Origin of the sequence: Sphingobacterium sp. UBA3519, assembly GCF_002377215.1 — a bacterium.
Lineage (GTDB): Bacteria > Bacteroidota > Bacteroidia > Sphingobacteriales > Sphingobacteriaceae > Sphingobacterium > Sphingobacterium multivorum.
Genome location: NZ_DFPI01000017.1, coordinates 1 through 115,343 on the forward strand (window position 1 = coordinate 1; position 115,343 = coordinate 115,343).

110 protein-coding genes, 1 tRNA gene, 1 pseudogene and 1 riboswitch are annotated in these 115,343 nt (G+C 39.5%); of the genes and pseudogenes, 65 read left to right on the forward strand and 47 right to left on the reverse strand.

Annotated elements, in window-relative coordinates; genetic code table 11:
- Positions 1-21 precede the first annotated feature (21 nt).
- A complete protein-coding gene (locus tag B3297_RS07105) occupies positions 22-738 on the reverse strand; it encodes a superoxide dismutase (protein WP_115050679.1) in 717 nt (238 codons plus the stop codon).
- Positions 739-999: 261 nt separating this feature from the next.
- Here B3297_RS07105 and B3297_RS07110 point away from each other — a divergent pair, with 261 nt between their 5' ends.
- Complete coding sequence (locus tag B3297_RS07110; protein WP_115050681.1) at positions 1,000-2,046, forward strand: ferredoxin--NADP reductase; 1,047 nt, start codon at positions 1,000-1,002, stop codon at positions 2,044-2,046.
- A gap of 122 nt (positions 2,047-2,168) precedes the next feature.
- On the forward strand, positions 2,169-4,097 hold the full coding sequence (locus tag B3297_RS07115; RefSeq protein WP_115050683.1) for an acetoacetate--CoA ligase: 1,929 nt from the start codon (positions 2,169-2,171) through the stop codon (positions 4,095-4,097).
- Between the two features lie 86 nt (positions 4,098-4,183).
- Here B3297_RS07115 and B3297_RS07120 read toward each other — a convergent pair whose 3' ends face one another.
- Positions 4,184-5,791 carry an acyl-CoA carboxylase subunit beta gene (locus tag B3297_RS07120; protein WP_286778672.1) on the reverse strand — a complete coding sequence of 536 codons (1,608 nt, stop codon included), beginning with the start codon at positions 5,789-5,791 and terminating at the stop codon, positions 4,184-4,186.
- Between the two features lie 153 nt (positions 5,792-5,944).
- Here B3297_RS07120 and B3297_RS07125 point away from each other — a divergent pair, with 153 nt between their 5' ends.
- From B3297_RS07125 to B3297_RS07135, 3 genes are read left to right on the forward strand one after another with little or no spacing between them, the layout of a single operon-like run.
- Positions 5,945-7,093 (forward strand): acyl-CoA dehydrogenase family protein, encoded by a 1,149-nt coding sequence (locus tag B3297_RS07125; protein ID WP_070567729.1) that lies wholly within the window; start codon positions 5,945-5,947, stop codon positions 7,091-7,093.
- Between the two features lie 3 nt (positions 7,094-7,096).
- Positions 7,097-7,939 carry a hydroxymethylglutaryl-CoA lyase gene (locus B3297_RS07130; RefSeq protein WP_112376131.1) on the forward strand — a complete coding sequence of 281 codons (843 nt, stop codon included), beginning with the start codon at positions 7,097-7,099 and terminating at the stop codon, positions 7,937-7,939.
- An 11-nt stretch (positions 7,940-7,950) separates the two neighbouring features.
- Positions 7,951-8,727, forward strand: coding sequence for an enoyl-CoA hydratase/isomerase family protein (locus tag B3297_RS07135; RefSeq protein WP_070567727.1), 777 nt, complete (start codon positions 7,951-7,953; stop codon positions 8,725-8,727).
- On the opposite strand, the gene B3297_RS07140 is transcribed toward B3297_RS07135, so the two are convergent.
- Positions 8,728-9,204 (reverse strand): hypothetical protein, encoded by a 477-nt coding sequence (locus B3297_RS07140; RefSeq protein WP_083296033.1) that lies wholly within the window; start codon positions 9,202-9,204, stop codon positions 8,728-8,730.
- 721 nt (positions 9,205-9,925) lie between these two features.
- Between B3297_RS07140 and B3297_RS07145 the strand changes: the two genes are divergently transcribed.
- From B3297_RS07145 to B3297_RS07160, 4 genes are read left to right on the forward strand one after another with little or no spacing between them, the layout of a single operon-like run.
- Entirely contained in the window at positions 9,926-10,777 is an 852-nt protein-coding gene (locus B3297_RS07145; RefSeq protein ID WP_286778673.1) for an ATP-binding cassette domain-containing protein, read from the forward strand.
- A complete protein-coding gene (locus B3297_RS07150; RefSeq protein WP_146753185.1) occupies positions 10,761-11,570 on the forward strand; it encodes a hypothetical protein in 810 nt (269 codons plus the stop codon). Before B3297_RS07145 ends, B3297_RS07150 begins: the two co-directional genes overlap by 17 nt.
- A 1-nt stretch (position 11,571) precedes the next feature.
- Positions 11,572-11,955 carry a GntR family transcriptional regulator gene (locus B3297_RS07155; protein WP_070567719.1) on the forward strand — a complete coding sequence of 128 codons (384 nt, stop codon included), beginning with the start codon at positions 11,572-11,574 and terminating at the stop codon, positions 11,953-11,955.
- The gene (locus B3297_RS07160) at positions 11,952-12,797 is read left to right on the forward strand and encodes a hypothetical protein (RefSeq protein WP_286778674.1); all 846 of its coding nucleotides are present in this window, start codon (positions 11,952-11,954) and stop codon (positions 12,795-12,797) included. Before B3297_RS07155 ends, B3297_RS07160 begins: the two co-directional genes overlap by 4 nt.
- A gap of 95 nt (positions 12,798-12,892) precedes the next feature.
- Here the strand turns inward: B3297_RS07160 and B3297_RS07165 are convergent, their stop codons facing one another.
- The 3 genes from B3297_RS07165 to B3297_RS07175 form a co-directional block, all read right to left on the reverse strand.
- A complete protein-coding gene (locus B3297_RS07165; protein ID WP_112376135.1) occupies positions 12,893-13,930 on the reverse strand; it encodes a LacI family DNA-binding transcriptional regulator in 1,038 nt (345 codons plus the stop codon).
- A gap of 783 nt (positions 13,931-14,713) precedes the next feature.
- Positions 14,714-15,808 carry a hypothetical protein gene (locus B3297_RS07170; RefSeq protein WP_286778675.1) on the reverse strand — a complete coding sequence of 365 codons (1,095 nt, stop codon included), beginning with the start codon at positions 15,806-15,808 and terminating at the stop codon, positions 14,714-14,716.
- Positions 15,809-15,814: 6 nt separating this feature from the next.
- Entirely contained in the window at positions 15,815-16,183 is a 369-nt protein-coding gene (locus B3297_RS07175) for a galactosyltransferase-related protein (RefSeq protein WP_286778676.1), read from the reverse strand.
- A 131-nt stretch (positions 16,184-16,314) separates the two neighbouring features.
- Here B3297_RS07175 and B3297_RS07180 point away from each other — a divergent pair, with 131 nt between their 5' ends.
- From B3297_RS07180 to B3297_RS07210, 7 genes are all read left to right on the forward strand, one after another.
- Positions 16,315-17,265 carry a DUF6624 domain-containing protein gene (locus tag B3297_RS07180; protein ID WP_286778677.1) on the forward strand — a complete coding sequence of 317 codons (951 nt, stop codon included), beginning with the start codon at positions 16,315-16,317 and terminating at the stop codon, positions 17,263-17,265.
- Positions 17,266-17,963: 698 nt separating this feature from the next.
- A complete protein-coding gene (locus B3297_RS07185) occupies positions 17,964-18,722 on the forward strand; it encodes a hypothetical protein (protein ID WP_286778678.1) in 759 nt (252 codons plus the stop codon).
- Between the two features lie 160 nt (positions 18,723-18,882).
- The gene (locus tag B3297_RS07190; RefSeq protein ID WP_286778679.1) at positions 18,883-19,140 is read left to right on the forward strand and encodes a helix-turn-helix domain-containing protein; all 258 of its coding nucleotides are present in this window, start codon (positions 18,883-18,885) and stop codon (positions 19,138-19,140) included.
- Positions 19,137-19,457: a hypothetical protein gene (locus B3297_RS07195; RefSeq protein WP_286778680.1), complete on the forward strand. Its 321-nt coding sequence runs from the start codon at positions 19,137-19,139 to the stop codon at positions 19,455-19,457. The genes B3297_RS07190 and B3297_RS07195 overlap by 4 nt, the downstream gene beginning before the upstream one ends.
- Before the next feature lie 590 nt (positions 19,458-20,047).
- Positions 20,048-20,632, forward strand: coding sequence for a BfmA/BtgA family mobilization protein (locus B3297_RS07200; RefSeq protein WP_286778681.1), 585 nt, complete (start codon positions 20,048-20,050; stop codon positions 20,630-20,632).
- Positions 20,633-20,655: 23 nt separating this feature from the next.
- Positions 20,656-21,609 (forward strand): DUF5712 family protein, encoded by a 954-nt coding sequence (locus tag B3297_RS07205; protein WP_286778682.1) that lies wholly within the window; start codon positions 20,656-20,658, stop codon positions 21,607-21,609.
- Positions 21,610-22,082: 473 nt separating this feature from the next.
- Positions 22,083-22,955: a hypothetical protein gene (locus B3297_RS07210; protein WP_286778683.1), complete on the forward strand. Its 873-nt coding sequence runs from the start codon at positions 22,083-22,085 to the stop codon at positions 22,953-22,955.
- Between the two features lie 204 nt (positions 22,956-23,159).
- On the opposite strand, the gene B3297_RS07215 is transcribed toward B3297_RS07210, so the two are convergent.
- The gene (locus B3297_RS07215; protein WP_286778684.1) at positions 23,160-24,680 is read right to left on the reverse strand and encodes a hypothetical protein; all 1,521 of its coding nucleotides are present in this window, start codon (positions 24,678-24,680) and stop codon (positions 23,160-23,162) included.
- A 245-nt stretch (positions 24,681-24,925) separates the two neighbouring features.
- Between B3297_RS07215 and B3297_RS07220 the strand changes: the two genes are divergently transcribed.
- Together B3297_RS07220 and B3297_RS07225 are read left to right on the forward strand one after the other, a co-directional pair.
- A complete protein-coding gene (locus B3297_RS07220; protein WP_286778685.1) occupies positions 24,926-25,213 on the forward strand; it encodes an antibiotic biosynthesis monooxygenase family protein in 288 nt (95 codons plus the stop codon).
- 246 nt (positions 25,214-25,459) lie between these two features.
- Complete coding sequence (locus B3297_RS07225; RefSeq protein ID WP_286778686.1) at positions 25,460-26,461, forward strand: alpha/beta hydrolase family protein; 1,002 nt, start codon at positions 25,460-25,462, stop codon at positions 26,459-26,461.
- 323 nt (positions 26,462-26,784) lie between these two features.
- On the opposite strand, the pseudogene B3297_RS07230 reads toward B3297_RS07225, so the two are convergent.
- Positions 26,785-26,982 (reverse strand): annotated as a pseudogene (locus B3297_RS07230) (DUF1016 N-terminal domain-containing protein); the annotation flags it as partial.
- Between the two features lie 463 nt (positions 26,983-27,445).
- On the opposite strand from B3297_RS07230, the gene B3297_RS07235 reads away from it, so the two are divergent.
- Both B3297_RS07235 and B3297_RS07240 read left to right on the forward strand, forming a co-directional pair.
- On the forward strand, positions 27,446-28,360 hold the full coding sequence (locus tag B3297_RS07235; protein ID WP_286778687.1) for an Rpn family recombination-promoting nuclease/putative transposase: 915 nt from the start codon (positions 27,446-27,448) through the stop codon (positions 28,358-28,360).
- Between the two features lie 12 nt (positions 28,361-28,372).
- Positions 28,373-28,597, forward strand: coding sequence for a hypothetical protein (locus B3297_RS07240; RefSeq protein WP_286778688.1), 225 nt, complete (start codon positions 28,373-28,375; stop codon positions 28,595-28,597).
- A gap of 95 nt (positions 28,598-28,692) precedes the next feature.
- Here the strand turns inward: B3297_RS07240 and B3297_RS07245 are convergent, their stop codons facing one another.
- Positions 28,693-29,064 (reverse strand): hypothetical protein, encoded by a 372-nt coding sequence (locus B3297_RS07245; RefSeq protein WP_286778689.1) that lies wholly within the window; start codon positions 29,062-29,064, stop codon positions 28,693-28,695.
- A gap of 529 nt (positions 29,065-29,593) precedes the next feature.
- Here B3297_RS07245 and B3297_RS07250 point away from each other — a divergent pair.
- Genes B3297_RS07250 through B3297_RS07260 form a run of 3 tightly spaced genes read left to right on the forward strand, consistent with a single transcriptional unit; the run spans position 29,594 to position 35,480 of the window.
- Positions 29,594-30,967, forward strand: coding sequence for a TlpA family protein disulfide reductase (locus B3297_RS07250; protein ID WP_286778690.1), 1,374 nt, complete (start codon positions 29,594-29,596; stop codon positions 30,965-30,967).
- 5 nt (positions 30,968-30,972) lie between these two features.
- Positions 30,973-34,152, forward strand: a complete 3,180-nt coding sequence (locus tag B3297_RS07255) for a SusC/RagA family TonB-linked outer membrane protein (RefSeq protein WP_286778691.1) — start codon at positions 30,973-30,975, stop codon at positions 34,150-34,152.
- An 8-nt stretch (positions 34,153-34,160) separates the two neighbouring features.
- Complete coding sequence (locus B3297_RS07260; protein WP_286778692.1) at positions 34,161-35,480, forward strand: RagB/SusD family nutrient uptake outer membrane protein; 1,320 nt, start codon at positions 34,161-34,163, stop codon at positions 35,478-35,480.
- 121 nt (positions 35,481-35,601) lie between these two features.
- On the opposite strand, the gene B3297_RS07265 is transcribed toward B3297_RS07260, so the two are convergent.
- The 4 genes from B3297_RS07265 to B3297_RS24850 form a co-directional block, all read right to left on the reverse strand.
- Positions 35,602-35,907, reverse strand: a complete 306-nt coding sequence (locus tag B3297_RS07265) for a hypothetical protein (RefSeq protein ID WP_286778693.1) — start codon at positions 35,905-35,907, stop codon at positions 35,602-35,604.
- A 377-nt stretch (positions 35,908-36,284) separates the two neighbouring features.
- Entirely contained in the window at positions 36,285-36,503 is a 219-nt protein-coding gene (locus B3297_RS07270; protein WP_286778694.1) for a hypothetical protein, read from the reverse strand.
- Positions 36,504-36,676: 173 nt separating this feature from the next.
- Positions 36,677-36,940, reverse strand: a complete 264-nt coding sequence (locus tag B3297_RS24845; RefSeq protein ID WP_369012206.1) for a helix-turn-helix domain-containing protein — start codon at positions 36,938-36,940, stop codon at positions 36,677-36,679.
- Positions 36,941-37,080: 140 nt separating this feature from the next.
- Positions 37,081-37,203, reverse strand: coding sequence for a hypothetical protein (locus B3297_RS24850; protein ID WP_369012205.1), 123 nt, complete (start codon positions 37,201-37,203; stop codon positions 37,081-37,083).
- Positions 37,204-38,413: 1,210 nt separating this feature from the next.
- On the opposite strand from B3297_RS24850, the gene B3297_RS07280 reads away from it, so the two are divergent.
- Both B3297_RS07280 and B3297_RS07285 read left to right on the forward strand, forming a co-directional pair.
- Entirely contained in the window at positions 38,414-39,721 is a 1,308-nt protein-coding gene (locus tag B3297_RS07280) for a hypothetical protein (RefSeq protein ID WP_286778696.1), read from the forward strand.
- Between the two features lie 312 nt (positions 39,722-40,033).
- Positions 40,034-40,501 carry an immunoglobulin-like domain-containing protein gene (locus B3297_RS07285; RefSeq protein WP_286778697.1) on the forward strand — a complete coding sequence of 156 codons (468 nt, stop codon included), beginning with the start codon at positions 40,034-40,036 and terminating at the stop codon, positions 40,499-40,501.
- 156 nt (positions 40,502-40,657) lie between these two features.
- On the opposite strand, the gene B3297_RS07290 is transcribed toward B3297_RS07285, so the two are convergent.
- Positions 40,658-41,359 carry a hypothetical protein gene (locus tag B3297_RS07290; RefSeq protein WP_286778698.1) on the reverse strand — a complete coding sequence of 234 codons (702 nt, stop codon included), beginning with the start codon at positions 41,357-41,359 and terminating at the stop codon, positions 40,658-40,660.
- 143 nt (positions 41,360-41,502) lie between these two features.
- Here B3297_RS07290 and B3297_RS07295 point away from each other — a divergent pair, with 143 nt between their 5' ends.
- From B3297_RS07295 to B3297_RS07325, 7 genes are all read left to right on the forward strand, one after another.
- Positions 41,503-42,162, forward strand: a complete 660-nt coding sequence (locus tag B3297_RS07295; protein WP_286778699.1) for a TetR/AcrR family transcriptional regulator — start codon at positions 41,503-41,505, stop codon at positions 42,160-42,162.
- Between the two features lie 487 nt (positions 42,163-42,649).
- Entirely contained in the window at positions 42,650-43,192 is a 543-nt protein-coding gene (locus tag B3297_RS07300) for an RNA polymerase sigma factor (protein WP_286778700.1), read from the forward strand.
- 173 nt (positions 43,193-43,365) lie between these two features.
- Complete coding sequence (locus B3297_RS07305) at positions 43,366-44,484, forward strand: FecR family protein (RefSeq protein WP_286778701.1); 1,119 nt, start codon at positions 43,366-43,368, stop codon at positions 44,482-44,484.
- Between the two features lie 201 nt (positions 44,485-44,685).
- A complete protein-coding gene (locus tag B3297_RS07310; protein WP_286778702.1) occupies positions 44,686-48,180 on the forward strand; it encodes a SusC/RagA family TonB-linked outer membrane protein in 3,495 nt (1,164 codons plus the stop codon).
- 10 nt (positions 48,181-48,190) lie between these two features.
- On the forward strand, positions 48,191-49,585 hold the full coding sequence (locus B3297_RS07315) for a RagB/SusD family nutrient uptake outer membrane protein (RefSeq protein WP_286778703.1): 1,395 nt from the start codon (positions 48,191-48,193) through the stop codon (positions 49,583-49,585).
- Between the two features lie 155 nt (positions 49,586-49,740).
- Positions 49,741-50,433: a TlpA family protein disulfide reductase gene (locus tag B3297_RS07320; protein ID WP_286778704.1), complete on the forward strand. Its 693-nt coding sequence runs from the start codon at positions 49,741-49,743 to the stop codon at positions 50,431-50,433.
- Positions 50,434-50,440: 7 nt separating this feature from the next.
- Positions 50,441-50,851: a carboxypeptidase-like regulatory domain-containing protein gene (locus tag B3297_RS07325; RefSeq protein ID WP_286778705.1), complete on the forward strand. Its 411-nt coding sequence runs from the start codon at positions 50,441-50,443 to the stop codon at positions 50,849-50,851.
- Positions 50,852-51,803: 952 nt separating this feature from the next.
- On the opposite strand, the gene B3297_RS07330 is transcribed toward B3297_RS07325, so the two are convergent.
- From B3297_RS07330 to prmC, 4 genes are all read right to left on the reverse strand, one after another.
- A complete protein-coding gene (locus tag B3297_RS07330; RefSeq protein WP_286778706.1) occupies positions 51,804-52,238 on the reverse strand; it encodes a hypothetical protein in 435 nt (144 codons plus the stop codon).
- A 334-nt stretch (positions 52,239-52,572) separates the two neighbouring features.
- A complete protein-coding gene (locus B3297_RS07335) occupies positions 52,573-53,946 on the reverse strand; it encodes a site-specific integrase (RefSeq protein WP_286778707.1) in 1,374 nt (457 codons plus the stop codon).
- Between the two features lie 248 nt (positions 53,947-54,194).
- Positions 54,195-54,267, reverse strand: a tRNA-Lys gene (locus tag B3297_RS07340).
- A 115-nt stretch (positions 54,268-54,382) separates the two neighbouring features.
- Positions 54,383-55,243: a peptide chain release factor N(5)-glutamine methyltransferase gene (gene prmC / locus B3297_RS07345; protein ID WP_070567713.1), complete on the reverse strand. Its 861-nt coding sequence runs from the start codon at positions 55,241-55,243 to the stop codon at positions 54,383-54,385.
- Between the two features lie 34 nt (positions 55,244-55,277).
- Here prmC and ribD point away from each other — a divergent pair, with 34 nt between their 5' ends.
- Both ribD and B3297_RS07355 read left to right on the forward strand, forming a co-directional pair.
- On the forward strand, positions 55,278-56,324 hold the full coding sequence (gene ribD / locus B3297_RS07350; RefSeq protein ID WP_070567711.1) for a bifunctional diaminohydroxyphosphoribosylaminopyrimidine deaminase/5-amino-6-(5-phosphoribosylamino)uracil reductase RibD: 1,047 nt from the start codon (positions 55,278-55,280) through the stop codon (positions 56,322-56,324).
- Between the two features lie 64 nt (positions 56,325-56,388).
- Positions 56,389-57,672 carry a DUF2851 family protein gene (locus B3297_RS07355; protein WP_070567709.1) on the forward strand — a complete coding sequence of 428 codons (1,284 nt, stop codon included), beginning with the start codon at positions 56,389-56,391 and terminating at the stop codon, positions 57,670-57,672.
- On the opposite strand, the gene B3297_RS07360 is transcribed toward B3297_RS07355, so the two are convergent.
- Complete coding sequence (locus B3297_RS07360; protein WP_070567707.1) at positions 57,669-58,319, reverse strand: ankyrin repeat domain-containing protein; 651 nt, start codon at positions 58,317-58,319, stop codon at positions 57,669-57,671. The two genes, B3297_RS07355 and B3297_RS07360, sit on opposite strands and share 4 nt — an antisense overlap.
- A 349-nt stretch (positions 58,320-58,668) precedes the next feature.
- Here B3297_RS07360 and B3297_RS07365 point away from each other — a divergent pair, with 349 nt between their 5' ends.
- From B3297_RS07365 to B3297_RS07405, 9 genes are all read left to right on the forward strand, one after another.
- Positions 58,669-59,238, forward strand: a complete 570-nt coding sequence (locus B3297_RS07365) for a UbiX family flavin prenyltransferase (protein ID WP_070567704.1) — start codon at positions 58,669-58,671, stop codon at positions 59,236-59,238.
- A 215-nt stretch (positions 59,239-59,453) separates the two neighbouring features.
- Positions 59,454-60,722, forward strand: a complete 1,269-nt coding sequence (locus B3297_RS07370) for a dihydroorotase (protein ID WP_286778708.1) — start codon at positions 59,454-59,456, stop codon at positions 60,720-60,722.
- 4 nt (positions 60,723-60,726) lie between these two features.
- Positions 60,727-61,401 carry a hypothetical protein gene (locus B3297_RS07375; protein ID WP_070567700.1) on the forward strand — a complete coding sequence of 225 codons (675 nt, stop codon included), beginning with the start codon at positions 60,727-60,729 and terminating at the stop codon, positions 61,399-61,401.
- 5 nt (positions 61,402-61,406) lie between these two features.
- Positions 61,407-62,009: a DUF4199 domain-containing protein gene (locus tag B3297_RS07380; RefSeq protein ID WP_286778709.1), complete on the forward strand. Its 603-nt coding sequence runs from the start codon at positions 61,407-61,409 to the stop codon at positions 62,007-62,009.
- Between the two features lie 98 nt (positions 62,010-62,107).
- The gene (locus B3297_RS07385; RefSeq protein WP_046674669.1) at positions 62,108-63,058 is read left to right on the forward strand and encodes a glycosyltransferase family 2 protein; all 951 of its coding nucleotides are present in this window, start codon (positions 62,108-62,110) and stop codon (positions 63,056-63,058) included.
- Positions 63,059-63,064: 6 nt separating this feature from the next.
- Positions 63,065-64,192, forward strand: coding sequence for a glycosyltransferase (locus tag B3297_RS07390; protein ID WP_070567696.1), 1,128 nt, complete (start codon positions 63,065-63,067; stop codon positions 64,190-64,192).
- A gap of 86 nt (positions 64,193-64,278) precedes the next feature.
- A complete protein-coding gene (locus B3297_RS07395; protein ID WP_070567695.1) occupies positions 64,279-64,551 on the forward strand; it encodes a hypothetical protein in 273 nt (90 codons plus the stop codon).
- Positions 64,548-65,315, forward strand: a complete 768-nt coding sequence (locus B3297_RS07400; protein WP_070567693.1) for an MBL fold metallo-hydrolase — start codon at positions 64,548-64,550, stop codon at positions 65,313-65,315. Before B3297_RS07395 ends, B3297_RS07400 begins: the two co-directional genes overlap by 4 nt.
- A 78-nt stretch (positions 65,316-65,393) precedes the next feature.
- Positions 65,394-65,549 (forward strand): lmo0937 family membrane protein, encoded by a 156-nt coding sequence (locus B3297_RS07405; protein ID WP_104382583.1) that lies wholly within the window; start codon positions 65,394-65,396, stop codon positions 65,547-65,549.
- Positions 65,550-65,553: 4 nt separating this feature from the next.
- On the opposite strand, the gene B3297_RS07410 is transcribed toward B3297_RS07405, so the two are convergent.
- Together B3297_RS07410 and queA are read right to left on the reverse strand one after the other, a co-directional pair.
- Entirely contained in the window at positions 65,554-66,237 is a 684-nt protein-coding gene (locus tag B3297_RS07410; RefSeq protein WP_115050707.1) for a 2-C-methyl-D-erythritol 4-phosphate cytidylyltransferase, read from the reverse strand.
- Positions 66,238-66,321: 84 nt separating this feature from the next.
- A complete protein-coding gene (gene queA / locus B3297_RS07415) occupies positions 66,322-67,371 on the reverse strand; it encodes a tRNA preQ1(34) S-adenosylmethionine ribosyltransferase-isomerase QueA (protein ID WP_070567689.1) in 1,050 nt (349 codons plus the stop codon).
- 185 nt (positions 67,372-67,556) lie between these two features.
- On the opposite strand from queA, the gene B3297_RS07420 reads away from it, so the two are divergent.
- The 3 genes from B3297_RS07420 (at position 67,557) to B3297_RS07430 (ending at position 70,361) form a co-directional block, all read left to right on the forward strand.
- Positions 67,557-68,801 carry an ABC transporter permease gene (locus B3297_RS07420; protein WP_175442026.1) on the forward strand — a complete coding sequence of 415 codons (1,245 nt, stop codon included), beginning with the start codon at positions 67,557-67,559 and terminating at the stop codon, positions 68,799-68,801.
- A 79-nt stretch (positions 68,802-68,880) separates the two neighbouring features.
- Positions 68,881-69,450: a DUF2306 domain-containing protein gene (locus B3297_RS07425; protein WP_236560230.1), complete on the forward strand. Its 570-nt coding sequence runs from the start codon at positions 68,881-68,883 to the stop codon at positions 69,448-69,450.
- Positions 69,447-70,361, forward strand: coding sequence for a YARHG domain-containing protein (locus B3297_RS07430; protein WP_070567683.1), 915 nt, complete (start codon positions 69,447-69,449; stop codon positions 70,359-70,361). Before B3297_RS07425 ends, B3297_RS07430 begins: the two co-directional genes overlap by 4 nt.
- A 93-nt stretch (positions 70,362-70,454) precedes the next feature.
- Here B3297_RS07430 and hisD read toward each other — a convergent pair whose 3' ends face one another.
- Together hisD and hisG are read right to left on the reverse strand one after the other, a co-directional pair.
- Entirely contained in the window at positions 70,455-71,744 is a 1,290-nt protein-coding gene (hisD, locus tag B3297_RS07435) for a histidinol dehydrogenase (protein ID WP_070567681.1), read from the reverse strand.
- Between the two features lie 22 nt (positions 71,745-71,766).
- On the reverse strand, positions 71,767-72,618 hold the full coding sequence (hisG, locus tag B3297_RS07440; protein ID WP_070567679.1) for an ATP phosphoribosyltransferase: 852 nt from the start codon (positions 72,616-72,618) through the stop codon (positions 71,767-71,769).
- 579 nt (positions 72,619-73,197) lie between these two features.
- Here hisG and B3297_RS07445 point away from each other — a divergent pair.
- The 3 genes from B3297_RS07445 (at position 73,198) to B3297_RS07455 (ending at position 76,266) form a co-directional block, all read left to right on the forward strand.
- Complete coding sequence (locus tag B3297_RS07445; protein ID WP_070567677.1) at positions 73,198-73,788, forward strand: phosphatase PAP2 family protein; 591 nt, start codon at positions 73,198-73,200, stop codon at positions 73,786-73,788.
- An 18-nt stretch (positions 73,789-73,806) separates the two neighbouring features.
- Positions 73,807-74,883: a Gfo/Idh/MocA family protein gene (locus B3297_RS07450; RefSeq protein WP_070567675.1), complete on the forward strand. Its 1,077-nt coding sequence runs from the start codon at positions 73,807-73,809 to the stop codon at positions 74,881-74,883.
- Positions 74,884-75,018: 135 nt separating this feature from the next.
- Positions 75,019-76,266, forward strand: a complete 1,248-nt coding sequence (locus B3297_RS07455; protein WP_070567673.1) for a hypothetical protein — start codon at positions 75,019-75,021, stop codon at positions 76,264-76,266.
- Positions 76,267-76,359: 93 nt separating this feature from the next.
- Here the strand turns inward: B3297_RS07455 and B3297_RS07460 are convergent, their stop codons facing one another.
- The gene (locus B3297_RS07460; protein WP_046674459.1) at positions 76,360-76,983 is read right to left on the reverse strand and encodes a 7-carboxy-7-deazaguanine synthase QueE; all 624 of its coding nucleotides are present in this window, start codon (positions 76,981-76,983) and stop codon (positions 76,360-76,362) included.
- 630 nt (positions 76,984-77,613) lie between these two features.
- Here B3297_RS07460 and thrS point away from each other — a divergent pair.
- The 5 genes from thrS (at position 77,614) to B3297_RS07485 (ending at position 81,494) form a co-directional block, all read left to right on the forward strand.
- Positions 77,614-79,539 carry a threonine--tRNA ligase gene (thrS, locus tag B3297_RS07465; protein ID WP_070565657.1) on the forward strand — a complete coding sequence of 642 codons (1,926 nt, stop codon included), beginning with the start codon at positions 77,614-77,616 and terminating at the stop codon, positions 79,537-79,539.
- 11 nt (positions 79,540-79,550) lie between these two features.
- Complete coding sequence (infC, locus tag B3297_RS07470; protein WP_083295912.1) at positions 79,551-80,111, forward strand: translation initiation factor IF-3; 561 nt, start codon at positions 79,551-79,553, stop codon at positions 80,109-80,111.
- A gap of 39 nt (positions 80,112-80,150) precedes the next feature.
- Positions 80,151-80,351, forward strand: a complete 201-nt coding sequence (gene rpmI / locus B3297_RS07475) for a 50S ribosomal protein L35 (protein WP_002993964.1) — start codon at positions 80,151-80,153, stop codon at positions 80,349-80,351.
- 98 nt (positions 80,352-80,449) lie between these two features.
- Positions 80,450-80,794 (forward strand): 50S ribosomal protein L20, encoded by a 345-nt coding sequence (gene rplT / locus B3297_RS07480; protein WP_046674462.1) that lies wholly within the window; start codon positions 80,450-80,452, stop codon positions 80,792-80,794.
- Positions 80,795-81,044: 250 nt separating this feature from the next.
- On the forward strand, positions 81,045-81,494 hold the full coding sequence (locus tag B3297_RS07485) for a DUF3060 domain-containing protein (RefSeq protein ID WP_070565655.1): 450 nt from the start codon (positions 81,045-81,047) through the stop codon (positions 81,492-81,494).
- Positions 81,495-81,564: 70 nt separating this feature from the next.
- Here the strand turns inward: B3297_RS07485 and B3297_RS07490 are convergent, their stop codons facing one another.
- The 5 genes from B3297_RS07490 to B3297_RS07510 form a co-directional block, all read right to left on the reverse strand.
- Positions 81,565-84,306: a DUF3857 domain-containing protein gene (locus tag B3297_RS07490; RefSeq protein ID WP_286778710.1), complete on the reverse strand. Its 2,742-nt coding sequence runs from the start codon at positions 84,304-84,306 to the stop codon at positions 81,565-81,567.
- A 160-nt stretch (positions 84,307-84,466) separates the two neighbouring features.
- Positions 84,467-85,402 carry a 30S ribosomal protein S6--L-glutamate ligase gene (rimK, locus tag B3297_RS07495; protein ID WP_070565651.1) on the reverse strand — a complete coding sequence of 312 codons (936 nt, stop codon included), beginning with the start codon at positions 85,400-85,402 and terminating at the stop codon, positions 84,467-84,469.
- Positions 85,403-85,459: 57 nt separating this feature from the next.
- On the reverse strand, positions 85,460-85,897 hold the full coding sequence (locus B3297_RS07500; RefSeq protein WP_070565649.1) for an ATP-dependent zinc protease: 438 nt from the start codon (positions 85,895-85,897) through the stop codon (positions 85,460-85,462).
- A gap of 63 nt (positions 85,898-85,960) precedes the next feature.
- Complete coding sequence (locus tag B3297_RS07505; RefSeq protein WP_115050721.1) at positions 85,961-87,139, reverse strand: AIR synthase related protein; 1,179 nt, start codon at positions 87,137-87,139, stop codon at positions 85,961-85,963.
- Between the two features lie 53 nt (positions 87,140-87,192).
- Positions 87,193-87,675 (reverse strand): DNA-deoxyinosine glycosylase, encoded by a 483-nt coding sequence (locus B3297_RS07510; protein WP_070565645.1) that lies wholly within the window; start codon positions 87,673-87,675, stop codon positions 87,193-87,195.
- Between the two features lie 96 nt (positions 87,676-87,771).
- Here B3297_RS07510 and B3297_RS07515 point away from each other — a divergent pair, with 96 nt between their 5' ends.
- From B3297_RS07515 to mgtE, 4 genes are all read left to right on the forward strand, one after another.
- The gene (locus B3297_RS07515) at positions 87,772-88,635 is read left to right on the forward strand and encodes an SPFH domain-containing protein (RefSeq protein WP_070565643.1); all 864 of its coding nucleotides are present in this window, start codon (positions 87,772-87,774) and stop codon (positions 88,633-88,635) included.
- A gap of 10 nt (positions 88,636-88,645) precedes the next feature.
- The gene (locus B3297_RS07520) at positions 88,646-88,822 is read left to right on the forward strand and encodes a ribbon-helix-helix domain-containing protein (RefSeq protein ID WP_070565641.1); all 177 of its coding nucleotides are present in this window, start codon (positions 88,646-88,648) and stop codon (positions 88,820-88,822) included.
- 87 nt (positions 88,823-88,909) lie between these two features.
- Positions 88,910-89,620 (forward strand): dipeptidase PepE, encoded by a 711-nt coding sequence (gene pepE / locus B3297_RS07525; RefSeq protein WP_070565639.1) that lies wholly within the window; start codon positions 88,910-88,912, stop codon positions 89,618-89,620.
- 171 nt (positions 89,621-89,791) lie between these two features.
- Positions 89,792-91,108, forward strand: a complete 1,317-nt coding sequence (gene mgtE, locus B3297_RS07530) for a magnesium transporter (protein WP_070565637.1) — start codon at positions 89,792-89,794, stop codon at positions 91,106-91,108.
- Positions 91,109-91,246: 138 nt separating this feature from the next.
- Here the strand turns inward: mgtE and B3297_RS07535 are convergent, their stop codons facing one another.
- From B3297_RS07535 to ubiE, 6 genes are all read right to left on the reverse strand, one after another.
- On the reverse strand, positions 91,247-92,485 hold the full coding sequence (locus tag B3297_RS07535) for a voltage-gated chloride channel family protein (RefSeq protein ID WP_070565635.1): 1,239 nt from the start codon (positions 92,483-92,485) through the stop codon (positions 91,247-91,249).
- Between the two features lie 36 nt (positions 92,486-92,521).
- A riboswitch (Fluoride riboswitch) is annotated at positions 92,522-92,584 on the reverse strand.
- 6 nt (positions 92,585-92,590) lie between these two features.
- Positions 92,591-92,965: a DUF423 domain-containing protein gene (locus B3297_RS07540; RefSeq protein ID WP_070565633.1), complete on the reverse strand. Its 375-nt coding sequence runs from the start codon at positions 92,963-92,965 to the stop codon at positions 92,591-92,593.
- Positions 92,966-92,976: 11 nt separating this feature from the next.
- A complete protein-coding gene (locus B3297_RS07545; RefSeq protein ID WP_236560229.1) occupies positions 92,977-93,480 on the reverse strand; it encodes a GNAT family N-acetyltransferase in 504 nt (167 codons plus the stop codon).
- 36 nt (positions 93,481-93,516) lie between these two features.
- Positions 93,517-93,966, reverse strand: coding sequence for a GatB/YqeY domain-containing protein (locus B3297_RS07550; protein ID WP_070565629.1), 450 nt, complete (start codon positions 93,964-93,966; stop codon positions 93,517-93,519).
- A gap of 10 nt (positions 93,967-93,976) precedes the next feature.
- A complete protein-coding gene (locus B3297_RS07555) occupies positions 93,977-94,738 on the reverse strand; it encodes an SDR family oxidoreductase (protein ID WP_070565627.1) in 762 nt (253 codons plus the stop codon).
- A 66-nt stretch (positions 94,739-94,804) separates the two neighbouring features.
- Positions 94,805-95,545: a bifunctional demethylmenaquinone methyltransferase/2-methoxy-6-polyprenyl-1,4-benzoquinol methylase UbiE gene (gene ubiE / locus B3297_RS07560; RefSeq protein WP_070565625.1), complete on the reverse strand. Its 741-nt coding sequence runs from the start codon at positions 95,543-95,545 to the stop codon at positions 94,805-94,807.
- A 385-nt stretch (positions 95,546-95,930) separates the two neighbouring features.
- On the opposite strand from ubiE, the gene dnaB reads away from it, so the two are divergent.
- The 3 genes from dnaB (at position 95,931) to B3297_RS07575 (ending at position 98,600) form a co-directional block, all read left to right on the forward strand.
- Positions 95,931-97,541 (forward strand): replicative DNA helicase, encoded by a 1,611-nt coding sequence (gene dnaB / locus B3297_RS07565; protein WP_370445164.1) that lies wholly within the window; start codon positions 95,931-95,933, stop codon positions 97,539-97,541.
- A gap of 412 nt (positions 97,542-97,953) precedes the next feature.
- Positions 97,954-98,427, forward strand: coding sequence for a 23S rRNA (pseudouridine(1915)-N(3))-methyltransferase RlmH (gene rlmH / locus B3297_RS07570; RefSeq protein WP_070565601.1), 474 nt, complete (start codon positions 97,954-97,956; stop codon positions 98,425-98,427).
- A 44-nt stretch (positions 98,428-98,471) separates the two neighbouring features.
- The gene (locus B3297_RS07575; protein WP_262886172.1) at positions 98,472-98,600 is read left to right on the forward strand and encodes a hypothetical protein; all 129 of its coding nucleotides are present in this window, start codon (positions 98,472-98,474) and stop codon (positions 98,598-98,600) included.
- 432 nt (positions 98,601-99,032) lie between these two features.
- On the opposite strand, the gene B3297_RS07580 is transcribed toward B3297_RS07575, so the two are convergent.
- The 4 genes from B3297_RS07580 to B3297_RS07595 all read right to left on the reverse strand — a co-directional run bounded on the left by B3297_RS07580 (position 99,033) and on the right by B3297_RS07595 (position 103,050).
- Complete coding sequence (locus tag B3297_RS07580; RefSeq protein WP_070565599.1) at positions 99,033-100,286, reverse strand: PQQ-dependent sugar dehydrogenase; 1,254 nt, start codon at positions 100,284-100,286, stop codon at positions 99,033-99,035.
- Between the two features lie 153 nt (positions 100,287-100,439).
- A complete protein-coding gene (locus B3297_RS07585) occupies positions 100,440-100,685 on the reverse strand; it encodes a hypothetical protein (protein ID WP_046674482.1) in 246 nt (81 codons plus the stop codon).
- Between the two features lie 71 nt (positions 100,686-100,756).
- Positions 100,757-101,581 (reverse strand): glutamate racemase, encoded by an 825-nt coding sequence (murI, locus tag B3297_RS07590; protein ID WP_070565597.1) that lies wholly within the window; start codon positions 101,579-101,581, stop codon positions 100,757-100,759.
- Between the two features lie 53 nt (positions 101,582-101,634).
- Positions 101,635-103,050, reverse strand: coding sequence for a glycoside hydrolase family 125 protein (locus B3297_RS07595; protein ID WP_070565595.1), 1,416 nt, complete (start codon positions 103,048-103,050; stop codon positions 101,635-101,637).
- Positions 103,051-103,245: 195 nt separating this feature from the next.
- Between B3297_RS07595 and B3297_RS07600 the strand changes: the two genes are divergently transcribed.
- Positions 103,246-104,919 carry a gliding motility protein RemB gene (locus tag B3297_RS07600; protein ID WP_070565592.1) on the forward strand — a complete coding sequence of 558 codons (1,674 nt, stop codon included), beginning with the start codon at positions 103,246-103,248 and terminating at the stop codon, positions 104,917-104,919.
- A gap of 267 nt (positions 104,920-105,186) precedes the next feature.
- Positions 105,187-105,606: a type II 3-dehydroquinate dehydratase gene (gene aroQ, locus B3297_RS07605; RefSeq protein WP_070565703.1), complete on the forward strand. Its 420-nt coding sequence runs from the start codon at positions 105,187-105,189 to the stop codon at positions 105,604-105,606.
- Positions 105,607-105,695: 89 nt separating this feature from the next.
- Here the strand turns inward: aroQ and B3297_RS07610 are convergent, their stop codons facing one another.
- From B3297_RS07610 to B3297_RS07630, 5 genes are read right to left on the reverse strand one after another with little or no spacing between them, the layout of a single operon-like run.
- A complete protein-coding gene (locus B3297_RS07610; protein WP_070565590.1) occupies positions 105,696-106,670 on the reverse strand; it encodes a bifunctional riboflavin kinase/FAD synthetase in 975 nt (324 codons plus the stop codon).
- A 55-nt stretch (positions 106,671-106,725) separates the two neighbouring features.
- Positions 106,726-107,448: a tRNA pseudouridine(55) synthase TruB gene (gene truB, locus B3297_RS07615; RefSeq protein ID WP_070565588.1), complete on the reverse strand. Its 723-nt coding sequence runs from the start codon at positions 107,446-107,448 to the stop codon at positions 106,726-106,728.
- A 9-nt stretch (positions 107,449-107,457) separates the two neighbouring features.
- Complete coding sequence (locus B3297_RS07620) at positions 107,458-108,252, reverse strand: undecaprenyl-diphosphate phosphatase (RefSeq protein WP_070565586.1); 795 nt, start codon at positions 108,250-108,252, stop codon at positions 107,458-107,460.
- 22 nt (positions 108,253-108,274) lie between these two features.
- Entirely contained in the window at positions 108,275-108,514 is a 240-nt protein-coding gene (locus B3297_RS07625; RefSeq protein WP_046674488.1) for a DUF3098 domain-containing protein, read from the reverse strand.
- Positions 108,515-108,516: 2 nt separating this feature from the next.
- Positions 108,517-109,395 (reverse strand): cell division protein FtsX, encoded by an 879-nt coding sequence (locus B3297_RS07630; protein ID WP_046674489.1) that lies wholly within the window; start codon positions 109,393-109,395, stop codon positions 108,517-108,519.
- Positions 109,396-109,612: 217 nt separating this feature from the next.
- Here B3297_RS07630 and leuS point away from each other — a divergent pair, with 217 nt between their 5' ends.
- On the forward strand, positions 109,613-112,396 hold the full coding sequence (gene leuS / locus B3297_RS07635; RefSeq protein ID WP_286778711.1) for a leucine--tRNA ligase: 2,784 nt from the start codon (positions 109,613-109,615) through the stop codon (positions 112,394-112,396).
- 53 nt (positions 112,397-112,449) lie between these two features.
- Here the strand turns inward: leuS and B3297_RS07640 are convergent, their stop codons facing one another.
- A complete protein-coding gene (locus tag B3297_RS07640; protein ID WP_070565582.1) occupies positions 112,450-112,731 on the reverse strand; it encodes a GNAT family N-acetyltransferase in 282 nt (93 codons plus the stop codon).
- A gap of 403 nt (positions 112,732-113,134) precedes the next feature.
- Here B3297_RS07640 and B3297_RS07645 point away from each other — a divergent pair, with 403 nt between their 5' ends.
- Entirely contained in the window at positions 113,135-113,560 is a 426-nt protein-coding gene (locus B3297_RS07645) for a cold-shock protein (protein ID WP_070565580.1), read from the forward strand.
- A 305-nt stretch (positions 113,561-113,865) separates the two neighbouring features.
- On the opposite strand, the gene B3297_RS07650 is transcribed toward B3297_RS07645, so the two are convergent.
- On the reverse strand, positions 113,866-114,729 hold the full coding sequence (locus B3297_RS07650; protein ID WP_070565579.1) for a metallophosphoesterase: 864 nt from the start codon (positions 114,727-114,729) through the stop codon (positions 113,866-113,868).
- Entirely contained in the window at positions 114,726-115,238 is a 513-nt protein-coding gene (locus tag B3297_RS07655) for a GNAT family N-acetyltransferase (protein WP_070565577.1), read from the reverse strand. The genes B3297_RS07650 and B3297_RS07655 overlap by 4 nt, the downstream gene beginning before the upstream one ends.
- Between the last annotated feature and the right edge of the window lie 105 nt (positions 115,239-115,343).

Consider the following 115,343-nt stretch of genomic DNA (forward strand, 5'->3'; position numbering starts at 1 on the left):
TTTTTGAGACAGCCTCTTTTTTTATGCTAGTCTTTCATTGACTTTTTTCCAATTCACAATATTCCACCAATTTTTAATATAATCAGCTCTTTTGTTTTGATAGTGCAGGTAATAAGCATGCTCCCATACATCAAGACCTAAAATGGGAATACCTTTTACCTCTGCAACATCCATTAAAGGATTGTCTTGGTTTGGAGTAGAGCTAATTTTTAAGTTACCTGAGTCATCCAAAAGCAACCAGGCCCATCCCGAACCGAATCGTGAGGTTGCTGCAGCGGCAAACTGTTCTTTGAATTTGTCTAGAGAACCAAATGTCTTATTGATCATAGTCAATAATTTTTCGGATGGCTGGCTCGGCTTATCGGACAGGCTTTCCCAAAAAAAGTTATGGTTCCAGGCTCCTCCAGCATTATTCCTTGCTTTTGGAGAGTACTTAGATATGTTTGCTAGAAGTTGCTCCTCTGAGGCTTCCTTGATGTTTTCAGCAAGAATGGCTTCGTTAACGGCATTAATATAGGCCATATGGTGCTTTGTATAATGGATTTCCATCGTCAACGCATCAATATTAGGCTCCAAAGCGGCATAACTGAATGGTAATTTTACTTGGGAAAACTTTAAGGTAGCGGCATGTAATTCAGTAGCTTTCGCGGAAGCAATATCTTGTAATATTGATCCAGATACAGCGATGCCTAGCGTAGCTTTTGCTGCATTTTGAAGGAAGTTTCTGCGTGTTTGCATATAATCTTATTGTGATTAGTTTTGATATAAATATAACGTGAAATTTTGCAAATATTGTCCAAGAATTGTCTGTTAATTGTAATACAACAAAATTGTTATAAATTCATCTGTAGAGCAGCATACTTTGTTTCGAATTTTGATGTACGGTAATTTTGCTACCCCTAATTTCTATTGTTTTAAAGGCATTTCATGGCAGTTATAGGACAGGTTGGCTAAAGAATTATAATTGTTTATAAAATCAAATTTAGCTAAGTTTGATCTATGTATACATTAAGGATTTCAAAAATCATCCCCCAACCTAATAATAACCTTACTTTTCAGCTTGAGTCTATAGCAGGAGACTATCCTTCCTATAAAGCTGGGCAGTTTATTACGCTTTCTTTTGTGTTTGGTGACCGTGAGGTACGTCGTTCTTATTCTTTTAATAGTTCGCCGGATAATAATGAGCCCTTAAGCATCACTGTTAAGCGTGTCGAAAATGGGGAAATATCTCGACTGCTCCACCATACTATTGTGGAGGGGGATATCGTCAACGCGATGGAACCTCAGGGTTTGTTTGTATATGAACCTGAACCGGAAAAGATTCGGACCTTATTTTTGTTTGCTGCTGGAATTGGCATCACACCCTTGTACGCTATTCTCAAAACAGCGCTTCTTGCGGAAAGTAAGTCTAAAATAGTGTTAATTTACAGTAATAGTACGCTGGAATTAACACCGTTTCGATCCGAATTGGAGGGTTGGGCAGACCGATTTCCTGATCGTTTAACAATTGTGTGGATTTACTCCAATAGTAAAAACTTGATGAAGGCCAGGTTGAATAGAGATTATATACATGCTATTGTTAACGATCATTTGTTTGGAAATAAGGAAGATGCCTTGTTTTATACCTGCGGTCCTGTGATTTATATGGATCTATGTCGTTTTACCCTTTTGGGGATGGGATTTGATTCCAATCAGATAAAACGAGAGACATTTCTATTGCCCGAAAATGAAGAGGATGATGATGACGAGACCGAAAAGGAAGTTGATACAACGACCTATGCTATCGAATTATATTTTCAAGGTAAAACCTATAATCTTGAAGTGCCATATAACAAATCTATTTTGGACATCGGGCTGGAACATAAAATTAAGTTGCCGTATTCTTGTAAATCCGGTATGTGTAGTACCTGTATTTCACAGTGTACAAGAGGTAAAGTAAGAATGGATTATAATGAGGTTTTAACAGATCGCGAAGTTGAACAAGGAAGGATACTTTTGTGCACGGGGCATCCGGTAGAAATGAATACGGCTATTGAAGTATTATAATTTAACATCTGTATTTAATCCGAAAATACAGTGTGTTGTTATAGGGCGTTATAGCTATTTAAAATTGCATAAACACGTAAATTTACCTAAGTTTGAATATAACCGTTTTATAGCTAACTATTATGGGAAAATTACTCTGGAGCCCAACAGAAGAGCAAAAATCTCTAGCTGAGATCAATAAGTTTAAACAATATGTGGAGAATGAGCATGGCTTATTCTTTCCATCCTATCAGGACCTTTGGGCATGGTCAACGACGGAACTGGCTAATTTTTGGAAGAGTATAGCCGCCTATTTTAATTTAAAATTTCATTCAGCTCCTACAAACATTGTCGAGTTACCGGCAGATTCCACAAGCTTTATTGGGACAAAGTGGTTTAGTGGGGCTACTTTGAATTATGCTGAACACGTATTTCGGAACACAACGGAAAAGCGTCCTGCATTAATCTTTCAATCTGAACAGCATGCTAAAAGAGAGGTGTCATGGACTGAGTTGGAATCCATGGTTCTCAGACTCCAAGTCTATTTGAAAGAATTAGGTGTACAAAGTGGAGATCGTGTAGCTGGTGTATTGATTAATGGCATCGAAGCAGTTGCGTTATTTTTGGCTGCTAATTCCATCGGTGCGGTTTGGTCCTGTTGTTCGCCCGACTTTGGGGAGGCAAGTATTCAGGAACGTTTTGAGCAGATTGAACCCAAAGTACTCTTCGCAAATTCCAGTTATTACTATAATGGACGTCTTTTTGAAAAGGCGGAAAGTATTCAGCAACTTTCGCAGCGGCTACCATCATTAGTGGCTTGTGTTTTGATTGATGATCCTATTTGGGAAGAGATTCTGAAAAAGGATCTTACACAAGTTAAGCTCCAATTTACGGCAATGCCTTTTGATGCTCCAATATGGATTTTGTATTCTTCGGGAACTACCGGGAAGCCTAAAGCCATTACACATGGAGTTGGTGGTATGCTGCTGGAACATATGAAAGCACTTGGACTGCATCAAAATGTGCAAGACGGCGATCGATTTATGTGGTATTCTACTACAGGATGGATGATGTGGAATTATGCGCTTTCGGCCCTTTTAATGGGAAATACATTGTGTATATATGATGGAGCTACGAATTATCCCGACAAATTGAGTTTATGGAGGTTTGCACAAGAAAGTAAGGTGGATCATTTTGGCGTTGGGGCTGCTTATCTCATCTCCTGTCAAGATCAAGATTTAAAATCCATGGCTTATCAGCCGAAAACAATAGGGTCAACAGGCTCACCACTTCCGCCAGATGTGTTTGAATGGCTAAATGTACAGTTTCCAAAAAGTCAAATTGTCTCATTAAGTGGTGGTACAGACGTTTGCAGCGCCTTTCTTTCGGGGTGCACTTTGCGTGATGTTTATGCAGGAGAGATTCAATGCCGCACCTTAGGAGCTAAGATAGAAGCATTTGATGAGAATGGTCATCCACTTTATGGGGAGGTTGGAGAACTCGTTATTTTAGCTCCCATGCCCTGCATGCCCATCTATTTTTGGAACGATGGGGCGAATAAAAAATACTTCGATAGTTATTTTGATAAATATAGCGGTGTTTGGAGTCATGGTGACTGGATTAAGATTACTGACCATGATGGAGTAATTATGTACGGGCGTTCAGATGCAACTCTGAACCGTGGCGGCGTACGTATTGGTACTGCGGAGATCTATAATGTTTTAAATAGAACCGAGGGGGTCTTGGATAGTTTGGTTATTTGCGTAGATCATGAAGATGGATCATCTGATATGTTGCTTTTTGTTCAATTGGACACTGGCTTATTGAATGACATGTTAAAAGGTGAGATTAAACGGGTGCTTCGGCAGCAATATAGTCCGCGACATGTGCCTGACGATATTTTTCAAGTAGCGGCTATTCCTTATACGTTAAGCGGCAAAAAACTGGAGCTGCCTATTAAGAAAATCTTTTCGGGGATACCCGTAGAAAAAGCGGTGTCAGTAGACATTATGCGGAATCGAGAATCTTTGTTGGACTTTGAAGCGATTAGCAAAATCTGGAGAAGATCCTAAATATAGCTATAAAATAGCTAATTTAAAAACCCCTCAGATGACGAAGTTTGCCGTTTGAGGGGTTTTCGAATTTAACTTTACTCCACTCAGACCTGTATAACACCTACATTATACCGGTCTAAGATAGGTTTTTCGTTGGCAGCTTCAATTCCCATGCTGATAACTTTTCGTGTTTCTTCAGGTGCTATAATTCCATCAACCCATAGTCTCGCAGCAGCGTAATATGGGCTCAATTGCTCGTTGTACCGGTCTTCGATGGATTTAAGGAGGTCGTTTTTCTCTTCTTCATTAATTTCTTGACCTTTGGCCTTTAAAGCTGATTCTTGGATTTTAAACAGTGTTTTGCCTGCTGCGGCACCGCTCATGACTGCCATTTGGGCGGTAGGCCAAGCGTAGATTAGTCGTGGGTCATACGCTTTTCCACACATTGCATAATTTCCTGCGCCATAACTGTTTCCGACAATAAATGTAAATTTTGGGACTACGGAGTTGGCCATTGCATTGACCATTTTTGCGCCGTCTTTGATAATCCCCCCTTGTTCAGATCGGCTCCCTACCATAAAACCAGTGACGTCCTGAAAAAAAACAAGTGGAATGCGCTGCTGGTTGCAATTCATGATGAAGCGCGCCGCCTTATCTGCTGAATCACTATAGATAACCCCGCCCATCTGCATTTCCATGGTGTTGCCAGGTTTTTTGGCTTTAATGATCTCGCGTTGATTAGCAACGATCCCGACAGCCCAGCCATCTATGCGGGCGAGGCCGCATACAATGGTTTTTCCATAATCTGGCTTGTATTCTTCTAAAGTTTCTGCGTCTACAATTGCATTCAGGATATCCTGCATGCGATAAGGTTTTGTCCTGTCTTCGGGAAGAATCTCTACTATTTTACTCGGATCAGTTTTTGGGGGTAGGCTTATCTTTCTGTCGAAATTAGCTTTTAGATTTCCACCGATTTTATCGATAACATTTTTTATAGCATCTAAACAACTTTGGTCGTCGGGAAATTTATTGTCTGTTACGCCGGATATCTCCGAATGGGTAGAAGCTCCGCCGAGTGTTTCTGCATCTACAGTTTCACCTATCGCAGATTTGACCAAGTAAGGGCCTGCTAAAAATACAGATCCCGTTCCTTCGACGATAAAGGCGTAGTCGGACATAATAGGTAAATAAGCGCCACCTGCTACGCAACTTCCCATAATTGCTGCAATTTGAGGTATTCCCATGGAGGACATTCGGGCATTGTTACGGAATATACGTCCAAAATGTTCTTTGTCCGGAAAGATTTCATCTTGTAGCGGTAAAAATACACCGGCGGAATCTACTAAATAGATAATTGGCAAGTTGTTTTCCATAGCAATTTCTTGTGCGCGTAGATTTTTCTTGGCAGAAATTGGGAACCATGCCCCAGCTTTGACAGTCGCGTCGTTGGAGACAATGACGCATAGTTTGGATTTTACATAACCCAGTACCGCTGCGCATCCTGCGTTTATGCATCCACCATGTTCTTTGTACATTCCTTCGCCGGCAAACATGCCTATTTCAAGATACTCACGGTCTGGGTCCAGTAGATATTCTATTCTTTCCCAGGCTGACATTTTGCCTTTTTCTTTCAGTTTTTTTATTTTATCGATGCCGCCACCGAATTTTAAATTTTCTCTTTTTTGGCGAAGTAATGCGAGTAGCTCCTTCATAATTTATAATCTTGGTTTTAAAAACTGTTAAATTAAGAATTTCTTATTTTTAGATAAATTTAAAATAAAATTTTAAAATATTTGCAATTTTATTCCTAAATATTTTGATATATTTGAATTGAATTACCGATTGTAAATTTAATATTCATGCTTATGTTTATTGAAAATAAACAACAAATGGATATGATCAGACAAAGTGCACGAGATTTTGCACAGTATCATATCAAACCTTATGTGATGGAATGGGACGAAGCCCAAATATTTCCAATAGAAGTTTTTAAAAAGTTAGGCGAACACGGTTTTATGGGAGTAATCGTTCCTGAAGAATATGGCGGATCAGGGCTCGGGTATCAGGAATACATTACCGTTTTGGATGAAATCTCCAAGGTATGTGGTTCAATCGGACTTTCTGTGGCGGCGCATAATTCCTTGTGCACAAATCATATATTAAGCTTTGCCAGTGAAGAACAGAAGAAACGTTATCTTCCAAAGTTGGCGACAGCTGAATGGATCGGTGCCTGGGGGCTTACAGAAACCGGTTCCGGTTCTGACGCCGGTGGAATGACGACATTTGCGGAGAGAGATGGTGATCATTACGTGTTAAATGGTTCTAAAAATTTTATCACGCATGCCATCAGTTCTAGTGTTGCTGTCGTTATTGCACGAACTGGGGCTAAGGGGGATAAAAAAGGGATGTCGGCTTTCATTGTTGAGAAAGGTACACCTGGATTTACTGCGGGAAAGAAAGAAAATAAATTGGGGATGCGTGCCTCAGAAACTGCCTGTCTTTTTTTTGATAATTGTCGGATTCATCGGGATCAACTCATCGGTGAGGAAGGACAGGGCTTTGTACAGGCTTTAAAATTATTGGATGGCGGACGTATTTCGATTGCGGCACTTTCTTTGGGTATTGCCCGCGGAGCTTACGAGTGTGCGCTGAAATATGCACACGAGCGTGAGCAATTTGGGAAAAAGATTTACGAATTTCAGGCAGTTTCTTTTGCACTTGCAGATATGGCTACACAAGTAGAGGCAAGCGAATTGTTAACGAGGCAGGCGGGCTATTTAAAGGATCATGGGGACCGTGTTTCTAAAATTGGAGCGATGGCTAAACTTTATGCGTCGGAGGCTGCTGTTAGTGTCTCGAATGAATCTGTGCAGATCTTTGGTGGTTATGGATTTACAAAGGACTATCCTGCCGAGAAGTTTTTTAGAGATGCTAAACTATGTACCATAGGTGAAGGGACTTCAAGTATTCAGAAAATGGTGATCGCCAGAGAGATTGAGAAAGATATTTTATAGCATATGATGAGGGATCAAGTTGTATTGGTTGATTGCCCAAGAGACGCTGTTCAAGGGCTTCATAACTTTATTGAGACAGATAAGAAAATTAAACATATCAATACGTTAATCGAAAGTGAGCTGTTTGATGTTATTGATTTTGGATCTTTCGTTTCGCCGAAAGCAGTTCCGCAGTTGGCGGATACAAAAGCAGTCCTGGAAGGAATCAGAAAGAATGAAAAAGTGAAGTTATTGGCGATTGTCGCCAATCTTCGGGGAGTAGAAGAAGCCGTTCTAGAGGAAAAAATCGACTTTTTAGGGTATCCATTTTCAATATCGGAAACATTTCAACGTCGAAATACCAATATGGGCTTGGCGGCTTCTTATCAGCAAGTAAAAGAAATGAAACTTTTGGCAGACGCTAATCATAAATCTTTAGTTATTTATATTAGCATGGCTTTTGGGAACCCATACAAGGATCCGTGGTCCCCACTTTTGGTAGAAGAATGGATTGGGAAATTATACGATCTGGGTATCCGGGAATTTTCTTTGGCAGACACAACTTCAGAAGCCGATGCGAATCAGATTTCAGCATTATTCACTTTTGTTAAAGCCAGTTTTCCAAAACTGGAAATAGGTGCACATTTTCATGCGAGGCAAGCGGAGAGTCTTGCTAAGATTGAAGCCGCTTATCTCGCAGGTTGCCGTAAATTTGAAGGCGCATTGCTTGGTTATGGCGGTTGTCCATTTGCAAAAGATGATTTGGTTGGCAATATACCTTCAGAACTCTTGTTGCGTTATTTTGGACGAGGAACTGATGCTGAAATACTCGGATTGGAGCATAGCTTCAGGCAAATGATTTTGTAGGGATTTTTGAGATGGAAAAACTGAATTTTATAAAGGTGCACGTTGAGCAGCATGTGTTCAATTTGACGCTAGCTCGTTCGGATAAAAGAAATGCTTTTAGTCCGACTATGGTGAACGAAATTGCCTATGCATTGAATCTGGCGAATAGCAATCCCGATATTCGTTTAGTACAAATAGAGGCTGAAGGTCCGGTGTTCTGTGCGGGTATGGATCTTAAAGCTTTTGAGGATCCTACAGTAGATATTGGTAATCCGGCAATTCCAAAGGTTGAAAAGTCTTTGGCAGAAATATTTGCCTGTTTAGATAAGCCTTCAATCTGTGTTGTTAGGGGAGATGTTATTGCAGGTGGTTTTTTGATTGCATTATCTTGCACTTATTTGTTTGCACTGCCACATGTACGTTTTTCTTTGCCAGAAGTAAAAATCGGACTCTTTCCATTTCAGGTGTTGGCCTTGCTAATGGAATATATGCCTGAAAGAAAAGCGATGGATCTTTGTATCAGGGGAGATTCTTTTTCTGCGGGAGATGCGCTGGATAAGGGTATTCTGTCCGGAATTTTGGATGTTGAAGAAACTGCCTTGGTTGAATTGAGAGAAACTATTCTTAAAAATGCTCCTTTGGCTATATCGAGAGGTTTTGTTGCACTGCGAAGGCTAAAAGAGCAAGATTATGATGATAAGTATAACTTTCTCTTAGAGAGCTTGGCAGATTTGCGTAAAACCAATGATTTCAAGGAGGGAATGGATGCCATGCGTAATAAAAGAAAAGCCAACTGGAAAAATAGCTAATTAAAATGATCGAAAACTCGGTCTGCTTGTCAAGGGAGAGAATTCCCAAGGAATAGAACTAAGGATAATCAGTAAAGCTAGTCCAAACCAGATTAATAATGTTTTAAAACGTCGATCGTTTGTATCGGCGTTTTTGCTTTTATGGGCACCCAATGTCAGGCAAATTGCAGCCATAATCATCATGCTACTGTGCTCCATACTGAAGAAGCGAATTTGCCTCAGGTGGACTGCTTCGTCGAAATGTCGTAGGAAGTACTGTGTGATGGGGCTCAGTATATAGAGATTAATACCTAAAACTAGCTGAATATAGAAAGAAATAACCGTGGTTTTTACAAGAAATTGATCGATAGGGGAGAATAGAAGCTGCTGTTTTTTCTTATAAAAAAAGGTTGAAAGACTAATTGCTAGTATAATCAGTACTTCCCATCTCCATAAAGAATGCATCGCTAGAATGAAGGGATAAATGTAATTCATCATGAAAACAAAGATGGTAATAAAATAGATTTAAAGCTATTTTAAACTATACCAGCTTATAGAATAGATGCTGGTTTTTCATTAATTGTCTACGTCTTCTGATCAAAGGACTTGTATTTATATGTATTTTTACTTTATATAAGTACTTTATTGTTTTGGTTATTAGGTTGCTTTGTGTTGTTTTTAACTCTTGGTTAATGCTGTTGTTATGTGTAATTCGCCGTTTATCTATCAGGCGGAGAATAACGATTAGCTGGACCAAATAGGCCGTCCAAATGATCGAGAACGAAGGTATTCGCTTGTGAATAACTAATGATCGTCTGTATGCTTTATTTTTAGTTGTTTTTAGCCTCTCTGAGGTGATGTTTGTCATTCCCGAAGGGTTTGTGTGGTTTTGATTTGTTTTAGCTGAGAATGCGGCTATTTCGGGTTTTTGAAGGTGGTTGCGATTTGCGTGTTGTTTTTAAGGATAATGCACATCGATAAAAATGATGTTTTATTCGATTACGAATTTCATAATTTATTATAATAACAATTTGTTTATCATAGTATTATGTTTATTATATAAATTGAATGTATATGTTTTATTATGTCCGATCTGTGCTATTAAATTAAAATAATGCCTGAGCGTAAGCAAAGCTCTGCCTGTGTTTTTTTTAAAATGTTTTTGGAATTATACAAAATCCGTTTCTATATTAGTGTATTAATTAAATAATACAGTAGTATGGTTACTATCCAAAATCTAAATTTCAGCTATAGTAAATCATGGCCCCTTTTTCTTCATATGGATCTTGAATTGAAGCAGGGGCATATCTATGGCCTATTGGGAAAGAATGGTGCTGGCAAATCAACTTTGCTTAAGAATATTGCCGGTTTGGTATATCCTGTTTCGGGGCAAGTTGATGTGTTGGGGCATAACCCTAATCGAAGGGAACCTTCCTTGTTAAGGGAGATTAGTTTTATTCCGGAAGAGTTTTATCTCCCTGCCGTAAAATCAGAACAGTTTCTGAAGGCTAATGCAGGGTTTTACCCCAACTTCGATCAGGTATATTTTGATCAGCTTATTCGTGAGTTCGATATTCCCATTGAGCAAAAATTAGCAAACATGAGTTATGGACAGAAAAAGAAATATATTATTTCTTTCGGTTTAGCGTCTAACACAAAAGTGATCATCATGGATGAGCCAACGAATGGTTTGGATATTCCTTCTAAGGTTCAGTTTCGAAAGATCATGGCTTCTGCCATTACTGATGATCGATGTGTAATTATCTCCATACATCAGGTGCGTGATCTGGATAATCTTATTGATGCTGTTATTTTACTTGATGATCATAAGGTTGCACTCAACGCTCCGATGCATGTGATTACTGATCGCTTATGCTTTAAAAAAGTAAGAGAGTTGCCTTTGGATACACTTTATTCCGAAGAAGGAGTAGGCGGTTTTAATGTTATTCTTCCAAACTCGGCGGCAGAAGATTCGAAACTGGATTTGGAGTTGCTATTTAATGCAGTGTTACAGTGCAAGGAAAAAATTACGGACCTTATTAAACATGATGAATATGTCAAATCTATTTAATGCTACGCGTTTTTTTGGACTGATTCGAAGACAATGGATTGGTTTTGGGCGAATTTATCTGATGTCAATAGGGATTATTGCCGGGGTAATTTTTGGTTTTTATGCAGTTAATTTGGGATCAAATTATGATGATATCAAAAAGAATATTGTTTATTCGTTGCTAAATTTCAGAGCACCGTTGTTTTGTATCTTGGGACTCTTTTTTGTAACGGTTATCTCGAGCAGTTATTTTGCTGATTTAGGGAAGAAGACCCGGGCGATTTTTGAGCTGATGATTCCAGCGTCACAATTGGAAAAGTTTCTGGTCAGCTTATTCTATACGGTTGTCGTGAGTATTGGTTCATATTTATTGGTCTTTTATTTGATCGATTTGGCATTTGTTTCTTATTTGAGGAGCGTTGGTTCTGTGGTTGTAAATGAAGTACAGCCATCAGGAGAGACGGTCAGTGTGGATCTATGGCAGTACTTTTTCAAGGTTCAATACCCTGAACCGGCTTATTATTTTTGTTTTGTACCAATTCTTCTGAATGCAATTTTCTTACTTGGTGGGATCGTCTACCAAAACTATCAATATGTAAAGACGGCTATTTTTCTTGTGCTTTACTGTGTAGTTTGGATGTGTCTTTTTGTTTACTTAATGAAGACTCAGACCCAGGATACCGTAGGTACAATGGATAATAACTATTGGTCTGATTCAAATCATATTTTTGCATTGATCGGCGCTGTAGGAGTGTTGCTTGCCATAATGATTTGGGCGGTTGCTTTTTTAAGGTTGAAAGAAAAGGAGATTTAATATGGAGTTCAATGCAAATAAAGCCATTTACCTTCAGATTGCTGAGTACGTATGTGATCATATTTTGCTAGCGACCTGGAAAGTGGATGAAAAACTCCCCTCAGTAAGGGAATTGGCAGTTCAGATGGAGGTTAACCCCAATACTGTTATGCGGACCTATGATATGTTGCAGCAGAAAGAAATTATAGCTAATAAGCGCGGGATCGGTTTTTTTCTGACACAAGAATCGGTGAAGAATGTGAAGTTATATAGAAAGGCAATTTTTCTAGAAGAAGATCTTCCCTTGTTTTTTCGTAATATTTATTTATTGGAAATCGGTCTGGATGAGTTAGAGCAACGTTATAGACGGTTTGTAAGTCAGAATTTTAATCAAAATGAGTCATGAAATTAAGTACAAAAATAATAATGGGATTAGCAATAGGCTTATTCGCGGTTCCGATGCTTGTCGCGTCCTACCTTGTTCGTATAAATCGAGTGGATGCGAAAAAATATAATGCTGATGTTGAGCAGGAGGTATCCAAGCCAGGTGCAAAGGATGTTTATTACCGGTCGTTCCCCTTGGCAGCTTTCGATAAGCTTTATATTGTAGGTACCAATGCAAGCGGTGTAGGGTTGTATTGGGTGAAAAGCGATAAGTTTATGGTTAAAGTTAATAAAAGTCAAGCCGACTTTGTGAAAGCGAATGTCGATCAATCTGGCAATCTTACCTTAGATCTTTTATCAGGAGGAGACGGGGGGTATAATTCAATCTATATTTTTTCACCTGATCTTAGGGTTTTAAAATTAAAAAATGCGGGTATTAACGAGTTGTCCGCCAGGTTGAACGAATTGACTGTCGTAGGTGATAGCGTTGAGGTATTTTCCCTTGCGGAGAAATCCGTTATAAATACATTGAATCTGAACCTGACAAATTCCACTATTGATGATCTTGGCGGGACGGACAGTAAGGGGAATTCTCTTGTCGGTCGTTTATTTGCTAACACAACGAATAGTGTTTTGGGACTTCCGCGTACGAATTATCAAAGTGCAGATATTGTGGCAAACAATTCAGAAGTTTATTTCAATAGGAAGGGACCTGAAGCCAAAGTAGGTCTTCTGAATATCAAAACTGAAGGAAAATCATCTGTCCGTTTAGATAGTTTGCAATGGGGAACATTGAACGGGAATCTATCCAATGATACTAAAATAGATTTGCCTGTCCATGCATTGCGATCATTGATTAAGTAAGGTTTAATTGGTGGATGTTGCAGTCGATCGTTAATAGTAGAGATCGGTATTTTCTGAAAAGGTCAAAATTCCATAGTGGGGTTTTGACCTTTTCTTTAAAGGGATGATGTAGATTTTCGGTGTTCGATACTGCAGTCCAAAAAATACGTCTCGAATTCGAAATAATTCTTTTTGTTTTTTTTCTTTAACATCTGCAAGAGAAGTTCTACCGATTTTTCTGCCATAAGCTGTGTTGGCTGGGTGATTGTTGTTAAAGATGGGTTGAGACTGTTGGCAAAAGGGGTGTTGCTAAAGCCAATTAAGTTCATGTCATCAGGAATTTTCACCTCTAATTTATTTAATATGTGCAAAACTTTTAGCGACAAGGTGTCTGTCGTTGAGAGGAGTGCATTTGGAGCGGAGGGCTTATTTAATAACGTGTTTATTTTGCTTTCCAGTTCGTCATCGATATTATCTTTGGGGCTTGAGTAGGATATTTCAACAATATTTTCTTCTTTAAAAGGAATAGAGGCATTAAAGAGGGCATCTTTATATCCTTTTATTCTGCTTACATTTCCACCGATATCTTTGCATAATAAAAGAATGATATTTTCGCGTTTGTTTTTGATCATTTCTTCTGTTGCCTGATAGATGACTTTGTTGTTTTGGATTCCGATTTTAAAGGTGTCGAGTTGATGGTTTATCCGGTCAAAAATAATCACAGGGCAGATCTGTTCCATGATATAAAACAAGAGTGATAAACTTGAATCATTTTTTACAGGAGAAATGATTATTCCTTCGATATTGCTTTGTATGCAAAGTTCCAGTGCTTCCTTTTCTTTTTTCTCATCGTTAAAAGTCTGCAAGAGGATGAGTTTATAATTCGTCTGTGATAAAATAAGGGAGATGTCTTCGTAAAAATCAAAGAAAAAAGAGCTTGAGATAAATGGAACAATGATCGCTAGGGTGTTTGATCGCCCCGTTTTTAAGCTTTTTGCGGAGAAATTTGGTATATAATTAATTTTCTGCGTGAAATCTAAAATTAACTTTTTTGTTTCTGCGCTTATTTCATGGCTATCGTTTAGTGCTTTGGAAATGGTTCCTGGAGATAGGTTTAACTGTTGGCCAATCTCTTTTAACGTAAATCTCTTCATGTGCTCGATCCTCTTTCATTGATTGTAATTTGTTCTAGCGTCAATACGATGGTAAGATGGCGCTAGAATTATTATTGAATTATCGGTTAGTGTTTTTAATGTATTAAGCCCGAAAATTCTTGAAATTATAAAGATAAGATAAAAAACATGTTTTCAAATGGAGATCAAGAAAAGCGTTGTTGATGAAAAAGAAGTTTTCCGCAAGTGTTAAACAAAAAAAAGCTAATCCTGCGATTAGCTTTTCTTTAGTGATCCCGCTGGGATTCGAACCTAGTCCGAAAATCAGCGTTTAACAATATTTTAAGGCTCTTTTGTAATTCGACTCCCCGAATAACGCACCTTTTTTCAAATACATTTTAACTGCAAATGCTATGTATAAATATACTTATTTTTATGTATATATTCAAATCCTAATTTGGTATGTTGTTTCATCTCTAAATAAATGATTTTACTTAGTTAAAAAAGCTTTTTGTGTTTGAAAATATAGAAAATAATATAAAAATGGTCAGTATTTCATTGAAATGAATCACTATTGGAACTAGTTTTATTACAAAATTAGTTTAGATATATAGCCTCTTATTTTGCTATCTTCAATTTGCTTTTTAAGTTCTTCTTCAAAATATTGTATTGCAAGGCTAATAAGAATCCTATAAAGGTGTTGTTGAGATGCAATTAGCTCACATATCCATCCTAAAAGATTGTTGATTTTAGTATAGTTTCTAAAAATTATAACTTAATTTTCAAAAGTTTATCTGCAGTCGATTATCAGTCCTATAAATTGATTTAGAGCCTAAGCAATTGTCCCTGTATATTTTCCTTATTTAAACCTAGCTTCTCAAAGACTAAATTTGCTTCACGTTCATTTTGCAACAATTTTAAAAAATCAGATTTCCCATATTTCTTGATACCATATTCACATACAATACTTGCAATAACATAGCTGGCAGGAAAATCATGTTTCCAATAAGACTTGTCAAATATATTAGATTGACAAACTTTCCAAATATCTATGTTACTAACTTCTTTTTTGAATATAGCTTTAAGTTGCTCATATGATAGCGTTCCACTTCCACCTAAATAAGTAGCAAGTCCTTCGTCGAAGAACTGATTTATACCGGGCACGGCTTTCCTGATATACAGGTGGCTGATTTCATGCGGATAATATTCCGAATTATTCGCAGACAGTATATTGTCTTTATAAACAACGCCACCAGTACTATCAGCGAACATCATTGGATGATATTGAAATCCTTGCATATTAAAAAATTCTTCTACTGTCGATGCAGAATAGTAAGTTAATGGGATCTTGGGTAAATCAAAATATTTAGAAATTGTTTTATTAAACTTTATTTGATCTTTAATGCCCTTATTAATATTCTTCAATCTATTTCTACTAATGTAATAGGTCATTTCTTCTTTTTCTATTCTTTGCCATGTCTGCTCAGTAAAATTCAGATAAGAAGAAATTTTTACCGTATCATTATCATACTTTGCTATTACGTTTACTATAGCTTTCAAAAGGGGCTTGCTAGAAGAGATAAAACTGATCTTCACAATAAATTGCTTCTGAGGAATCCATGGTATTATCTCCATAATGCAAGGGTCGAAAACATGTTTTCCAGAATTATTATTCTCCATGTCTTGCAGGAAGAAAAATGGGCTACCAAATCGGTCAAAATCAGATTTTTCGCAAAATTTATATCTATTAATATTAGTGTAGTCATCCCTTAATCTTAAAAAACTATCGACAGTATTGACAATCTTCTGATTGATAGGTATTTCTAAATCAACAATAGGTGAAACGGCAATGGATGGTGTTCCCTGACTATAAGCGGAAAATAAAACACAAAGTTTTACAAGTAGCAATAAGTATTTCATAATAATTTATTCTGTGAAAGAATTAACAAATGCAATAACATTTTTTTCTAATTCTTGTGATGACAGTTGTGGTCTTTTGTGATGTAAATGATACAAATTCCCCTTTACCCTGTGGACTTTTCTTCCGTCGATAAGAACGCAAAATACCCTGTCAAGATCGTCTATCCCCCACCCGAAAATCGATTCGTTTTCTCCCCCAAGTTCAGTATATGAATGTTTATTCACAAACACTTCACCTCCGACTGGATTAGTTATGACTACTTGATTTTTAGTATCTATAAGAAGATTTAATTCCAAATCCCTTTCAAAAGATTTTAACCATCTTATAACCTGAAATGTGCAGTAATCTGCCTGCTTGGAAAATATAAGTGCCATTTTCAAAGATTTATTTCGTAAAATAATACTATTTTAAAAATAAGAATTATTCTATTACTTATTTCAATTTTTTAAAACTTTGTTTTTATTTTTATTAAAGGTTCAAGTATAGAATATTAAATATAAATAACATGTTCTTAAAACGCATTATGATGAAATTATCTTTGGTACGGATTTTAATGTTTTATTTAGTTGTTTATTATCCCCTTGTCGGTCACTCGCAAGCGCCAACCTCAATGTATGAATATAATGTAAAGGTTGCAGACTCCTTGTTTAGGATAGAGAAGTTCTCTGAAGCATCCTCGTTTTATTCTAAAGCTTTTCAATCTTTTGGCTGGAAGGGAGCTACCTCTCATCGTTTTATGGCAGCTAAAAGTTGGGCTGCAAGCGGTGTGATTGATAGTGCATTTTCGAATTTATTTAATATTGCTGAAAAAGCCTATTATTCTGATCTTTTATCTATCGAGAGTGAGAGGTTATTTATTAATCTTCAAAATGATGATCGGTGGCAAAAACTTATTGGTATTGTTAAAAATAATCTGAACAGGAAACAGGAAATGGATTCTGTAAAAGGAATCTTATTAAAGATGTTGGAAGAGGATCAAGAGGTAAGGAAACAACTCACTGAAAATATCTCGAAATTTGGAATGAACAGCAAACAAACTCGCTATAAATCGAAAACTCTCAAAAAGGTTAGTAAAAAACATATCAAGGAATTGTCGCAAATTTTGAAAAAGTATGGCTGGCTCAGTGCGACAGATATTGGAACAGATGGAAACATAGTATTATCCACTCTAGTTGCTCATGCAGCACCTCGAACTAGAGAGAAGTATCTCCCTATTGTAGAAAAGGCTTTTATTGAAAAAAAAATACAGCCACAAAGTTATGTTATAATTAAAGATAAGCATTCATTGTGGAAAACCGGCTTCCAGATATATGGTTCTCAAATAGGTATTAATAATGATGGTAGCTATTTTCTCTTACCGATCCGGGAAAAGAAAGATGTCAACTCAAGACGCACCGAGGTAGGGATAGAGCCATTGGAACTTTATTTAAAAGAGTTTAAAATAACGACATATTAAAATATAATGGGTTGGCCTTATATTATTCTTCGCAATTTTGTTATATCTCTTATGACCTGATAGACTTAACAAATCGGGAAGGCTTCATGAGGAGGCAGCATATCCCTGTTGTGCTCTGCACATAGATTTACAGTAAATTTTGTTGGTTATCTATTGATGTAACCTTGAAGGAATCGACGTCATCTAAAAAAATAAATATTAATGCATTCATTAAAATTTGAACGCTCAAAACAAATAGTAGAATTATCACCCAAAGTGGGGATGAGCTTCAATTTTATCCACATTCTTTTATGTTAATATTATTTTCATAGTGTATTAGTTGCGCTGCCCGTCATATTTTTGGCATTTTTTGGAGGAACGTTATCATTTGGGAGCAACCTGTACAAAAGGTCTCAATATTATTTCTTTTTTCTATAGTGCGGTTCTTCTTTTTTGTCTATAAAAAGAGGGAACTGAACGCTTATAAATAAGATTTACGGTTTAACTGAGATCGGGGACCGCTATAAGTTGTGATAGTTATCTGAGGAGGCAGCAGCCTATCGCCTATATTGCCTGCTACTGAAATGGATGGGGTAGAAGGGGCGGACAGTCACGATTGGTTCGTATTTATTTTTAGCCCTGTTTCCATTCTTGCCCGGGGCGTGGATGTATTTCGCTTGAAATCCTTAAATTTGGGTATAACCAATCTATAAACGCTTATGAGTATCAGCTATTTCAAACTTCGTGACCGTTTTGATTTTAGCAGGGACAGTCTGGACATCGGGAACCCTGTGACATGGAGCCGGAAACATTTTCTAAAGCACCTTTTCAAAAAGATACTTACCATTCACGAAGACCTTCTGGAAGAGTTTTACCGTCATCATCTTACCTACTATCTTGAAACCCATCCACAGGGGGAAGAAAAGAACTTTTTCGAATACTTATGGCAGACTGTTGAATCCCAGCTGAACGTACTCAAATCAAAGGATATTTATGATAAAGATCATGTGCGTAACCTGCTGAACACTGACCGGCTAAAAAAGGTCATGTGGATGCTCATGTCACTGGACAGATGGGATATTCACAGAAAAAATCAGCCGATTATTGAAAAGCAGGAAATACAGATATTTGCCCTGACACAGGAAATAACCGACCTAAAAGCAAAACTACAGGAAGCTACAAACTTAGATACCAAGCAATATATCAATGTCCCCAAAGGAAGACTATTGCCGCTGCTCGACCTGTTCATCCAGATGGCCGACCTTGAAGTAGAAGGGAAGGAACTTGTCTTTTCCGAATTTCCCATTGTCTGGGTCAAGATGATCTGTAAATATTTCAGGGAAGACCATGAGGAAATCGACTTCAACAGGGTACGAAGGTATTTTCCCAAAGACAAGCGTAATCCGAGCGCCCGATCAGCATCCATACCGTCGGGACAGAGCCTTTTTACTATAAAGCCTGTCAGGAAAAGAAGCTAAAATTCCAGTAATCATACCAAATGGCATAAAGTTGTATTGCGTTTAAAGACAGTGTATTACATTTGTTTTCAAACCTGCCCATGTTACCATAGACACCTATATGGTAGCCCCATTTCAATGCCTTTCTATTTTTTTGCCCTATTCATCAAAATAGGGATTTATGCAGATAGACATTATCACCAATGAAGATCTAAAGCAGTTCAAGGCTGAGCTGCTGGACGAAATCAAAACAATTTTAAAGCCACAGGAAAAGAAACAATGGGTCAGGAGCGCTGACGTGCGGCGTATGCTGAACATTTCGGCAGGCACCCTGCAAAACCTACGGATCAACGGCACGTTGCGCCATTCGAAAGTCGGGGGTATTATGTATTACAGGTCGGAAGATATCCAGCAGATGATGGAAAGGGGCGGGGCATGATACAGGAAGCAATCACGGGGTACACAGTTTTGATCCGACGTATCGGCACAGATAGCAGGATGCTGGCCACCCATGTCAGCCTGCTGACGGCACTTTTCGTGCTGCATGGACAGCAGGGGTATGCCAATCCCTTTTCGGTTTCCCGAAGAAAACTCATGGCACATTGCCGGATCAGGTCTATTGCCACTTACCATAAATGTATGCGTGAACTCGACACATTTGGTTACGTTCGTTATCAGCCGTCGTACCATCCCACACAGGGAAGCTTGATCTGGTGGCCGTCCAAATTTGGGGAGAGAAAGGAGGATATGGAATGAGCTGTCCGTATATCCACCTTTCCAGATATGCCGCCCATTTTATTTCTGGAAATACAGTTAATCCATTCGTCATATATGCAGATGTTCCGATATACAGCTGCGATGTGATGAATGGAAGCATGAATAAAAAAGGTGCTGGGTACCCCAGCGGAGTAGGCGTCATGATAGCTTTTTGGAGAGCTATCATGACGATGAAAACGTCAAAAACCGGCGTCGCTACCGCACGCCATATTTTGCCGTTTTGTAAGAAGCAAGATACTATTATCAAATCCAAATTTTTTGGCAAAAAAAATCTACGGCGGGCCGTTATTATACGTCTTGATCTTGACCCTTTCGGGTCAAAAAGGTCCAAAATTTCTAAAAAATTTCGGAGCAAGCGGAGGTTGGGCAGAGCCTCACCTGCTTGCCCTCACGATACCGTGAGGGAGGTTTCGGGAACCCTCCGGGGGTTCCCATAGCCGCTGAAAGCGGCAAAATAAAAGAAAAAGGAACCCTCGGGAGGGTCCGACATATCCAGAGGTCTGGATATACAGCCAAGTTGCCATATAGCATAACAGCTATATAGCCTAACGATTAAAAACAAGGAACCAATGGAAGCGCAGAACAAAAGAACGGAAACACTCAGTACCATCAAGTTCGACCGGCAGACGGCGGTAAAGATGGATAGGATCGCCCTGAAACTTGGTCGGTCAAAACGGCTCGTTTTCTCACAGATGGTAGAGTATTTCCATCGGAGCAAAAAAGATCCGCTGGACGTCAACGACGAACTGCTAAAGAACACGCTGCTCAAACAGCATAAAGATTACATCGGATTTATCAGGACACAGGAGAATGACCTGCTGATCCCCATCAAAAGGGAAGTCGACCGTATGACCCGCAGCCAGAAGAATATCGTTGATTTTTTTAACGGTCAGCAGAAACATAACAAGGTCGTACTGGAAGTGGACAGGGACATGCTCGCTGGGCAGAAAGGACTTACCGATATCGTAAAGATGGCGCTGGGCTCACTGGATGGGATCTCGGCCAGCCTTGCGACAAAGGAATCATTGAAGGAGCAGTTCCGGTATATTCTGGAGACCTATATCCGCACAAGGGACAGTTTCGGAATGATGACCTCTGCAAAGGAAAAGGACGAACTGGTACGTAGCACAAGGAAACAGATAGACCTTTTGTAGAACAATTTAAAAAACTGGATCGTATGTACATCAATATAACGGACAAAAAAGAGGCCGAGAACAAAGGTAGCAGCGGAAAACTCGTCCATTACCTCGAAAAGGAGAACCGCACGGGAAACAGGAACGAACCCGAGAATTGGTTCAACGGACAGCGCACGGATATAGAGGCCTATGAGGTAAGGCGGGCAATCGATGGCAACAGGACAAAGCTTGGCAGGAACGAAGCCAAGTTCTTCCTGATCAATATCAGCCCGAGCCAGAAAGAGCTGGCGCACCTTGAAAAGCTCTATGGCAACCAGGGCATGAAAGAACAGCTGAAACGGTATACCGAAAGGGTCATGGACGAGTATGCCCGCAATTTCAAACGTGGAGGGATAAATGGTAATAGGGACCTGCTCTGGTTCGCAAAAGTGGAGGACCATCGGTATTACTCCTATAAAGATGAAGAGGTAAAACAGGGACTTAAAAAACGTGGTGATAAAAAAGAGGGCATGCAATACCATATCCAGGTCATCGTGAGCCGAAAGGACATAACGGGACGGTTCAAGCTCAGCCCGATGAACACCTCAAAGGGACGCAATGTGGAACACTCCAAAAAAATGGGCCAGTTTGACCGTGTGGCGTTCAAACAGAGTGGCGAGACGCTTTTCGATAGGGAATTCGGGTTCGATCGGGGTCTGAAAGATACGCTTTCATATGCCAATGTCCAGAAGAACGGTGATCTCAAACAGCGTGAGCAATTGGACATGCTATTGGAATCGGACAGGGAAATGGGACAGGACGGTTCTTTTCTCAATGGACTGGCGGGCGACATTTCACGGGACGGTTTTCATTCCACGATCGATCTCCTTGAAGAGATTACCAAGGGCATGGCCGGAATTTTTGATTTTTCGACCTCAGGCATCGATATCGTCCCCGAACAGGAGCCACGCAAGAAGAAAAAGAAAAAGGACGAAGACAGGGGAATGAGGCTATGACCTCTGTCTTTCTACAAGGGTTAAATTGTGACCTGCGGTATATGGGAGCTCCTTCCTTTGTCAGGCCACCCATAAACCTCGCCCCGATAGGCAAGAGGTGCTTTGCCGTAGCGCACACCACTTGCCAAATGGGATAGTTCAATTGATATGAATTACCGATGATCCGGGGATGGTTATTCCATTTTCACCGCCATGGCAAATATAGTCCGGCCCGGCAGGAAGTGTAAGGGGTATACAAGCGCACTATGTGCGCCCTTGACACTATCCTGCAGTCCGGTCTCCCAGTGGCCTACGCAGTGAAAATGGAAAGTTCCGTTCCAATGGATGGGAATACATAGACCATGCATTTACGCTACGAAATTAACCGTGCTTATCTCAACGGTACCCATTTTGTTACATGAAAGTATACGATATCTATATTAAAATTGGTTGTTTTGTTTATAACAAATTTACTTTTATAACTTATTTTTATCATGAAATATTCTATTGCTGTTCTTTTATTGTCACTTTCTTTATCCTTAATCAGCGCATGTAGCTCAGCTCTTGATGACAGCTTACCAGAAGTTGAAACTAAAGAACTCAAATTATCACCTCTAAATGTGAACAATGGAGTTCTGGAGACTGACAAGGTTGAAATGGCACTGGAAATATTGGAGGGAAATGGAGAATACGTTGCGACTGTCTCGCAGACCGACGGCGATCCTGACGCCAATGTCGCAATAGTGGGCAACAAAATAAAGGTGGACCTTCTGACCAGAAATATAGCCGAAGTGACTATTACCGATAAAAAACTTAAAACAGCTTCGGCCCGAATACGTTCGACTCATAAATCATTGGAGGTACCTAGTTTTGGCCTTCAACTGTCCAAAGGACAGACATATATTATTAAGGATATCCAGTTTGGTGCTGGCGCCCCCTATACCATCGAAAGCGTAAAAGGAGATGCGTCAACGGCCACTATTGAAAACGAAGGTATAAGGGTGACGTCCAAAAAGTTGGGAAACACTTATTACAAGCTGAAAGATAGCAGGGGTACTACTGCTCGTCTGGATGTCTCCACCACCCTAAATGTGGACCTAACAACAAACTATCTCGAACTTGAAGGGAACAATACGATGACTGCGACCGTCAATATGCCAAAGGGTACAGACTGGTTCGTATTGAGCTCGACGGGAAATGTCACGGAAAGCGTTAGGGTTGAAAGACCGATTGATCCTAAAACAGGTTCACTTGTTGATTTTCAGGTTCTTTTTATCAATACCTCCGATGGCGGCAAGGGTACGGATACCATTACTTTAAAAAATAAAGATGGTGAATTGGCGGTCGTAAGGATCTTGGTGAGATAAAACACAGGATACAATAATTTCTTACACGGTCAGAAGGCAGACATAATAGGTGTTTGGCTTTTTTGACAACTAGGTCTTACACGGGGATTTGGTTTACATACCTTTTTCAAGGTATATCCCTGATCTATCGTTGGTCTGATTGGAAACGCCTACGAAAAAATGTCTTCTATACCTCATATATCAAGGCTGTAACTTTCCCGTTGATCAGGATCGCTCAAGGCTTGATCCATAACTGTAACGTGCCAACCGTTCCCAATGACAATCATCAAGTTGATGCCTATATTCCTGGATGATCTCCCTGGGGATCTCATAATCCATTCCGTCTGTGTAGGCAATATAACGGAATGTAGCATGTTTCCATACCTGAAAGAGAATACCTGAACGGATATTGGCAAAAAAATAACAGTAGAGTGTCTGTTCGACCATATCCCTGTCATCGGTCTGGATCAGGGGCACGGCAATATGTTCCAGATAGGAACAGAAATGCACAAAATGGTCATCCTGTAGGTGCCTGTCATAATAATGCTGTACGGTATCGATGAACGTCTGTTCGCCCTTCCCTTCAAAGATCTGTAAGGTCAACTGCTTCAATAGGTCCGAGGTTTGGCTACCGCTCAGCGGTTTTTCTCTACCGGGCAACCAGGGTGCATTTGACGGAGCATCTCGCATCAGCAAGGATACCAATATATCCAGATCCCCGACCGTATCAAGCAGCCTACATCCAGCTGCACGGAGCTGTCCGCTCTCTGTCATGGACTTTCTTCTATAGGTGATGACCTGCCCTTTTTGAAGCGGGACACTAGGTTTTTGACCGAAACTATCCAATGGCAATAGCAGCTTTCCCGAAGACAAAGTCTGGACTTCACCTATACCCTCCTTGTGGTCGAAGAGTGTTATAGTCCCGATTCTCGACACCCGGGCATGGTTCTTTCCCATTGCTTCACGGATACGGTGCGCCAGCTGTGAAACCTGGGCATTATTATGCTTCCCTGACCGGAAGATTTTGGTGCTTGTCTTTCTTTCCCTCAAGTGCGGTGGCCAGTCCTGTTCCGGTATCCCACTGGTGCGGAGATCACGTCTGGAAATCCTTGCCGAAAATCTGTCCTCCGCTTCCCTTAATGCATGTCCCAGAAGCTCGCCGTCTGCTATAATGTTATTTTCATATGCCCACTCGAAGAACTCTACCGGGCTCAGCTGTAGGAAGTCATAGTTCCTGCCGTTTACAGACCTCTGCATGAATTGCATCTTCGTAAAGTCAGGGTCGAAGATATTCACTGTGGTCCGGGCGTTCTTATAGGAAAGGTTGATATAGATCAGAACGGGTTTTACCTTCTTGCCAGTTCTGGACAGGACATCCATGCTTTCAGATAGCTGGCGGTATGCCCGGTTCAAGAGCTTTGTTGATGAAGAGACTTTCAGTTCGCCGATATAGACACAGTTACCATCATCGATAAGGAAATCCAGTTCCCGGTACCGTGTGACATATCTCCCGTTCCTGTCGAGACGTTCATAGGAAAGTATCCGTTTTTCCGATCCTCCCACTGGAGCCACCCATTCCCGAATGGCCGGCTCAAATAGCTCTGAGATAATGTCGGAGTATTCCCGTTTCCCTTTGGATTCCCTGATCCGCATATTGGCCAGCCGGGACTCATCCACAAATTTCCCATATCCCGGATCGGAGGGATCCAGAAATGCAATGTTCCGTATCTTGGCTCGTGGATCCATAAATGGTCTGCAAATTGGTTCAAAATTATTAAGGGTTCCTTTCTAAAGTTAATGAAATTAACGGACTTAAAAAACAATGTTTCGTAAACATTGACTAAAGGATACCATATTGAAAATCTAGATTTTTTGAAAATAATATTGCCCACCAAACATGTGAACTTATTTGTCAAAACCACAAAAAATGGATATTTTTCACATTGTAAACAGCCGGGATTTCCCGAATAAACTGAAAAAACTTGAACTCAATGATATTAGAAGTCGCCATATTAAACGTAAAACCCGGCCAATCGAAGGCCTTTGAAGTAGATTTTTCCAAAGCTGGACAATACATATCCTCCATTGAGGGCTATATAAAACATTCATTGAAACAATGTATTGAAGTAGAAAACCAATACATCCTGTTAGTCGAATGGGTTTCTGTTGAAGCACACGAAGTCGGATTCCGTCAATCTCCACAATACCTGGAATGGAAATCATTGCTTCATCACTACTATGATCCCTTTCCACAAGTGTTACACTATAAAAATACGTAGTGAAATATGGCTAATTACAATAATAGAACATTCATATCAATAACCAATTGGGACAACGGAGAGACTTCATCCGAAACTATATTCCACTACAAACAAACCATATCCTAAAATGTCATAAATCGAACAAATATGGACCAATTTTTTCGATGAAACATTGAACAAGCTGGAGATAGATATAACGGAATTGGAAGTTTGGGCAATTTGAGAATTACCTATATATAGGATTTTTTTAATATTTAGATACCAATGAAAAAACTACTGATCTTAATTTCAATTTTATTCTTCCAAACCACATTTGCTCAAAAAAAAGTAGAAGATTTCGGATATGTGCACCACCAAATAAATTTTCGGTCAGACAAAGTTGATTTTATTGTTAAATCGAAAAAAGGGGAAGAAAGGCAAAAGAAACCTATTTTAATATTTATACAAGGTTCGTTAGCGACCCCTTTGATAAAGTACTCAGATACAGGGATCCATTATCCTCCATTTCCATTTAATGCAGAAATTTTAACAGACGCTTTTCATTTGATAGCTATAAACAAACCGGGAGTTCCCTTGATCATAAACAAATCCAAACTTTCAAAAAACGGGGAATCTATAAATAGTGACACCAAACTACCTCCAGAAGAATATACGGAACACGCAAACCTAGACTTCTACGTCGAACGGAACAACAAAATAATCGAATATTTGGTTGATCAACCTTGGGTCGATGGTAATAAGGTTGTAGTTGCGGGACATTCGGAAGGCTCGTCCATTGCGGTCAAAATTGCTGTAACCAACACGCACATCACCCATTTGATATATTCTGGTGGAACTCCGTACTATTCCAGGATATTGTCAATGATAGCGCAGGACAGACAAATCGAAAACGAAAAAGAAAGTTGGGTAGAAAAAGACTTTGAATATTGGAAAACAGTCAATGAAGAACCTTTTGATATTTCTAGGGAGCACGGATATGACACAAATAAAAGTACTTATTCATTTTCAAATAGCTTAAACAACGATTTTAGAAGGTTGACCATTCCTGTTTTGATTTCTTATGGCACGAAAGACACAGCCTGCCCATATAATGACTTGCTTAGAGTGGAAATGATTCAAGAAAACAAAACAAATATTGACTTCAAGTCCTATTTTAACAGAGGACATAATTATTTCGAAATTTCAGAAAACGGAGAAACAAACTATGAAAATTTTGGTTGGGATATGGTAGGACGAGATTGGTTACTTTGGTTAAACGGAAAATAAAAATCAACTACAACGCTGTATAAGCGAGGTTGCATTACCCTCATCACGAGATTAGCAAAACCTATACATATCCACTTGAGACTTGACCAAATACCCATAATGGCCATACTCTGGACTGCTTTCTCCCATTCCTTATGTACCAAAATCGGACAGAATGTTTGTTTTCATCCGCACGGTGTCTTTCTGTATGGACATCATCTAGCCTAAGAAGGTTAGATGATATTCATCTTTAAATTCTAGTCTATGTTAACTTAAATCTTTTTGGTTTAATGCTTTAGAAAAATTGCTCTGGAATTCGGTTCGCTTGTTATAGGAATCGAATTTTATTTCATCTTCCAATATTCCTCTACTCCAGCCCCTCTAATACATGCCTTTAAATAAAATATTCGTTGATCGGTATCTTTTACCTGCTGAAAAATTAAATTTGTGTGGCCCCATGGAATTTTGGACACAAGCTGTGTCCAAAATTCTTGACCTGAAATTTCTTCAAAAATGAACTTCATTCGGTGAAAATTTCGAGGAGAATATGATTTCGCTGCCTAATCTTTCCTTTGATCTCAAGAGAAATTATGGAGTTAGTCTTCATAGTCTCTATCAATTTTTAACTGATTTTCAATTTCTTCTATCGTTGACAGGCTCCTTTTTAGATTGTCTGGAAGCTGTGTAAAAAGTTCAAATTAACTTACTCCCATCGGTTTGTGTATACTCTGTAAAGCATACTCTACTTCAAGATTATCTTTACTTCGACATAGCAATATTATGATTATGCCCCATGAGATCTGTCCAACGAATTGGCTTGCAAATTCGTCCCCAGTCAGGGGACGAATTACATTGTGTTGATAATCTGGTATCAAAACCATACAAAGACAGTTTTTTATGATTTAAAAATGATTCTCTGTTTTTTACTCACACAACCTATAGTCGAATTGATATATGTTTTCAGCTGTAATCTCCTTATCTTTGTAATGCAGAAAGACTTAGACTATGAGCATAACAACCACATATATAGATCCTACCACTGACTTCGGCTTTAAGAGAGTATTTGGAACAGATGCTAATAAGGACCTGTTAAAAGCATTCCTTAATGAGCTATTTCGTGGGAGGAAGGTAATTGCAGATCTGCATTACAACAAGAATGAACATGTGGGCGATACCGAGGAGATCGGGGCGGTCATATTTGATCTGACCTGTACCGCAGACAACGGTGAGCAGTTTATTATCGAGGTTCAACGTAGTTCACAGGCCAATCTGAAAAGGCGTATGCTCTATTATGGGAGCAAGCTTATTTCCGATCAAGCTCCAAAAGGTGGACGCAAGGACTGGAACTATTCCATCAGTGAAGTTTACGTCATCGTTTTAATGGACGGCTTTAAGATGCCCAATGACGACAGTAAGGAATTTTTGCATGATATTTGTTTGTGCAACAGGGATACGGGCAAAGTTTTTTATCCAGATCTAGGGTTTATTTATCTGGAATTGATTAACTTCACCAAAGAAGAGTCTAATTTACAGAACGATCTTGAAGGCTGGCTGTATGTGCTGAAAAATATGTCCTCTTTAGATAAATTGCCGACATATTTGCGCAAGCCGGTTTTTGAAAAGCTTTTTAAGATCGCTGAATACAGTAAACTAAGTAAGGAGGAAAAAGAAATGTACGATGTAAGTTTAAAACGTAAATGGGATGCCGAAGCTGTTCGTCAATATCAGGTACAGGAATTGGCAGAGGCTGAAAAAAAAGCTCGTCAGGAAGAAAGAGCTAAAGCTGATGGAGAAAAAAGAAGTATTGTACGTAATCTCATCGAGGAGCTTAGGCTTACTGATGATGCTATTGTGCGTATTGCAGGGGTCCCCTTACGCTTTGTACAGGAAGTAAGGGCAAACTTTGAAAAAACTAAATAGTATCGCCAATCGATGTACAATACAAGTTTAAAACGTAAATGGGACGCCGAAGCTGTTCGTCAATATCAGGTACAGGAAGTGGCAGAGGCTGAAAAAAAAGGGCGGATACAAGAACGTGCCAAGGCCGAGGCTGAAAAGAAAGAATCAGCACTTAAGATGCTGAAAAATGGATTTGACACGCAGTTGATTTCCGATATATTATGTTTACCTATTCAGGAAATAGAAAAACTAAAGTGAGTTTAAACTTTGTAGACTTTTTGTCTTATAAAAGCCACCTAAAAGGTGGCTTTTATAACTTTATATATCTATTTGCTAAGGACCAAAAGTAAATATTATTTTTGTCTCAACAACTTTTCTTCCAATTCCGCAATATGTTTAAATTGCAATTCCGTAATTTGATCATTCTTTAAAACAAGATTCTTTAATAGCATATTCTCACTATCTAATTGTTCAATTTTTGATTTTAGCGGTACCAACTCCTCTTCTTTATGCTTTATCATAGATTCATTTTCATAAACATGTTTAAAGAAATCATAATCGAGAACTTCAGTAAGTTTTATTAACAAATCTGTATCGATGCCACTTCTTTTATACATACTTGCAATTCCCGGCTTCGACATGTTCACTTTCTTCCCAAGCGCAGCTTGGGAATATCCTTTGGATTTTGCAATTTCTTCGACCTTCTTACCTAAATGAAAACTCATAAGACAAATATGAAGCACCAAGAAGGAAAAACTAAGAAGTGATCGAATGTTAATGTTATCTTACTGAATGAAAATTATTTCCAATTATCAATACTTTTAGTTATATTTGTTTTATATTCAAAAATATTGAAGTTAGAAATACCTCATTTTAAACAATTTAAATGAGGCAGGCAATAACTAAAGAGTCTCGTAGTTCACAGTTTGACAGCCAGGAAGGCGAGGCAGTAAGGTTATGCCCATATCCATTAGAGTCCATATCTTTATGGCTCGAAATGGTATGGGTCTTACTGTAAGTCCATTTTCCTGGCTGTCACCAAAGAACAATGGCGTGTAAGACCCAGCCATTTTTTTTCGAGGCTCGCATAACCAAGACGAGCATGATTAAAAAGCAATTCCTCAAAAATATTATTACTGCCCCTGAATAGGACTGTAAGCCTTTTTGGCATCCCAGAAACCTTATACGATGGGCGCCCCGTAATAGGTTCATATTTAAATAACACAATTATGAACGTTATAAACCTATTTACAGATGAAGCTATTTTACAGCTACATGGAGTGTCTTCGTGTCCATTTAATAAACGTCACTTCCCTATATCTATCTCTTAGACCTGCCATTATCGGACATAAACAGGTATATGTCCGGCAGGTACTTTTTGTATTACCTTTTTGTTTCATAATGTTTAGTTATGCCCAAGCACAGTCTCCTAAAATGGAGGCTGTTACCGGGCAATTTACATTAAGGCCACTACAGATCGGAGATACTATTCCTGAGGAGCTTTGGAAACTTCCTTTACATTTGATCACACTTCCCGCTGGTCAGGAAACTATTTCCTTAAATGATTATCGGGACAAAGAATTCATAATTTTGGATTTTTGGGCGACATGGTGCGCTCCGTGTATAAAGGAATTACCCCACCTTCTAAAACTGGAAGATACCACTGACTGTAAGATTATTCCCTTATCCGATGAGCCCACCACCAAAATTGAACGTTTTTTAGCAGATAATCCAAAGTTCCGACAAGCTGAATTCTATAAATACGAAAGGGGAAGTATCATTGATAAAGGTTTCGAAAGAACCAGTATTCCGCATACGGTAGTCATACATAGGGGTAAGGTCATATCCTTTACTCTCCCCAGCCTTATTTCCGCTCAAAAATTAGCCGAGCTTATAGCAGGAAACTCTGGAGCTCTTCCTTTGAAAGTAGAACTGAAGAACAGTAAGATTGATTTACTGACTCTGGCGCTCGGTCCGGATAAAAAGAGCAAACCTACCGGGTTTACGGTGATGTTCGATGCTATAGAGGGCATTGTCCCCGGTGCCCGGTGGGAGCCGGACCTTCAGCCGGACGGTTCAAGATTTCAGATCGCCAATTACCCCTTATTGTCGGTCATAGCATTAGCGACAGGTCAAGGGGACATATTCCTGAGAAATCCAAATAGGATCCGTATACGGGAAAAAACCGGTGACCGCCCAATTGATGCATCGGAGTGGAACAGCTTAAAAAATACACAGCTCTGTTATGAAAGTTATTATGCCATTAAGCAGTCTTATGATAAGGCGACAGCAGACCTCAAAGATAATCTACGGTCCTATCGAAATATAGACTGTAGGATCGAAGAAATTCCCTCGGGTGTGGCAAATCTCATCAGGGACCAAAAAGCTGAACCTCCCAATACAAGATTCCATTACAGTATTGCGGAAATTGCTTTTGTACTCAATCAGGCACCCGGCCGGATACCGGTAACTTATCCCGAGAACCTGTCAAATGAACAGGTCTATCTTGGTGTGGAACTAAATGCTGCATCTCCCGAGATTTTGGATGGAATACTATCTGAGCAGGGCTGGTCACGGCAGGTACGGCGCACTCAAGAAAAACACCTAATTATAACCATAAATGACTGAAATTGATGAAAAAAATCATAATATTACTACTGTCACTCTTCTGGATAATGCCGGGCTTTTGCCAGTCCCGACTAATCGAGGGGAAAATTCTTGACAGCCTGACCCGGCGACCGTTGCCCGGAGTTACAGTCACCCATGGTGCATTGCGGGCGAAGTCGGATGGAAACGGATATTTTAGCTTTGAGAGTAAAAATGACGGAGAAAGAATTGTTTTCCATCATGTAGGTTATAAAAAGATCGCAAAAAGCTTTGCGGATGATTTCGCTTTAATACTTTTGCCCCAATCCCAACAGCAACTTCAGGAGGTAGTCGTTTCTACAGGTTATCAGACATTTGATAAAAATACCAGTACGGGCTCTTATGTGAACATCCCCAAAGAAAGGATCGGGAATATGCCGCAGGAAGATTTTATGGGCAGGATGGATGGATTGTCGAGTGGGCTCCTGCTGAACAGGCCCGCCAATGGCAATGGGCAGAATAGCTCTTTTTCCATACGGGGACTGAGCACACTGGGCGGAGTATCAATGAGCAGGCCACTGATCGTTGTGGACGGATTTCCCTATGAGGGCGATCCCAATGCAATAAACCCAAATGATATTGAAGACATCTCTATACTCAAGGATGCCTCTGCCTCTGCAATCTGGGGCGTGAGGGCTGGAAATGGCGTTGTCGTGGTCACAACGAAATCAGGAACCCGTAAAAGTAGGCTCAAGGTTCAGGTAAATTCCCTTACCACCCTCACTGAACTGCCCCAGATCAGATCCATACCGAGGATCAGTAGCGCAGATTACATACAGATAGAGAAATTTCTTTATGAAAACGGGAAATATAATGCTGTGCTGAACAACAAAACATCGAGGCCAGCCATCACACCTGTGGTTGAGCTTTTATACCAGCACGGACAAGGAAAAATTACCGATAGTGAACTCGGACTGGAACTTGAACATTTAGGTCAGATTGATGTATATGAGCAGCTTGATAGATTCATTTACCAGAAAATGCTTAAACAGCAGGCATCCGCAAATATCTCTTGGGGCGGTGATATTGCATCCAATTATTTTAGCGCAGGATACGATAAAAATAGTACCACCCTGCGGCAGAATGGAACCGGGAGGATAAGTTTCAGGAACCAGTTTGATATAAATCTTACTCCTAAATTGAACTTTATGGTAGCCATGCAGATGGCACAGATGAAAACGACAGGCAATAACAAGGGGATGGATATGCTAAATTCAACGATATCGATGTATCCTTATCTCGAATTGATGGGGCCAGACGGAAATTATGCAAGCATGCCCTACCAATACCGTAAAGCATTTGTGGATACACTATATACCGGCCGTCTGCTGGACTGGTCATTCAGACCACTCCAGGAAATAAATGCGGCGGACAACACGTCCAGAAATACGGAAGTTATGGTAACCGGTGATATTTCATATCGCTTATTGAAAGGAATAAAGGTGTCCGCCAGATACCAATATGGGCGTCAGGAACATAGACAGCAAAGTATATATGATAGAAGGACATTTTATGCTAGGGATCTGATCAACCGTTTTTCGCAGATACAGAATGGGGAAATAAACTATATTATTCCAAATGCAGCCATAAGGGATGGACAAAATACCCTAGGTGAAAACCATTCTTTACGCTTCCAGGTTGATGTGGACCGGAAGATCAGTGATTTTGCAGCCCTTCGGATGATCCTTGGTAACGAGAGCAGAATAATAAACAGTGAGGGAAACAGCTATAGGACCTATGGTTATGAGCGGGAATTCAATAACCTGCCGGCACTGGATTATATTTCGACCTACCCGATCATTGCGGGTCTTTCCGGTGCCAGCAGGATCCCCTTTTCCGATGCGCTTTCCGGCACACGTACGAGATTTCTCTCTTACTACCTCAATACTGACCTTACTTTCTTTGAGCGGTACAGTGTAAGCTTCAGCGCACGGCGGGATGCGTCCAATCTTTTTGGCGTCCGTACTTCCCAGAGATGGAATCCTTTATGGTCCGTAGGGGGAGCATGGTCAATCCACAGGGAGAATTGGGACTTTCTGGACAGATTTCAGAACTTAAGATTGAGAATGACGTATGGAAAGAGCGGCAACATCAATCCCGATCTTAGCGGAAGAACCGTGATAGCCTATAATAGCATCAGGAGCAGCCTCAATAGGCTGCAATATGCTCGGGTAAGAAATCCTCCCGATGAAAATCTCCGGTGGGAAACGGTCTCAACGGTGAATCTAGGCGTAGATATGGGATTCAGGGCTGTTCCAATAACACTTTCCCTCGAAGGATATATTAAAGACAGTAAGGACCTGTTTGCGTTAATGTCGTCAGATCCTACGATAGGCTTTGGTAGCCTGACAAAAAACAGCGCAACGATGCAGAACAGGGGACTGGAAGTAACTATTGGTGGAAACTATAGCATTGGAAAAGTCCAGATGCGGTCCAGCTTCAACAATACGTTCAACGCATCAAAGATTATATCCTACTATTTTAAAAGGAACCTCGATTCGGATGTCCTTGGCGGGGCAACATCACTGACACCAGTAGAGGGCTTTCCTGCCTTTGCTGTTTTTGCCTATAAATGGGGCGGACTGAACCCGGAAAACGGAATAGCCCAGGGATTTCTGAATGGCGAAATATCGACAGATCATAGTGCCATCCGTCAGCAGAGCCGGCTGGAGGAATTAAAGTATATGGGTACGGGCGTGCCTAGATTTTTCGGTGGTCTCACACAGGATTTCAACTGGCGGTCATTGGACGTATCACTGTTGCTGACCTGGAGGCTTGGCCATGTTTTCCGTCGTCCGGCAATAAATTATTCGGATATGGTCAACAGTGGCAGTATCCTTCACACAGAGTATTACGACCGCTGGCAAAAAAAAGGCGATGAGTACCGGACAGATGTTCCGTCATTTGTATATCCTGCCAGTTCAGCCGCTGATCTATTTTACCAGAATGCTGAAATAAATGTTGAAAAAGGAGGTGTTTTGAGATTACAGCACATCAGGTTGGGATACAGGCCATTTTCGAAAGGTAACTGGAAAGACCTGAAAGTTACTGCTATGGCAAACAATGTCGGGATATTATGGAAGGCGAGCAAGAGAGTCCCGGATCCGGACTATTCGCTCATGCCACCTTCCCGTTCCTATAGTATTGGTGTTAATTGGAATTTATAATTGGAAAAATGATGAGAAAATTGATTTGCTTAACCGTACTGTTTTTATTTTCCTGCAACGACTTTTTGGATGAAAAACCAGATATCTCATGGAAGGAACCTCAGACGCTTGATGATCTTCAGGCACTGCTCAATGATGAAAACAACATAAATGGCTTTCTGCCGTCCTTAGGGGATATAGCATCGGACTATTATTACCTATCCGAGCAGAACTTTAATTCCAGAAGTGAAAATACAAGGTTACTTTATAGCTGGAACCAAGATGCCCTAACGGATAATACCTGGACCTTTTCTATGTCCCAGGTATTTTATTCTAATCTCGTCTTGGATAATATAGATAAGGTGTCGCTTGGGAGCATGTCCGAAAATGACCGGAAACGAATCAAGGGAAGCGCAGCCTTCCTGCGGGCCATGACCTATTTCCAGCTTGCCATTATTTTCTCCCCGCAGTTCAAAAAAGGGATCAACGAGAACCAAACGACAATTCCGATCAAAAAGACACCTGATATCGGTGAGCCGATCATTTTCTCTACATTAGGTAATCTGTACGATTTTATTGAAAATGACCTCAGGACAGCTGTAGAATTACTTCCCGAAAGACAGGAGATCAGTACAAGACCGACACGCCTGGCTGCAAAAGCACTGTTCAGCAGATTTTATCTCAGTTTGGGCAATTGGGAACGGACATCTTTTTATGCTGGGGAAGCGATGAAGGAAAATGTGGCGCTCCTGGACTTCAAGGATCTTCCCACAGGATCGCAGCTTCCTTTTGAACGTTTTAACAGAGAGACTATCTTTTATTCCACTATATCAGGCAATGAAAGTATTTTTGCTCCTTCGATAGCTAACGTCCCGCAGTACCTTTTTGATCTTTTTGAGGAGGGTGACCTGAGAAAGACTGCTTTTTTCACAGGCTCAGGGGATAAAATAACATTTAAGGGAAGTTATACTGGGGTGAATAACTCCACTTTATTTGGCGGGTTGACTTCCGGGGAGCTATACCTGAATTATGCAGAGGCATTGATCAGATTAGACAAAATAAGCAAGGGTCTTGATGTGCTCAGCACATTTTTGAAAAAGCGTTATGTACAGGATTCTTTTTTTAACTATTCTGGACTAAGTAAACCGGAAGCGTTGGATCTGATAAAAAAAGAACGGTTGAAAGAACTCTGTTTCAAAGGGGGGATAAGGTGGATGGACCTGAAACGCTATGCGGCTGAGAATTCGGAACCCTTTGTAATAACCAGGAAGGTGGGGGAAAAGAGCTATCAGATAGACCTTTCGAAAAATGACACACCTTTCAACCTCCCTACAAGGGTAGGTAAATAAAGTTGCTGTATCTCTATAAAATAACCGATCATATCCCAATTATTGGGATATGATCGGTTAAAATAAACCTAATTCAACAGAATCTGTTAAAAATTGACAAAGAAAGGTTGGGGCAGTCCTATCAATTCTTAAAATATACGTCTTCTGCCGGAGCCTGTTTGTTGATCTGGTTTATCAAACTCGGGGTCAATTCAGGGTGGCCATCTCCACGGTCTTCGGCCATTACTGCGCAGACATCTTCACTACCGGAACACAGTTCCTCTGGGTTCCCTGTGAACGGCTGATAACTGGTCTCCAGTGTTGGATTCGCAGATGGCGAAGTGAGTTCCCAGGCGGTTATAGCCTTTTTCGGTAGTGGCTCATTTTTGTTTTCGAGGGCTTTCGCTATAACCCCCGCTGAAACAGTGATACCCAGTATCACTAGCATCAGGGTCATGATTTTTCTCATGATAGCTTTTTTATGTTAATTAGTACATCCCGGTTTTGCCTCTCAGTTATGCTTTTGAGGGATCTTGTGTGGTGGTCAATCAGTTTCCTCGAAGCCGAAGGACCGGCCGGCTCGGGAAAGTGGCGAACCTAAGGGGGTAAAAGAATCTTTTGACAACTCTCTTGTGGTTTAAGGTTTTCAGGGAAGGAAACCACCGCAGATCGATAACCTTTGTTACCAACCTAATGATCATGGATATCCGGAGGAAAATGGCGTGCATCCTTATCCGAATGGATCGGAACATCTCCTCTGTCCTAAGGAGGAAACCTGTCGTTTTTCTTTTCGCTGTGCCTATTGTTTTCATTGCATCCATTTTTTTACATGTCCATGTACCTGTTAATCAGCAGGGCTACCTTGGCCCCGCCTGCCCACCATGGGCTTGTTTGCACTTTATCGCTGTGCCCCGTCCCTTGTCCCGACATCCGTATCTGTCCTGAGCGTATCGGCGGATATATGGGGTTGGTCTCACTGCCAATGGCCCCCTGTCTGGAACTATACCATAGGGAAACTGGTTCAACCCCCGGTACGCTTACCATATTTTATTTGTTTCTATATCTATATCGGAATATGGATATGAAAACAACTGTTCTACTTATATGACAAAGATAAATAGGGGAATCGGTCAAAATGGTGTCGGTTTTTTTGGTAAAACCAACTATTTTCATCAAATCCGAAAAAAATGGACACCACCAAGAATAAAAAAGGACGGTTATCTGTTCTTTTTCCTGTATTCAGCAGGTGAAAGCCCAAAATAGATCAAGAAAAGTCTGAAGAAGTTTGATCCGTGGGAATAGCCCACACTCGCTATGATTGTCCTTACGGACATATCGGTATCCACAAGCAGCCGGACAACCGTCCCCATTCTCATATCCCTGATATGCTTGTGCAGGGACCTGCCGAAAGCAACTTGACAATAACCTTCGAATTGACACCGGTTCACCGATCCGCCGGGCAATTTCGGCCTTCCTGACATCCCTATCGGATGTATAGTGGGCGTCGACGTACATAATCAGGGCATTGGCGATCTCCATGGAGAGCTGTTCCTTCACGACATTTCCCTGTTTCAACTGGAGTTGATAGATCCGGATCAATCGGGACACTACCGAAGATATATCACTGCTGCGAATATGGATGTTTGAACTTAACTTCCGTATACAGCTCCACAGGTCGATTACCTCTCTGGTCATCCTGCATACCGGCAACCTGACGGTGTGCGGGGATCTCTGCCGTATACATTCCATAAGGATTTCCATTGGGGGATATGTCCTCTCTGCAAGACCGAGGGATTCCCTGTCCAGAGCGAATACCAGGATAACGTGTTTGCCCGTACTGGCTTTTAGCCGTGCTGTAATTGAAGGATTGTAGGTCATATAATAAGAGCCTCCCATAGCATATGAAAGAAGCTTTTCTTCCTGGAAGAACCTGAAGAACCCCTCGACCATGACAACCGTAAACACGACCGGCTGGGGAGCGGAGAACATTATCTCGGTCTCTTCAAGGGCCTCGAGCTCCATGAGCAGCATGTGGCCGCCAAAGAATTCAGACTCTTGAAGGGACATGCTGTACCCGACGTCCCGGACAGTCGTCCAGGGGAGCCCACGGATTGGGTAATTGCAGAAGCCGGGCTGATCCATTACATCTTTTTGCATGATTGCCGTTTCTGAATAGTGGATAACGATGGGATTTTTCATGCGTATTTTCCTTTCTCCCCGGAAAAAGCCTGGATTTCCCGAAGCGTTAAATCCTATAATATACAGAATCCAGAAATGTCCAACAAATTTTCTCGACCAACTGGCGTTTTACCCATATGAAATACAGTTTTTGCTCGACATTTTCATTTTGCGGGTTCGCTTATGACTCCCTGGGTATCCAAAGGTGGACATAATGCTTCATATGATGCAATTTTTTTGGTATATTGTGGTAGGTCCCGCTGCGGACAGTGAAGGTCAATATCAATTCCCTGAACAAAGTAGTTGGTATTGGATGTGTCGGCGGATAATCGAATTATATTAGATATGACGACATGAATAGCAGGATAAGATACGCCAGATCCATTTTTGTAGATCTAGGGGAAAAACCCATCCTTCCCCCCTTTGCTCTCGGTCCAGACCATATGACTGTAAGTGAAGACTATCTGGTCGCTGAGTCTGTCCTGAGATCCGACAACTGTCTCATAGAGATACTTTCCGCATGCGACTCATTTTGCCATTTCCGCTTTTCCAGGTATATCGTCCACAAAGAGGTCAAGCTCTTTTCCGTGCCCAACAGGCCTGTACTGACCCTGAATATCCAGTTTGCCGGAAATATTGACTTCCGGTTCGGGGAATACCAGACCGGAAGGAGTCGGGAGGGCGAATGCCAGCTGTTCTGGCAGGGGGACCAGACCCTAGTACAGCTCCTTCTTCCGGGAGAATACTGTATGCTGGACATCTTCTATGACGATGCGATGGTACCCGGCCTAAAAATCGACGGAAAAAAAATCCATTTTTGGAAGGCCGGTCTGCCGGACACGCCGGTATCGACTGACTTCCATAGCGCCAGATTGACAGAGGAGACCAAAGTTCATGTAAGGGACATCGCTGAGAGAATCCGATCCCACTCTTTTTCGGGAGACGAATTCTTTCTCGCCTGTATGAGCCTGTTGACTTATTACTTTAAGGGGAAAAAGAAAAAGAGCCGGCCATCGATCGAAAGGATGATCTATACTTTTCCGTTTAACCGTTTTGAGAAGGAAAGTTACCCCAGATCTCAAGAGTATTATTATAAAATACACCTTGAAAAGATGAGGGGCCTGGACAGGTCAAGACTAGAAGAAAGGTTCCAGTACCTACGGGGCAAGGTCGTCCCAAAACTCGATCATTTCGACTGGGCAGCCTCGATGATCCACACCATTCTGGATCCTTATCTGTTACGACCGGAACCTGAACAAAGGGATACACTGCTTGACTTTCATTATGGCTCCGCCAAACTGTTAGCTGACAGAATTAATTCCGAACCCATGTCAGCGAAAGACCGGGACTGGGTGCGCCTGTGCATATTTGCCCTGATCTCCTCTGCTTTTGAACTGGCCGAACCAACTGAATCCCAGACTGATTTTCTCCAGTCTTTCGGACTTTTGGGATATAAACAGGGCATGTCCGACATGATCTATCAGGAATTGATGAAGGATCGTGAAGGAGCTCTGGAATCACCCGAATATTCAAAACCCAACATCCTTTGTCATTCCGCTTCCTCGAAGACCGATCGCATCAGGGAAGCAACGGTCTGTCCGATCAGATCAGTTGATACGGTAAGCGTCTATACCCGTTTATGTCAAGGACTGGAAAAATATTCCTTGCTGTTCCGCAAAGGGTGGGCTAAGATACAGTGCGAAATAAACCGAGCCTATATCGAAGATGACCACCATGAGCTCCTCCTGCTGGAAATACGTTATCTGTCCAAACTTCCGGGGTATCTGAACCGGATCGATACCGAAACGCTCTGCTGGTACCAGATCGTGCTGAAGGCAGAACTCAATGAATTGAGGAGCGCCAATCGGGATATTGTACGTCTTCCGGGCTATCCGCTGCTCCGGTTACATGAACTTATCGAACAATCGCAGTTATCGAAATTTATGGGTTTCCACCCCAGGGCCGCTACAATAGACCAGGTACTTGAAAATATCAAGTGCGTACGTGACTGGGTCCTTTTGTCCGGAAATAGGGATCTCCTGTATTCATTCTGTGGGATGGTGAGCAGGTCCTATTGGAATTGATATGGAAAAGAGGCGCAACTGTACGCATACCATCAATCGGCTGTTTGGTACGGAAAGGCGGGCTTTAAAGAGCTGGAATTCATCATGGTCCCTCAACCGAGTCAATTTCTTTCACCACAAAGGACAAAACCTGTGAATGGCCAATTATTTACAATTTTCAACGCTATTTTTCACCAAACGGAGTTTCACCACGGAAATGATATATCTATATGATGTTATTAGTTTATCGGACAAGGCTTATGGACAATGCAGCTTTTCATCTTTATCTTTCTTATTTTTATAGTTTTTAAAAAAGTCACACATAATAGACAGATGCGATATTTTATCCTACTTACAATTTCGGCAATTCTCTTATTGGCTTGTAATCAGACCAAACGTGAAGAAAACCGAACAGTCAGAAAAGAACAGATAAATGTCATTGAGGATAAATCTGTAGCATTATCCGTTGAACCAGACATTTTTATGCTTTCTGATATCCCCGATACCATAATGGTGAAAATAACAAATAATACCAATGATACTATCTCAACGGGATTACATTATCGGATTGAATGTTATGAAAACGACAAATGGAAAGAGGTATCACCAAAGGATATTCTCTTTCACGACCTAGGCTGGCGACTAAAACCTACGGAAAGCGAAAATTTTGAAAAGAAATTATTTAAAGACAAAATCAATTATAAAACAGGCAAATACAGGATCGTAAAATACTATCTAAAGTCCGACTATCAAAAGACAAAGAAAACCTATAATATTTACGGATATTTTGAGATCAAGTAGTAAAGTTACTATTGACAGGCAGGATAAAAAATAAAGTACCTACTAATACCGTTAGAATAGCTATTTTCTATCCTTTTCATTGATATATTGTCGCCCATATGACATATTCAATAGTCTAGAGTAAGAGGGCGAAGTTCTTGCACCCCGAACCGTTTTTTATCTGGTTACGGCAACAACAGGTTTTCCGTCCTCACATTGCGCTGGTAGCGTCTCAAAAACACTCTCGAAACGAAGATCTCCCCCACAGTTGGGCTTCTCAAGCTGAAACTTCCGTACCATCATCTGATTGTATATATCCACTTTCGAGATTATTTCCTCATTTCGGATAGTTTTATGCACGGGTACAGCTTCTAGCTTGCAATCCGAAAAAATATATCGACCGATCCACTGCTTTGGGTCAGTGCAGGAAGCATCCTTGTAAAAATTAACTATTTCTTTGTACCTCACGGGTATTTCTGTATTGATTTCTTCAATAGAGAGGTCTTTGACATACAAAAGTTTTGGCTTGCCATTTTCACAGACCTTCCTTAATGGATGGCTAGGTAACATTGGTGTTGAACCTCCGATCCAGCCTTCCCTAGCTCCCGCCAGACTCCTTTCTCTTTCAAGCTCTTCCAATTGGACATGAAGATTGTCAAAGGCAACCTTGATTGAAGGATGGACCAGATAATATCCTCCCTTTTTTACTATTTCAAAATCTCCAGCGTCTGTGCAAGGAACGGACTGAACCAATCTGTTTATTTCTTCGAGCTTTTCATTAACCTGATTGTTCCAGTATTCAAAAGTTTTAGGTTCTGATTTGGAACAGCCGAGAAATAATGTAAATATGCAGAGATACAGCAGGTTTATCTTTTTCATGTTCGATTACAATTGATCTATATTAGGGTTAAAAATAGAAATAAAAATCATATTTTCCCTTATGTAAGAAAATTTTATTGTTTAAGGTTCTTCGACTGGAATTAAAACGCTATATTACTACTCACTTCTAACAAAATACTGAAATGGACAGCAGGCATAAACGGAAGACATACAGTGGCGAAAAGAACGACAAGGAAAGAACAATGGGGAAATTGATCCTTTCTGTAGGCAAAGTCCTAGGGGAAAAAGGCTATACCGGACTGACAATTGCCAATATCTCCAAAGCGGCAGGTGTTGACCGCAGACTCATCCATCTCTATTTTGGTTCGTTGGACAACCTGATCGAGACATATATCAAGGGCAAGGACTATTGGATCTCTGCTTCGGTGGGAGCTGTGGATTTTTTTGCTGGGTCTCCGCAGAATGGATCACAGAACTTTCTGGAATCGCTGCTCATGAACCAGTTTGACGAACTACGGAGAAATATTGAGATGCAGAGAATGGTCGCCTGGCAAATATGTGAACGATCCGAAATGGTATCCCAGATTGTTCAGGAACGGGAAAAGCTGAGTACCATTTTCTTTGCATTTGCCGACAAGGAGCTTCAGGGAAATGAGGTGGACCTTCGTGCTATTTCAGGACTACTGGTATCAGCCATAAATTATATCACGCTACATTCGGTAAACACGGATAGTACGATCTGTGAAATTGATGTTTCAAAAAAAGAAGGAATGGACAGGATCAAGGCTGCCATACGACAGATTTTGGATTGGGCCTATAGATCCAATAGTAACCAGAGGTAAAAGCGTTATATTAGTATTAATGAAAAACAACTTTATTTTTCTCGGTCTGAATGTGCAAATAATTTGTCATTATTAACAAGTTAAAATGACCCCATGAAAAGATCATGACGTTTTGTTAAATCGATCTATTTTATTAGCCTCCCATGAATAAAAAGAACATAAAAAACTCCTGCTGGTTATGAAAGACCGAACAGGAGCCATTATAAATCTAGATTATGAAAGAAAGCATTTTAGACGTCAAATGGTTTCATTGAAAGGATTTCTCTCATTCTCAAAGCATAAATCAATATACAAAAAATTGAATAAACTTTAGTCAACCTGATAAGTCGGCCAATTAATGACCAAATTTTAATTGCAGCTTTAGTTCCTCAATTTTTAGCAATACATCTTCATAGGTTTTAATTTATTCTTTTTGCTATCTTTATTGTAGTACATTTAACCGAATAATATATTAATGGTTTATAGTCAACTGAAAGATACAGAATTAATGGAATTGGTAAAGCAGGATGATGAATCGGCCTTCCGGGAAATCTATAGACGTTTCCATGATTTTTTGTATACGTATGCCTTCCGGCTAACCGGTGGGAATGATGAAGAAAGCCAAGATATCGTACAGACCATATTTTTGAACCTTTGGGAAAAAAGAAGTACATTAGATATCTCGGGTAAAATGTTCAATTATCTCAATCAAAGTGTACGCTATGGCTTCCTGAATCAGCAACGAAATAGGACCAATCTTACCACCTATAAAACGGATCTCCTACATTACATCCACGAAGGTAGGACCCAGACCGATGATTATATTTTCGAGAAAGAACTAGTCGAGCGCTTGCGCAAACTTGCTCAGGACATTCCGGGAAAAGGTGGAGATATTTTCCTATTATATTATTTTGACAATTACAGTCATGCCGAGATCGCCAGTACAATGGGTATTTCTGAGAAGACTGTTAAAAATCTGCTATCCAAATCCACCAAAGATTTGCGCTTAAAAATAGGCCTCAGCCTCAGCATGTTTTTATTGCTGTCCTAAAAACAACTGATTGCTAGTTACTTTCTCTTGCTTTCCTTGGGCCGAAAACAGTCAATTTGAGCATTATCTTTTGTCTCGAATCCCATTCTTGGATCTTTTTTCAAAAAGATCGGGATTTTAGGGACACTTGTGTTTCTATATAGTAGGAATGCACTAAAGCGATATCCCAAATTATGGAAAAAGATAAACTCAATCGGCTTATCGGAAGCTATATTGATGGAACCTGTTCGGACAAGGAACGAAAGACTGTCGAAGATCACTTTTTACAATATCTTACGAAGGAAGAAGCTACTCCTTCACAGGAACAGCTTGACCGCTCTTTCCACAGTATCTATAAGAAATTGCGACCAATGATGAGCCAAGGCCAGCCAAAAGCCATGAAGTCGCTAATGAAAAGTATGCTGCCTTATGCAGCAGCTGTTGTTCTACTGCTTGGAATAGGTTCGCTTTATTTTCTTAATAACAAGCAAAATCCATCTTCGAAGTCTCCTACAGCATCTATTTCTGAGCCGGTGCTTCCCGGAGGAAATAGGGCAACCCTACTAATAGATGGCGGCAAATCAATCGACTTGGATGATAAAAAGGAAGGTATAGTTATGCAGGATGGAAAGATTAGGTATACCGATGGTAGTCAGTTGGCGGGCGGGAATTCCGATATTGCGTCAAAGCAATATACCGTACTGACTCCTAAGGGAGGAACCTATCAATTGCGTCTTCCGGATGGCACAAATATCTGGCTGAATGCGGACTCACGCATTAGCTATGCAGCAGATTTGGCAAGGACAGACACAAGAGAAGTACGACTCGAGGGAGAAGCTTATTTTGAGGTGGCCAAAGATCTCCGCCGGCCATTTGTCTTGACCACGGCACGGGAACAGATAAGGGTGCTTGGGACCCAATTTAATGTGAATTCTTACAGCGATGAAACAACAGGGCGCACCACGCTTGTGGAAGGTTCGGTAGGCATTAATGGCAATACAATTCTCATGCCCGGCCAGCAGGCAATAGTAGATCGGTACGGCAAAATACGTCTGGCAACCGTCAATGTGAGCAAAGTAGTTGCGTGGAAAAATGGCAAGTTCGTCTTTGAGTCGGAACCGCTAGAAAGCGTCATGAAAAAAATAGGTCGCTGGTATAATGTGGAACCCATCTATAAAGGAACAGTTTCAGAGAGGACCTTTAGCGGTACCCTGAGCCGTTTTGAGGATATCCAAAAGCTTTTGGATAAAATCTCGTATACTAGTGATGTCCGCTTTAAACTAGAAGGAAGGAGGGTGATTGTTATGCCGTAAAACTTACAAAAAACGGTAACGGTTATACAAAGAGAAGCGGGAATGATTCGACCCTACTCCCGCTCCATGTCCGGTCCGTTATCTTAATCAATCTTGTAACAGAATTAAATTAATCATTAACCAAACAGCGTAAATTTAATGAATTATTACCAGATTTTTAGTGGGCGAGTATATCTGCCCATTTCCAAACAATTATGCCGTATGATGAAGTTAGTAGCTTTTTTCATGACCTGCTGCCTATTGCAGGTTAGTGGCCTGACCATCGCTCAGGTGACTATCCATGTCAAAAACGCTCCTTTGCGAACTGTTCTGGAACAGATCAGCTCCCAAAGCGGACGTGACCTGATCTACGTGGATCAAGACCTGCTAATGGCTAGCCCAATCAGTCTGGAATTACGAAACGTACCCCTTGAGATAGCACTAAAACGGGTGTTCGAGCGACAGCCGCTACAATATGAGCTTTCTGACGGAACCATCATGATCAAGCGAAAAAAAACTGATCCTCTCCCAGAAGGATCGTCGCACACGGAACCCGTTGCACAGCAATTGATCAAAGGTAAGGTAGTGAATGAAAAAGGCGAACCCCTCGAAGGAGCGACAATTGTTGCTTTGGAAAGTAAGGGACAACGTACCTCGACGCAAACCTTAGCAGATGCGAATGGAAATTTTGAATTGATCAATGTTTCCGAAGGGACTACGCTGGAAATTTCTTATGTAGGATACCAATCCAGAACAGTGAAAGCTCAATTTCAGATGGGAAGTATTATTCTTTCTTTGTATACTTCTGAGATGGAGGAGGTACAGGTCGTAAATACCGGATTCTACAGTATTCCAAAAGAAAGGGCCACGGGATCTTTTACAATCGTTGACAATGAACTTTTAAACCGCTCTGTGGGAGCGAACATCCTTGAAAGGCTTGACGGCGTTGCCTCAGGGGTTCAGTTTGTCACACCGAACGGAACAAAACCTTCGGACATCCGTGTGCGTGGGCTAGCCACCATTCAATCAGACGCAAGTCCTTTGATCGTGGTGGATAATTTTCCCTATGATGGAGATATAACTTCTATCAATCCAAATGATATCGAAAATATTACCATTTTGAAAGATGGGGCTTCGGCATCAATATGGGGAGCAAGGGCAGGAAATGGTGTGATCGTCATTACAACCAAAAAGGGAACGTATAATCAGAAAGGGCAATTAGCTATCAATAGCAATCTGACCCTCGGAGACAAACCTGATCTGCTTTATGGCCGCAACCGTCTCCCGTCGTCCACAGTAATGGAAATCGAAAAGGAAAAATACAAAAACGGCGGGTACTATCTCCAGAGTGCACAGCAGATCCCCTTTCCTGAATATGTAGAAATGCTTATAGCACTTGAAAATGGTTCATTAAGCCCCGAGGAATTCACAAGGAGGGAAGCTGTTCTGCGAAGCACCGAGGTACGCAATGAGGCAATGAAATATCTTTACCAACCATCTTTATACCAACAATACGCCCTGAATGCCCGTGGTGGTGGCGACCGTTTTACCTATTATGTTTCAGGCGGGTATGATAAAAACCGGAACAATGAAATCGGGTCAGACAATGATCGGGTGAATTTTAATCTACAGAACACTTTTAAACCCATTAAGACATTGGAACTGTCAACATCGCTCTGGTACAGTAAGCAGGGAAGCAGAAACAATCAGGTGAGCTTAAATGACCTAAAAGGGAATTCAACTCATGTGGACCTATCCCCGTATATCCGGTTGACGGACGAAAAAGGTGCCCCGCTACCCATTATCAAAAACCACAGACAGCCCTATGTAGGACAAGCAGAAGAAAACGGCCTGTTGGACTGGAGGTATATACCCTTGGAAGAGCGTGGACTCATGGACAAGCGCAGTTATCGTGATGAACTCCGTGCCAATATCGGAGTCAGATATAACTTTTTAAAATATTTCGACCTGAGTGCTACTTATCAATATATAAGAGGGAATTCGGGCAGTACGGCGCTATATGATAAGGATAGCTATTACGTGCGGAATTTGGTCAATTACTTTACACAGCCAAATGGCACCCGAATTATTCCTTATGGCGGGATATTTCAGGATTTAGCCCGTATTCATTCCAGAAGCCACTCCACAAGGGCGCAGCTAAACTATACACAACGTTTCAATCAGGACAATGATATAAATGCTTTGGCAGGGGCAGAAATTAGGGAACAGGTTGAAAACACCGATCCGGGATTCACACTGTATAATTATGATCCCGAATTGATGATCGGAGACAATAATTATAATTATACTGAAAATTATCAGACACGGCCCAGTGGGCGGTCAAGACTGATGGCTCCGCCTTCGGCAAGGCAACAGCTTATTGACCGGTATCTTTCCTATTTTGGAAATATAAGCTATACTTATAAAAACAGGTATATCCTTTCTGGCTCCCTGCGATGGGATGGCTCTAACCTGTTTGGCGTAAAGACGAATCAAAAAGGTACCCCTCTTTGGTCCACGGGTGCCAGTTGGGACCTGACAAAAGAAAGCTGGTTCCAACTTCCTTCGGTTGACTATATGCGTTTGAGGGCTACTTATGGTGTCGCCGGTAATATAAACAAGAATGTCAGTGCCCTACCTACCATCAGCCATTCGGCAAATGACCCAAATACAGGGCTTCCGGTAGCGATTGTCCGGAGTATCGGTAATCCATCGTTGCGATGGGAACAGGTAATGACCCTGAATTTTGGTATGGATATGCGGTTACTCGATAGCCGTTTTTCGGGCAGTATCGACTTTTATATAAAAAATGCCACCGATCTGATAGGGGCCAATATTCTTCCGACAAGTGTGGGAATTTATCCGGGAAGCAGTGCGGAAAACTCTAACCTGATGAACTATGCTGATCTTAAAACCAAAGGGATTGATATTCAGCTCAACAGCCAAAACATCCGTGGGGAATTTAGCTGGAACAGCACCCTTCTATTCAACTTCGTTCAAAATAATGTTACAGGATACTCTGCAAATACAAATATTGCCCTATATAATTATCTTCTGGAACCTTCTGTACCTGTCAAGGGAAAAAGCAAGGATATCTTATATGCGTTACCAAAATATTCACTCGATCCTGACGACGGTACTGTGCAAATGTTTATTGATGGACAACGTGTGCGGGATGGAATAGATTATTATAACAGTTTATCCCTTTCGGATTTAAGAAATGCAGGAGTTACGGTGCCGATAATATATGGCTCTTTGAGAAATGAGTTTAAATGGAAAAGCATGAGCCTGTCTTTCCTGATTGCGTGGAAATTGGGGCATGTATTCAGGCGTTCGACCACTGTACCCGGCGGTGAATACAGACAGCAGTATCATATGGATTACCTGAACAGATGGAAGAGTCCCGGAGACGAACGATGGACAGATATTCCCGCTACATCAGCTGACCCCAGCGATAATCTGTACAGCATGTTTGAACAGTATGAAAATTTCGTGACCAGAGGGGCGCATTTCCGTTTACAGGATATAAGCTTTTCCTATGATCTTCCTGCTGGCATACTTCCGGGACAGATGTTTAAGAATATCCAGTTCTACGCTTATGCCCGCAATCTTGGAATTTTATGGAAAGCGAATAAATATGGTTTAGACCCTGATTATCCAAATGCGGATTATGTCGCACCGAAGAGTTTTTCTCTTGGACTTAAGTTGAATTTATAAAAATCGAATAATGAAGAATTTGAGAAAATATCTGATAATTTGCCTTGTCATTACTTTGGCAAGCTGCGGAAAGGATTTTTTGGATAAAAAACGGACTTCCAATCAGGTGGTGCCAAAGACAGCCAAAGATTATTTGGCAATTCTGGGCAGAAATATTATGTATACGACCTCTACCGATCTGGCTTATCTGGGAGCCGACGAATATTATGTCAAAAATGGGGCTGACCTTACAGCGGGATCGCAATACACACCGATTCATCAATTTGCCTATCTTTGGAAGGACAATGCTTACGGCAATGAACGAAATCTGAGGGATTGGGATCTGGGGTATGAGCGGATTATGATTGCCAATCTTGCGCTTGATGTCGAATCGGCCAGTATTGGAGCAGATGGGCAAAGGGACATAGATAGGGTAAAGGTCAGTGCACGTTTCCATCGGGCTTGGAATTTTTACCAATTGGCACAGGTATTCTGTAAGCCATATCAGGAAGCGACTGCTGATAAAGAACCCGGGCTGCCACTACGTTTGGATTATGATGTTTCCATCAAATACGGCCGTTCGACATTGAAACAGGTTTACGAACAGATCCTGAAAGATCTGACTGAGGCGGAAAAAGTGCCGATACAAGACGACGATAACCCTTACATGCCCGGAATAACGGCGGTGCAGGCCCTATTGGCACGGGTCTATCTCGGGCAGGGAAATTTTGGTATGGCGCTAAAATACGCCGATATTGTCCTAAAAAAGAAAAACACGCTTGTCGATTTTAATAAATTGACAGGCACGATCTCAAACCTTGGAAGTAGCTATTTCGACGTTTACGGCAAAAACAATCCTGCCATCATCTTTTATTCTGTTGAAACCGTCGGGGGCGTTATCGGGGCGACCCGAAGAAATGCAGATACATTGTTTATAGAGTCCATTGAGCCGGAGGATCTGCGAAAAAAGGTGTACTTTTTTACACGGCCTGACAATACAAAAGCATACACTGGGTCTTATAGCGGTAAGGGAGCGATAGAAGCGTTTACAGGTTTAAGTGTGGAAGAAATGCTCCTGATCCGGGCGGAATGCTACGCCCGTACGGGATCTCCACAATTAGCTCTGGATGATATCAACTTTTTGCGAAAGAATAGGTTTGACCAAAGTTCTTATAGGGTTATAGGACTTGCAGAGATTGATGATCTACTGTTGTATATACTCAAAGAACGGCACAAGGAGCTTTTTATGAGGGGAAGGCGTTGGGAAGATGCACGGAGGCTAAATCTCGAAGGAAAGTATCCTGTAACGTTTTCAAGAGTATTGGACGGTGTACAATATTCATTGAAACCGAATGATAAGAAATGGACTTGGCCAATTCCGCAATCGGAGATTGAAGCGAATGGGATAGAGCAGAATGAGAGATAGAAATGGATAGATTATCCTTCTCGCTCCGATATATTCTTCAATATAAACAGACTAGATTATACTATATTATGCAAATAATAATAAAAGCTATTATAAAAACGCATCTTTACAGAGGAAACAACCTCTTAAAGACGCTAACGACAATTTTCGTTTCTATGTTTAGTTTATGCTCTGCACAGTCCGTGGAAACACGGGCTGACAGAGGATCTATGCTTAGGATCACCAGGGAGAATGTCCCTTATCTTGTAGATATAAAAAATGCAGATGATAAACGGGAGACGATTCTTTATTTTCACCCAGATGCGAATATAAAAAAGTATCCCCTGTTTGTATATAAACCAAATGTGGAAAAGATTGACCCTATCAGTATTGAGAATAAAATTCCTGATGATATACTGGATCTTCCTATCCGCATCGTTAATGATCCCCAGGGGAGAGATAGCATAACAATACGGGAGCTTTCCAAAGACAAAATATTGGTGCTCGATTTTTGGGCACGGTGGTGTTCTCCCTGTATAAAAGCGATGGACAAATGGGAGGACCTGCAACCAGAATATGATAAACAAGTGCTTGCTGTAGGAATGATGTTAGACTGGGACTTTATGGCTGAACTGATGATTAAAGAAAAGGGATGGTCAATGCCCCAATTGGTTGGTCCAGAGGTTTGGTTATTGAACGCTTATTTCTGTGGCAGATCAGTAACGGGGCCATCAGCTTGGGTCAGGAATAATGTCTTTATCGGCATTCCCGATACCAAAGCAGATACCAAAAGCTTAGTTGATAGATTGATAGCTGGCGATATATCAACGATACCGCAAGAGCTAAGGTTAAAATCGGATATTAGATAAGGGGGATATGAAAAAAGCGATTATAATTTTGATGTCCCTTATGTTGGTTGTTAAGGTAAGAGCACAGATCTCTGGTCACGTTTATGACGACAGTGGAAAACCACTTTCAGGAGTTACCATAAGTCTCAAGCACCATGTTAAATCCGTACAGTCAGATGAAAATGGGCGCTTTGATCTTGGCAATGTTCCCCTCCCTGATTCTTTAGTGGCCCGTTATATGGGTTTTGGGGTATATAAAGAGCTCCTGAGTTCACCTAAGACAAGATTGAAAATTATCATGGAAAGACGTCAGCAATCTTTTGGTGAAGTTGAAATAGTACATACAGGTTTTTATCAGGCCTCAAAGGAACACGCAAATCGTCAACCATTTCACTCAGATCAATATGCGCATCATCCCATATGGAGGCGTATTCCGTGAACTGTCGCCAACTTTCTCACGGAGCCACTCAGTGCGGCTTTAGCTAAACTATTCGCAGAAATTTAGCGAAGAACATGAGATAATCATGGGGAATGAAAAATAAATGTTCGGTTTTGAACACAAGATGTTCGGAATCGTACTATTAATATAGGATAATAAAGATTAACAGGCTCTCCCTTAGGTAGTAGACTGAATGGCGTAGTATTTGGCATTGATCAGATACCTAGATCTCCAATTGGTACATGAAAAAAAATTGTCGGGATTTCGGGAATCTATTTTGAACTAAGGGCCTGATCTATATTTTAGAAAAAGGCTCTTAGCTCTATAAATTTAGACCTGTTCTATAATGCCTTTGGGACCTGTATATCTTAGTGCAATAAACTGATCGGATCAGGGTGTGAAGGCTTTTCTCAGTTGTGGACAGACCAATATATATCGGACGTAGAGGCTTGCCTCGCTGCGCTCGTCCGCCACAACGTCCGATGTCTTCCAACAGGCTGTTTCGTACCTCACAGCCAGTTGGGGAGTTTTCCCCACGCTCATTTTCGGCCTGCGGGACCCCACCACATGCTTCCTTCGCCGTTCCCGCTTTTGGCTGTTTACGATGAATTTCCACGTGTCAATCTGAGCTTTCTCCTTTGCCCTTTTCATCGTGTCCAGCTACAACACTACCAAAAGAAAAAACGAAAAAAACAGCCTTTTTACCAATGGAATAAGATAACGAAGCGCAAAATCATTAAGGGACGCTCTGTAAGGAACAAGTTGGGCTGTTATGCGTGCCCAGTGTTCCCCAAAACACATGCTGAGATTGCGAAAAAAAGGTGTTTGTCAACCGCATAAAGAAAAAGAAGAAACGCAAAAGGTGTCAAAGATAACAACAGCTTTCGTGACGATCAACGAACCGAATTAACATCCTGGTCATTTGGATTTAAGCCGGTGTGCCAAAGAAGTGCTAAATCAGATGGGACTTAAGGAATTCAATTAGGGATTCGTAGTGTTTTGCCTCTTTAGTTACACCATTATCATCATAGTAAATACCTTCGTTGTTCAGGATTTTATGGATTTTTTGTTTGAGGTTGGCTTGTATATAAATCCGAGTACCTTTTCCTTGGCTGTCACGTATCAATAGATTGTATTCGAGAATATCTACTTCTAACTTTGAAAATGCCTTACGGTCATCCTTAACGATTTTACACTGTATTAGCCCAGAATCTTTATCAGCCGAAAGGACAAAATAATCGCTCGACAGAAGAAGATGTAAAACGTTCTCAAAGGTTGTATCTTGATTGACCGAGGGTAGGTCTATAACATAGTTTTTGTTCGTTTGGGCATGGGAAATTCCCAATCCAATAAAAAGGATAAATAATAGTAATCTTAATTCTTTCATGCTTTATGATATTAAGAAGCTGGTGCTACCAACTCGATCAAATAAATATAGTAAAATATTTGTTTAGATTATAGAAATCGTAACCACCGCATGATTCTACCGTAGATCCCATTTTCGGGCATTTACGGGAAAAATTGACGCCTTTCGGCCGTCCCTTATACTTTTTTGCTTTTTATTGATAACTTTTGAAAGATGGCAAAACATCTCGTTTCCGCCCTCTCGGCGGACTTAATCATATAATGGAGTTTTTTGACACGTGTCGTACAGATTGGATTATCCTTTCCGCTCGATTTGTTAAGACAAGGCCGTTCTAAAACGGCCTTGTGTACATCGGTTAAACAGCTTGTAATAGACTTTCCTTTAGCAAGTGGATCTGCGATGTGACCTGTTGCTCGGAAGCATTGGGGTACAATATCTGCAAGAATGCCTTTAATGTCTGTTCGGCAAGTGCATTTTGTTCTGTCGCAGCATTTGCTTGCACCGGTATGTTTTTGAACAGCTCTTTGAGCGGGGCCATGTCGATGGCGAGCTTTTCGTCCAACAGTTGCGCATAGATCTGCGTGGTGCGCAGGTTGGTATGTCCCAGCATCTTGGAAACACTCTCGATAGGTACGCCGTTGCAGAGCGTTACGGTGGTGGCAAAAGTCCGTTTTGCGACCCTGTTGCCCAAAGTCTTTTTAACGCCCGACAGTTCAGCGACCTCGACAAGGTATTCGTTCATTTTCTGGTTGCTTGATATTGGCAGACATATGTCGTTTGCGATACATACGGGGTGATCTTTGTATTTGTCAAGGATCGCCTCGGCCACAGACAATAGGGGAACGGGAACCCTTGTGCCTGTTTTTTGCCTATAAATATTGATCCAGCGTGAACCATCCACACCGACAATAATGTCCGAAGGTTTCAGTTTCTTGACATCCACGTAGGAAAGTCCCGTGAAGCAGCTGAACAGGAAGAAGTCCCGTACTTGGGTAAGGCGTTCGGTAACGAACATTTTCAAAGATATTCGTCTGAGTTCATCGGAGGTTAGGAAATCACGCTGTACAGGCTTGGATTTTAATTTATATCCTACAAACGGATCGCTTTCCAGCCATTTATTGTACACGCATATCCTGACGATCTTTCCAAAGTTCTTTAGGTACTTGATAGCGGTATTGTTTGCGTTTTTCTTTTCGTTGCGCAGGTAAAAATCAAAATTAGCGATAAATGCCCTGTCGATTTTCTTTACGTCAAGATCATCTTTTTTGTACTGGTGCTGGATGTATCCCCCGATATGTCTTTCCAGCACCTGAAATCTTTTCAATGTGCCTTTTGCGTAATCCTGCCCGACAAGAGCTTCTATCTTTATATTGTGGTCTTTGATCGCTTCTAGAATAGTATGTGAGGGGGCGGGTTCGTCTTTCCCAAGATACCTGAGTTTTACCCTTTCAGCTGTTATTTCTGCGCCCTCGGCAACCATTTGAGTGTGTACTGCACTGACATCGGACTTGAATTTATTGAGAAAGGTGTTTAAGGTCTTTGTTTCTTCTTTCGTTCCGACGGCCTTTCCGGCCTTTGCATTCCATCGGTCAGGTTCGATCTCACGGCCTGCCGATAACTCCGCACGCTGGCCGTCCACGGTAATCCTTAAATAAATGAAGCGGGGAGCACCATCTTTGTAGTTTTTAGGCTTTTTCAGGAAGAAGAGTAAGCTAAGATTCGTTTTCATAATGATAACATTAAGTGATACAAAATTAGCTTTGCAGTATGTCCAAATCAAGATGTTTAAAATCTGAATATGCTGATATTCAGATTTTTAATTAATATTAGGGGAGTTTTGGAATCTGTAAAGAACGACGCACCTTATGACGCACTTTTTTTATGCGAAATGGTGAATATATTGATAGCCCTAAAAAGCAAAAACCCTGCAAATCATTTGATTTGCAGGGTTTTAGTTCTTTTTGATATTGTCTTCTGTGATCCCGCTGGGATTCGAACCCAGGACCCATACATTAAAAGTGTATTGCTCTACCAGCTGAGCTACGGAATCCTTTCTGTTTTTGAAAGTGATGCAAAGGTAGAATTTCTTTTGATATATGCCAAATTATAGCATGCAAATTTTGACGAAAAGGCCTTAACTGTTAATAAATAAACGGATTATTTTTTTATCGCGCTTTTTTTGCATGGATTATTCGGTCTGCTCCATTGATATCTTTTATGAGTTTGACCTGTTCAAATCCTTTTTTGACCATAAGTTCCTTCATTTCTGGACCGAGATATTGATTGATTTCAAAATATAGATCTCCATCTGGGGTTAAATGTTTCAAAGCAAAGGATGAAATAACATCATAAAAAATCAATGGAGCGCTTTCTTCAATGAATAATGCGAGCTCAGGTTCATAAGCCAATACGTTTTGATTCATGTGCTGCTTTTCTCCCGGGGTTATATAGGGCGGATTGGATACAATGATATTATAGTGTTGGTCGGAGAAAATGTATTCCCATTCAAATATATCCGCATTGATAAATTGAACCTGAGTTTTTAAATTCTTAGCATTTTCTTGTGCTGTTTTTATCGCCTCTTTTGAGATGTCTATCGTTGTTACTAGGGCATTATTGAGATGCTTTGATAAGGTGATCGGGATGCAGCCAGAGCCAGTTCCGATATCTATAATTTTTAGGTTTTGAGAAGATTTGTGGTTTTTGATGATCAGATCGACAAGTTCTTCAGTTTCCTGGCGTGGAATGAGGACCGATTCATTGACCTGGAAAACTTCACCATAAAAATCTGCTTTATTGAGTATGTACTGTATAGGTCTGTGCTTTTTTAGATTCTGAAGGATGCTAAGTACTTCAGCCTTATCCGCCTCCTTGACGATATCTGTTTTTCTCAATTGATAATTGGTTCTATTTAACCCAAACTTTTCGGCAACAACCACTAAGAATATTGCTTTTATTTCATCCTCATCATATAACCCCTGAAGCTCATGTTGAAATAATAATTCGAAATCTTGAAGTATTTTCATGTGTCAAAGGTACGATTTTCATAGATTTGTATCCATGGATATGCACAAGCAATATATGCATCGTTGTTTGGAACTGGCCCAAATGGGCGCGGGTTCAGTGAGTCCCAATCCAATGGTTGGGGCTGTCATTGTTTTGGACGGTAAAATTATCGGTGAAGGATATACTTCTCCATATGGTGGACCACACGCTGAGGTCAATGCGGTACAGCAGGTTGTACAAAAGTATGGGGAAGAAGCAAAACGGCTTATCGAGGGAAGTATTTTTTATGTTAGCCTTGAACCTTGCGCGCATTATGGAAAGACACCGCCATGTGCCAATATGATTGCAGAGCTAAAACCCTTAAAAGTCTATATCGCTTGTTTGGACCCTTTCGCCAAGGTGAATGGCAAGGGAGTTGAGATACTGCGCGAAGCAGGTATTGAAGTTGAAATTGGTTTACTGGAAAAAGAGGCTGTATGGCTCAACCGTCGGTTTTTTACACGTATTGGTCAATTCCGCCCCTATGTTATTCTAAAATGGGCGCAGTCGAAGGACGGTTTTATGGGGATGCAAAATAAACAAATTTGGTTAAGCAATGCTGCTAGCCGACAGTTGGTTCACCGCTGGAGATCAGAGGAAGATGCTATTTTGGTCGGTACAAATACCGCAGTTGTAGATAATCCCAGTCTGACCGTAAGAGAATGGCAGGGTAACAACCCATTGCGTATTCTTTTAGATAGAGATCTTGCCATTCCACTAGATGCCAATATTCTAGATGATCAAGCTGATACAATCGTCTTCAATGCTAAAAAGACAGATTGGACATCAAATGTTAAGTATATTGAGCTTGAAAATTACGGGTTGTATCTGCCGCAGAATATTCTTTATCAACTATATTTAATGGATGTTCAGTCAATCATCATTGAAGGAGGGCGTGCTACGCTGCACATGTTTATCGATGCGGATCTCTGGGATGAGGCGAGGGTGTTTGAAACCGAAACAAAGCTATTTAATGGAATTACGGCTCCACAATTTAGTGGACAATTGCTTGAAAGTAAATTGGTTTCCAATGATCTTTTAAAGATCTATAAGAAACAGTGATTATTAAATTGTATATTTAGGGAATTAAGCCATAGCCGGTTAATTTAATTCTTAAATTACAATTATGTTAGTTACAGAAAACTTAATGCAGTTTATCTGGAAACTTCGGCTATTCCGTGCAAATGGGTTGCATTCTACGGATGGTGAACCCTTGGCCGTTGTTCATGTGGGGCAATACAATACAGATTCAGGCCCCGATTTCCTCATGTCACATATTAGGTGTAAAGATAATGATTGGTTTGGTCATGTCGAGATGCATATCCAATCTTCGGATTGGGATCGACATTGTCATCAAGAAGATACCGTTTATAATAACGTTATCTTACATGTGGTTTGGAGAAACGATAAAGTTATTTACCGAAATGACGGTACATCAATACCGACATTGGTGCTTTCGGAATATGTCGAACAGCATCTGTTGGAACGGTATTCAACGATGATGAACGCAAAAAGTTCGATACCTTGTGAGTTTCAGCTTGGTTCAATTGATCTTTTTAAAAAATCCATGTGGCTGAGTACTTTAGCTGTTGAACGCCTAGAAATGAAGGTTCAACAAGTTTTGTTGATTTTAGATCAATTTAATACGGATTGGGAAAAAACGTTATGGGTATGGATTTGCAGATGTATAGGATTAAAAGTTAATGCCGATACATTTCAGGAGCTTGGGGAGAAATTACCTTGGAACATTTTACAAAAATATCGTTCAAACCTATTTAAAATAGAAGCTCTTTTCTTTGGGGTTAGTGGGTTGTTAATTCAGGAGTCAGGAAGCGAGTATATGAAGCAGTTAGCCGGTGAATTTGAGTATCAAAAGCATATACACGGTATAGAGGTTGTTTATGGGGTTTGGAAGAGGATGAGAATGAGACCATATAATTTTCCCGAACGGCGAATTGCTCAATTAGCTGTCTTGTTTAGCAAGAACGAGTTGGGCGTTGCCAAGATTTTGGCTGTCGATGATTTGGAAAGAGCTCGAAAATTATTTAAGATAGCGTCTCTAAGTGATTATTTTGACGGACATTTTTCCTTTGGTACAAAAACGAAGATAAAAGAAACACTTCGGTTGGGTAATGAAACTATTGACACGCTTGTTATTAATGTGATTATTGTTTTTCTTTTTTCATACGGTAAATATTTCAGTATTCAGACCTATATTGATAGGGCCCTAACTCTTTTGGAGCAGCTTCCTTCAGAAAAAAATATGGTTGTGAGACAGTTTGCCCAATATGATTGGCAAGTTCAAAGCGCATTGCAAAGTCAGGGGATTTTACAATTAAAGAGATTTTACTGTGATCGGAAACGCTGCCTTCATTGCAGAATCGGATGCGAAATTTTAAAAAGAAATTAATTTTTTAAGATCTCTGCGATCTCTTTATGGCCTTTTTCAAAGGCCAGGTCCATTGGAGCTAACCCTGAAATATTGATGATTCTGGTGTCGGCTCCATTTTCGAGTAAGGCAACAATAAAATCGATATTACCATATTGGGCAGCGAAATGAAGTGGAGTTTCGCCAGTCGCTTGAATGGCATTGACATTAGCATTGGCCTCGATTAGCAACTTACCGATCTCTTCATTGTTGTTTGCAGCGGCAATATGTAGCGCAGTGGTGAGTTGTTCATTTTTGGTTACGACATTCGGATTGACTTTTTTGGACAGTAAAAGACGTACAATGTCTGTTTTGTTGAAATATGTTGCTAAAGTTAATGGCGTAAAGCCCTGTGACGACCATTCATTGACAACAGATGGTGCTTGCGAAATAATGGCCTCCAAGTATGAAGTTAACCCAGCCGCGCAAGCCTCATGGATAGTCATGGATTTGGTGTGTTGTAAAAGTATCCGTATGATCTGGGGTTTGTTGTAATAGCAAGCCAATAGTAGGGGAGAAATTCCATGACTCGTTGTTTCTTGTAAAAGTTCGGGATTCCCAATCAATAATAAGTCGATATCATGGCTTTTGCCTTCTTCAATATATTGTTCTAAAACGGAAAGGTTCATGTCTTAACAAATTGTCTAACGTTGTTACTAAAATAGACTTTATTGATGAGAATAAGCGTTTGATTTGCGAAAATATTTGTATTTAATTTTCCTTTGGATTGAACTGAAATTTGGAAGAAGTTTTTTTTTGCGGGGTGAATTGGATCTTAAAATCTGGGAAAAAGGAATTTTTAGGGTATTTTATATACACAAATGTGTAGTAATGCGCATAATGTTTTTGTAAATTAAAAAGTAGATGTACTTTTGTTAAGCCCCTCCCAAGGGCATGTTTTTCATAGGTAGATGTAGGGTCGGGTGTTTCTCACTACGACCCTTTTTTTATAGCTTTGTTTTTATTATTTTAAAAGAGATGTCTAAGAGAAAAATTGTTGTTGCCATTACTGGAGCTAGCGGCTCAATCTATGCTAAAGTTTTACTTAAAAAACTATTGGTATTAAAAACACAGATCGCAGAGGTTGGGATTGTGATGTCGAATAATGCGAAGGATGTATGGCGTGCGGAGTTGGGCGATGAGAGTTATCAGGATGTGCCGTTCAAGTTTTATGACAAGGGTGATTTCTTTGCTCCTTTTGCATCAGGATCGGCTCGCTATGATACGATGATTGTCTGTCCGTGTTCAATGGGGACATTATCAAGGATAGCCCACGGTGTGTCTTCTGATTTGACAACCCGAGCGGCCGATGTCGTGCTAAAAGAACGACGAAGATTGATTTTGGTTACCCGTGAGACACCACTAAGTATTATACATATCCAGAACATGAAATTGGTGACAGAGGCCGGAGGTATCATTTGTCCGGCATCACCTTCATTCTATAGCTTACCAAAGACTTTGGACGAAGTCGCAGAAACCGTGGTTGATCGGATTTTGAGTCTTGCTGGGTTTGAATTTAAACATTATCAGTGGGGAGAAAATGCCTAGTTATTCCTCGTTGAAATCTATTTTTAATGTTCTATAATAAATTTGTATTTTGTAACTTTGTTTCTCGAAATGAAGCAATCACGAGCATCACGCGAAAAAGTTATTTATAGCTATATGATTTATAGTGATAAAGCCACTGTCTGTCCATTCTTACTGCGCACGCTACCCGCTTCGATAAATAAGTTGTATCCTTTTAATTTCAATCACATTCATATATGAAAAGCTTATTGATTACTTCTGTTAAAGTAATTTTACCTGGTAACGAATTTCATCAGCAGCAAGTTGATGTATTTATCGAAAAGGGAAAGATTGCACAGATTGGAAAATCTGTCAAAGTAGCTGATAAAAACATAGAAACCTTAGATGGTGCCGGAAAAGTTTTAGCGCCAGGTTTTTTTGACCTACATGCCAATTTTGGAGAACCTGGAGTAGAAACCAAAGAAGACATCGTTAGTGGAAGCGCAGCAGCTGCTGCTGGAGGATTTACTGGAGTAGCCGTAATGCCTAATACCGAACCGGCGATTCAAAGCCGTTCCGAGGTTGCACTTATTGTCAATACAGCGAAAGGAAATATTGTTGATGTACATCCAATTGGAGCGATCAGTAAAAAGAGAGAAGGGAAAGAACTGGCCGAGCTATTTGATATGAAGCAAACGGGTGCTGTCGCTTTTAGTGATGGAAACAGGAGTGTACAGCAGGCGGGATTAATGAGCAGAGCGTTGTTATACGCTAAGGGATTCGATGGATTGATTTTATCACATGCTGAAGATGAGTCTATGGCAGGTGGAAACAAAATGAATGAAGGTGCGATGAGTACTTATTTGGGAATGAAAGGTATTCCTAACCTGGCCGAATCGTTAATGGTTTCTCGTGATCTGTATTTAGCGGAATATACTGGAGCTCCAATTCATTTTGCATCCATCAGCACTCCAGAAGCTGTCGATCTGATAAAAAAAGCGAAAGCAAAAGGTCTTCCAGTAACATGTGATGTTGCTGCACATCAATTGGTGTTTACTGACGATGATATTGTCGGTTTTGATAGTAATTATAAGGTAAGCCCCCCATTACGCACAAAGGCAGATCTGAAGGTATTACTTAAAGGCGTTAAGGACGGTACTATCGATGCTGTCGTTTCGCAACACACACCGCATGAAATAGAATTTAAGAATGTTGAATTCCATATTGCAAAAAATGGAATTATTGGACTGCAGACCGTATTACCACTCTTGGTTCGTGCTGGATTAAATGAAGAACAAATTGTCAATAGTCTTTCAGTTAGACCCCGGCAGATTCTAGGACTTGAAGTTCCTCTTATTGAGGAGGGAGCAATAGCCAATCTTGTCGTATTTGACCCTGTGAAGACTTGGAACTTCGATGAAACAACAAATAGATCTAAATCTAAAAATTCTCCATTATTTGGACAGACTTTAAAAGGTGCTGTCGAATTGATCATCAATAATAATCAAATCATAAAAAACGATTAAAACCATGGAAGCAAATATTAAAGCAGCCGTTGAGGCAGGTATATTAAATTATGGCAAGGTTGATGGGATCTCGACTGCCCCGGAATTTCTTGAAAAGATTATTGCCGTATTCAATACGGAAGCAAGTTATTTAGAGAAATTAGAACTGTTGGATCAATCTTTTGATGATTATCCACTTTTTGATGAGTTGCGTGAGGTTTATGTAGACCTTTTACTCATGAACTTTTTCTCCAATGATGTTTTAAAGCTTGAAGATGACTATTTGGATTCCGAGGAATGGGAGGCTATAGAAGATGAAACTATAGATAGGGGAACAGAATTGTTGAATATTTTTCTTTATTTAGGGGAATGCAAGGACGATGAGATTGAACCTGAATTGGATGATTTCTTAAAGGAATTTTTATTAGTTGATGAAGATGAATTTCAGGATGAGCATGAAATTTATGAAGATATCATTGCCAATCAAATTGTAGTAGATAGCCCGTATGCTGAAATTGCAAAAGTAGGAAAAGGATTAAATCCGAGAAGTGAAGTCTACGAACTTTTTTATCCTATCATGAGCTTCTTTAGTGAGTTGAAACCATCTGAAAAACAATTTGAAGAGTATGCAGAAGCGTCTTCCAATAAGGCATTTGATATTGCACTTTACCAAATAATTAGTACTTACTATAACAAATAATTTTTATGGCAGATTCAATCAACCAAAGTAATGTAGGATTTGATGAGGTAATTGACAAAAAGAAAAGTATTATTTACGGTGTTATCCTGGGAATAATTTCTTTCATTCTCGGATTAGTCGTCTTGTTTGTTGTCAAAGACTTAAATTCCTTTTGGGGGGTAATGTCGATGTCATTTATTGTTAATACTGGTCTTTTTGTTATTATTTCTGCGCTTTTCGCTTTCTCTCTTAGGAAAGCAAATGGCGGATACTGGAATTTTTCTATAGCATTAAAATCCATATTTATGATGCTTGCTATTTCCACTATTATTTCAACAATTGGGACACAGGCGTATGTTAATTTCATTAATCCAACTTTACAAGAAAAGGTGGAGACACATACAATTAATGTTACAATTGAGTATATGGAAAAGAACAATGTGCCGGATGAGGTTATCGATTCAAAAATCGCGGAACTTGAAAAGCAAGTTGATGCTATTGGAAAGATAACGTTAGGGCAGGTGCTCAAAGGGTTGGCTATCACGCTGATGTTTCAATTTGTTTTTGCATTACTATTATCAGCCTTGACAAAACGAGAAAAATTGGTGATCAAACAAGAGACCAATTAGTGTTTAATAAAATAAAATTGACCCTATAAGGTATTACTGAAAAAGTAATACCTTTGTTGGTATTATAATACTACATTTTTAGCATGATTAACATTCACATGGATATTTCTGTTGTTGTTCCTTTATTTAATGAAGAAGAATCCTTACCCGAATTGACAGCTTGGATCGACCGCGTTATGGCGGCCAATCATTTTTCCTATGAAATTATTTTAGTTGATGATGGGAGTAAAGATAATTCTTGGAAAGTTATCGAAGAGTTGAAGTTAAAGAACACGAATATTTCTGCGATAAAGTTCCGACGCAATTACGGAAAATCTGCGGCTTTAAATGTAGGCTTTGCTGCTGCACAGGGCGATGTGGTTATTACAATGGATGCAGATCTACAGGATAGTCCAGATGAGATTCCTGAACTGTATGATCGGATCGTGAATAAGGGAGCGGATTTAGTATCGGGTTGGAAGCAAAAACGCTATGACCCATTGACCAAAACAATCCCAACCAAATTATTCAATGGGGTGACAAGATCGATGTCTGGAATTTATAACCTGCATGATTTTAATTGTGGTCTTAAAGCTTATAAGAAAGATGTTGTCAAAAACATCGAAGTTTATGGCGAGATGCATCGTTACATCCCTGTTATTGCAAAATGGGCAGGATTTACCAATATACAGGAACAGGTAGTACAGCATTACCCACGTAAATATGGTACCACCAAATTTGGCCCGGGTCGTTTTGTGAAAGGTTTCTTAGATTTATTATCCATATTTTTTGTCGGGAAATTTTCGAAAAGACCGATGCACTTTTTTGGTGTTATGGGCGTGATTAGTTTTCTTGCAGGTTTATTTATCTCCATTTATTTAATTTGCCACAAATTGATGAGTATCGCCAGCGGCACACCATTTAGAGATATAACAGATCAACCTTTATTTTTCTTTGCGCTGACAGCGATTATTTTGGGAACACAATTATTTCTGACTGGTTTTTTGGCTGAATTAGTGTCTAGAAGCAGCTCCGATCGGAATGATTATCAAATTGAGAAAGTCATTTAATTAATTATGCGAATTGTGATTTTAGGGTCCGCTTATCCGTTAAGGGGCGGTGGGATAGCATCTTTTAATGAACGATTGGCATTTCACTTTCAGGAAGCAGGGCATGAAGTGGACATCTATTCTTTCAGCTTACAGTATCCTAATTTCCTTTTTCCCGGAAAGTCTCAATATTCGGATGAGCCAGCACCAACTGGCCTTCATATTAAGACCACGGTCAATTCCATTAATCCATTTAATTGGATTAAGGTAGGTAAAGAACTAAAAAAGGCAAATTATGATTTGCTTATTGTACGATTTTGGATGCCGTTTTTTGGACCTTGTTTGGGAACAATTCAACGACAAGTTCGAAAAAATAAACATACTAAGATTGTATGCATCGCTGATAATATCATTCCTCATGAACAACGGATAGGGGATAGCTTATTGATTCGTTATTTTTTAAAGTCTGTTGATGCTTGTCTCACCATGAGTAAAAGTGTGCTGGCAGATCTGAAAATGTTAAGCCCGAAAATGCCAGCGGTATATACGCCGCATCCACTCTATGATAACTATGGTGTACATCAGAGTAAAAAGGAAGCACGTCGATTACTTAAGATTGCCGAGGGGGATAAAGTCGTATTGTTTTTTGGTTTTATTCGTCAATACAAGGGTTTGGATATCCTCCTGGAGGCATTGGCTGATCCCAGAATACGTACCCTTGGGGTGAAATTGCTGCTCGCAGGCGAATTTTATGGTGACCCTGCTCCTTATTTGAACCTTATAAAAAAGTATAAACTGGAAGAGTTTATTTTTATGCATACTGATTTTATTCCTAATCAGGAGGTCGGAAGGTATTTTTCAGCGGCAGATTGTGTGGTCTTGCCCTATCGGAGTGCTACACAGAGTGGAATTACGCAGGTTGCTTATCATTTTGATTTACCGATGATTGTCAGTAACGTTGGGGGATTGCCTGAATTAGTTCAGCATGAGTATGTTGGTTATGTCGTGGAACCTGATGCCCGTCAAATGGCCGACGGTATTTTTTCATTTTACCACTACAATAAAGAAGAGCAATTTAGAACAAATATTATTGACGAGAAAAAGAAATATAGCTGGGATACTTTTGGCAATGAACTCCTTAAGTTGGTCGATTGATTGACATTCGTGATTTTATTTGTATATAAAATCAAATTTATCTAAGTTTGGGAGACTGAGGTAGAAATTTAAAAGGAGGAGAGATTTTGTTACCGTTTACACAAAGCAGTTTAACGAAAATAGAGGAGTTTTTCAAAGAGCAGGGGTATAAAGTGAGGTACGAGAAAGGTTCCTTTCGTACCGGTGCCTGTATGTTGCAGACGACAAAAGTGGTCGTAGTCAATAAGTTTTCGAATCTTGAAATAAAAATCCAGTCACTGTGGAATATATTACTGGATATTGATATTGATTCGGAGGTTATTTCTGAAAAATTTCTTCCACTATATGAAGATGTGTTGAAATCAAAAATTGTAGCTTGAGAATAACATTTTTAGGAACCGGAACATCACAAGGGGTGCCAGTAATAGCATGCCAATGTCAGGTCTGTCAATCTGAAGACAAACGTGATAAGAGATTACGTTCTTCTATTCTTATTGAATACAATCAGCATACATTGGTTGTCGATACCGGTCCTGATTTTAGATACCAGATGCTGCGCGAGAAAGTTATGCATTTGGACGCCGTATTAATGACGCACTCACATAAAGATCATATTGCGGGACTGGACGATGTTAGAGCGTTTAATTATCAGCAGCATAGTTCTATTTCAATTTACGGCACCGAAGCACTTCATGAAGCACTAAAGCGTGAATTTTATTATGCATTTACGGAAATTAAATACCCAGGAGCGCCTAGACTGGATTTGGAAGAGATAAAGGCTGGTGTGCCATTGTCTTTATTCGGAAAGGAAATTATGCCTATCGAAGTCCTGCATTATAAAATGCCTGTGTTGGGCTTTAGAATTGGAGATTTCGCCTATATTACTGATGCGAAGTTCATTTCTGACGAATCAAGAAAATTATTGGAAGGAGTAAAGATTCTTGTCGTAAATGCTTTACAGAAGGAATCTCATATTTCACATTTAACGTTGGAAGAGGCGATTGAATTTGCCGATGATATTCATGCCGACAAAACCTATTTTACACATATTGGGCATCGAATGGGATTGCATGAAGTTGTTTCAGGAGAATTGCCCGAAAATATGTTTCTAGCCTATGACAGATTACAGTTGGATATAACCTAATCTATTTAATATAAAACTATAGTCCTTTTTTCGTTGTTATACCTATAAAAAATAAATTAGGTATTAAATTATAAGGAAATGGGAAATTTACTGTACATCATCGCCGTTATTTTAGTTATCATTTGGGCGATAAGCTTTTTTGGAGGTTATGCGGCTGGAAATAATATCATCCACATTCTTTTGGTGATTGCAATTATCGTTGTATTACTACGTGTTATTCGTGGCAATGCTTAACCATTTAAATTAGTTTTAAATAAAGTTGGGCAATTTGTAAGTCTTGGGGATAGGTGATTTTTATATTCTTAGAATCACCTTCAACAATATAAATACTTTTGCCCGTTTTTTCGACCACTGAAGCATCATCTGTAAAAAGTGGATCTTCATCTTGTTGGTAGGATTTTAACAACAATGCTCCGAGGAAGACTTGTGGAGTTTGTATCAGCCAAATCTGATTTCTATCTGTGGCGGTATTTGTGGATATATTTCCTAAACGCACCGATTCAACACTCTTTTGTGCCAATACAATTGCTTGGTGTTCGTAAGCTCCCTGAAAAGCCTTTCTAATTAAATCGTCCGAAATAATCGGACGAGCTCCATCGTGTACGGCGATGTAATCTTTAGGACCAATGTCGAAGTTTTGTTTAATGTAGTCTATACCGTTCTTTACGCTTTCGAAACGAGTTTTTCCGCCAAATGCAATATGTATTGGTCTGTCAAACTGATACTTTACACATAACTGGTTCCAATAGCTTTCCATTGCTTCACTGATTACCAAGATAACTTCTGAAATGGTGTTGGATTGATAGAAGCGATCAATAGTATGCATCACGATCGGCAGCCCATCCAAGTTAAGAAACTGCTTTGGAAGATCGCTTTTCATCCTGTTTCCGATTCCTGCAGCAACGATTATGGCAAAATTCATGGTATTATTGAAGGGTTTTTATTTAAAAAAAACGTGGATAGTTATGAAGCCATCCACGTTTTCTGTTTTTGTTATATCAAATCATTAGATAATTAACATGGCATCACCATAGCTATAGAATCTGTATTTTTCTTTTACTGCAACTTCGTATGCATTCATGACGTTTTCGTAACCAGCGAAAGCAGCAATCATCACCAAAAGTGTAGATTCTGGCGTGTGGAAGTTTGTAATCATCGAGTTTGCAATACTGAAATCGTAAGGAGGGTAGATGAACTTACTGGTCCAGTCAGAAGCCGCTTTTAAGTGATGGTCTGCAGAAACAGAAGATTCTATTGCACGCATAGAAGTCGTTCCTACAGCACACACACGACGTTTGTTATCGATAGCTTTATTAACAACGCGCGCAGCCTCATCAGTGATGATAAACTGTTCGGAATCCATCTTATGTTTGGTTAAATCTTCGACTTCAACGGTACGGAAAGTTCCAAGCCCAACGTGAAGAGTAACTTCTGCAAAATCAACGCCTTTTAGTTCCAAGCGTTTCATTAACTCTCTGGAGAAGTGAAGTCCCGCTGTAGGTGCAGCGACAGCCCCTTCATTTTTTGCATAGATTGTTTGATAACGGAATTTATCTTCCGGTGTAGCTTTACGCTTGATATATTTAGGAAGCGGAGTTTCACCTAAGATTTCGATATTACGGCGGAACTCTTCATCGGTACCGTCAAATAAAAATCTAATTGTACGACCACGAGAAGTTGTATTGTCAACCACTTCGGCAACCAATAAATCATCATCACCGAAATATAATTTGTTGCCTACACGGATTTTACGCGCAGGGTCTACCAATACATCCCAAAGACGAAGTTCATTGTTCAATTCACGCAACAAGAAAACTTCAATCGTCGCTCCAGTTTTTTCTTTATTACCGTAAAGGCGCGCTGGAAAAACTTTAGTATTGTTTAAGATCATGACATCCTTGTCATCGAAATAATCCAATACATCTTTGAAAATTTTGTGTTCAATTTTACCAGTATCTCTATGTAGGACCATCAAGCGTGATTCGTCACGATTTTCAGAAGGTTCAGAAGCAAGTAATGATTCTGGTAAGTTGAATTTAAATTGAGATAACTTCATCTTTAATAATAGTATATATTAATATCTGCCTTTCAGTGCATTACAGTGCACCAAATACCAGGCTGCCAAAAGCATACAAAGTTATAACTTTTTCGGGTATGGAAGAGCCATATTTCTAATTAATGTATATATTTTTGGGGATTTTGACATTAAATCAAAACTATATTGTATTTTAGAATACAATTATGCTATTTTTTAGATTGATATTGGAGAGTTGTCAGTTTGCTTTTTCGGCATTGAAAGACAATCGTACTCGCACCTTACTTTCGCTGCTGGGTGTGACCATCGGTATTTTTACGATTATTGGTGTATTTTCTGCAGTAGATACCCTACGGAATAATATAGAGGAATCAGTCAAGAAGATTGGCAGCAAAACACTGTATATCGAAAAATGGCCCTGGGATGGCGGCCCAAATTTCCCTTGGTGGAAATACTTGAATAGACCCGAACCCACATACAATAATTACCTGGATTTAAAAAGCCGGATGACGACGGCTGAGTATATGGCGTATATGATCAATATCGGCAATACGACTATTAAATATAAAAATAATTCGGCCCAAGGCTCATCGGTTAATGCTGCGACTTACGAAAATCTTTACATTCAAAATTTGAATATTATAGATGGTCGTTACTTTGCTGAAAGTGAGTCGAGGGGTGGAGCTCTTGTAACTGTGTTGGGCGCAAATATTGCAGAGGGGCTTTTTCCTAATGAGGAACCAGTTGGCAAATATATCAATATGTTAGGCCGAAAAATTCAGGTTATTGGTGTATTAAAGAAAGAAGGAAATGGTGTATTGATTAATACCTCTCCGGATGATACAGCCTTTATTCCGTTTGAGCTGGCTAGAAATTTGGTCAACTATGATAATTTCTCACCGAGTATAGCGATGGTTATTAAATCGAACTACACGCTTGGCGAGGCTGAGAGCGAAGCGAAAACACTTATGCGGTCGATTCGTCGTATATCACCACAACGGGAGGAGAATTTTTCCATTAACCAGACAACAATGATCACAGGTGCATTGGATCAGCTTTTTGGTATCATTAATCTGGCGGGTTTTTCAATTGGTATTTTTTCAATTTTAGTCGGCGGTTTTGGCATTGCCAATATTATGTTTGTAAGTGTCAAAGAACGTACACATATCATCGGAATTCAGAAAGCGCTAGGAGCTAAAAATTTCTTTATTCTTTCACAATTTTTAGTAGAGTCTATTGTACTTTGTTTGTTGGGTGGAGGGATTGGTCTCGTTGTCGTCTATTTTTTGGCTTTTGTGGTACAAGCTGCGACTGGCGTTGCTATTGTGGTCAGTTTGAAAATGGTAATGCTTACTGTTTCACTTTCTACTTTTATTGGGTTAATATCGGGCATTGTTCCAGCTTTAATGGCTTCTCGACTGGATCCGGTAGAAGCGATTCGGAGTAAATAAAAAAGGTATGTTTAAAAGGGCTCAATTTTCGATATTACATGGATTTTGGCTTTTAATCTTTGCTTACAGCTGCCTGTTGATGGCTGAAATTACTTTTCGCTATCGCGGCTTCTCTCTCGATGCTAATTTCTTGATGATTAAGCAGACCGAAATAGAATCACTTTGGTGGTATCGCTACGTGTTTTATATCCATGTTTGCACGGCTATCTTTGCCTTGCCTGCCGGCTTTACGCAGTTTAATACTTATCTATTGAATAAATATCCGCGAGTCCATCGAAGTATCGGGTATTTATATGTATTCGCCATTTTGGTTTTTGCCGCTCCTTCAGGTTTGCTTATTGGATCCGTGGCGAATGGCGGGTTAACCGCTATTATTGCCTTTGAATTATTGGGGCTTGGATGGTGCTATTTTACATGGCGGGCAGTTCGTTTGGCGAGTCAGCGAAAATTTGATAAACACCGTGATTTTATGATCCGTAGTTTTGCATTAACCTGCTCGGCATTGACCCTACGTTTTTGGAAGGTTGCTTTAGTATACTTCTTTCAGCCCAATCCCATGGATGTTTATCAAATTATTACATGGCTGGGATGGATACCTAATTTGTTGCTGGCGGAATTTATTATTTATCAAAAAAATCATAAATTATGAAGAAAAACCTTTGTTTACTGTTATTGCTTGGAGCAGTCCTTGGTTGTAAGGATGGGAAAAGTAAAAAGAATGAAACTGCCGAAATAAAAGATACTGTTGCCGTCGAGCGTGAGGCCCATCAGGAACTTTACGGTAATTGGGTTGGCGACTTTGTCGTTGATGAAAGAACACTTGGAGAAGATGAGGGTTTGCCAACAACGGATTACGCTCCGAAGATAAATCTGACGATAAAGAAAATTACCGATAAAGGAGGTGTTTATGGACAGAATGTTGTAAAGGGGAATCTGCGCTCTTTTGTGGGGAAGTTGGAAGAAAACGGTGCTGATATTCGCTTATTATTGGATGAACCTGGAGACAGAAAATCCGACGGGCGTTTTGAAATTAAGCTTAATCATGACACGCTAATTGGTAACTGGTCTGCGTATGACCAGGGTGTAAAGATCAAAAAGCGAAACTTTAAATTGTTGAAAAAACAATTTGCCTATAATCCAAATCTGATGCTTAAAAATCAGGATGGAGAGGAGGGGACGTTGGTTGACTGGATTAATGAAAAAAGAAAAGAGGAAACTGACGTGGATGGTGACTCAACGTATACATACATTATACAATATTATAGATCTGCATCTCCCGCAGTCTTTACTGTAAATGCGTCTAAGCAAAAGTTGACAGAGAAAGATCTGAAAAACCTCAAGAAATTAGATTTGGAAATTATTCGGAATACCATTTTCGCCCGACATGGCTATGCGTTTACTAAACCCAGCATTCGCCAATTTTTTGAGCCTGTAGATTGGTATGTACCTATTTCAAAAGATGTGAGTGCAGACTTAAGTCAACTGGAAAAAGATAATATAGCCTTGCTGACTAGGTTTGAAAGATATGCAACAGATAATTATGACACCTTTGGAAGATAATTCAGTTGGCATTACGAGACAATATTTATGCGATCAATCACACAAAAAAGGCTTTACATTGTAAAGCCTTTTTTGTGTTTTCAATAGGGATTTTTATCCATTCTTCCGAATGGAAATCGCATTTTTATGCGCCTGTAGTCCCTCGAGTTCAGCGAGTATTTCAACCACTGATCCGATTTGTTGAAGCCCGGTTTCGTTTATATGTTGAAAGGTAACTTTTTTAACAAAAGAATCTACCGATACGCCTGAATAGGAGCGTGCATAACCTGATGTCGGTAGTGTGTGATTTGTACCTGAGGCATAATCTCCTGCGCTTTCAGGTGTTAAGTGTCCTAAAAAAACAGAACCAGCATTGCTGATATAGCGTGTTAAGGATTCCCATTGGTCCGTCTCCAAAATAAGGTGTTCTGGTGCATAATCGTTTGAAAACTGTATGGCCTCCTGAAGCGTCTCAACAGTTACTGCATAGGAATTTTCAATCGCTTTTGAAGCGAGTTCCTTGCGTGGCAAAACCGCTAACTGGGCTACAAGGGCTGTGTTGACTGCATCAACTAGCGCATTGGATGTTGCAACCAGGACTGCTTGACTGTCGGCTCCATGTTCAGCCTGTGCCAAAAGATCTGCTGCCACAAATGCTGGGCTTGCCGATTCATCCGCGACGACCAGCACTTCGGATGGTCCTGCAGGCATATCAATACTGACATTTGCTAGCCCCTGTATGATGGATTTTGCTTTTGTGACAAACTGATTGCCCGGGCCAAAGATCTTATCCACTTTTGGTATGGTCTCCGTTCCAAAACCCATCGCTGCAACAGCCTGAGCACCTCCAACTAAGTATATTCTGTTTATCTTAAGTAATTTTAAACAAAAAGCGATAAAGCCATTGATTTTCCCATTGGATTGAGGTGGAGAACAAACGACGATCTCTTTGCATCCAGCTATCCTTGCCGGGACACCAAGCATTAAAAGCGTGCTTGGTAAAACTGCTGACCCGCCAGGGATGTAAAGTCCAACTTTTTCAATCGGACGGACTTCTCGCCAGCATTTTACACCGGGCATTGTTTCAACCGTACGCTCTCTTTTTAGCTGTGTACTATGGAATTTATGGATATTTTGAAAAGCGATTTCAAGTGCTCTCTGTTGATCACGGCCTATGGTAGACGCCAAAGCGTCGATATCTTCCTCGTCTAAATATAATCTGTCAAGTTCAACTTTATCAAATTTGGCGGCATATTCGCGCAGAACCACATCACCTTGTTGACGTACTTGTTGAATAATCTCCTGAACAACATCCTGAATTGCATTGTTGGGGTCCATATTTCGGGCAACTAATTGTTGTATTTCCTCTTTCCCTAGGGTCTTGTAATCATATTTTTTTAACATAGTCGTACCTCGCGTGTCAAGTTTAAAGGATGATTTTTTCAATTGGCATTACAACGATACCTTGGGCACCTTCAGCTTTTAACTTATTGATCTTATCCCAAAAGTCATCTTCCGTGATAACAGTGTGTACAGCAACCCAACCTTCTTCTGCCAGTGGAACAACCGTAGGACTCTTAACACCGTGTAATAAAGAAGTAATAGCCGGCAAATTTTTCTTTTCGACATTCAATACCACATATTTAGTTTCTTTTGCTAAAAGAACAGATTCGATACGTTGCACTAATTCCGCCAAAACTTCATTGCCTTCCAATCCCTTTCTTCCGACCAATATGGCTTCTGAATTTTTAACATCAGCAAAAGGCTTCAAACCATTACTTTTTAGTGTTCCACCGGTCGATACGATATCACAGATCGCATCACTAAGACCCAAACCGGGAGAAATTTCAACTGAGCCAGATATCAAACGGATATCTGCATTGATCTTATACTCGTCTAGAAAATTCTTTAGGATATTTGGATAAGAGGTTGCGATTGCTTTGCCGTTAAGGTCTTTAACGTCTTGGATGGTGCTATCTTTGGGAATAGCCAGTTTCAACGTACATTTTCCAAAACCAAGCCTCTTGATGTATTCTACTTTGGATTCGGTCTCATCAATGATGTTTTCACCGACGATGCCCAGGTCGGCTATACCTTGTTCCACATATCCCGGAATATCATCATCTCTCAGAAATAATATTTCGAGTGGGAAATTCCCAACCGTGGTGATTAAAGAACTTTTGTAGTTCTCGAAGTCTAAACCACAATTTTTCAGTAATTGAACAGATTTTTCGTTTAACCTACCCGATTTTTGGATAGCAATTTTAAGATTTTTCAACGCTTTATAAATGTTAGCAGTAAATTATTAATAATAAGAAATCAAACAAGAGGGAAGGTATTCTACGTAAGAACACATTAAATTAACATATCGCCACAATGGCGATGATGAAAATGAAAATGATGTACGCAAGTATAGACCATGTTTGTATTAATAACTGCAAGCAAATGTATAGTAAATTAATGGGAAATGCAAGACTATCATTTTAAAATTCTTATCCTAATGGACTTGTTGTTGAAATGAATTCAATTTTCTTGAAAAAATTGTAAAAACTAGGTCATTGATTGGGGAATACACTATAATTTAGACAAAAGACAATGCTGATTTCCTATCCTATAGTAAGCTGTTTGAATTACGCCAATAGTGAGCTGTGAAATTTTGTCCAATCGAAATGTTTCTTGATAGGGTGACAACTCTCATAAATTTCCTTATTTTTAAGGATTGGGGAGTGACTTATTAAGTTAATAACGGATAAAAGTGACAATAGTGGGGGGAGAAGTTGTTGTTTAATAAATTGGAGTAGTGTGTTTAGTGGTACCTAATTCAAGGGAATGGTAAATTAGATCAATTATTTGTTAGATGAAAAGATTAGCTTTTATTTTTATTTGTTGGGTTAACTGTCTTTATGGCCCTGTTCTAGGACAAGAAAGTCCAGCGTCTACGTTAGATATCCGGATATTGGAGTCCATAGCTGAGACTCGGACAGCGCCACAAACACAAACATTTAAAGTGCTTTCTGATATCAATAACTATGTTCAGATAGCCGTTCCTGTTGGTTTACTGGTGGCAGGTGCGGTCAACGATGATAAGGCAATGCGTCAGAATGCCCTGTATGTCGCCAGTAGTACGGCTGTAACAGCGCTAGTGAATGTTGGTTTAAAACATATCTTTAAGCGAAGTAGGCCATTTAAAAAATATCCTAATTTCATATCGGTTCGTACAGCCGGTGGGTATTCCTTTCCCTCTGGTCATACGTCATCTGCTTTTGCTACGGCTTCTGCTTTGTCTCGAGCCTACTCGAAGTGGTACGTCGTTGCGCCATCCCTTTTATGGGCGAGTAGCGTGGGATATTCAAGGATGTATTTGGGCGTACATTTTCCCTCCGATGTATTAGCAGGAGCTGTACTAGGAACGGGAGCGGCCTTTGCTTTGGACGGATTAAAGAAATAATATAGCAATAGAAAAAAAATGATACAAGAGGTTATTAAAATATTGGTTGTTGGATGTGGAAATATGGGCGCATCTCATGCGAAGGCATATCACGATTTAGATGGCTTTCAAATTGTGGGTCTAGTAGCTCGCGGGGAGAGCAAAAGTAAACTGAATGAGCAATTGGGAGGTAACTATAAACTGTTTGAATCTTATGAGGATGCACTTCAGGAAACGAAACCGGATGCCGTTTGTATTGCGACCTATCCAGATACACATAAAGCGTATGCTATAAAAGCCTTTCAGGCTGGCGCTCATGTTTTTATTGAAAAGCCTTTAGCTGAAGACGTGATTTCGGCGCAGGAAGTCGTCGATGCAGCGCTGCAATACGATAAAAAATTGGTTGTTGGATATATTTTGAGGTATCATCCCTCCTGGATCAAATTTATTGAAATATCCAAAACAATGGGAAAGCCACTTGTTATGCGTATGAACCTGAATCAGCAGAGCCATGGGTATATGTGGGATGTGCATAAAAATCTGATGTCTAGTTTAAGTCCCATTGTTGACTGCGGAGTTCATTATATTGATGTCATGTGTCAAATGGTGGGGGCGAAGCCATTGTATGTATCTGCAATAGGTGCACGGTTAACCGATGAGATTCCTGCCTGGAACTACAACTACGGACAATTGCAGCTGCATTTTGAAGATGGGTCCGTAGGATGGTATGAAGCCGGATGGGGACCAATGGTCAGTCAAAACGCTTTTTTTGTAAAGGACGTTTTTGGACCTAAGGGCGCCGTTTCCATTATCGCAAACAAAGCAAGCGATGAAGGTAAATCGGATTCGGTAGCATCCCATACACAAACAGAAAGCCTTCGCGTACATTACGCCGATTTAGATTCGGCAAACGAATTTACGAAGGTCGATGAGTGGGTCAACTTATCTGATGAGCCTGATCATCAAGAATTATGTAATCGGGAGCAATTATTCTTTCTGCAGGCGATTGTAGATAATTTGGACCTTTCTGATTCGATGGAAGATGCTGTTAATAGTCTACGGATTGCTTTGGCATGTGACGAAGCGGTGAAAACAAAACAGATGATAAAATTGTAGTTCATTTTGCTTAGCGATCACGTTTTTACATTTTATGGAAATATGAAGAGAAAAAAGTAAATAAATAAAAAAATAGAGCAAAAGATAGGCTTTTTGGTCTGTCTTTTGTTATTTAGCTACATATTTATCATTCTTATGAATAATTTACTCAGCGTTGCACTATTATTTGGATTATCAATTTCGACAACTTATGCGCAAGATAAGCAATGGCAGATGGAGTTGGTGTTTAAAGGCGAAGTTTCACCTGAAAAATTTGAAAATGAAGTTCCGGAATTTGCAAAAGAGTTTTATGAGCCATTTTTGAAAGGAAAAATGGCTTATCGGAATGTGGAAATTTTAACAGATGCCGATTATTCTTCCACTGTCGTGAATCAAAAAGCACATGCTATTTTAAATCGAAAATTAGCAAAAACATATTCGTATTCGGTCGGTGATGATATTGTTACTGCCGAAGCATACAATCCAGCCTATAAGATTGTCAGTGCGAAGTTAGGGGAGTCGGAAGGTCCCTATGTGCAGCTGCAAGATATGGGCGAGATCGAATCGATAGCGGGAATTACCTGTAAGAAAGCAAAGTTATTTATAAAAAACAATGCCGATTCTGCAGTAGCAACGGTATGGTATTCGGAAGCGGTGCCTACTTATTATTTGACGGCATTTTCATTTATCAATGATTTGCCTGGAGGTGTGCTCAAATTGTCTTTGGGTGAGAACAATGATCTTGGTTTTGAAACAACGAAAGTCACCAATGTATCTTCTGCGGCAGATTTCGAGCTTCCCAAAAATGCAAAGGTGATTGATATCTCGGGGGGAGGTAATACGAGTGAGGGGGAAGATGTGAGTTTATTTGAAGATACTTTCCCATTGGATAAGTCACTTAAATGGACCATGGTCAAGGATAAAGATACCAATGATGAATATTATGGTATAAAAAACATGGCGGGAGAAGATGTGCTGCCTTGCTCTCTTTTCTCTTTAGCGTATTTTAATGAGCAGACTGCTATTGTTTCAGATAAGGATAATTATTTTTGGTTGTTGGATAAGAAGGGGGGGAAGGTAAATAAGGAAGGGTTTGACTGGCTTACGCCAGCAAATCAAAAACTTGCTATTTTTCAGAAGGATGGTAATTTTGGATTGGTTACACAGGAAGGGAAAGTTCTGCTTGACAAGAAGGAAAATATCAGTAAATTTTTAGACAATTATTTGATGTTCTCTGAAAATGGTAAAGTTGGATTGTTGGATGAAAATGGAAAGATTTTATTAAAGGCGACCTTATTATTTCTAGATGCTGATAATGCTGGAAATGTGCTGGTCCGGGAGAAGGAAGGTGAAGAAACGAAGACGCTAGACCTGGACACTTTTTTAAAAACCTATGTGAAGTGATTTAAATGACATGCATTAATATAGATTGATAAAAAAAGGCTTTCGATACTGTCGAAAGCCTTTTTTGTGTCTATTTAATCGTGCATTTCACTATTAAGGAATGTTTAAAAACTTATGTGTTTGTAGTGAAATATCCCATTTAGGGTTTTCTTTTACGTAATCAATAATAGAAGGCGTCATTTCTTTAGATTTCGACCATTCAGGTTGAAGGTATAATCTGCAGTTTGGCCCTACAAGTTGTGCATATTCTTCTCCCCAAGCGAAATCGCTTTTATTGAAAACGATAACTTTAAGTTCACCAGCAGCTTCTAACACATCTTTGCGTGGTGCTTTGAATTTTTTTGGAGATAAACATATCCAGTCCCATTCACCACTCAGAGGATATGCACCAGAGGTTTCAATAAACGTTTTAATCCCTGCCTCATGAAGCCCTTTTGTTAGGTAATCCAAATTATAAATAAGCGGTTCGCCACCCGTAATGACAACAGTTTTTGCCGGATATTTCTTTGCATTTTCGATAATCGAATCTGCGGCTGTAAGGGGGTGGATAGATGCATCCCAGCTTTCCTTTACATCGCACCAATGGCAGCCAACATCGCAACCACCCAATCGTATGAAATAAGCAGCAGTCCCGGTATGGTAGCCTTCTCCCTGAATCGTGTAAAATTCTTCCATTAGGGGTAATAGTGTTCCGTCTTCTGGTACTTGATTTGACATAGTTAAAATTTCAGTCTGCAAAGGTAGCAAATATTAATGAGATGCTCAATTTGTCCTGTTGCTTTTAAGTAGCTGCCCTGTCATTTTTTTATATATAGTAGCTGGTATAATCTGCTTTTATCCCTTTGTTTTTAGGTTCATGTTTAAACAAAGCACATAGTTTACTGCTACCATGCTATCAGCCTATACTATGTTTTCTATTAACAGTGAAACAACACTCTTTTTGTAGAGGTATAACAGGGGGTTAATAGGGATTTACCCCTGTTAACCCCCTGCAATTACCCTGTTAATATATAACCTGATTTTCATTAATTGTTGGGATGTACCTCGGTACCATAGAGCGATATTGTTGGTCAATAAGATCAGATTATCAATCCGTTTTAAACTGCAACGATGAGGATGTAAAGTGTGTAAAGCCAATGAAGTCGGCGTATTTGAACAGTGGAGAGGTGGGGAGCCTGTAAATGCCCTGAATAATGCGTTGAATAGCGCAAAAAACCTGTTATTTTATCAGAATTTTTACTAAATTTGTGTCACAATTTATTTATTGAAAACGTAAGTGTAATAACATAATTGTACATGTTGTTTTATGTTTTCTATTTTTTAACAATTTAAAGATCATAGTTGTAAATGATTAAAATTACACTACCGGATGGTTCCGTAAGAGAGTATCAAAAAGGAATCACTGCTGCAGAGATTGCGTTATCCATCTCAGAGGGGCTTGCAAGAAACGTTCTTGCTGCCGAAGTAAATGGCGAAGTGTGGGATTCTGCCCGTGCTATTGAAAATGATGCTACTGTTAAGTTATTAACCTGGAATGATACCAAAGGTAAATCCACTTTTTGGCATTCTTCAGCCCACTTACTGGCTGAGGCTTTGGAGGCATTGTATCCAGGGATTAAATTTGGTATTGGTCCCGCGATTGAAACCGGATTTTACTACGATGTTGATTTTGGTGATCGTGAATTCTCGTCTGATGACTTTAAAGCCATCGAAGACAAGATGCTGGAGCTGGCTAAACGGAAAGAAACATTTGAACGTAAAGCTGTTTCGAAATCGGATGCATTGGCTTACTTTACTGAAAAAGGAGATGAGTATAAGCTAGATTTAATCAAAGACTTGGAAGATGGAAAGATTACTTTCTACACGCAAGGGGAATTTACAGATTTATGTCGTGGCCCTCATATTCCAAATACTGGGTTTATTAAAGCGATTAAATTGACTAATGTTGCCGGTGCTTACTGGAGGGGTGATGAGTCTCGCAAACAGTTGACACGTATTTATGGTGTTACGTTCCCTAAGGCATCGGAGCTTACAGAGTATTTGAAATTTATAGAAGAGGCGAAAAAACGCGATCACCGTAAACTTGGGAAAGAGTTGGAACTTTTTGCTTTTTCTGAAAAAGTTGGTGCAGGTTTGCCACTTTGGTTGCCTAAAGGAGCTGCATTACGTCAAAAGCTGATAGACTTTTTGCAGAAAGCACAGTTAAACTCTGGGTATGAGCCTGTTGTTACGCCGCATATCGGGCATAAGCAGTTATATGTGACTTCTGGACACTATGAGAAATATGGCGCGGATTCATTTCAACCAATAAAGACTCCGATCGAAGGAGAAGAGTTTTTGTTAAAACCAATGAACTGTCCGCATCATTGTGAAATTTATAAAGTAAAACCACGCTCGTATAAGGACTTACCGGTTCGCTTTGCTGAGTTTGGTACTGTATATCGTTACGAGCAATCTGGTGAGCTTCACGGTTTGACAAGGGTTCGTGGGTTTACGCAAGATGATGCACATTTGTTTTGCCGTCCTGATCAGGTTAAAGATGAATTCAAAAAGGTAATAGACTTGGTTCTTTATGTATTTGGAGCGTTAGGCTTTAATGATTATACAGCACAAGTGTCATTACGTGATCCTGAAAACCGTACAAAATATATTGGTACTGACGAAAATTGGGCTTTGGCTGAGTCTGCGATTATTGAGGCTGCTGAAGAGAAAGGTTTACCGACAGTCGTGGAATATGGAGAGGCGGCTTTCTATGGTCCTAAGTTAGACTTTATGGTGAAGGATGCTTTAGGACGGAAGTGGCAATTGGGTACAATACAGGTCGATTATAATTTACCTGAGCGTTTTGAATTGGAATATACTGGAAGTGATAATATGAAACATCGTCCAGTAATGATTCACCGTGCACCTTTTGGATCTTTGGAGCGTTTTGTAGCTGTACTGATCGAACATTGTGCGGGACAATTCCCGTTATGGCTTGCACCTGAGCAATTTATCGTCTTGCCAGTGTCAGAAAAATACGAAGAATATGCGCAAAATGTTTTGAATTCGCTAAATAATTCCGATATTCGCGGACTGATAGACTTACGTGACGAGAAAGTGGGCAGAAAAATCAGAGACGCCGAAGTGAAAAAGCTTCCTTATATGTTGATTGTAGGGGAAAAAGAGGTGGAAAATGGCACAGTTTCTGTACGTAAACATGGCTCAGTGGAATTGGGAACAATGACTGCTGAGGCATTTAGAGATATATTAATTAAGGAAATAACCGTTTAATTTTTAAACATTTGGCATTAAAAAGACCCGGTGGTCCAAGACCACCAATGAGAAAGAAAGAACCAGATCACCGCATTAATGAGTTAATCAAGGTACCGGAGGTGCGCTTGGTAGGAGATAATGTGGAACAAGGAGTTTACCCTACGCGCAAAGCGTTAGAGTTGGCTGATGAGTTGGAACTTGATTTAGTGGAGATTTCGCCAAATGCTGTACCGCCGGTTTGTAAGATTATCGACTACAGTAAGTTTGTTTACGAACAGAAGAAGAAACAAAAGGAAATCAAAGCTAATGCAAAACAGACTGTTATTAAAGAAATCCGTTTCGGACCTAACTCTGGTGAGCATGATTTTGAGTTCAAATTGAAACATGCTATTAAGTTTCTAGAAAGTGGAGAGAAAGTTCGTGCTTATGTACACTTCAAAGGTCGTGCTATTGTACACAAGGATCAAGGTGAGATCTTGTTGTTACGCTTTGCTCAGGCTTTAGAGGATTACGGTAAGGTAGAGCTTTTACCGAAATTAGAAGGTAAACGCATGTTTTTAACAGTAGCTCCAAAGGCTCCTAAAAAATAATAAGAATTCTAACAGATTGATATAAAATTTATAAGTATTATGCCAAAAGTTAAAACCAATTCCAGCGCAAAGAAACGTTTCAAATTGACTGGAACAGGTAAAATTGCAAGAAAAAACGCTTTCAAAAGCCACATCTTGACAAAAAAGAGCACAAAACGTAAACGTAACTTAACACAAACAAGTTATGTATCTGATGGCGATATGGGCAACGTAAAACGTATGCTTGCCATCGGTAAATAAGTTTTATTCGATTTTATTAATAATAATTTTTTAACCGGGTACAAGGTTGTAAGTTCATTGAAATACATGACACCTTCTACCAAACTAATTTTAAAAATATGCCACGTTCGGTTAACGCAGTAGCTTCTAGAAGAAGACGCAAAAAAATCCTAGGCCTTGCAAAAGGTTACTTTGGATCACGTAGCAAAGTTTATACTATTGCTAAAAATACAGTAGAAAAAGGTTTACAATACGCTTACCGCGATCGTAAAACCAAAAAACGCGAGTTTAGAGCTTTATGGATTCAACGTATCAACGCTGGAGCTCGTCAACACGGAATTTCTTATTCCCAATTGATCGGTAAATTAAACGCTAAGAATATTGGTTTGAACCGTAAGGTTTTAGCTGACTTAGCTTTAAATAACCCAGAAGCTTTCAAAGCAGTTGTAGACGCAGTAAAATAGAGTTTTTAATCCGCTGTCAATTTGTTAGAGATATTAAAGGAGCCTGTTAGGCTCCTTTTTTTGTTGTAACGGATGCTGTATCTTTTTTGGGACGTTATGTTCCAAGTAAAACCAATACATGCTGTATTTCATTTTATTTCTTATTCCCCAATTATACTTTTGAGGCATTGACGTAGTATATTACAGCTCATATCCCTTTTAAATCTGAAATTAGGTTTGATTTTTGTTGAACTGTAGAAAATAGAGCATTATGAAACTAAGAACAATTACATTTGGATTTTCGCTTCTTTTGATCGGAAGCTTGGTTATAGCGGCCAAAGAGCCATTTTCCAAGGCTCTAACGAACGATGTGGTTAATCAACAGGGAAAAGTTATCTCGATTGAAGGGGTAAACAATAACCGTACAATAGAGGCCAAAGGAGGAGAGATCGTACAAATAGAAGGAGCTGACAATAAAGTTGTGATTCGTGGCAATGTGAGCAAATTGATTATTGAGGGGAAGGGGAATACAGTAACAGGCAATGACATCGCAACGGTAACGATAGAGGGAGCAGACAATAGGGTCAATATTGGTTCAGTAGAGACCGTTCAGATTGAGGGAGTCAAAAACCATGTCCATTATAAGTCTACGAAGAACAAATCTGGTCAGGTAAAAGTGTCTACTGAAGGCGCGGATAATATGGTGATGAAGATGAAATAATGTAAATCATATTTTCATAAAAAATGGTTTCGTATATTATTTACGAAACCATTTTTACGCGAGGTGGCAACTATGGTTTATCTGGATGATCCTCGGGATGACTGCTATTGGCTCTATCACCCTGGGATTGAAATTCCGCCTCAGCTTCGTTTTCTCTTTGTTTTGTAATTGAATAAAGCTTTAGAAAATCTTGATCAAAAGGATGAACTGTCGCAGCCTTCTGAATAATCTCATCGTTCTGATACGTCCGAATACAGGTGCCTTTTACACGTTCCGATTTATAGACGTAAGTTCCCCAAATACAGAAGAAAAAAATTGATTTTATAGTATCTTTATAATGTGTGAACAAGTCTTCTGTTTTATCAAAATAACTTTTGAACATAAGATGGGATACAATTCCATCAATAGTACAGAATACGGCCATAAATAGTGCAACCATAAAGAAGGTCTGAGCGAAAATATCGCGTTTCTTGACCAGCAAGATGCAGCTATAAATCAAACCCGCTAGTACCAATATATTACCGATTATTTCTAATAATAGTAAAGTTCTGTATAAAAAGGGGGAAACACCTTCCAGCTGATCTGCCGCCTGCCAAGTATTTAAATTAAAGAAGGACTGCTGGAAGAAAAATATACCGGATAGGGTCACTATATTTATAAATAGTACAATAAGCAGCACGATCATCCATCCGCCGATCTGATCGTGATAGATCTCGTCATAAGGTTTGATGATAAAAGCTCTGGTTTTATTATACTTTTTAACAATATACCAGATGATGGCTGGCACCAGAAGAACGAATAGGATTAATGAAAACCAATTAATTTCATTGACTGAAGAAGGGGTTCCTAAGCGAGGTATCCCATCTGTTACATATCCGTCATTGTCAAGATAAAAGCCATTATAAAAGATATCATCACGATCTGCAAAATCTGTATAATACTGTTTCAGGTCTTTTTGTTCGACAAAGGGTTCGTGGAAACTTAACGTGTATGAGAGCTTAATACTATCTTGATTTACTTCCAGTGTTTTACCGAAGACATACGCAGTCCTGTCAAAATAACTATTGTCCCTGTAATTACCAAATTCCTTTTTGCCTTTGTTGACAATATACATTTCGTAGGTTAGATCTGTTGGAAAAGAAAGGCTTAGGGGAGCAATACGATCCTCCATAATCTCTGGAAGCTTTTCATTGATATTTGTTCCCAACAAAGGAATATATTTTTTTGTAGATCCGCTTTCCTTCTTTCCAATGTTCTTTATTTTATACTTTTCGATGACCTCCACAATATTGTTCTCCATATCATCTTTGTATTGTATATGACCAGTTTTATTGATCTTGGGGTAGATCTTTGTATAATACTCTAAGTATTGCTTCTGTATGTCATTTTTGGCGCTACTTTGAAAATAACTGCGCATATCGTCCGCCTCATTTCCAACATAAGTTGTGTGGACATCCAGGGTAGCCTCAAATTTGCCTTCCAGTGTCAAGGTTTCCTTGACTTTAATATTGCCGGTAACATGCTGCGGTACGTCTGTAAGCTTTCCACTACCCATGGTGGAGAGTACTTTCCCATAAGCTGGGAAATACCTGTTTTTGATATCTCCACCCTGCTGAGTTATGGTGGGGTCAATATATTGGGAACGTCCACCAATATTAACTTCAATAACCATATGGTTGAAAGCATAGGGCGAGGGGAGCTCTTCCTGCAGGCCTCTATTCTTATAGGTATTGGCTAATACGAGTCCTACATCAATATTCTTGTTTTTGAGCATTGTAGCCAGCAGCATTGATTTATCCTTGCAATCGCCGTAGCGCTGGGAAAATACTTTTTCTGGAACATTTGCCCGGTGCGAATATTCTCCCATCTCAATACCCATATAACGTATCTCATTTTGTACAAAGTCGCAGGCTTTTTTCAGGTATGTATAGGGCTGTCCTTTGGACTCTTTCCAAAGTTGGTTGACGAAGGTTTGCAGTGTACTTGTCGTTGCTATTTGCGGGATGGGATTAATTTTACGGTTCCATTGATCAACTTCCTGCCAGGTATTGAATTCCGTGCATTGGATATATTTTAAAGGGCTGTACCATGACGGGCTATAATCTTCGTATTGAACCGTTTTGTCAGCCGTCAGCTCCCAGAAGAAATTTGTTGTATTTCCTGTTGACTGTTGCTGCACCTCAGGAGCGCCATTGAAACTCTTAAACTGAAGTTTGCGACCATTGGGTACAATATAGTTGAGATGGACCAGACCTGTAGGTTCATATCCCTGTAAGTAGTAGCTGTCGAAAAATTTCTGTTCAAATACTGGGTTTACACCTATTATTGAATAAGCAAATACAATCTTGTCGTCTTTACGTAAATCCTCCAAAACATAATGGGCCATTTGACTTCCGTTGTAGATAGATCTCGAAAGCTCTGTTTCGGAGGCAAGGAGCTTAAATTTTGCTTGCGGTAGTAGATTAATATCCTTGCCGTTGCGAATAACCTTTAGCTCATGTAGTTGAAGTTTTTGAAAATGCGGGTCAAAGGTTACCTGAATTTGCCCCAGATTTTCGATTCCAGTCTGATCAAATAGAACTTTTATGTCCTTATAATATTTTGTTTGGGTAGCCAAGTTTATTTGATGTTCGATTAGCTCATAGTAATATCCATCACTAATATCATCCAAATTTGGCTTTATGGCCTTTTTTGTAGTGGGCCGGAGCCAAGTTGGCGATGCCGTCTTTTGGATAGTTGTTTGGCTAAAAGACCAGGAAAATGCAGCTAGTACGAGTACAAAGGCAAATAGAAGATGGCTAAATCTTTTCATTAATTCATAATTTAGCCTAAGATAAGTAAAAATTGGAAGCAACGGTAGGCGAATTTAAGGAGTATTGGAAATTCGGCTTTAGTTGAGTCTAGGTTATCTAGCAACTAAAAAGGGTTGTCCGTATATACGAACAACCCTTTTAGTTGCTAATCCGGTAATTTTATAATTTACTTTCTCTTTTTTTCTTTTTCTTAACGACTTTAGGCATTTGAGCTTGCTTTGCTTCATATTGTCTCTCAATATATTGTATAATTTCTGAGGCAATATCTTTTTTTGTCGCTTTCTCGATGCCTTCCAAACCAGGAGATGAGTTTACTTCCAGTACTAAAGGGCCTCTGTCAGAAGGAATCATATCTACACCACAAACCGTAAGTCCTAGCTGTGCCGCAGCCGCAATTGCTGTTTCTCTTTCAGCTTTACTTAACCGGATAATCTGAGCGGTGCCACCCCGATGGATATTTGATCTAAACTCACCCTCTTTCGCCGTGCGTTTCATCGCTCCAACAACTTTGCCGTCAACCACGAATGCACGAATATCAGAGCCTTTAGACTCTTTGATGAACTCTTGGATCAGGATGTTATTGCCCAGGCCGTAGAACGCTTCTATAACAGAAGAGGCCGCTTTTTTGGTTTCGGCAAGTACAACACCGATACCTTGGGTTCCCTCGAGTAGTTTAATGACTAAAGGAGCTCCACCTACCATACTGATGAGATCGTCCACATCGGAGGCTGTGCGTGCAAATCCTGTAATCGGGAGTCCGATACCTGCCCCGGATAAAATCTGTAGGCATCTCAATTTGTCTCGGGAACGCGTAATGGCTTGACTGGGATTCGCGGAAATGACATCCATCACCTCAAATTGTCTAACGATAGCAGATCCATAGAATGTTACTGATGCTCCTATCCGGGGAATAATGGCATCAATATCACTGAGATCCTGTCCTTTATAATGAATACTGGGTTTACCTTGTTGAATGCCTACATAACATTTGCTGTGATCGATGACAACACATTCGTGTCCTCTTTGTTGTGCGGCTTCTACGAGACGACGAGTTGAGTATAAACTCTTTACTGTCGATAATACGGCAATTTTCACGATTTGTATATTGAATATATTTTGTGCTAAGATAACAAAATAGCTTGGCTAATTGTTTTATTTTACCAGGGTCTTCGTCGACAGATTTTCTTTGGAAACATCGACCAAAAATCTTTTGTTTAAGAAATTTTTACCCAACAGCATAGGATAGGTCATTTGTGATCTATTTCTAAAGGAGATCTTAATGCTAAATACCTGGTTATATAATGTTGCTGTTGTGCGGATATAGTAACGCTTTTCTTCTTGGCCAAAAGAACTTTTCACGAGTTTTGTCCTATAGAGTTTTAACTTCAGTGTTTTTGTTTCTTTTGTCCCAAAATTTGTTATAAGTTCACAGATAATCCAATCCTGACCATCTTCCTTAACGATCTCGTACGAATTGCAATGTAGTACCGATGAAGCAGCACCGGTATCGACTTTTGCTTCTATACCATATATTCCCAATTCAGGTAAATCAAGGGTCTCTTTCCAGCCCACAAGAAGTTTCTCTTTCATTTATACCAAATTGAAAAAATAGCCCTGTCGCCTGTATAAGCAGGGGACAGGGATGAAAATCTTTTATTCGTAGATAAATTCTCCGTAAGGAGAGGTTATAGTAACTTTTTTAGCAGTAGATTCTTCCACGCGACCTATGATTTGAGCCGGAATGCCAAACGACTCTGAAATAGCAATGATATCCGATGCAATTGACTCCGGTACATATAATTCCATACGATGTCCCATATTAAATACTTTGTACATTTCTTTCCAGTCTGTATTGGATTCTTTCTGTATTAATTCAAAAAGAGGTGGGATCGGGAAAAGATTATCTTTGATGACATGCACATTATCAACGAAGTGTAAAACCTTTGTTTGCGCTCCACCTGAGCAATGCACCATTCCGTCGATTTGTGAACGATACTTGTCCAGTATTTGTTTGATAACAGGCGCATAAGTACGCGTCGCCGAAAGAACAAGCTTACCCGCAGTTATTTTTTCTCCTGTTTCAACTTCGATTTCATTGGTGAGGTCCTGGCTTCCAGCGAAAACTAGTTCGTAAGGAACAGCTGGATCATACGCTTCAGGATATTTTTCAGCTACTTTTTTGTTAAATACATCATGACGTGCAGAAGTTAGTCCATTGGAACCCATTCCGCCATTGTACGTCTGTTCATAGGTTGCTTTTCCATTCGATGCCAATCCAACAATTACATTGCCACCTTTGATGCGATGATTTGAAATGACGTCTTCACGTTTCATACGACAGGTCACCGTACTATCAACAATGATGGTGCGAACAAGGTCGCCAACGTCGGCCGTTTCACCTCCTGTAGAATAGATGCCAATTCCCAAATCCCGAAGTTCAGATAGAATCTCTTCTGTGCCATTGATGATTTCTGCGATCACCTCTCCAGGAATAAGATTTTTATTTCTGCCAATCGTTGAGGATAAAAGAATGTTATCGATGGCTCCCACGCAAAGCAAGTCGTCAATATTCATGATAATTGCATCCTGTGCTATACCTTTCCACACTGAAATATCACCGGTTTCCTTCCAGTATACATAAGCCAATGAAGATTTGGTACCAGCACCATCCGCATGCATAATATTACACCAGTCTGGATCTCCACCCAAAATATCTGGAATTATTTTGCAAAATGCTTTGGGAAACAGACCCTTATCTATATTTTTTATCGCATTGTGCACATCCTCTTTCCCTGCGGATACGCCTCGTTGATTGTATTTTAAATCTGACATCTTAGGGCAAAAATAAGCAATAGGACTGAATTAAAGAACCTAATTCGTGTAATTTAATCACTTATTATTATGCGCCAATGTTGAATTAGATTTTCGAGATTACTTTTCGCATTGGCCGGACTTGTGCTGGGTAAGCATCTGTACATAATGTCTTCTCGTTTGTTGAAATGCTTTAAATACAAACTGTACGCTTTTTGTCCGTTAAAAATAATTTGTGTGATTGTGGGAAAGGTTTGCAGCAGCTCGTCAATCGGATTCGGAACTTCATTTTGTATGGCTAAATCCATACTGCCGGGACGAGAGGCTTCTGCACAAACATCCCAAAGACCAATGTTGTTTTTGAGTAATAAATCTATCTTCTCCGTATAATTTGTTTGTTCCGGTGCATTGAACAAATTGGTGATTACTTTCCAAAAGCGATTTTGTGGATGTGCATAATATTCATTTTCTGCCAGAGATTTATCTCCGGGCAACGAGCCAAGGATGAGTATTTCTGTCGTCGAATTGACTAAGGGTAGAAAGGATTTTTTGCGCATGATCAAAAATAGCAATTTTAAATTTTCCTTTGAAATATGAAAATTATTGTAGTATTTTTATGATATTAAAATGATATCAAATATATATTAACAATTATGGAAAAACTAATTAAACCAATGTCAGGCTATTTAGCTTTATTGATAGCTGTTGTCTCGTTTGTGGCAGCTATATTTTCATTTGCGAGTGTAGAAGAAAGTTCGCTGTATGTTGTATTGGGAGTGGTATTAATGATTGCTACTTTTTTTATTTTAAAGGGATTGATGATTATTAATCCAAATCATTCACGTGTGCTGAATTTCTTCGGAAAATATGTAGGTACCGTTAAGGAAAATGGATTGTTTTTTGTCAATCCGTTGTATTCAACGATTAAAGTAAGTCTTCGTTCGGATAACTTACAGGGACAGACACTGAAAGTAAATGACAAGATGGGAAACCCAATTGAGATTGGGGCAGTGATCGTGTGGCAAGTGGGTGACACGTATAAAGCTGCTTATGATGTCAGTAACTACACATCTTATGTACGCACGCAGAGTGAAGCAGCAGTAAGACATTTGGCCGGAAGCTTTCCTTACGATAACTTGGAAGATGAAGGAGCGGAGATCACCTTGCGTGAAGGTGGGGATACCGTAAATCATATTCTTGAACAAGAATTGTCGGATCGTTTGGCGCCAGCTGGCGTTATTATTAAGGAAGCAAGAATCAGCCATTTGGCCTACGCGTCAGAAATCGCTGGTGCGATGCTTCAAAGACAACAGGCGGCAGCAATTGTGGCCGCAAGGGCAAAGATCGTAGATGGTGCAGTTGGGATGGTGGAAATGGCCTTGCATAAATTGTCTGAGAAAGATATTGTAGAGTTGGATAACGAGAAAAAAGCAGCAATGGTCAGCAATTTAATGGTTGTACTCTGTGGAGAGAAAGCAGCGACACCAATTGTAAATACAGGTACGTTGTACCAATAAACGAAATGAAATGGCGGATAAGAAAAACTTTATGCTACGCTTAGACGACCAAATGTACAAAGCATTGGAAAAATGGGCTGCAGATGAGTTTAGAAGTGTTAATGGGCAGATAGAATATCTTTTACATAAGGCACTGCAAGAAAATAAAAGATTGGGTGCAGAAAAAAAGCCTGCTGATAAGAAATAGCCTATAGTAAGGAACGAAAACTGTACCTTTGGCCTCGCAATTAATAAAGCCAAAGGTACTTTTTATTTAATGTTTTAACGATAGAAGATGAAGATTAATCCAGCGTACAAGTTATTGGTCGTAAGTACAAGCACGATCCATGGGAGTGAGTTTTTAGCTTATATTAAGCACGATTTTGTCGAATTTATTCAGTCAGACGAATTGCTGTTTGTCCCTTTTGCGAGACCTTCAGGAATTTCCTTTGATGCTTATACCGCTAAGGTACAAGATGCCCTGAAAGATGAGGGCGTGACGGTTAGGGGGCTCCATGAGTTTGACAATATGAAGAAGGCTATTCAGGATGCTAAAGCTATTTTTATTGGTGGAGGAAATACATTTTTACTCTTAAAAACGCTGTATGATCTGGATTTGGTTCCGCAACTGCGCGTACAAGTAGCAAAGGGGATTCCATATGTGGGCACATCCGCGGGGTCCAATTTGACCGGATTAACAATTGGAACCACGAATGATATGCCTATTGTTTATCCGCCTAGTTTTAACGCACTTGGTTTCTTACCTTTTAATATCAATCCACATTATTTGGATCCAGATCCAAATTCTACACATAAAGGAGAGACGAGGGAAACGCGAATTCAGGAATTTCATCAATTGAACAGCCAACCTGTTATAGGCTTGCGTGAAGGTAGCTGGCTACACGTAAATGACGGGACCATTGTACTGCAAGGTGGTTTAAAAGCACGGTTGTTTAAGGCGGGGCTTGAACCTGTAGAGCTAGCACCTGGATTAATTAATTTTTAAGCTATTGTAAAGTTAATGGGCAAGGAACGTCAAATGGACCGTTCAGCACAGTGGTAGACGATTTTATGAAAAGCTGGCCCTAATTCCCATTGGAAAAAATAGTTTTTCAGATTGTTGAAAATAATACAAAATAAGCTACTTTTGCGCTAAATCCATTAAAATTTTCTTCCAATGGAACAAAATTCAGCATTACACCCGGCCGATATCGCGGAAGAAATATCGCGTTTAAGTAAAGGGGAGCAACATCAAGAGTTTATGGACTATCCTTTGGAGGATAGATTGGAGATCTTTTCTTTTTTTGAAATGGATGTTCAATATACGTTGATCAAATCCATGACGGAGCATGAGCTGTCCGAATTGCTGAATAATTTGAAGCCGGATACCCGGAATGAATTATTGTCGGAATTGCCGGATGATCTGATTAAATATCTGATCAATCTATTGAATGAGCGCGAGAAGCAAATGGCTTTGGAGCTGATCGGATATAAAGAGGATAGTATAGCCCGACTTATGACACCAATGTATGTGCAAGTTCGTCCTTATTATACTGTTGATGATGTCTTTCGGCATATTAAAGTTTTTGGAAGGAAAGCTGAAACGCTCAATTTTATTTATGTAGTTGATGAGAAAAACGTATTGATCGATGACTTGAAAATTGGTCAATTACTACTATCGGATTCTTCTACTAAGATTTCCGACTTAATTGACTACAATTTTGCCGCGATTAAAGCCTCTACACCCATGGAAGAGGCCTTCGAGATTTTTCAAAAATATGACCGCAGTGCTTTGCCTATCGTTACAGAAGCAGGGGTGTTGGTTGGAATTGTGACATTTGATGATGTGTTGGACCGAATTGAAGATCGCGATACAGAAGATATCCAGCGATTTGGAGGGATGGAAGAATTGGATCTGGCTTATACCAAAACCCCCTTGTTGCAATTGATTCAAAAAAGAGCTGGCTGGTTAATCATTTTGTTTTTTAGCGAAATGCTTACAGCCTCAGCAATGGGCTTTTTTGAGGGGGAATTGGAAAAAGCGGTTGTGCTTGCTTTGTTTGTTCCTTTAATTATATCCAGTGGAGGTAATTCGGGGTCGCAGGCGGCATCTTTAATTATTCGTGCCATGGCGCTCGGAGAGTTAAAGCTTAAAGATTGGTGGTATGTGATGAAGCGCGAAGTTTCTTCCGGTTTAATTTTAGGTGGGATATTAGGTTCGATCGGATTTCTACGGATATTGGCCTGGCATTTTCTTGGTCTATATGACTATGGTCCTTATTGGATTTCAATTGGCTTTACGGTTGCGGTTTCCTTATTGTTTATTGTTTTATGGGGAACTTTGTCGGGATCGTTTATTCCATTTATCCTACGTCGGTTCGGTTTGGATCCAGCGACAGCATCAGCGCCGTTTGTTGCAACGTTGGTGGATGTCTCCGGATTGATTATCTATTTTACTGTTGCAGCATTCTTTCTGCACGGAAAACTACTGTAGTTCAGATGTCATCTATCCATTCTTGTAATCTGCACTCTTCTTTTTAGCATGTTTTTTTGTCCGATCTTGTGTTTATTTGAAGTAGTCCATAATGGAACACAAGGAGATAGACAAAGAAGCTGAAAGCGTATTGCTTGTTTATAAATTTAGCCTGCGGTATAATTTTTCCTTTAAACCGCCTTTTTGCGCGATATAAATTCCTTTTTTTCCGGAAAATAAAAAAGCGACTATACACGCTATTGCTATAAATAAAATAGGTTGAATCCCAAATAATTCATAACCCATTACAATACAGGCGAGCGGGGTGTTTGTAGCGCCTGAAAATACGGCTACAAAGCCCATGGCAGCCAGCAGGCTGACGGGAAGTGGAATAATGGTGCTTAATGCACTACCTAAGGTTGCCCCGATAAAAAATAAGGGGGTGACTTCTCCGCCTTTAAACCCGGCCGAAAGGGTGAAAGTCGTCAAAAGTAATTTGATAATAAAATCATAATAGTTCGACTGATCGACAAATGCGTTCTGAATCATGGGGATACCAAGTCCAATATAGTTACTGCTATGGAATAACGTAATGATAGGTACCAAAATAATACCGCCAATCACTGGTCTAAGCAGAGGATATTTAATTCGTTTGAATTGAAGGCTAAAGAAATCGCTGGCAGATGTAAAAAGCCATGCTGTAATACCGAATAGAATACCTGCGGCGAGGCTAAATCCAATATTGGTCAAGGACAGCATTGGAATAACATCATGAATTGGATAATGGCTGTGTGGAATATTCCATAATTGACAGCTGAAGTTCGCAAAATAGGCGGTAAATAAACAGGGTAGGATGCCGAAATATCTTTTTTTGCCAATCAGTAGGACTTCCAGGCCGAATATCGTTCCGGCGAGCGGGGTGCCAAACACAGCGGCAAATCCTGCAGTGATGCCGATCGAAATTAAGATGCGGCGTTCAGTTTTATCGAAGTCAAACCAGCGATTAAGCTGATCGGAAACTGCTCCACCTATCTGTACAGCAGTTCCTTCACGGCCTGCAGAACCCCCAAACAGATGTGTAAGTAAAGTTCCGAATAAGACAAGAGGCGCCATGATAAGCGGAATGCGGCGTTGAGGATGAAGGTATTCTTCAATCAGCAGGTTATTTCCTTTGCTTGATGGATCGCCCCAATACTTATAGGGCAATGCTATGGCAAATCCTGCTAGGGGAAGTCCATAAATTATCCAAGGATGAGCCTCCCGGTACTGCGTTACCCAATTGAGGGAAAAGAGAAAAAACGCACAAACAGATCCGACAATGAAACCTATCGCACTACAGGAGATAAGCCATTTAAGAAAAAAATGAAGATTGCTTTGATTTGAATGTGTTATAGCCATAAGTCTACACTTTATATAAAATTGTTGTTTTATACTAAAATAGTAGACGTCATCAGCTTATCAGGGCGGTTCAGGGCAGACATCATTGCCATATTTATTTCAAATCTACAAAAAACGAACGATAACAGCAACCCAGCCTGCGATCATAAGCAATCCGCCGAGCGGGGTAATTGGGCCAAGAAACTTTAGATTCTTTTTCCAGTATTCAGCAAACGATAGAAAATATATACTTACAGAGAATAAAATAGTTCCTAGTGTGATCAGATAAAATGCCACTCGTTCAGACTGAAGCTCAAACCGAAAATTGAATCCTAGAATCAATAGGGTTAGTGCAGCATACATTTGATATCGCACGCCGACCTCAAAGGATTCCAGTTTTTCAGCGGATAGGATTTTTTTGAACGCATGGGCTCCAAATGCACCTAGGATAATAGCGAGGCTGCCAAATAGAGCGGCCGTGATGATGACAACGTTTTGCATGCCTGAATTTACTAAATTGTGGGTTTAATCATATCAATATGAAGGATTCCGTAATCAGGGTAGGGCTCGGAGATTTGTTTAAACCCTAATTTTTCATAAAAGGATTTTAAATGAAATTGTGCGCCTATTTGTATCTCGCCTTCACCAAATTCTTTATAGAGAGATTCGATGGAATGAATCATTAATTGTTGACTCAAACCGGTTCCGCGAGCTTGCTCAGCGACAATGACCCGACCGATGGAAGCCTGCGGATAGGAGAGACCAGGGGGAACTAATCTCGTGTATGCAATGATATCATCATTGTGTTCCGCCCAAAGATGGAGACAAGCAAAGTCCTTATCGTCCAATTCAGGATATAAGCATTCTTGTTCCAAAACAAAAACTTCCATTCGAAGCTTTAAGATACGATACAGTTCTTTATTGTTGAGTTCATCAAACTTCTTGAGGTTCCACTGAAAATCCATCATTAAAATAAAAAAAAGAGTCAAATTAAATCGATATATCAGGGAAGACATACCCGATTTAATTTGACTCGAGTGATTTGAAAACTTTTATGCGAGAAGACTTTTAACGACTTCAGAGATTGTTTTGCCATCAGCTTGTCCTGCAAGCTTTTGATTTGTTGCACCCATTACTTTACCCATATCTTTAATGGAAGAAGCTCCTGTTTCTACGATAATTGCTTTGACAATGGTTTCAACTTCTTCTTTGCTTAACTGTTTGGGTAGGTAAGCCTCGATTACTTTTTCTTCCTCAACTTCAATTTCATACAGATCTTCACGGTTTTGCGTCTTATAAATTTCAGCAGATTCGCGACGTTGTTTGACAAGTTTTTGTAACACTTTAATCTCCGCCTCCTGGCTAAGATCTTCTGCATGACCTTTTTCTGTTTTCGCTAAGAGGATAGCTGCTTTAATCGCACGTAAACCACGTAATTTTGCCGTGTCTTTTGCGATCATTGCTGCCTTAATGTCTTGATTTATTTGTATTTCTAATGACATGATATTTGAATTATTTTCGATTGACAAGTGTGCCTGTGGCCTGCGCTGTAGGCATGATTAAGAGATCGTTGATATTAACATGTGCTGGTCTGGTAATGACGAAAAGGATCGTTTCCGCAATATCTTTCCCTGTTAGAGGTTGTACACCATTGTAAACATTTTTAGCTCTTTCTCGATCTCCATGAAAACGAACTTCCGAAAACTCTGTCTCTACCATTCCGGGATCGATGGAGGTTACCTTAATGCCTTGCGTTAGCAAATCAATACGCATCGCTTTAGTCAATGCGTCGACAGCATGTTTGGTCGCACAGTATACATTTCCATTCGGATACACCTCTTTCCCTGCAATAGATCCTAAATTAACAATATGAGCGCCGTTGTCGGTATCCATAAGGGGTATCACAGCTTTACTTACATACAATAAGCCTTTGATATTGGTATCAATCATTCTGTCCCAATCGCCGATATCACCATCTTGAATAGGATCTAATCCCTGGCTCAACCCAGCATTGTTGATGAGAATATTTATTTTTTTCCATTCGGGGGGCAAACCTCCAATTTGGTTTGCAACTTGCTTAGCATCTCGGACATCGAGCTCAAATATATGGATCTGAATAGTCGGGTAGGCCGCAAGTAGTGTATCTCTTAATGTTTCTAAACGGTTTAACCTGCGCGCGCAAAGTAAAAGATTATACCCCTCTTTCGCTAAAACTTCGGCACAAGCCTGACCGATGCCGGAACTTGCTCCTGTAATAAAAACTGTTTTAGTCATATATTGTAACTAGTTGGTATTTAAAATTTAATCAGATTTTCCCTAAAAAAAAGCGCCTCGGTCACCCTATTTTGTAGCAATATAGATGGTACAGATGCCAAACGTCTGTGGTCTAACAATAGTTTCATTAAAACCAGCTTTTTTGTTTATGGCCACGAACTTTTGGCCGTCCGGAAATTGAGCAACGGATTCCGGTAAATATTCATATGCACTGGAATCTTTTGAAAAGAATTTTCCAATGGTTGGTGTGATAAACTTGAAATAAAAATTATACAATTGTTTAATGGGGAACTTTTTCGGATTAGAAAATTCTAAAATAACAGCTTTCCCACCAGGCTTTAATACGCGGTATATATCCGATAAGCCCTTTTCCAGATTTTCAAAATTGCGGACACCAAATGCTACAGTAACTGCGTCGAAGGTATTATCTTCGAATTGAAGCCGCTCAGAATCTCCTAACTGAACTTCAAATTGATTCGCTAATCCCTTGCTTGCAATCTTTTTCTTGGCGACTTCAAGCATGCCTTGGGAGATATCGACTCCAATAATCTTTTTTGGATTCAAGATTTTAATTGATTCCAGTGCAAAATCACCAGTTCCTGTCGCTACATCCAACATCAGTTGCGGTTTTATGGACTTTAAGGAATTGATGGCTTTTTTACGCCATATAATGTCAATACCCAAAGACATGAAATGGTTCAAAAAATCATAGGAATGCGAGATATTGTCAAACATATCTGCTACCTGTTTCTTCTTCCCATCGTTGGCGTCTTTGTAGGGCTTTAGTGTTGAGGAATCGTGCGTCATTTTACAAAGATACAATATATGAATATTTTTCGGTGCTAAAAAAGGGATTTGTTTTCATATCAAAGTCAGTTTATTTTGATGGTAGTGGAGGATATTGATTTGTTTTTGACCATTTTGCTTATTCACAATAGTTTAAGTTATTAACATTTTTTTAAAGTATTGATTTTGAGTGGTAAATTTTTATTTTCAACATCTTTTCAACAGTAGGTGTTGAAAACTAATCCTGTAAATCTGTGTCCATCAAAGCTTTTTGAGGGTTCGGATCTGATCGTCGAATTTCCCTGTTTGTAAATCCTCATGGTGGTGAATTTTATTTTTTATACATTTGTTATCCTATCTAAAATTTATAAGGATAGCAAAGCTATATTTCTGATATAATATCATGATGAACGACAGTAATTTTGAAGCGAATAACACGGATAATAACAAACGGGGTAATTATGGCGAACGTCGTACCAAATTAAATAATTTGGTGAGCGGTTTGGGTAAGCTTCCGCCGCAGGCAGTGGACCTTGAAGAAGCTGTTTTGGGGGCTTTGATGCTGGAGAAAAATGCACTGAGTGAAATTATTGATATTCTAAAACCGGAATCGTTTTACAAAGAATCACATCAAAAGATCTTTGAAGCGATTTTTGGCCTCTTTCAAAAGACTTCTCCAATTGATATATTGACAGTTACCTCGGAACTTAGACGGATGGGGGCTCTTGAAATGGTCGGCGGTGCCTACTATATTACGCAATTGACAGATCGCGTGGTTTCTGCAGCTAATATTGAGTATCATGCCCGTATTATTTCTCAAAAATATATTCAGCGTGAGCTTATTAAGGTTTCTACCGAAATTATCAATAGTTCATATGATGAAACATCAGATATCTTCGATCTTTTGGATCATGCCGAAAAAAGCTTGTTTGATATCGCGCAAAATAACTTGCGAAGAGATTCAAGAAAGATGGATGATATTATGCGTGAGGCGATTTCTAATCTTGAAATGCTCCGGGATCGCACAGATGGTCTAACAGGTGTGCCTTCGGGTTTAACAGCCTTGGATCGTATGACTTCAGGTTGGCAGCCTTCTGATCTTGTTATTATTGCAGCACGTCCAGCGATGGGAAAAACTGCATTTGTACTTTCTGTCGCGCGTAATGCCGCTGTGGAACACGGTAAAGCAGTCGCCGTATTCTCGCTGGAGATGTCATCTGTTCAGCTCGTCAATCGTCTAATCGCTGGTGAAACCGAAATTGAGCAAGAGAAATTGAAAAAAGGAAATCTTGCTGATCATGAATGGCAACAATTACATTCGAGAATTGGTCGATTAACTGATGCGCCTATTATTATTGATGATACGCCGGCGTTGAACGTGTTCGAATTTAGAGCAAAATGTAGGCGTCTAAAAGCACAATACGATATCCAAATGGTGATCGTCGATTACTTGCAGTTAATGCACGGTAAAGCAGACGGTAAAGGCGGGGGTAACCGGGAACAAGAGATTGGTAGTATTTCGCGCGCGTTGAAGTCTGTAGCTAAGGAATTAAATATCCCCGTGCTTGCATTGTCGCAATTGAGCCGTGCAGTAGAGTCAAGACCGGGCAATAGTAAGCGTCCTATGTTGTCCGATTTACGGGAGTCTGGTTCTATTGAACAGGATGCTGATATGGTTCTTTTCTTATATCGACCTGAATATTATGGTTTGACAGAAGATGAAGAGGGACGTCCTACTGCCGGTGTCGGTGAAGTTATTATTGCAAAACACCGTAATGGTGAGACCGGAATTGTTCCACTTCGCTTTGTGGGTAAATTTGTGAAGTTTGTGGATTTAGAAGATGAGTTTTCGGGTATGGGTGGTGGAGATGGATTCGGTGATGCGCCGGCTACATTTTCTGCTTCGGCCTTGAATCCGTCGCCAAACTTTGCAGATGATTTTAGTGCTGGAGGTTTTAGTGGAGGTATTACTATGCCCTCCCGAATGAACGATATGCCTGATGATGCGCCATTTTAGTGGTTAATTTTACATAAGTATTCCTAAATAACAGAAAAAACCGAATGATTTAAATTCGGTTTTTTCGTTTACCGCGTCCGGCTTGTTTTCGCTAGTAAAACAAGGTTATTATCCATTTTCAAAGTGATGTATTAAGGGGGTACGCAAAAATAAATGTTTTAAAACTAAATGAACAAATGGGGTTAATGTTTTTTTGTCGTTTTGATTGTTTTTATTTTAAATAAAATCGGAACTTTGTGCGCCTTTGGGTTTATTAGAATGGTAGCTTTTAGACTTAGTATAACAGGTCTTAGACAAAAGTTGGTGATCAGTTTTTCGACAATGACAGGAAGCTAATGGATATTCATTATTTTGGATCGAGCAAGTTAGCTTTTATTTGGCTATTGATAGCAAAAACAAATAATATATTTCGATGAAAATAACATTACTTTGTATAGGTAAGACGGATGACAAATACCTAATTGAAGGTATTGAAAAGTACATTAAGCGATTAAAGTTTTATGTGAACTTCAGTATTGTCGTTATTCCCGATATCAAGAATGTCAAGAATCTTTCTGCTGAACAGCAAAAAGATAAAGAGGCTTTGCTGATTTTGAAACAGCTACAACCACAAGATCTAGTAGTTCTGCTAGACGAACATGGAAAAGAATTTCGCTCCTTGGAGTTTTCAGCTTATTTGGAAAAAATGATGGTACAAAGTGTTCAGCATTTGGTATTTATTATAGGAGGCCCCTATGGGTTTGACCAAAAGATTTACGATCGGGCAAAATCAAAAATCGCTTTATCGAAGATGACGTTTTCGCACCAAATGATTCGTTTGTTTTTTACAGAGCAGCTTTATCGTGCTTTTTCCATCATGAAGGGGGAGCCTTATCATCACGAATAATATGGAAAAAAGTCCGTAACTTCATCATGAATAAAAACAAGCTTATGAATTTGCCCAACAAACGAGATTATCACTATAAAAGTGACGAAGGAGAGAAAAATAGCCAATTGAATAAATACATTATGATTGCTTGTATTATTATCGTGATCTTATTGGCCTATTTTTTCGCATAGCTTAATGTCTTTCCATACGGATTTAGTAAAAGAAATAAATCTCTTACTTAATATCCGTATGGAGGATATCAGCAGATGATTTTAATAAATTTTAATTGAATTGTTTAAGCAAGAACGCTTAATTTTTGGGAGAAGATTGGCAGGTTTTGCGCGTTCTTTTTGGGGCGGTGTTGTTTACGAATCCCCAGTTGGTCATATAGAATGACAAGGGATTAATTTCTAATAATTTTTTCATTTTTTCTTTTTTTACCATATAATAATTTATTGATTCGCTAATAGATGATCAATAATCGAGCCAAACTATGATATTTGTCATGTTCGAAAAGAAATATAGAAAATAAGGTCAATAAAAGTAGTTGAAAGTGTGTTTTTGAGGGCCAAGTCAAAATAAAACGCAGCCCATTTGAGAGGGGCTGCGTCGAATCAAGGAATTTATTTTTTATCAATTTTATATAATTTTCCGATATCTGTGATAGCGTACAGCGCGCCATCTTTTCCCTGCGTGATATCTCTAAATCGTTGTCCTTCACTACCTAATAGACGCTCTTCTCCAACCACCTTGTTATCCTTCAGTATAATTCTGGCAATGTGCATGCTGCTCAAACCGCAAATAAAGAGATTATTCTTCCATTCTGGAATATTCTGTCCGGTATAGAATGTAATTCCACTAGGAGAGAGGACCGGATCCCAATAATAGACAGGTTGTTCCAGACCGTCTTTTTGTTGTATACCCGCGCCAACTTTATCGCCTTTATACTCTATACCATACGTAATCGTTGGCCATCCATAATTCTTGCCAGCTTCAATTCGGTTCAGCTCGTCGCCGCCCCGTGGACCAAATTCGGTTTCCCAAAGATCGCCGGTTTCCGGATTTAAGGCAAGCCCTTGAGGATTGCGGTGTCCATAACTGTAAATTTCCGGACGGACATTTGGCTTGCCTATAAATGGATTTCCTGGAGCAGGCTGTCCCTCAGTGGTGATGCGTAAGATCTTGCCCAATGCTGCATTAAGATCTTGTGCCAATGGTCTTGTAACCAAATCAGATCTTTCACCCGTACTCAAAATAATATTTCCTTCTTTATCAAAGATAATACGACCACCATAGTGCAGATTTCCTTTATGAGCCGGAGTAGCTTGATAGATCACCTTGGCACCTTCTATCGATTTCTCGTCTGCAGACAGTTTTCCTTTTGCAACAGCCGTCAACGTCCCAGCAGCGGTATTATCAGAGAAAACCCAATAAATCATACGGTTTGATTCGAATTTTGGATCAAGACGTAATCCCAGAAGTCCACCTTGCCCACTGCTATTGACTTGAGGTAAACCTTTTATTGGGTCACTTAATTTACCGTCCGCCGTTGCAATGCGAAAATTCCCCTCTTTTTCTGAGATTAATAATCGGCCATCAGGCAGCGCAGTTATGCCCCACGGAGATTTTAATCCCTCAGCAATTACTTTACCTTCGAACGGCGTGCTTGTCTTTGCACCCTGAATTCTCGTTTGTCCGGCAAATGCTGGTTTATAATTTGTGTTTGCCTTCTGTGTTTCTACCGGAGGGTAACTTGTTGTGTCAGTTGCAGCGTTTGCGCTGCTATCCGAACTCGAATTTGAATTCGCATGGTTGGAATTACATGCGGTTAATCCTAAAGATACTGTTAAGAGGCTTATTGTCAGTTTGGTTTTCATTATCTGTGACTTGTTTTTGGTCTGATTATCTGCTTGAAGATATTAAAAATTAATGAAATATTATTTTATAGAATGTAATAATATAAATATATAACTCTATTAATAAGAAAGGGAGGATGCTAGCCAGCCAATAGATTTTAAATATTAAAAGAGTTATTTTTCCGCCAGGCAGTGTTTTACGATTCGGTGGAGTTCAGTTTCCTTGTTTACATAATAATCACTTATATCTAGAATCGTGTTTGTGTTTAAATTGTAGATACACACCGGTACATAGTTAGGCTGGGCAGATGTCTCGAAAGTTTTAAAATAATCTGCACTTTCCTGAATACTTGAAAATTCTTTGGATTCACAATGTTGTGTATCCTGATTGTAAGCAATGGTTATAAAGTTCTTTTTCATTGTACTAGCCTTTTTATCAACATAACGAAGACCAGGGAGTAAAAGTTTTAAAAATCATTGCCTTTTATTTGTTAAACACTGATGTGGCTTGCGGCTATTGGCTTTCCAAAAAATATTTTTGCTTTACTTTCAAAGTCTCTTGGATCATCTGTCGTATAGAAGGCCAATTGTCCATTTTGGGAACAAATAGTTTCAATCTCCTGATGACGATGGAGATAGTCCCTTAAGCTATTTGCAACAATTGGACCCTGAGAAATGATATTGATATTGCTTGGTGTATATTTTTTGATTACGGGCAGCAATAATGGATAGTGGGTACAGGCAAGCACAATAGCGTCGATCTGATCGGACTGTTGTAAAAGTTCCCGTATATCTTTTTCTACAAAGTAATGAGCGCCTTCTGTATTGATTTCGTTATTTTCTACTAAAGGGACCCAAAAAGGACAGTCATGTTGAAAAACTTCTATTTCTGGATTAAATTTATGTATTTCTATTTTATAGGATTCAGATTTTACCGTTCCCGTAGTAGCTAAAATCCCGATCTTATTAGTTTTCGTAAAATTGTGTACAATTTCGGTAGTGGGTCTGATGACGCCGAGGACTCTCTTTCCCGGCGGTAGATCATGTTGTTGTATGGTTCTTAATGCTTTTGCTGAAGCTGTATTACATGCCAGAATAACAAGGTTACAGCCTAGATCAAAAAGTTTAAAAACACATTGTTTGGTATAGTTATAAACGGTTTCAAAAGACCGTGTACCATAAGGGACCCGAGCATTGTCCCCTAAATAGATATAATCGTACTGAGGTAAAAGATGTTGAATTTCCTTAAATACGGAGAGTCCTCCGTAACCGGAATCAAAAATGCCAATCGGACCTGGTTTTGATAAGTTATCCATAACACAATGTTATAAGCTCTTCCACTTATAACATTGTGTTACAAGTTTCAGCTTTATTGAAGCAAAGATGGTTTCTCTTTGTATATTTTCCAAATTAATTCGCCAAATAATGTATTTGTCCAAGCAAACCAATGTCTTGTGAATTTTTTAGGATCGTTTTTATGAAAAGACTCATGCATAAATCCAGTTCCGCCATGCGTATTGACCAGCGTTTTGATGCAATTGCGAATCTCGTCATCATTTGTCGAAGTTTGCGCTCGCATAATAATGGACATCGGCCAGATCATATCTCTTCCTATGTGAGGTCCGCCAATACCTTCTGCTGCTGTTCCCTTAAAAAAGAATGGATTTTTATCAGACAAAACAAAGTTACGTGTACGTTGATAAACTTCGTTATTTAGATCGACAGCCCCTAAATAAGGTAGAGCCAATAAACTCGGAATATTTGCATCATCCATCATAAGATGGCTCGAAAAACCGTCTACTTCAAAGGCATATATCCGGCCTAGTGTCGGATGGTCGATGATACCATATGTATTGACTGCTGTTTCGACCTCATTCGCAAGAGCTTCCATTTTGACAGCTAGTTCATGTTCATTTTTAACCTTTTTCAAAATTTCGGCAGATTGTCTAAGGCTAACGATCGCAAATAAATTGGACGGAATAAGAAAGGAGAAAATGGTAGAATCGTCTGACGGTCGAAAACTGGAGCAGATCAAACCAACTGGATTTACAGGATATCCGTAGCCATCTACTTGTAATGTATCGGAGCCTCTGGAGGTTGTACGTTCAAATTTGTACGGGCCTAGACTATCTTTACGCTGTTGCTCAACAAAAGTCTGATATATTTTATGTTGCGCTTCTAACCATTCTTCATTAAACGGGCTATTGTCATTCGTTTCTTTCCAATAATGATAAGCTAATCGAATTGGATAACACAATGAATCGATTTCCCATTTTCGTTCATGGATTCCAGGTTTCATATTTGTGTGATCACTGAACCATTCGCCTTTTTTGGTCGGATCGTTATAAAATGCATTGGCATAGGGATCAATATTGATACATTTACTCTGCTTTTGGATTAAGCCAACAATAAGATCCTGTAGTTTTTTGTCCTTTTTCATAAAAGGAAGGTATGGCCATACCTGTGCACTGCTGTCACGCAACCACATGGCATCAATGTCCCCTGTAATTACATAGGTATAATTTCTTCCGTTTTGAACATAGGGAAATACGGTAGTATCTAAGGTATTAGGAAAGCAGTTGTTAAATAACCAAGCCAGTTCCTTATTTTTAACATTTTTCTGAAATTCTACAATTGCATCTTCGATGACCTTGCTCGAGAAAAGTCTTTTCTCTTTACTTGTTCGTACAGTGGGAAAAGAATGTTCTTGAGCAAATGAAAATTTGCTTGTAAGTGCACCCGCGGTTAACAGGCTTGCGTTTTGGATAAATGTTCTGCGTTTCATGCTTGCTAGGACTGATTTTTATGTTATAAGGTTATTTACTAAAATGCAAGATATAAATATTTTTGAATAAAAGGAATAGCAAATACGATTTAGCATTATAAAATTGACTGAACATAGGAATAAAGTCATTTTTATTCGGTTAATTTGCGTTTAGGAATGCATTTTGCTAGAAAAAATAATCTTTGAAATAATTTTATGAGGCTTAATATAACAAAAAATAATAATTTACTCCGAATTGTGCTGGCAAGCATGGGGGTAGGTATTTCCTTCGGCGGTTTTGCCCAGATCAAGAGTCAGCCTTATTCGTATCATTTTTATCAAAAAATGAACGATGCGGTTTATTCTACTGAGACGAGAATGCACACTGCTGCTAAACCATTCGTCATCAAAGACTCTTTATTGTTAGCCAAGTTTGATTCAATCCAATCCAATAAGCCTGTTTCTTCGTCCAATTGGTTTATGCGTAAGATTTTTAATGAACATCTGGTGCAGGTTGAGAAAGAAGATTATACATTCTATGCTGATTTTTTACCGGATCTTTATATTGGAAAGGATATGTTAGGTGACAAGCGTCGGACATGGATGAATAGCAGAGGATTTCAGGTGGGATTGAACGTGGGTAATAAATTTACATTCAATACTTCCGCATTTGAAAGTCAGGCGGTATTTCCCAAATATTTGGATGACTATATCGTAGCCAATAAAGTTGTGCCGGGGCAGGCGAACTCAAAATTTAAGTCCAACAATAAAATGGATTGGATGTATGCGACAGCAAGTATGACCTATGACGCGCATAAGTATATTCAGGCAACTTTGGCTTACGACAAAAACTTCATTGGGGATGGATATAGATCCATGCTTCTCTCTGATTTTTCATCGAATTATGCGCATCTGAAATTAACAGGGACGATAGGGAATGTTCAATATACGTCGATTTGGGCCTATATGAATGATCCGACGCATCCTAGACAGGATTTAACAGGTACATATCCGATGGAGGGTGAACCGAACAAGCGTTTGGGCGATGGTAAAAAATGGGGGGCTTTCCAATATCTGGACTGGAATGTGACCAATAAATTATCAATTGGCTTTTTCCAATCTGTTGTTTGGGCTGCGCAAGACGATGCAGGTAAAAGAGGTTTTGATTTCAGTTATATTAGTCCTATTATCTTTATCCGACCTGTTGAAAATAATAATCGTACTTCGCCAGACAAAATGTTTTTGGGGTTAACTTCCAAATATAAACTACCCTATAATTTGACGGCATATGGTCAGTTCTTATTGGGGGAGTTTACCGCCAAAGAGTTTTTTGCTGGGAATGGATATGCGCATAACAAATGGGGAGCACAACTTGGTGTCAGGGGATATGATATGTTTGGTGTGAAAAACCTGAACTTTTTAGCCGAGTATAATACAGCCAGACCATATACTTACGCACACTTTAAGTCGTATTCAAACTATAGTAACAATGCCGAGCCATTGGCTCATCCGAAAGGGGCAAACTTTAGAGAGCTTGTTGGCCTTGTGAATTATGCATGGGATAGATGGGACTTTTCGTTACAGGGTATGTTTACCCAAAATGGACTTGATCTGCCTGATGGAAGTAATATGGGCGGTAACATCTTCCAATCCTATAATACAATACCAAATCTATATGGAAATCATATTGCCCAAGGAATAAAGAATAATATCTATTATGCGGATGCTAAGGCTGCCTATGTGCTTAATCCCAAGTATAACCTCCGTTTAGAACTTGGTTATACCCAACGTTACGCAAAAGCACAATATGAAACACCTGTAGTCAATAAATCCGGCGTAGTGTCATTTGGACTTCGTTCAAGTTTCCGGGCAATTTATAACGATTTATAGAAATTTTTATAAACCGATCTATAATTAAAATAAACTATATTGTTTTGGCGATAAATGCTGTAAAACCAATATAGTTTATTTTTAAATATAGTTTTAGCACAAATTGACAATTAGGGAAGACAACTTGGATACAATTAGAATAAATATCCGATCGTGGACGATCCCTTCTTATGATGTGTTAGGGCTTAAAAACGATTTGCTTAAACAGAAAATGGCATGGGTTCGCTTAGTTAGCCAATGGACCAGCACAAAACTAATGTTATTCCAATGAAAAAAATCCTCGTACTGAATGGCCCAAATTTAAATTTGTTGGGTGTAAGGGAGAAATCAATTTATGGTAGCCAGGACTTCCTGAGCTATTTTGAAGAACTAAAACAACAATTTGAAACAGTGGAATTAGCCTATTTTCAAAGCAATTCTGAAGGAGGATTAATCGATAAGATACACGAAGTCGGTTTTGAATTTGATGGAATTGTGTTGAATGCCGGAGCGTATACTCACACTTCAGTTGCGATTGGGGATGCAATCGCAGCAATCACAACACCTGTTATTGAAGTTCACATAAGCAATGTCCATCAAAGAGAGGAATTTCGTCATCATTCGTTCCTCGCAAAGAATTGTAGAGGGGTGATCTGTGGTTTTGGCCTGGATAGCTACAGATTGGGTATAGAGGCGTTTATTAAATAATATCTTCTTTTGCAAGGAAGAGAAAAAATAGCTATAAAACAAAAAAGCGGGAATTCCCGCTTTTTTGTTTTATAGCTAACAGACTTGTTCTAACCAATAAGACTTCTGATTTCGACTTCGTCTGCTTTGATCTGAGCTTTCATTTCTTCAAGTGAGTCAAATCGTTCATCGTGTCGGATAAAATGAAGGAACTTTACGCGGAGTGTCTTGCCATAAATATCCTGATCGAAATCGAATAGGCTGATTTCAATAGCCCGATTCATGCCATCGACAGTGGGCCTGGTTCCTATATAGCCCATGCCTTTCGCGATGGATACTGGACTTTCCTCTTTATACTCTCCCGTAGTGATGTTTTGGATATGATTATAGATGTATACCTCAACAGCATAAATACCATAGGCTGGTATTAGTTTATGAGGTTCGTGAACCTGAAGGTTGGCTGTTGGAAATCCGATGGTACGACCAATTTGGTCGCCTCTAATCACCGTTCCCGTTAATTCAAAAGGATAACCTAAATAGAGATTAGCCGTTCTTATATCGCCTTTTATAAGCGCTTCACGTACGCGCGTGGAGGACACTGCAATATCATTGATGTCTTGCTCCGGAATTTCGTCAACGCTGTAGTCAAATATAGATGCAAACTGCTCCAAATCGCCCATCGAACCCTTTCGATCTTTGCCAAAATGGTGATCATAGCCTATCACAATCTTTTTTGTGCCCAATTTGCCAACAAGAACATTGCTAATATATTCTTCCGGAGTCTGATTGGAAAAATCACGGGAAAAAGGAATGATAATTAAGTGGTCAATTCCTACTTTGCTTAATTGACTGACCTTTTCTTCGATATCGTTGATCAGGCGTAAACTATCATCGTCTGGATTGATAATCAATCGTGGATGTGGAAAAAAAGTAAGCAAAATTGTCTCACCATTAATTTTATGAGCTGCTTCCTTTAGGTGAGCCAATATTTTTTGATGGCCAATATGAACTCCATCGAAAGTACCGATGGTTACAACTGCATTTTCAACTGGTGAGAAATCATCTAAACTTCTGTAGATTTTCATTTATAGGAGTTTTTGCAAAAATAAGATAAAGAATCAATAAAATGGGACGGTAAAGTTATTTAATGATTTCTTTATGACGTTTTATTTCAGCGATAAGTTGTTCAAGGTTCCAAGCATTTTCTACGCGATAATCTCCACTTTTGGTGCGTCGCAAGGAACTCAGATGTGATCCACTCTGTAAGAATTTTCCAAAATCGTAGGCCAACGATCTGATGTAAGTTCCTTTTGAACAGGATATACGAAAATATACGTTGGGGAGCTCGATTCTTTCAATGATAAAGCTATTGATACGTACCTGGCGGGACTTTATTTCAACCTCCTCGCCACGACGGGCCTTTTCATAGACACGTTCGCCATTAATTTTTATGGCTGAATGGGCGGGGGGAAATTGCTGAATATCGCCTTCAAAGGATTTTGCTGCTTCGAAGATCATGTCCTCCGTGATGTGATCGATTGAAAAGGTTTGGTCAATTTCTGTTTCCAGATCGTAAGAAGGCGTCGTCGCTCCTAAGGTGATCGAACCCGTGTATTCTTTGTCCTCAGCTTGGTAGCTGTCTATTTTTTTTGTTAGTTTTCCAGTGCATACAATGAGTAGCCCCGTTGCCAGTGGATCTAAAGTCCCTGCATGACCGACTTTTAATTTTAATGGCTTGATTGAGTTTCTAACTTTACCAACAACGTCAAAACTTGTCCATGTTAAAGGTTTATCGATCAACAACATTTCTCCTTCAGCAAAGTTGAACTTTGCTGAGTTTTCACTAACCTCTATATTTTCCATCCAAAGATTTTAGATAATTTGTAAACTATGACCCGAAAGTAGGAGGGCAAGAATAATTACACCAACGATGATTCGGTACCAACCAAATGCTTTAAAACCATATTTGGTTAAAAAGCCGATAAAAGACTTAATGGCGACGATTGCAACAACGAAACCAATTAGATTTCCGATAATAAGCAAATTAAGTTCTTCTCCCGTGAAGGTGTTACCTTCTTTAAAGAACTTTAAAAGCTTTACGGCAGAAGCGCCAAACATCATAGGCAAAGCAAGGAAAAAGGAGAATTCCGCAGCAGCTTTACGTGTTAGTTTCTCGGCCATACCACCAATAATTGTGCTTGCAGATCTTGAGGTACCCGGAATTAATGCAAGACATTGGTATACCCCGATCATAAAAGCTTGTTTGTAGGAAACCTTGTCCGAATCTTCAACAGTTGGTTTGTTGAACCACTTGTCAACAAAAAGTAAAACGAGACCGCCGACGACCAACATCACGGCGACCATTAATGGACTCTCCAGTAATGCATCAATATAATCGTTGAATAACAAGCCCAACACAGAGGCGGGGATAGCTGCAATGATCAATTTGTAGTAAAATGATAGTGTTTTAAAGAAACGCTTGTAGTATAACACCAATACGGATAATATCGTTCCTAACTGGATGACAATTGTAAATAATTTGACAAAAGCCGATGGTTGAATACCCATTAGGGCAGTAGCAATGATCATATGACCTGTCGAAGACACAGGCAAAAACTCCGTTAATCCTTCAATGATAGCAAGGATGATAGCTTCAATAATAGACATCTGTTTGAGGTAAGATTACGCTTTAATTTGATTTGTTTTTCGGACGATATAGGATTGCCGCGAATCCGATCGCAAACCCAAGAACAACAACAATAGGGGCCAAGGTGATCTTGGTAAAACTATAAATGTCAGTTTCACCAGACATCAATGTAAAGCCAATGACTACAATAGCTAAGCTCGCTATAAACAGTTGGTAATTTACTTTGGAGAATACAAATGAACCTTTATTGACTGATTCAGTAGATTTCTTTATTTGAGCCATTTTTATCTGTATAAATCGTTAGATTGTGCCTTTAAATATTTTGTTACTGCGAAATAGGTGCTAAGTCCCGAAATGAGAATTCCAATCAGGATTACGCCTAAAAAGATCACTGCAAATTCAAACCAGTTGCGTAAAAAAACCAGTTCCGGTATTTGCTGTTGTGCAAATTTCAGCGTTAGAATGAGCAGTAAAATCGCGATCAAAGATCCCAATAAACCATGAATGATGCCATATGTTATAAATGGTTTACGAATAAAGTTTTTAGTCGCCCCAATCAATTGCATACTTTTAATTAAGAAACGCTGCGAATAGATCGCAAGACGTATCGTATTATTGATTAAAGCTACGGCGATAATCAGTAAGATAACCGCAAAAGCAAGAACAATCATTCCGATGATGCGTACGTTTTTGTTGACCATGTCAATTAATGACTCTTGGTATACAACTTCTTTAATTTTATTGTTTTTGGAAATCTTTTCAATAAAAGTTTTAATGCTATCTGTATTGGCATAATTCTCTTTCATGTAAACATCTAAAGAAGGCAATAGTGGGTTATGCCCCAGATATTGTACGAAATCTTCACCAAGATCTTCTTTCAAGTTTTTTGCAGCCAATTCTTTACTGATATATTCGGTGCGAAGTACGTAAGGATCTTTTTCAAGGTCTTTTTGTAGTGAAAGGACATCACCTTCACTTGTGCCATCATTTACGATGACATTTAAGACGATATTTTCCTTAACGTATTTCGAAAGATTTTTAGCGTGCACCAAGAGTAACCCCAACATACCTGTTACCAGCAACACGAGAGCGATACTGATAACCGTAGATACATATACAGATTTTGTTTTTCTTTTTTGTGTGCTTAATTCGTATTCTGACATAATAAGCAAAAATTTATTTGCGAAAGTAACTATTTGAGTGGAAGATTTCGAATTAATCTTGTAATTACTTTGATAAAATCTATTCGAACGCTGTTTTCTTCCTATGTTTAATTAACTTTTCAATACTATAATTTATTGTTCAAACTACAAAACTTTTATCACATTTCAGTATTAAAATCGTAATTTCGCAAGTCATAAAAATTCCTTACGAATAAAAATGGAGTATAATCACAAATCATTAGAGAAAAAGTGGCAAAAATTTTGGGCGGATCATCAAACGTATAAAACGTCCGATACGCATCAAAAGCCAAAATACTATGTATTGGATATGTTTCCTTATCCTTCCGGAGCGGGGCTGCACGTTGGTCACCCGCTGGGATATATTGCTTCGGACATCTTTTCAAGATATAAACGTTTGAAAGGTTTCAATGTATTGCATCCGATGGGATATGATTCTTTTGGACTTCCTGCAGAGCAATATGCCATTCAAACTGGTCAGCATCCTGCTGTTACGACTGAGGTAAATATCAATCGTTATCGTGAGCAAATGGATAACATTGGGTTCTCTTATGACTGGAGTAGAGAAGTACGTACTTCTGATCCGTCATACTACAAATGGACACAGTGGATTTTTATGAGATTGTTTGATTCTTGGTATAATAAAGAGTCAGATAAAGCTGAACCGATCGAAACATTAATCGCTAGGTTTGTTGCAAGTGGCTCTGCTGGCATTTTAGCAGTTTCCGATGAAGATGTCTTGGAATTCAGCGCTGATGAATGGAAATCTTTTGACGAAGAAAAACAACAACGGGAATTGTTGAAATATCGGATTGCTTATTTGCGTGAAAGTACAGTAAACTGGTGTGCCGCTTTAGGTACAGTGTTAGCGAACGACGAGGTAATCAACGGTGTCTCTGAACGTGGCGGTTATCCTGTGGAGCAAAAGAAGATGATGCAGTGGTCTATGCGTATTACGGCCTATGCGGATCGTTTGTTGAAAGGTTTAGATACAATTGATTGGCCAGAGCCTTTGGTTGAAATGCAACGGAACTGGATCGGGAAATCTGTAGGTGCCTCCGTGAAATTTCCCGTGCCACAATTAAATACAAACATAGAGGTATTCACTACACGTGTAGATACCCTATTTGGCGTTTCGTTTATCGTATTGGCTCCAGAGCATGAATTGGTGGCTGCATTGACTACACCTGAGCAGCAAGCTGAAGTGGATGCCTATATCGAGAAAACGGCGAAAAAATCTGAATTGGATCGTATGGCCGATACGAAAACAGTTTCTGGTGCTTTTACAGGTTCTTATGCTAAACATCCTGTTTCAGGACAAGATGTACAAATTTGGATTGCAGATTATGTACTTGCCGGTTATGGTACAGGTGCTGTAATGGCTGTTCCGAGTGGCGATCAACGTGACTATGTGTTTGCTAAACATTTTGCTCTTCCTATTATTCCTATTTCGGATACCCAACATATTGAAGAAGAAGCTGATCCTAATAAAGACGGGAAATATATCAATTCCGATTTTATCAATGGTATGACTTACCAAGAGGCGGTCCCTGCGTTGATTGCCAAATTGGAAGAATTAAAATTAGGTAAAGCAAAAATAAACTTCCGTATGCGTGACGCTATTTTTGGTCGTCAGCGCTATTGGGGAGAACCCGTTCCCGTCTACTTTAAAAATGGATTACCTTATTTAATTAAAGAAGAAGAATTACCGCTCTTATTGCCCGAAGTTGATAAATATTTACCGACAGAATCAGGAGAACCTCCTTTAGGAAGGGCAAAAGATTGGAAATATGAAGATCAATATGAGTATGAATTGAGTACGATGCCAGGATGGGCGGGCTCTTCATGGTATTGGTTTAGATATATGGATCCAAAAAATGAAGGTAATTTTGCGTCTAAAGAAGCAGTGGATTATTGGAAAGCCGTAGATTTATACATCGGTGGCTCTGAGCATGCTACTGGACACTTGTTATATTCGCGTTTTTGGAACAAGTTTTTGAAAGATTTGGGCTTCCAAAATGAGGAAGAGCCATTCCGCAAATTGATTAATCAGGGCATGATTCAAGGGCGCTCTAATTTTGTGTATCGTGTGTTGGATGAAGAGGGTAGAGGTACAAATCAATTTGTATCCTATGGGTTGAGAAACGAATATAAAACAATTCCATTACATGTCGATGTAAATATAGTCTATAATGATCAGTTGGATTTGGAAAAATTCAAAGCTTTCAGACCTGACTTTGCCAATGCCGAATTTGTGTTGGAAAATGGTAAGTATATCTGCGGCAGCGAAGTGGAGAAAATGTCAAAATCCAAATTCAATGTGGTCAATCCGGACGATATTATCGAATCCTATGGAGCAGATACATTACGACTATATGAAATGTTTTTGGGGCCTTTGGAGCAAGCTAAGCCTTGGAATACAAATGGGATTGAAGGGGTTTATAAGTTTTTACGTAAAGTATGGCGACTGTTCCACGATGCTGAGGGTAGTTTCACTGTTTCCGATGAAGATCCATCCAAAGCAGAGTTTAAGGCCTTACATAAAATTATCAAAAAGGTGGAAGATGATATTGAGCGTTTTTCATTCAATACTTCAGTTTCAGCCTTTATGATCTGCGTCAATGAATTGACCGAGTTGAAATGCAATAAAAGGCAAATATTGGAACAGCTTGTCATTATTCTTCAGCCTTATGCACCACATATTACGGAAGAGTTGTGGGCGCTGTTGGGTAATGAAGCTGGTACACTATCTTACGCTTCATATCCTGTATTTAAACCAGAATATTTAGTTGAATCGGAATTTGCTTATCCGGTGTCTTTCAATGGTAAGATGAAATTTAATCTGTCATTGGCACTTGATTTAGATCAAAAAGTAGTTGAAGATACGATTAAAGCCCATGCTGATGTACAACGGCATTTAGATGGGAAGGCGATCAAAAAGATTATTTTTGTCAAAGGAAAAATAATCAATATCGTCATTTAATCCACTCAATACAGTATAAAAAGCCGTTTTATCGATAGGATAAAACGGCTTTTTTATGCCAATACATCTTGAAAAGCTATTGTTTTATCGAAGATAGCTTTCGCATAGGGACAATTTGGGATAATTTTGGCGTCATTCTTTCGGGCGTAGTCAACAGCCTCCAGTACCAATTTTTTTCCCACACTCATTCCCTGATACTCGTCGTAGACTTCTGTATGATCAATGGAGAACTCATGATCGTTTTGCCAGGTATACTCTAAAATTCCGGCTTCATTATTTTCAACTTCTGCAATAAAATTGCCTCTTTCGTCCCTTTCGATGTTTCTTATTTCCATAGTTTTTTTTAAAAGTAACGTCTAAATGATCTTTTTGTTTTATGGAATTTCTCAATTTTAGTATTGCAATTGGGTTTATCTATTTGCGAAAGGATGCGAGAGTATAGGCTCTTATTCACAGTTGAAGGTTAAACTCACCGCTAGTCAAACTATCGTATGCTCTAGGGGCGTTCACAAAAACATACGCATAAAACTATTACCTATAGATCGAGCTTAAAATCAATAACGATGAACTCACGCTAAGTTGATATCAGCATGAATACAAACGCTTAATAGACATTTTCTGAAGAATTTTTCTTATCTTTGTAAATATCTCCTTAGTATACCTCGCATTTTTATCTTTTCAATGAAGCTCTAAAGGTCCGTAACCTCTTCGGGAACATTTTATTTTAATCCATATTGAATGAGCAAAAGCCAAATTACATTTAACAAAAAAGAACGAGAAAAAAAGAAGCTACTTAAAAAGCAACAAAAAAATGAGAAAAAAGAATTCAACAAAACAAACAATGACAAGGGAAAGTCATTAGAAGAATTGTTTGCCTATGTTGATGAATACGGAAATATCTCAGACAAACCGCCGGTAAAATTGAAAGAAGGTGAAACTCCGACATATAACGCTTCTCCTCAAGAAGACTATTCTTTTGGAAAGGTTGTTCATTATAATACCGAGTCCAATTACGGTTTTATTAGGGACAACGAAACGCAGCAATCAATATATTTCAATGATCGTCTCGTCGGTCAGAAATTAAACCTCAACCAAAAGGTGAAGTTTAAATTCAAAAGTGCAAAACAAGGTGCGCAAGTAACCGAGGTTTTGATTGAATATTAGCACGAAAGAAAACACTTGGCATGTCAGGTGTTGATCATAAGCTCCTTTGTTTGATATCATCGTGGTTGGCGTCAAACAAAGGTTTTTTTATGCTTTAAATTGACGGTTTTTGATTTATGTTCCGTCGAGATATTCCATTGTCGAATTTAAAAAGCTTTGTGCGTCAGCTTTTCATCGTTTCGGATTTTTGGAGTTCAAGCTATGCTGTTTTGGGTAGACAGCAAGGAATAGATCCTTTAGACGATTATAGGCAAACTATTTATACCGCATTTTATCCATACCTTCTTTAAAAGGTTGGATCGAACCTAATGGATTTCATTTTGTGATTCCTTTTTCAAGGTGAAAATTGTAACCTCGGGTCTGGCGTTGAATCTGATAGGAATACTGTGTCCCAGTCCTCGATTGATATATAATATTCTGTTTCCGCTTATTTTTTTTATTCCTTGATCATATTTTTTGTTTCGTACAGGTATGATCGGGGAGCCCCAAAATGGAATTCGTATCTGACCCGCGTGCGTATGTCCTGCCAGAATCCAGCCAGTGTAACCATTCCAGACATTGAGGTCTGCGGCATCTGGATTATGGCATAAGACCAAACTGGCTTGCGATTGGTTATACTCCTTCATAGCTTTGATAGGGTTAAAATTCGTTCCCCAAAGGTCATCTATGCCGAATATTCTTAACCCATGAATTGTTACACTTTCATTTCTCAATACGCTGATGTTATATCCTTTGAGTAGGCTCACGATTGAGTCTGCTGCAGCACTGTCCCTAAAATTCGTTCCATAATCATGATTTCCTAGGATCGCCAATGTCTGAAGTTTGCCTTTTGGTGCAACTTGCATGACTTTATCAAGCTCAGCTAAGGGTATTTTATGATTAACGAGCCGTACAAAATCGCCGGTGTACACAATGATATCCGGTTTTAATGCTGCGATTTCTCGGAAGGTTCTTTTTATAAAATCTTTATCCACATAGTTTCCGATGTGGATGTCAGAAATCTGGACCAATGATTTTCCGTTCAATACCTCGGGTAAATGTTTTATAGGTAGATCGATCTGTTCATATTTTACCCAATGCGGCTCGATTTTCCAGCTATAAAAACCGATCAATGTACCCATAATAAGTAAGTATAGGGTGATATGCTTTAATTTTCGCTTGTTTTTCATCGCGCTAAATTAGCTTTCCATGTTGATTTATTGATTTGCATATTGAGGCTTTTCCAGGTTTCATCTCCAATTGCTACTGTTGAAATAATATTTTCGTTGATCCGGAAGCCTACGGTTTCATAGCACCGAATTGCATTGTAGTTCCAGTCATAAACGTTTAGATCAGCTATATCATAGTTTCCTTCGATGAAAAGTAGTTTTAGCAGTGCATTTATGGTGCTTTTGCCATAGCCTTTATTTCGTTCGGAACTTTTTGCAATCAAAATGCGGCAGAGTCTTGGGATGTCTCGTTCGAAGTTTAATTCACAGTGACCAATAGTTTCTGTGGTTGTTGTATCTGTTATTTTAAAAGCGCGGCGCTTTGGGTTTTGTATATATTGTTCAAGTTGCTGATCGCTAAGAGGAAACGAAAAATAAGGTCCTGCAAATTGCAATAGTTCCTCTGCTGATCCAATCCAGGATTTAAAAAGGGGGAAATCTGATCTTTCGAATGGAAGGAGTGTTATCATGCTTATTGTCTATGTTGCTGTTTGGATAGAATACACTCAATTTATAAAATTCTAATGCTGAATCCTAAAGAAGTTACCGAATTTTACGAAATTCGTGTGAAAATT

Excerpts from the sequence above, each read along its gene's own strand:
- B3297_RS07105 (WP_115050679.1), bottom strand. The coding sequence starts at position 738 with ATGCAAACACGCAGAAACTTCCTTCAAAATGCAGCAAAAGCTACGCTA.
- B3297_RS07110 (WP_115050681.1), top strand. The coding sequence starts at position 1,000 with ATGTATACATTAAGGATTTCAAAAATCATCCCCCAACCTAATAATAAC.
- B3297_RS07115 (WP_115050683.1), top strand. The coding sequence starts at position 2,169 with ATGGGAAAATTACTCTGGAGCCCAACAGAAGAGCAAAAATCTCTAGCT.
- B3297_RS07120 (WP_286778672.1), bottom strand. The coding sequence starts at position 5,791 with ATGAAGGAGCTACTCGCATTACTTCGCCAAAAAAGAGAAAATTTAAAA.
- B3297_RS07125 (WP_070567729.1), top strand. The coding sequence starts at position 5,945 with ATGTTTATTGAAAATAAACAACAAATGGATATGATCAGACAAAGTGCA.
- B3297_RS07130 (WP_112376131.1), top strand. The coding sequence starts at position 7,097 with ATGATGAGGGATCAAGTTGTATTGGTTGATTGCCCAAGAGACGCTGTT.
- B3297_RS07135 (WP_070567727.1), top strand. The coding sequence starts at position 7,951 with ATGGAAAAACTGAATTTTATAAAGGTGCACGTTGAGCAGCATGTGTTC.
- B3297_RS07140 (WP_083296033.1), bottom strand. The coding sequence starts at position 9,204 with ATGATGAATTACATTTATCCCTTCATTCTAGCGATGCATTCTTTATGG.
- B3297_RS07145 (WP_286778673.1), top strand. The coding sequence starts at position 9,926 with ATGGTTACTATCCAAAATCTAAATTTCAGCTATAGTAAATCATGGCCC.
- B3297_RS07150 (WP_146753185.1), top strand. The coding sequence starts at position 10,761 with ATGTCAAATCTATTTAATGCTACGCGTTTTTTTGGACTGATTCGAAGA.
- B3297_RS07155 (WP_070567719.1), top strand. The coding sequence starts at position 11,572 with ATGGAGTTCAATGCAAATAAAGCCATTTACCTTCAGATTGCTGAGTAC.
- B3297_RS07160 (WP_286778674.1), top strand. The coding sequence starts at position 11,952 with ATGAAATTAAGTACAAAAATAATAATGGGATTAGCAATAGGCTTATTC.
- B3297_RS07165 (WP_112376135.1), bottom strand. The coding sequence starts at position 13,930 with ATGAAGAGATTTACGTTAAAAGAGATTGGCCAACAGTTAAACCTATCT.
- B3297_RS07170 (WP_286778675.1), bottom strand. The coding sequence starts at position 15,808 with ATGAAATACTTATTGCTACTTGTAAAACTTTGTGTTTTATTTTCCGCT.
- B3297_RS07175 (WP_286778676.1), bottom strand. The coding sequence starts at position 16,183 with ATGGCACTTATATTTTCCAAGCAGGCAGATTACTGCACATTTCAGGTT.
- B3297_RS07180 (WP_286778677.1), top strand. The coding sequence starts at position 16,315 with ATGTTCTTAAAACGCATTATGATGAAATTATCTTTGGTACGGATTTTA.
- B3297_RS07185 (WP_286778678.1), top strand. The coding sequence starts at position 17,964 with ATGAGTATCAGCTATTTCAAACTTCGTGACCGTTTTGATTTTAGCAGG.
- B3297_RS07190 (WP_286778679.1), top strand. The coding sequence starts at position 18,883 with ATGCAGATAGACATTATCACCAATGAAGATCTAAAGCAGTTCAAGGCT.
- B3297_RS07195 (WP_286778680.1), top strand. The coding sequence starts at position 19,137 with ATGATACAGGAAGCAATCACGGGGTACACAGTTTTGATCCGACGTATC.
- B3297_RS07200 (WP_286778681.1), top strand. The coding sequence starts at position 20,048 with ATGGAAGCGCAGAACAAAAGAACGGAAACACTCAGTACCATCAAGTTC.
- B3297_RS07205 (WP_286778682.1), top strand. The coding sequence starts at position 20,656 with ATGTACATCAATATAACGGACAAAAAAGAGGCCGAGAACAAAGGTAGC.
- B3297_RS07210 (WP_286778683.1), top strand. The coding sequence starts at position 22,083 with ATGAAATATTCTATTGCTGTTCTTTTATTGTCACTTTCTTTATCCTTA.
- B3297_RS07215 (WP_286778684.1), bottom strand. The coding sequence starts at position 24,680 with ATGGATCCACGAGCCAAGATACGGAACATTGCATTTCTGGATCCCTCC.
- B3297_RS07220 (WP_286778685.1), top strand. The coding sequence starts at position 24,926 with ATGATATTAGAAGTCGCCATATTAAACGTAAAACCCGGCCAATCGAAG.
- B3297_RS07225 (WP_286778686.1), top strand. The coding sequence starts at position 25,460 with ATGAAAAAACTACTGATCTTAATTTCAATTTTATTCTTCCAAACCACA.
- B3297_RS07235 (WP_286778687.1), top strand. The coding sequence starts at position 27,446 with ATGAGCATAACAACCACATATATAGATCCTACCACTGACTTCGGCTTT.
- B3297_RS07240 (WP_286778688.1), top strand. The coding sequence starts at position 28,373 with ATGTACAATACAAGTTTAAAACGTAAATGGGACGCCGAAGCTGTTCGT.
- B3297_RS07245 (WP_286778689.1), bottom strand. The coding sequence starts at position 29,064 with ATGAGTTTTCATTTAGGTAAGAAGGTCGAAGAAATTGCAAAATCCAAA.
- B3297_RS07250 (WP_286778690.1), top strand. The coding sequence starts at position 29,594 with ATGAAGCTATTTTACAGCTACATGGAGTGTCTTCGTGTCCATTTAATA.
- B3297_RS07255 (WP_286778691.1), top strand. The coding sequence starts at position 30,973 with ATGAAAAAAATCATAATATTACTACTGTCACTCTTCTGGATAATGCCG.
- B3297_RS07260 (WP_286778692.1), top strand. The coding sequence starts at position 34,161 with ATGATGAGAAAATTGATTTGCTTAACCGTACTGTTTTTATTTTCCTGC.
- B3297_RS07265 (WP_286778693.1), bottom strand. The coding sequence starts at position 35,907 with ATGCTAGTGATACTGGGTATCACTGTTTCAGCGGGGGTTATAGCGAAA.
- B3297_RS07270 (WP_286778694.1), bottom strand. The coding sequence starts at position 36,503 with ATGGTAAGCGTACCGGGGGTTGAACCAGTTTCCCTATGGTATAGTTCC.
- B3297_RS24845 (WP_369012206.1), bottom strand. The coding sequence starts at position 36,940 with ATGTCAGGAAGGCCGAAATTGCCCGGCGGATCGGTGAACCGGTGTCAA.
- B3297_RS24850 (WP_369012205.1), bottom strand. The coding sequence starts at position 37,203 with ATGTATACGGCAGAGATCCCCGCACACCGTCAGGTTGCCGGTATGCAG.
- B3297_RS07280 (WP_286778696.1), top strand. The coding sequence starts at position 38,414 with ATGGTACCCGGCCTAAAAATCGACGGAAAAAAAATCCATTTTTGGAAG.
- B3297_RS07285 (WP_286778697.1), top strand. The coding sequence starts at position 40,034 with ATGCGATATTTTATCCTACTTACAATTTCGGCAATTCTCTTATTGGCT.
- B3297_RS07290 (WP_286778698.1), bottom strand. The coding sequence starts at position 41,359 with ATGAAAAAGATAAACCTGCTGTATCTCTGCATATTTACATTATTTCTC.
- B3297_RS07295 (WP_286778699.1), top strand. The coding sequence starts at position 41,503 with ATGGACAGCAGGCATAAACGGAAGACATACAGTGGCGAAAAGAACGAC.
- B3297_RS07300 (WP_286778700.1), top strand. The coding sequence starts at position 42,650 with ATGGAATTGGTAAAGCAGGATGATGAATCGGCCTTCCGGGAAATCTAT.
- B3297_RS07305 (WP_286778701.1), top strand. The coding sequence starts at position 43,366 with ATGGAAAAAGATAAACTCAATCGGCTTATCGGAAGCTATATTGATGGA.
- B3297_RS07310 (WP_286778702.1), top strand. The coding sequence starts at position 44,686 with ATGATGAAGTTAGTAGCTTTTTTCATGACCTGCTGCCTATTGCAGGTT.
- B3297_RS07315 (WP_286778703.1), top strand. The coding sequence starts at position 48,191 with ATGAAGAATTTGAGAAAATATCTGATAATTTGCCTTGTCATTACTTTG.
- B3297_RS07320 (WP_286778704.1), top strand. The coding sequence starts at position 49,741 with ATGTTTAGTTTATGCTCTGCACAGTCCGTGGAAACACGGGCTGACAGA.
- B3297_RS07325 (WP_286778705.1), top strand. The coding sequence starts at position 50,441 with ATGAAAAAAGCGATTATAATTTTGATGTCCCTTATGTTGGTTGTTAAG.
- B3297_RS07330 (WP_286778706.1), bottom strand. The coding sequence starts at position 52,238 with ATGAAAGAATTAAGATTACTATTATTTATCCTTTTTATTGGATTGGGA.
- B3297_RS07335 (WP_286778707.1), bottom strand. The coding sequence starts at position 53,946 with ATGAAAACGAATCTTAGCTTACTCTTCTTCCTGAAAAAGCCTAAAAAC.
- prmC (WP_070567713.1), bottom strand. The coding sequence starts at position 55,243 with ATGAAAATACTTCAAGATTTCGAATTATTATTTCAACATGAGCTTCAG.
- ribD (WP_070567711.1), top strand. The coding sequence starts at position 55,278 with ATGGATATGCACAAGCAATATATGCATCGTTGTTTGGAACTGGCCCAA.
- B3297_RS07355 (WP_070567709.1), top strand. The coding sequence starts at position 56,389 with ATGTTAGTTACAGAAAACTTAATGCAGTTTATCTGGAAACTTCGGCTA.
- B3297_RS07360 (WP_070567707.1), bottom strand. The coding sequence starts at position 58,319 with ATGAACCTTTCCGTTTTAGAACAATATATTGAAGAAGGCAAAAGCCAT.
- B3297_RS07365 (WP_070567704.1), top strand. The coding sequence starts at position 58,669 with ATGTCTAAGAGAAAAATTGTTGTTGCCATTACTGGAGCTAGCGGCTCA.
- B3297_RS07370 (WP_286778708.1), top strand. The coding sequence starts at position 59,454 with ATGAAAAGCTTATTGATTACTTCTGTTAAAGTAATTTTACCTGGTAAC.
- B3297_RS07375 (WP_070567700.1), top strand. The coding sequence starts at position 60,727 with ATGGAAGCAAATATTAAAGCAGCCGTTGAGGCAGGTATATTAAATTAT.
- B3297_RS07380 (WP_286778709.1), top strand. The coding sequence starts at position 61,407 with ATGGCAGATTCAATCAACCAAAGTAATGTAGGATTTGATGAGGTAATT.
- B3297_RS07385 (WP_046674669.1), top strand. The coding sequence starts at position 62,108 with ATGGATATTTCTGTTGTTGTTCCTTTATTTAATGAAGAAGAATCCTTA.
- B3297_RS07390 (WP_070567696.1), top strand. The coding sequence starts at position 63,065 with ATGCGAATTGTGATTTTAGGGTCCGCTTATCCGTTAAGGGGCGGTGGG.
- B3297_RS07405 (WP_104382583.1), top strand. The coding sequence starts at position 65,394 with ATGGGAAATTTACTGTACATCATCGCCGTTATTTTAGTTATCATTTGG.
- B3297_RS07410 (WP_115050707.1), bottom strand. The coding sequence starts at position 66,237 with ATGAATTTTGCCATAATCGTTGCTGCAGGAATCGGAAACAGGATGAAA.
- queA (WP_070567689.1), bottom strand. The coding sequence starts at position 67,371 with ATGAAGTTATCTCAATTTAAATTCAACTTACCAGAATCATTACTTGCT.
- B3297_RS07420 (WP_175442026.1), top strand. The coding sequence starts at position 67,557 with ATGCTATTTTTTAGATTGATATTGGAGAGTTGTCAGTTTGCTTTTTCG.
- B3297_RS07425 (WP_236560230.1), top strand. The coding sequence starts at position 68,881 with ATGGCTGAAATTACTTTTCGCTATCGCGGCTTCTCTCTCGATGCTAAT.
- B3297_RS07430 (WP_070567683.1), top strand. The coding sequence starts at position 69,447 with ATGAAGAAAAACCTTTGTTTACTGTTATTGCTTGGAGCAGTCCTTGGT.
- hisD (WP_070567681.1), bottom strand. The coding sequence starts at position 71,744 with ATGTTAAAAAAATATGATTACAAGACCCTAGGGAAAGAGGAAATACAA.
- B3297_RS07445 (WP_070567677.1), top strand. The coding sequence starts at position 73,198 with ATGAAAAGATTAGCTTTTATTTTTATTTGTTGGGTTAACTGTCTTTAT.
- B3297_RS07450 (WP_070567675.1), top strand. The coding sequence starts at position 73,807 with ATGATACAAGAGGTTATTAAAATATTGGTTGTTGGATGTGGAAATATG.
- B3297_RS07455 (WP_070567673.1), top strand. The coding sequence starts at position 75,019 with ATGAATAATTTACTCAGCGTTGCACTATTATTTGGATTATCAATTTCG.
- B3297_RS07460 (WP_046674459.1), bottom strand. The coding sequence starts at position 76,983 with ATGTCAAATCAAGTACCAGAAGACGGAACACTATTACCCCTAATGGAA.
- thrS (WP_070565657.1), top strand. The coding sequence starts at position 77,614 with ATGATTAAAATTACACTACCGGATGGTTCCGTAAGAGAGTATCAAAAA.
- rpmI (WP_002993964.1), top strand. The coding sequence starts at position 80,151 with ATGCCAAAAGTTAAAACCAATTCCAGCGCAAAGAAACGTTTCAAATTG.
- rplT (WP_046674462.1), top strand. The coding sequence starts at position 80,450 with ATGCCACGTTCGGTTAACGCAGTAGCTTCTAGAAGAAGACGCAAAAAA.
- B3297_RS07485 (WP_070565655.1), top strand. The coding sequence starts at position 81,045 with ATGAAACTAAGAACAATTACATTTGGATTTTCGCTTCTTTTGATCGGA.
- B3297_RS07490 (WP_286778710.1), bottom strand. The coding sequence starts at position 84,306 with ATGAAAAGATTTAGCCATCTTCTATTTGCCTTTGTACTCGTACTAGCT.
- B3297_RS07500 (WP_070565649.1), bottom strand. The coding sequence starts at position 85,897 with ATGAAAGAGAAACTTCTTGTGGGCTGGAAAGAGACCCTTGATTTACCT.
- B3297_RS07505 (WP_115050721.1), bottom strand. The coding sequence starts at position 87,139 with ATGTCAGATTTAAAATACAATCAACGAGGCGTATCCGCAGGGAAAGAG.
- B3297_RS07510 (WP_070565645.1), bottom strand. The coding sequence starts at position 87,675 with ATGCGCAAAAAATCCTTTCTACCCTTAGTCAATTCGACGACAGAAATA.
- B3297_RS07515 (WP_070565643.1), top strand. The coding sequence starts at position 87,772 with ATGGAAAAACTAATTAAACCAATGTCAGGCTATTTAGCTTTATTGATA.
- B3297_RS07520 (WP_070565641.1), top strand. The coding sequence starts at position 88,646 with ATGGCGGATAAGAAAAACTTTATGCTACGCTTAGACGACCAAATGTAC.
- pepE (WP_070565639.1), top strand. The coding sequence starts at position 88,910 with ATGAAGATTAATCCAGCGTACAAGTTATTGGTCGTAAGTACAAGCACG.
- mgtE (WP_070565637.1), top strand. The coding sequence starts at position 89,792 with ATGGAACAAAATTCAGCATTACACCCGGCCGATATCGCGGAAGAAATA.
- B3297_RS07535 (WP_070565635.1), bottom strand. The coding sequence starts at position 92,485 with ATGGCTATAACACATTCAAATCAAAGCAATCTTCATTTTTTTCTTAAA.
- B3297_RS07540 (WP_070565633.1), bottom strand. The coding sequence starts at position 92,965 with ATGCAAAACGTTGTCATCATCACGGCCGCTCTATTTGGCAGCCTCGCT.
- B3297_RS07545 (WP_236560229.1), bottom strand. The coding sequence starts at position 93,480 with ATGTCTTCCCTGATATATCGATTTAATTTGACTCTTTTTTTTATTTTA.
- B3297_RS07550 (WP_070565629.1), bottom strand. The coding sequence starts at position 93,966 with ATGTCATTAGAAATACAAATAAATCAAGACATTAAGGCAGCAATGATC.
- B3297_RS07555 (WP_070565627.1), bottom strand. The coding sequence starts at position 94,738 with ATGACTAAAACAGTTTTTATTACAGGAGCAAGTTCCGGCATCGGTCAG.
- ubiE (WP_070565625.1), bottom strand. The coding sequence starts at position 95,545 with ATGACGCACGATTCCTCAACACTAAAGCCCTACAAAGACGCCAACGAT.
- dnaB (WP_370445164.1), top strand. The coding sequence starts at position 95,931 with ATGAACGACAGTAATTTTGAAGCGAATAACACGGATAATAACAAACGG.
- rlmH (WP_070565601.1), top strand. The coding sequence starts at position 97,954 with ATGAAAATAACATTACTTTGTATAGGTAAGACGGATGACAAATACCTA.
- B3297_RS07575 (WP_262886172.1), top strand. The coding sequence starts at position 98,472 with ATGAATTTGCCCAACAAACGAGATTATCACTATAAAAGTGACGAAGGA.
- B3297_RS07580 (WP_070565599.1), bottom strand. The coding sequence starts at position 100,286 with ATGAAAACCAAACTGACAATAAGCCTCTTAACAGTATCTTTAGGATTA.
- B3297_RS07585 (WP_046674482.1), bottom strand. The coding sequence starts at position 100,685 with ATGAAAAAGAACTTTATAACCATTGCTTACAATCAGGATACACAACAT.
- murI (WP_070565597.1), bottom strand. The coding sequence starts at position 101,581 with ATGGATAACTTATCAAAACCAGGTCCGATTGGCATTTTTGATTCCGGT.
- B3297_RS07595 (WP_070565595.1), bottom strand. The coding sequence starts at position 103,050 with ATGAAACGCAGAACATTTATCCAAAACGCAAGCCTGTTAACCGCGGGT.
- B3297_RS07600 (WP_070565592.1), top strand. The coding sequence starts at position 103,246 with ATGAGGCTTAATATAACAAAAAATAATAATTTACTCCGAATTGTGCTG.
- aroQ (WP_070565703.1), top strand. The coding sequence starts at position 105,187 with ATGAAAAAAATCCTCGTACTGAATGGCCCAAATTTAAATTTGTTGGGT.
- B3297_RS07610 (WP_070565590.1), bottom strand. The coding sequence starts at position 106,670 with ATGAAAATCTACAGAAGTTTAGATGATTTCTCACCAGTTGAAAATGCA.
- truB (WP_070565588.1), bottom strand. The coding sequence starts at position 107,448 with ATGGAAAATATAGAGGTTAGTGAAAACTCAGCAAAGTTCAACTTTGCT.
- B3297_RS07620 (WP_070565586.1), bottom strand. The coding sequence starts at position 108,252 with ATGTCTATTATTGAAGCTATCATCCTTGCTATCATTGAAGGATTAACG.
- B3297_RS07625 (WP_046674488.1), bottom strand. The coding sequence starts at position 108,514 with ATGGCTCAAATAAAGAAATCTACTGAATCAGTCAATAAAGGTTCATTT.
- B3297_RS07630 (WP_046674489.1), bottom strand. The coding sequence starts at position 109,395 with ATGTCAGAATACGAATTAAGCACACAAAAAAGAAAAACAAAATCTGTA.
- leuS (WP_286778711.1), top strand. The coding sequence starts at position 109,613 with ATGGAGTATAATCACAAATCATTAGAGAAAAAGTGGCAAAAATTTTGG.
- B3297_RS07640 (WP_070565582.1), bottom strand. The coding sequence starts at position 112,731 with ATGGAAATAAGAAACATCGAAAGGGACGAAAGAGGCAATTTTATTGCA.
- B3297_RS07645 (WP_070565580.1), top strand. The coding sequence starts at position 113,135 with ATGAGCAAAAGCCAAATTACATTTAACAAAAAAGAACGAGAAAAAAAG.
- B3297_RS07650 (WP_070565579.1), bottom strand. The coding sequence starts at position 114,729 with ATGAAAAACAAGCGAAAATTAAAGCATATCACCCTATACTTACTTATT.
- B3297_RS07655 (WP_070565577.1), bottom strand. The coding sequence starts at position 115,238 with ATGATAACACTCCTTCCATTCGAAAGATCAGATTTCCCCCTTTTTAAA.